Genomic DNA, 115343 nt, shown 5'->3' on the forward strand with positions numbered 1-115343 from the left:
GCGAAGACCGAAGAAAATTTGGCGGGCCAAAAGATGGATCATAACTTCACCATCCCACCCCACTGTCCGAAGCGGTCTTAGCACCGACCAACAATGATCTCGCGAGGCTGAGCGACAGTTGGCCCCTCCAAAAGATCTGCCGCCAAACCCAAGCATATCAGCTTCATTCGTCCAGTATCAGCCATCCGATCTGTTCCGAAACGACGAACGCCGCAGCGCGTTCCTGAAGTCCCGAACTGGAGGGATGAAAAGGGCGTTCCCGATATCCCGTAGAAGTCTTGAGCAAGTGGCGGGGCTGTTCCTGAAATCCCGTGGACGACTGCTGCAACCAAACAAACTCACGGATTGGGCGAACATTGATGCGAAGCCAACGGCACATCCATAAAAGTCGCGATCGCAGTTCGTCATGAAAGTGCCCCCGTTCCCGAAGTCCCGTAAGTGGACAGCAGTGTTTCGCGGTTTTTGGATGGCACATGGGGGATAACAGCCAGGATAGGCCTTCCGAAAGATGCAAACCGTGTATAAGTCACGGAAAACCATGGCATAATCCTCCAGTAAAACGTGTTTTACCAGACAACGCCGCGGATCCTCGCCGGATGGCCCTCACGGGACTTTAGGAACGGCTGTCGGGACTTCAGGAACCGAATCACGGGAGAATAGGAACGCTGCTTCCGGGACTTCAGGAACGATCAGGCGGGACTTCAGGAACGGGTCTTTCTCCACGACTCGCGCTGACTCCACGATTCGCACTGTAGCCATCGACTGCTTAACTTCTTATAGATTCTCTAAACCTCTAAGATGCGCCTGAGGGCGCCTATCTTATGGAATTTTGTAGATATAATGGGCCCAACAAACAGCTGTGGAAAGGGAGGAACCTAGGTGCCTGACCCTCGGGCGAGATCCCTTGGTGGGCAAGCATAAGTTTACCAACCACACCTGCTGCAACACCACGCCTATTCTAGGCCTCCTGTTTGATTACCGTCTAGCTGGCGTCCGCCACATGAACGAAATCGAATGCCGATGTGCAGTGTGGATTTCTAGGGAAGGCACGCGCACACGTCTTCCGGATTGTCCGCGATGCGCCATCGTGGACACGGCAAGGAGACCACGCCGCTGACCGCGATCATATAGCTACGAAAGCTTGCCTGACCCGTCCGCTCGACAAGCAGCCCTATGGCCTCGGCAGTGGTCCGCAGCTTGATCGCGCCGGCCGACGTCAGCCCGAACTGCTTAGCGACCTGGCTGCTGGTGATGGCGGGACGCGCCATGGCGAAGAAGATCAACTCCTTCAATCTGCCCGTCCGTCGCCGATCGCGGATATGACCGGCGGCGCGGTGGCGTAGGCGCGTAATCGGAGCCCAGTTCGAGGTGCGCGTTGGCGCCGGCCAGGATGGCACCGAGCCAGAGATGATCAAGCTCGGCGCCCTGGGCGATCTTCCATCGGCCACCCGCCAGTTAAGACCCAGCGCTGTCAGTCCGCCGTGGGACCCTTTCCAGCGTCCGGGACCCCAGCGATCGCCGATCAGCAAGCTGGCGACGGCATCGCCGCGGGCGAGGGGAGCAAGCTGGCGCCACAGCGCGGCGATCCGGCCGGCGTGGAGCAGGGGAGGGGAGGGGGAAATAGCTTGGCATGCCTGCTCCAGGCCTCGATCGCGGGAACCAGCTCCCAAACCGCACGACGGCTCGGGACACGTTCCTCATGCCGATCGCCGTCGGCGCCGAGCCAGGCCAGCAGGGCGGTGGGATCGGCCATCAGCGCTTCCAGGCTGATGGACGTGCCGATGGCGTGCTTCCAATGGGTCAGGTCATAGGCACCCGTCACGACCCGTCCCCGCGCATCGACCGTCACCGCCTCGTCAGGCAGTTCATAGGCATCGATTGCGGCGAGCGCCTGCCGTTCGGCCAGCGCCATTCGGGCTTCCCACGGCCCCCGAACCGAGACGGTTCCGCCGCGCTATCGGGCGACGCTGGTTCGCAACCGCTTCCATTATGCGCCGGCGCGCCATCTGCTTGTGGCAGCCGTTCACAGCAAGGAGGGGCTGGTAGCCGGGCAGTGGGAGCAGATTTTCCGCTTCGCGACGCGGCCCGCGCGCGTCGCGTCCCCATCCGGGTGCGCCGCGGGGTCCGAGCCAAATTAGCGGACCTGGTGACGGCGATCGCAAGGATCGGCTTGCGGCAGCTTGAGGGCCAGCGACGGATGCTGGACGCGGTCAGCAAGCAATTGGAGCGGGCCAGGTGGGACTACGCTTTTGTGTATGCGCGCAATATGGTGCGCAAGTCGCGCGTGGCGCTGGCGCGCGAGGTGCGGATCCGTCGTGCGGCTGCCAGTGTCGGCGCAGGGACCTTGACGCAGACCTGCTTGCGAGGTTTCCAAGAGGCGCTGTTCTATCTCAAGGAATCCGGGGTGGCGGACGATGTGACTTTGGTCCGGCGTTGCGATGGTGATCCTTGGAAAGGTTGCTACGATGACGTTGATCTTTTGCGGTCGCGGCTCATCGAGCGTTTTGCTGATCCTGTCTTTCGTATCCCGCTCGATTTGCGCAGGTAATGCACTGGTACTGGCCGGAAATGGGCCATTAGCCGCTATTTTGCCCTCAGAAGCCCGTAGAGCGCATTAACGGCCTATCGGCACCCACACCTATCCGAGGCGCGGTTTTCGCGCTCCAAGTGGCCTTTGCGGGTACCTTTCTTTTCTCGTTCAAAATCAATACCTTGCTGGCATTTTCAGGCCGATCGTCGCGGTGCCTGCCTAAATAGCCGGTCCAGCGCGTCAAATTTCTCTTTCACCGGGCGTGTCGCCGATGCGACGCTCGCATTGCTGTGCGATCGACCGGGTCATTGCCTCGATGAATCCGAGCGGGCCAGCAGGCGATCGATATCGGCCATAGCCGAGTCATGTTCGGCATAAGGGTTATCGGGCACGTCTTCATGCTCTGTCGGCGTGACGATGGGCGCACGCCGGGGCGGCAGGGCGCGGACGACCGTCTGGTGGCGGTGCAGGCTTGTTTCCGCCAAACCCGCTTGGACGAGGGTGGCCACGAGATCGCGTACGCCATTTTTCGAGACGGCGAGGGCCTGCTCGATCTGGAGCGGGCGCAGCGGCCCAAGGCTGGCGAGCAGCCGGTACAGCAGTGGGGCGCGCGAGGTCGAGCGCAGGCCGGATAGGGGGTGCTGCATGTCCTGCACACACGCATGGGCCGCATCCAGCTGATCGCTCAGCCGCTGCGCGGCTTGCCCGGCGGCCTCGGCGACGAGGATCGCGCGCTCACGGGGCCACAACTCGGGCCGCAGCGCTTCCGCGCGCACGGATCCGGGCAAGGGGAGGGGGCGGGAGCCTGGGTTGCTTCGCGCGATCAGCGGGCCGGCCATGAGATCCAGGGCCCACAGCGGCGCTCCGGCCCTTGTCTGTTCGAACACCATCGGTCCAGAGGGCAGGGAAAGCAATTGGCGGTTCCGCTCGGCGGGCGCGAAATGCGGCGAGTCTGCGGCCGCCGCATGCAGATGATCGAGCGCGGCGAGCGGCCAGTCGCCTTCGGTGGGCGGGGTAAGGGGCTCGGCCAACCCGGCTGCCTCGGCGACAGCGAAGGCGGGCAGGATTTCGGCGGCTTCGGCCCGGTCGGTCCGGTCGAAGCGCGCCGCGGCGCGGATCTGCGCGGCCGCTTGCGCCAGTGGCGTCCATGCAGACAAAGAGAGCTCGGACAGCAGCGTTTCGGCCACGAGCGACGCGGGTGCTGCGATTGAGGCTGTCGTGTCAGGCGCCGGCTCAAGGCCGGAAAACCACGCTGAAAACCAGTCCCCGGTGCCGGAAAAGCCAGAGTGCGCGAGGGAGTCGATTAGCAGCAGGCGGATCAGCGCGGCGCAAAAAGCATGCGCCACGGGGGCGGGCACATGGGCCAACCGACCTTGAAGGAGGCCCCAGGCCAGCGCGGCGCACACCCGCGCCGCCATGAGCGCGTCGAGGGGCGCGTCTTCGTCCGACTGGAGCGGATGCATGGCGGTCGATGGCGCTGAAAGGTCCTGCATCTCCAAGGTCTAGTTAAATTGATTTAACTGCACCAGCCCTAGCGCGCCATTTTTCGAACTATCGATAATAGAAATTTATCGATAGTGACATCGATATTTTCGCTGCTATGCTCCCGCCATGCGTGTCGTTTTCCCAATAAGACCGGACTCCGCGCTGTCCGCGGTTTTAGGCAGGTCACTTTTCCCAATAACCCCGGATTCTGAGCCAACAGCCAGACGGAACGGCGAAAGGGCGCTGACTCGCACGGATCGCCAGCGCAGTCTTGCGTCCGCGCAGGCCGGGAATATGCTCGAAACGACACCATGAGCGCAAAATCAGCCTTGCGAAAGCGGACGCAGACACAGCACCTTCCTGCGCCAAAAGCCGCGGTCTCCGCGGAGATTGTGACGGTCCTGGCACCGGGCGAGGCCAGACTGCCGCACCGGCGGTCCGGTTCCGCGCAGGATCGCGAAGCCCAACTCGTCGCCTTGCTCCAGGAGCTGACGGGCGAAGACACTGCCCTGGACGCGCTCGCCTTCCGGAAGAGTCTGGAGGCGCGGGCACGCGCCAGCATCAAGGCGCTCGCGGTCGATCTCGACTGCTACGCGCGCTTTTCGGAGAAACAGGGTGGGATTGGCTTGCCTGCCAGCGAAACGCGGCTCGTGGCCTATGTCGAGTATTGCGAGGCGCGTCGGCTCAAGCCTGCGACCGTTTCCCGGCGCCTGTCCTCGCTGGCGGTGGCCCATCACTTCCTGGGCATTCCCAACCGCGTGGGCGCGGGTGTGGTTCGCGATGCGCTGCGTGGCCTGCGGCGCCGGGTCGGGGTCAGCCAGCGCCAGGCCGGTCCCTTGCGCTTCGGTGAAGGCATCGGGCGCGAGGCGGTCAAGGGGTTCACGCTGTCGGTCCTGCTCGAAGCATGCTCGGGCGATGTCGTCGGGCTGCGCGACGCGGCCCTCCTGTCGCTGGGCTATGATGCGGGTCTACGCGTGTCGGAGCTGGCGGCGGTGGAATTCGACCGGATCGAGCCTCAGGACGACGGTTCCGGTTTACTCCAATTAGCGCGTTCGAAAACCGACCAGGAGGGGCAGGGGGCCTTTGTGTGGCTCTCGCCCGATACGATGCGGCGCGTGAGCCTATGGATAGAGGCTGCCTCGATCCGTACGGGCGTCCTGTTCCGCAGGGTGGCGGTGACCCGGACCAAGGCGCGTGAAGCGCGGCGCGAGCGCACCATCGGCGATCTTGCCCTGCACGCGCTCGTCGATCGCGAGCGCATGGCGGCCCAGCCCGCGCGTTCGGCGACCGCGACCTACAAAATTGGCGAGGACGCGCTCACACCCGCCGCCGTGCGGCTGATCATCAAGCGGACCGCGCTGGCCGCGGCCGATCAGGGTCTCGTCGATCTCATGGGCGCGAATCTGGCCCAAGCAGTCAAGGCGCTCAGTACGCATTCGCTGCGGGTCGGCCTGACCCAGGACCTGTTTGCCCATGGCGAGGATGCGGGGCCGATCGCGCAGGCGTTGCGCTGGACCTCCACCGCGACCGCGCTGCGATACGGTCGCAAGCTTGCGCCCTCCTCGAACGCGGCCGCCCAGATGCTGAAAGGTGTGAGAAAATGATGCCGTTGCGACGAAATCTGTCAGTCAGACGAAAGGGCCATTGGGCACCCGATGCAGTCTTCTTTGTCCGTTCACACAAGGGCGACCAGGAAGGGGAGGGGGCGACCGCTTTTCTGTCGATGCGCAGCGTGCTGGCGATTGAGGCGTGGATTGCGGCAATGGCCGAGCTGCTCAAAGTTCCTGATATGTCGGAGGGGCCGCTGTTTCGGCGGCTGTTCGTCAAGCGTCTGCCCCCGGTTGACCCCACGGTCGTCAAAGCCGCAGCGCGGCGCCATGCGGCGGCGCTACATCTCGGGCTGCAGCGCCTGCTGCCCGACGCTGTGGTTCCGAGGCGCTGGGGCCGCGATCCGCTGACGGTGGTGACGCTCGGGACAACGGCACTGCGACCGCAGGCGGTGAGTGCAATTTTTAAGGCGCGGGTGCAAGGCGCGTGGGAGAAAGGTTTGCTTCCCGATCTTACCGCCGAAGAGGTGGCAGAGTGGGTCAAGGGGGGGGCCACGGAACCAAGAAGCAAAAAGTGCCGCTAAGCAACGCACTGATTTCTTTTGGGAAAAAGCAGGATACGGCGCTAAGTGACTGATATGATTGGGGCGTGAGGTTTCTCGACCTTTCCCGCCGGGTCTGTACCCTTCTTACAGGGAGGGCCGAGTCGTGGATGCGCCGTTTCGACAATATCTTGGATGGGAGCGGTTCCCAGACCTGACTGCTCACGAAATTGCCGGTTGTTTCACTCTCTCCGATCTTGCGCGGAGAGCGGTCCTACGCCGACGACGCGCGCTCAATCGCCTTGGCGTCGCGTTACAGATAGGTTTTCTGCGGCTCACCGGAGCCCCGCTCAATTCCTTCGAGATCATCCCGCCACGGATCTTGGCCCACCTCGGCAACGAACTCGGCCTCCCCGCGCCCCGCCTTGCTTCCATCCGCGCCCTGTACCGCCGCCGGCGCACATTATTCGAACATCAGGCGGCGGCGAAGGAGGTCCTGGAATTACTCAATCTGACCGAACACGCGGAACGAGCACTCAATGGCTTTCTTCGGCGAGAAGCGGGCGAGAAATTCTCGCTGGAAGAACTGGAACAAGCCGCTCGCGCCTGGCTGGTGGAACATGACTATATCCAATTGCCCGGACGCCGACCGAGAAGTTTGGCAGTGGCGGCACGTCGTCATTGTGATGAAGTGCTCCTCACTCGCGCCGTGAGCGCGGTCGGCCTGGAACAGACAAAGGTCTGGCAAAGTGAGCTGTCGCAGACGATGGAAAACGGCAAGACTCGTCTCTGGAATGGTTACGGGATGGGCCTACGAGCCGAAAAACGAAAGGCCTCGCAGACCATATCGCCAAGATCGATTTGCTGAAGAAGCTGGGTGCCGAAAAGCTCAATCTAGGCTTGGCGACCGGAATGCTGAAGGCTCAAGCCCGTTCAATGCTTTATCGCAAGTCCTCCACTATTTTGCGAATGCGAGGCGAACGCAAGAGCCTTGAGATCGCCTGCTTTCTACGTCTGCAGCTGCTCCGTCTCACCGATAATGGCCTCACCATGATCGACTATCGGATTGCCAACCTCTGGCGCCAAGCCAAATCGCGCGCCGAGGCGACGGTCGAGGATGAGCTCCGCCGTCATCAAGCTCTGGTCTTGCAGCTCAACAGCCTTCTTGAAGATCAGAATCTGTCAGATGCCTCTGCTCGCGAGCAAATGCACGCAAGTTTGTCGCCGTTCCTTCCGACCGGGATTCATGGTCCGGCCACGAAGGTCGACCGTATTCGACGGGAATTGGCCACCGCGGGCAAGGCTACGAGGGAACTGCTAAACGCTGCGACGTCGATTAGTCTCAATGTTCCGCCTGCCCATCCGCTTGAACAAACGTTGGCAATTGTGGGTCGAGTAGCCCACGCGGAAAAGCCGCGCTTACCCGAAGGCACGCCCAATCCGTTTGGTCGGACATGGGCTTTTCTGATCGATCAACCCGATCGCGAGGCCGCGTTCAAGGCGTACCGGGCCGCAACGCTGATGCGTCGCATTGAAGCCGAAGGTCGATTACCAGCGGCGAACCGCGTCATTCTGGATCATTTTAGAAACTTGCCGGTCACCGGCCTGTGGGGTGGCGGAACTCAAGCATCGGCTGACATGATGAGCCTTGATGCATCCCGTCGTCTTTGGAATGCTCGGCATGACCCGCGGCGTCGCACGCCTGCGATCGGAACCTATACCCACGTGCTCGATCAATGGGCTATCCTGCATGATCAGGCCGTGGTGCTGAACCGACGACAAGCCGGGGCTGCTATCGAGGGAGCGCTTCGCCATGAAGCCGTTGATCTTCACCGCCTCGCTGTCGACACCCATGGTCACACCCATTTCGGGATGGCGTTGGCCAAACTGGTCGGATTTGATCTAGCGCCAAGGTTGGCTCGCCTGCACAAACGCAAGCTATACCTTCCCCGAGGCATCGATGTCCCTGTCAGCCTGCGTTCCGTCGTCAGCGAGACGGTTTCAATTCGGGCAATAACCCGAGGATGGGATGCGCTTCTTCGCATTACGGCCTCGACCAAGAACGGGTGGTGTTCGGCAACATATGTGCTGGATCGTTTTGGCAGTGCAGCTCGAGGTGACGAAGCCTTTCAGGCAGGTGGTGCCTTCGGCAGGCTTCTCCTCACCCGCTTTCTTGGCACCCACCTCGGCAATCCTGCCTTCCGGGCCATGAACGATGCACTCCTTAGCCAGGGCGAGTCTGTCCACACCCTGCAAAGGGCAATTTATTCTGGTCCAATTGGTCCTGGCCACGGACGAACGCCCGAGCAAATGGCGACGATATCGTCATCGCTGACGCTGCTGACCAATGTCATTATGACGTGGAACGCAAATCGGATCGGCGAAGTCAGTGCGCAAATGCCGGAGATGTTTCCCGATCACCAAATTAGACGGATTGCTCCCAATGCGCACGAGCACATCAACACCAAAGCCAGTTCGACGGGTTGAAGTTCTCAGCGGGATGGCCGGACGACGGCGTGCCTGGACGCTGGAGCAGAAGCTGGCGCTGGTTGCGGAGATGGAGCGTTGCGACAATGTCGCTGCCTTTGCACGCGAGCGGGATGTCAGCACTGCGCTGCTATACACATGGCGGCGGGAGCTGCGTTACGCGGTAGAGGCCAGCAAGATTCCGCCCCGTCACGAGCCGATGTTCGTGCCCGTGGTTGGCGAGACATCGCCGCCGGGTTCGCACGATGGGGTTGTAGAGGTCGAGGTCAGTGGTGCCGTTGTCCGGATCGGGCAAGCGGCCCGGACCGATCTGGTGGTAGCCGTTATCCAAGCTCTGCAGGGCCCAGGAATTGATGGTGATCGATGATCGGGATAGGGCCTGGTACGCGGGTGATGGTGGCGACGCGCCCGGTAGATTTTCGCAAGGGTGCAGATTCGCTTGCGGCGCTGGTTGGTGCTGAGTACGGCGGTGATCCTTATTCGGGCGTGATCTACGTGTTCCGGGCGAAGCGCGCCGACCGGATCAAGCTGGTCTGGTGGGACGGCACCGGCCTGTGCCTGATGGCCAAGAGGCTGGAGTCCGGCGGTTTCAAGTGGCCCGGCATCCAGGACGGCGTGATGCGTCTTACGGCGGCGCAACTGGGCGCTCTGCTGGAAGGTCTGGACTGGCGCCGAGTGCATGGCGGGCGGCGCCCGATTGCTCCGCAGATTGCCGGTTGACGGGGCTTTCGTCTGCTGATTCACTGCCCTCATGCTTATGGAAGCGGACCTTCCCAACGACGTCGAAGCGCTCCGTGCGCTCGTCCTCGAACAGGCCCGCGAGCTTGATGCTCTCAAGGTTTTCCAGGCCGAGGTCGAGCGCCTGAAGGCCATCATCGATGCCTTGCAACGCCACCGTTTCGGCCGCCGTTCCGAACAGCTCGATCCCGACCAGTTCGAGCTCTCCCTGGAAGAAGTCGAGACAGCATTAGCTCAGGCCGAGCAGGCCCGCGACAAGGCGAAGCGGACACCGGCGGATCGGCCGCGCAAGACCAACCGCGGATCACTGCCTTCCCATCTCGAACGGATCGAACAGGTTGTCGATCTCGAGGACAAGGTTTGCCCTTGCTGCGAGGGTTCACTCCACCAGATCGGCGAGGATGTGGCCGAGCGTCTCGATGTCGTGCCCACCACCTTTCGCGTGCTCGTCACGCGCCGTCCGCGCTACGGCTGCCGTTCGTGCGAGAGTGCCATTGTGCAGGCCCCGGCGCCGGCACGGATCGTCGAGGGCGGCATTCCTACCGAAGCGCTGATCGCGCAGGTGCTGGTCGCCAAGTACGCTGATCACCTGCCGTTGTACCGACAGGCACAGATTTACGCCCGCCAAGGCATCCAGCTTGATCGCTCGACGCTGGCCGACTGGGTGGGACGGGCGGCTTGGTACCTGCGCCCACTGCGCGACCATATCCTGGAGCGATTGCGGCGATCCGAGCGGCTGTTCGCCGACGAGACCACCGCACCAGTGCTTGATCCCGGTCGAGGGCGGACCAAAACCGGGCAATTATGGGCCTATGCTTGCGATGATCGCCCGTGGAGCGGCGATGATCCGCCGATGGTTGCCTATGTCTATGCTGCCGATCGCAAGAGCGAGCGGGCGGAAACGCACCTGGGCGACTTCGTCGGCATCCTGCAGGTCGATGGCTATGGTGGCTACGCCGCGCTCGCCCGGCGGCGCAACCAGATCCACCTCGCCTTTTGCTGGGCCCATGTGCGCCGCAAATTCTACGAACTGGCCGACAGCTCGCCAGTCGCCACCGAAGTGCTGCGCCGGATCGCCCAGCTCTATGCCATTGAGGACGAGGTACGAGGGCTGCCTGCCGAACAGCGCCGGTTGATCCGCAGTGGACGCAGTCGCATCATCGTCGATGACCTCCACCAATACCTCGGTGCGCGGAACCGCCAGGTAAGCGCCAAGAGCAAGCTCGGCGAGGCAATCCGATACGCGCTCACCCGTTGGGATGGCCTCTCCCGCTTCCTCGATGATGGCCGCATCGATCTCGATAGCAACACCGTCGAGCGATCAATCAGGCCGCTTGCCATCTCGCAGACATTCTGCCCATGTCGGGCACGACGTTGTCGTCTGGTATCGGTGGCATCCCTATTTCGAGCGCACGGTTCGGTGCGAGTATACCGAGGAACGGGCGAACGGCAGAGTCGCCCACATTGTGGTGAGCCCCGGCGAAGTCATCGTAGTTCCGGCTTGGATGTTGGATCGCGAGGTGTGCGATGCGTTCAGCTTGGGTAGCCCTCAGGTTGCCGTAGATGCGTTGACCGATCTCCATAGCCTCTTGATCGACGCGGACCTTCGTAATGCCCTGCTGAGCGGTTTGAACGCTCAGGAGGTAAACGATGAAGACCTTGCCCCCACCAACGCGGCTGCCGGCGCTGCGCCAGTTGATCATGCCGCTCGACACCAGAAGCCTGGACGGTCTGACGAGAGCCCAGCGCGTCGTCGTGGTGGCAAGCCTAGCCAAGTTGTTGATGGCGGCCGCAGGCGTCTCGGACGAGGAGACGACCAATGACGGGCGGTAATCTCCTTCCGATGGCCCTGCTGAGGCGCAAGGCAGTTGTTTACGTCAGGCAGTCGACGCCCCAGCAGGTCAACGGGAACCTGGAGAGTCAGCGTCGCCAGTATGAACTCGTCGATGTTGCGCGCCGCTGGGGATTTCGTGATGTCGAGGTGATCGATGAGGATCTTGGACGCAGCGCGAGCGGTGCAGTGGATCGCCCCGGCTTTGAGCGTCTGGTGGAGGATCTGTGCACGGGTCGCGTCGGCGCCGTATTGTGCCTTGAGGCCTCTCGCCTTTCCCGCAACGGACCCGACTGGCACCGGCTTCTCGAGCTTTGCGGCCAGGTCGATGCTCGTGTCATCGACATCGATGGGGTCTACGATCCGGCCAAGCCGAACGACCGGCTGCTGCTCGGCATGAAGGGCAGTATCAGCGAGTTCGAGCTTTCTGTAATCCGTGCCCGTATGTACGAAGCTGCACGGCAAAAGGCTCAGCGCGGCGAACTGCGCATCAGCGTTCCGATCGGCTACATCTGGCATCGCGACTACGGTCTGAGTTTTGACCCCGACATTCGAGTTCAGGAGGCCATCAGGCACATATTCGCGCGGTTCCGCGAGATAGGTAGCGCCCGCCAGGTGCTCATCGCGCTGACCGCCGAAGGTATGCATTTCCCGCGCCCATCGGACGGCAAGATGATGGTCTCCTTTGATTGGGTTCCGATCCGTTATCGCAATGTAATTAGCGTGCTCAAGAACCCGTTCTACGCCGGTGCCTACGCCTATGGCAAAACCGAGAAGCGCACCCAGATCGTCGATGGTCGAGTGCGCAAGAGCTATGGGCATCGCAAGTCGTACGACGATTGGGGCATCATGCTCAGGGAGCATCATGACAGCTATGTCAGCTGGGATGAGTTTGAGCGGAACCAAAGGGTCCTGGCGACCAACGCCTACGGCAAGGCCGGCGGCATAAAGTCCGGCCGCGGTGGCAAGGCTTTCCTCGCAGGCATGCTCACTTGTGGTCATTGTGGCCGCCGCCTGTGCGTCGTTTATGTCGGCCGCCGCATCGGCTATCATATCTACCGCTGCGACCGCTCGAACCTCATGCTGGCCCGGCCCCGATGCATGACCACCAATGGCGCTCGAACGGATGTGGCAGTTATGGAGGAACTGCTGCGCGCCGTGGAGCCCTTGGCGATCGACGCGGCATTGGAGGCAGAGCGTATGCATCTTGAAGGCGAAGCGCAGAGGCGACAGCTGGTCGAGCTGGATTTGCAGCAAGCCCGCTATGAAGCCTCGCTTGCTGAGCGACGCTATGCCGCCTGCGATCCCGATAACCGGTTGATCGCCGCTCAGCTGGAGAAAAGCTGGGAAGCGACGCTGCGCCGTGTCGAGGCCTGCGAGGTGCGGCTTAACGAACGACAAGTGCGCGATGACGCCGCCCTGCCGAATTTCGCCGGCTTGGCTCACGATCTCAAAGCGGCGTGGAATGCCCCCGATGTCGATATGCGGTTCCGGCAAAGGTTGTTGCGCGCGCTGGTGAAGGATATCGTCGCCACCGTCGAAAACGATGGGCAGGAAATCGAGCTTACCATTCACTGGCAAGGCGGGCAGCATTCCCAGGTTCGCATCCGCAAACCCAAGACCGGGGAACATACCAAGAGCACGCCCGAAGAAGCGATGGCAATCATTCGATCGATGGCGACGCGCTGGTCCGATGCCGATGTCGCCGCCACCCTCAACCGTATGGGCATGCGAACGGGTCAGGGCAAGACATGGACTGGGCATCGCGTCAGCTCGCTGCGCCGTGTGCATAAGATTGAAGGCTATCGTTCCGCCGGAACCACGGGTGGTGAATGGCTCACCATGTCGGAGGCGGCAGCCAAGTTCGGCGTCACAAACCACAAAATCCGCCGTGTCGTCGAAGCTGGCTTGCTCCCGACCGAGCAGGTTATGCCCGGCGCGCCGCATCAAATCCGCGCCGCGGACCTCGAAAAGCCCGAAATCCAAGCCGCGATCTCGCGAAAAGGCCCGTGTCGTACTCAGGATGAAAACCAAAAATCCCTGTTTTCCGCCATTTGAAGAGGAGCAGCACAATGAATCAGGCATCACGCTCAATCGGAAGAATGCCCTGTTCGCCGGCTCCGATGAAGGCGGCGACAACTGGGCGGTCATCGCCACGCTCATCGAGAACTGCAAGATATCCGGTATCAATCCGCACACCTGGCTGACCGAAACGCTCGGTAAGCTGGCTGCGGGTCATCCGGCCAGCGCCGTCGGCGAACTCATGCCATGGACCGCCGTGGCCTGAGAACACCGGTTACGGTAAGTCGAGTGCGGCGAAGGCATCGATTAAGGCAGCGGGGTCGCTCGACGCGCGAAGTTCGCGTTCGATCTTGCCTACCTCATCGACGATACAGATCGCTGTCTCTTCCAACGAAACATCCAGTCCGGCATAGTAGCGCATGGTTGCTCCTCCTTATGGTTGTGGCCGCTCAACACGGACCACGTCTTACCATTTTGCGAGGAGCAGCCACCCAAGCGATTCAGGGTCGGCCCCAATCACCCCATCTGATCTTAGAAGTTAAGGGGGGGTACACGCACTAATGCAGCGAGCTGGTTCATCCCCGACGCAGCGGACGCGATGAGGGCGCTTGCTGTCGAAGCTGTAAGCGTCGCCGGGCCCCAATATGCATCTCTCGCCATCGACGGTCAGTTCGAGAAAGCCGGATATAACGATCCCGCCTTCCTCGCCCTCATGAGTGAGGTTGATCTTCCCCGTATCGGCGCCGGGTTGGTAGGTTTCGGACAGGATTTGCAGCTGGCGCCCCACCAGGCTGGGTCCTACTTGACGTAAGGATACGGAGCCTTTGCCAATTTCCGTTAGTTCGGAGGCCTTGTAGAAAGTTCGGGGACGATCCGTCTCGTCCGTCGCGAAAAAGTCAGCTAAACTGACCGACATCGCATCAAGCACGCGCTTCAGAGCGCCGATCGATGGATTGGTGCCGTCCGATTCCATTAATGAGATGGTGGAATTGGTGATGCCGGCACGCTTGGCCAGCGCACGTTGAGAAATGCCAGCCTTCTCCCGCGCACGGCGTAGGCGCGATCCGATTTCCACTTCCGGCATCAAAACTACTCGTCCTGTTGCATATGTTTGATATATCGAACGTTTATCAGCGCATCCTATTGTAAATCAAGAACTTTCTGAAGGTCGGAAAACGTCTTGCGGGTTGCCTGAGTAAACGGTCAACATGTCGCTAAATTAGCGGATGATCAAATGAAGAGTCTTAATAACAGCGTTGCTCTTGATGCCTACTGGATGCCGTTTACTCCCAACAGGAAGTTCAAAGCGGCGCCTCGAATGCTGGTCGAAGCAACGGGGATGCACTATCGCAGCGACGACGGACGCGAGATTCTCGACGGGACGGCCGGCCTGTGGTGCGTCAACGCAGGACATGGCCGTACGGAGATCGCCTCAGCAGTCGCCGCCCAGTTGGAAAGCCTCGATTACGCACCAAGCTTTCAGCTGGGCCATCCTCTCGCCTTCCGCTTTGCAGAACGCCTCTCCGAAATCGCGCCCCCCGGTCTCGACCGGATATTCTTCACCGGATCGGGCTCGGAATCCGTGGACACGGCGCTCAAGATCGCGCTCGCCTATCAGCGCGCGATCGGCCAGGGCACGCGCACTCGGCTGGTCGGGCGTGAGCGTGGCTATCACGGCGTGGGCTTTGGCGGCATTTCGGTAGGCGGCCTTGTCAATAATCGTCGCGCCTTCTCCACCCTGCATGGCGTTGACCACATGCGGCACACTCACGATCCCAGCCGCAACCTGTTGTGCAAGGGCCCGCCCGAACATGGCGCCGAGTTGGCTGACGATCTTGAGCGTCTCGTCCAGCTGCATGGGGCGGATACTATCGCGGCCGTCATCGTAGAACCCGTCGCTGGCTCGACAGGGGTGCTGCTGCCGCCGCAGGGTTATTTGAAGCGGCTGCGCGAGATAGCGACGCGGCATGGCATCCTCCTCATTTTCGACGAAGTGATTACCGGCTTCGGCCGTCTTGGTAGTCCCTTCGCGGCCCAGCACTTCGATGTGGTCCCCGATATTATCACGACAGCGAAGGGGCTGACCAACGGCGCCATGCCAATGGGGGCCGTATTCACGTCGCGCGACGTGCATGATGCCCTGATGCAGGGGCCTGAAGCCGCGATCGAGCTTTTTCATGGGTACACCTATTCCGGTCACCCGGCTGCTTGCGCGGCGGGCCTTGCAAGCCTCGACATCTATCAGCGCGAAGGCCTTTTTAGCCGCGCTGCTGAGCTTGAAGAGCATTGGCAGCACAGCCTGCTGTCATTGCAGACCGCGCCGCACATTGCCGATATCCGGGCCATGGGCCTTATCGCGGCAATTGAACTTGCCCCTCGGCCAGATGATCCAGGATCACGCGGATTTGAAGCATTCGTGGACTGCTTCGAAAAGGGCCTTTTGGTCCGCGCAAATGGCGACACGATCGTGCTCTCACCCCCGCTTATTATCAGTCGTGACCAAATCGATAGTCTCACACAAACTTTGCTCGACGTACTTAAACGAACGGCTTGAGATCGTTCTGAAATTTGTTTCGCAGTTTTTTTGTTCTGAGAGGAAGTCGTTATGAATACTCATTCGTTTCTACGCCCAATCGCCGAGCCCCAACTCCTGGAGGGCGCGTTCAGCGAAGATCAACGGCAGCGGCTTTTTTCCGTTCTTCGCGAGCAAGGGCCATGGACCACTATCCTTTCGCAGGAATTCAGTTCCCCTGAAGAGGTGATTGGTGCGACATCCGGAACACTCCCCGAAGGCTTCGTTCCCACATGGGACATGTTTTTGAGCCCTGTTTTCCGCGCCTTTCTCGGACGGGGCTATGCAAGCCTTTACCCCGAAATCGAGGACTGTTTCTATCACAGCAAGTTTCTTGAACTGGCCCGTGGTTATTGGGGTGCCAAATATGCAGCCCCCAACCTAATGCTTTGCAACATTCAGGGTCCGGCCGGCGCAGGCGGCCCGCCACATGTTGATGGCGCCGATTATCGTGGTGTGAACATTCAGAACACCCCGTCCTGGCTGATCGGCCTCATGACCAAATCCGGGTTGTTCCGCCATTGGCAGGTAAAGAAAACGCAGGTGCTGACCTGGTATTATAAGGGGCAGATCGGCGGCGGCTTTACCTATTGGCCGGATGGCCCGGACGGGCAGCCCAAGCAGCTTTATGCCCCGATGTGGGGCCGCGCCGCGGTGGTCGAGAATGAGGTCATGTATCACGGCGCAAACGCTTGTGGGCCGGAACACATGCGCAAGCCGAAGGGCCTGGCCATCAATTCAGTAATCGCAGCAGACCCCAATTCGGACGGTTGGCAGGTTACGACCGATGGCAAGGTTGTTCAGCAATTACCAGCCGACGAAATCCGCCTTCTGTTCCATTGGGGCGCGGATATGTACATGGATCTAAATGAGATGACGGTCGCGCTCGATCATAGCGATGATCTATCGCATGAGCAGGTCTTCGACATCTTCCTTTCGGAACTACGTGCTCGCGGCATAGCGTTCAAGACGCCGAGCGATCCGCTCCACGACCCTGAATTCATCCAGTTCCTCACGAGCGTATTCGAGCCAGGGCCGCCCACGATCATGCCTGCAATATATGATCAGGCAGCGGCATAAGAGGGATATGCATCATTCTGGCAGAAGAAAAACCTAATAGATGATCGCTGGATGCGCGCCGCTCGCGCGTCATCATCTTCTGCCAGAACACATCACCTCGCCAATAATTGAACAAACCAAGACAAAAAACTTGGCAGACGATATCATTTTAAGAGGGAGGCTATAACATGGCTATATATACAAGGCTTCGCGTCGGCTTATTATGTTCAGCGACACTGTTACCGCTCGCCATTCCGCAGAATGTGCAGGCGCAGGTTCAGGATCGCTCAGCTACGGCGCTCGACGCTAGCAACTCCCCTTCTGATGATATCGTGGTGACCGCCCAGCGTCGCGACGAGCGCGCGCAAGACGTGCCTATCGCCATCACGGCCTTTTCTCCCGAGCGCCTTCAGCAGCAAGGCGTGACGGAAGCGCAAAACCTGCAAGCCACCGTTCCTTCGCTGGTAGTGGGCAATAATGGCAATCCCTCGCGTGAGGCGCAGAGCTTCACGATACGCGGCCAAGGCGCCACCTTCCAAGCCTCCCCCGGTGTGGTGGTGTACCTGAACGAAGTACCGCTGCCCGCTCCGATTTCTACCCCTCAACAGGGCGGACCGGGGAATTTCGTCGACCTGGAGAACGTGCAGGTTCTAAACGGGCCGCAGGGTACTTTGTTCGGACGTAACACCACAGGTGGCGCTGTTCTGCTCGTCCCGCACAAGCCGACCAATGATTTCGAAGGCTATGCTCAGGCGAAATTCGGTAACTACGACAACAAGCAACTGGAAGGCGCGATCAATGTGCCGGTCGTGGAGGACAAGGTTCTCCTGCGCGTCGCAGGCGCCTATCAGGACCGTGATGGCTACACCTATGACGTGGTCTGGGACAAGGATCGTGACAATACGCACTGGTATTCCGGACGCATCGGCCTGACGCTCAAGCCATTTGAAGGCTTTGAGAACTACACGATGGCCTACGGAGCCAAGTCGAGCAACAATGGCACCGGACTTGTCAACACTGGTTTCAACGTCGCAGCATTGTCGGATCCGTCACTCGGCTTTTGCTACGAAGGCCCGACAATCCCTGGACAAATCGCTTCATGTGACGTGTACCGTGCAGCCGCTGCCGATTCAGAAGCACGCGGGCCGCGAAAGACGGCGCATGGCGTGGATTCCTATCAAAAGACGAAGACCTGGGGCATCACCAACACTTCTTCGCTCAATCTGAACGACGAACTTACGCTCCGCAATATCGTGAGCTACCAGCGTTTCACCTCGAACTACAGTATCGATAGCGACGGCAGCGTCCTCCAACAGCAGGATGATGACCCACGCCGTTATCCCGCGCCGGGCCAGGCCACGCTGCCAGGCGATGGAACGCCGCTAATCTATGTTAACGCCACATCGGCCCGCGTTCCCAGAGATGATTTGAAAGTCTTCACCGAAGAACTGCAGTTGCAGGGCAATCTGTTCGACAATCAACTGACATTGACGACCGGGGCATTCCTCTACGATCAGCGTCCCGTCAGGGAGCAAGGCGCGGGCGCGATCGCCTTCTGCCCGGCTGCGTTCACCGGCTTCTGCCCAAGCTCTGACGCCAGGTTTTCGATCACCAACAGGTCAAAGGCACTCTACGCACAGGCAACGCTGGATTTCGGCTTGCTTGTACCGACCCTGGAAAATCTCAAGCTGACCGGTGGATATCGCCATACCTGGGATAAGGTAAGCGGGTCGGCCAATTTCTTCGGACCCAACCTCAATCCTACACCTCAGGCGCCTGGCGCCATTCTCTGCTCGGCCACGAACACCCCTGCAGTCGATCCAAGCGAATGCGAGTTCAACGCCGTCCTTAAGACCAATGCCCCTACCTGGACCATTGGGTTGGACTACCGGGCCTCTGACGCCTTGCTCCTCTACGCAAAGGTCAGCCGCGGCTACAAGGCGGGGGGCATCAATGCCAATGCCGTCTTCCCGACCACCCGAACATTCCCACCCGAATATGTCACATCCTATGAGGGCGGTTTCAAGTCGGACGTCCGGGTTGCGGGCATGCCACTTCGTTTGAACGCCACCTATTATTATCTAAAATACAAGGATATTCAGCGGGCCACGGGTGATTTCAATCCTGTGACGCAGGCAGCTGGCGCTCAAGTTCTGAAGGCCGACGCCCGCATCCAGGGCGTAGAGGCGGAAGCTTCGCTAAGGCCGTTCCCGGGCGTGGAAATCGGCGGCACATTCAGCTATACCGACGCCAAATACGAGCGTTACGAATATCAGCCGAATGTACCGGTGCAGGACTGTTCGGGCAACTTCATCAGCCCGCCCGGGACAGCCGACCTATCCTGTCTGCCGTTCCAGTATGTCGCGCCGTACATCTACAGCATTCATGCCTCGGCGGAGCAGTCTTTGGGTGGCAATCTTGGGACGATTTCTTTCTTTGCGATCTACTCACATACGTCCTCGCAGCATACTGAGGGTACCGTGGTGCCGCCGAACCAGCCCGGCGAAAAGCTGGAGCCCTTTGGTACGCTGAATCTCTCTCTCGACTGGAAGAAGATCGCAGGAAGCAACCTAGATATCGGCCTGTATGGTACGAACATCGCCAACAAACTCTATCGCGTATCAAACAGCAACGTCTTCCCCTCCGTTCTCTACTCCGCCACGCTTTATGGCGAGCCGCGTATGTATGGCGTTCGCGCGCGCTACTCATTCTAGTGATCGGCGGCAGGCGCAGAGAAAGACCTTAAAACTGAATAGCAAATTTGAACAATCCAGTCACGCAGAGGCAAATCGATGAGCGAAACGTCCCTATATTATGTCAAGCTGATGGTCGGCGATGCGGAAGCTTTGGCGCCCTTCTACCAGGAAGTGTTCGGGATGAAGGAAACCCGGCGCATTCACAAGCCCGAACATGTGCGGCCTCATTTGGAGATTTACCTGTCGGCATCTTCGGCGGAGCAGCTGTGCCTGATGGAATATATCAACAAACCCGCGCCACAGCCTGGTGAAGTGCGAGTCGCCTTTACCGTTGGAAATGTGGACACGGTGGTGGCCGCTTCGCAGGCGAGAGGCGGCAGCATCATCCTGCCGGCCCAATCCATCGAAGAGCATAATTTCCGCTGGGCGACGATCGCAGACCCTGAAGGTCATGCAATCGAAGTCATGCAATTCGGTCTTTGATCATTCCGCACTACGCCGAGACATTCGGCTCTGACGAGGGAAAAACATGAGCAAGGCTTCCTTATATTATTTCAAGCTCACCGTAAGTGATTCAGAAGCACTAGCTGTTTTCTATGACAAGGTATTCGGTCTGAAAGAGGTTCGGCGCTTCGATGCGCTCGCACTTGATGATCCTCATCTGGAGATATTCCTGTCCACAGGCGAGGGCGACAATCAAATTGCCCTGCTGCATTATGTGAACAGGCCTGCCCCGACGCCCGGGGAAGCGACGATCGCCTTCATGGTCGAAGATGTGGATAGCGTCGTAGCTGCTGCACTGGCGGCGGGCGGCACCAGCGTCAGGGCGGCGGAAACGCTGGAAGAACATCAGTTCCGCTACGCCGTAATCGCCGATCCTGAAGGACATAGCATCGAGGTCATGCAATCGATGGCCTGACCAGGGTGCAGGAGGAAGCGGGGCATGGGTGTACGACATGCCCTGTCTTCCGTCTGAGACATGGCTGGTTTGCTGGACGGCGATCAATGGGCAAGCACGACGCCTGTTCAGGCACCACAGTTTAAAGCGTTGACTCGGGGCAGCCTACCTCCCGCAGGTTTCATGAAGGCGAACAGGAAATGGCGGAATTTGCTGCTATAGAAGAGCCGATGATGGGATTGCGCGGGCGCGCGGGGGCCATGCTGCTTCGGGCGACATTGGCACAGAATGTTGGAACGGGCTGCGCATTTGGTGGGCTCGGCGTGAGCGTCTTGGCATTCCAGGAACGGTTCCATGCCTCTATGGGCTGGGCTGCCATGGGTCTTTCGCTCACGGTCCTGACCATGACCGCACTTGGCCCTATGATGGCTCTTTTGCTGGCACGATGGGGACTTCGACGGGTCATGACAGTCGGGGTTCTGGTGTCTTTCACCGGCTATCTGCTGCTTGCCTTTGCCCCGAGCATAGCTGTTGCGCTGTTCGCATGCGCGGTATTCATTGGTCCCGGCGCGGCATTGTTCGCGGCGCTTCCTCCGGCGGTGCTGGCGGGCGGCTGGTTCCCACACGCCCGTGGTAGGGCGACGGGCATCGCCTATCTGCCTATCTTCAGCACGATCATCCCTGTCGTCGGCGTAGGCATCATGCAGCGATACGGCTTGGCGGGCCTCTATCTGTCACTGGCGGCGCTGCACCTCTTGCTATTGCCTTTGACGCTGAGCGTGGAGGAGCCGCCGCTGGATGCATCCGATGAGGCCGTTGTCGACGTGCCGGATGTCGAAGCCCGGCCCGGCGGCATTATGGGCACGGCGATATTCTGGGTCATCATGTTGGGATATGGGGTACTGAGCGGGATCTCAATCGCTGGCGCTGCCCATTTGCTGCCCGCGGTAGAGGAACATGGCGTCTCCGTGGAAATGGGGGCGGTCCTTCTTGCGATTTCGGGGGCAGCGAGTATCGCCGGTTCCTTGCTGGCCGGGATTGCATGTGATCGCTGGGGCTCTGCAAACACATTGGGGATCGCTGGACTCGGATTTTCGACTGGCTGGGGATTATTGGCAATGACTGGCTGGCTACCCGCTCTTACGGCATCCGCCTCTCTCATCGGCTTGGCCGGGGCAGCGATATTCCCGCCCATCAACGCCTTGTCGATTGAGGTGTTTGGGGTGGAGGCGCTGCCCAAAGTGCTTGGCTTGCTGGGCCTCTTCACCATCCCCTTCACTTTCGCCACGTCGCCGCTCGCGGGCTGGCTTCGGGATGTGTCGGGCAATTACCTCACCGTTTCGGCCGCTTTCGTCACCCTGTGCCTGGCGGGGGCGGCGGCCTTCTTCGCAATTGGCCGCCACCTCAGGGAAAAGGTCAGGGCTGAGCATATGTCGCATGCGTTGCAGTGATGCGGCCGCTTGCGTGAAACACATAAAAATACCGACTATAAGAATTGGAGCGAGCTCATGAGCGATGTGAAAATTACCATCCAGATATCCCCTGAAGCACTGAGAGAAAAATACCGTATCGAGCGCGACAAGCGTTTGCGTGCGGATGGTCCCAGTCAATATATCGATCCCAACGCAGTCTTCCGGGATTTCGACGCCGACCCTTATGTTGAACCCGGCTTTACGCGTTCCGCGATCGTGGAAGAGACGGAGGTCGCGGTCATCGGCGGCGGCTTTGGCGGACTGCTGACCGGGGCGCGGCTGCAGCAGCAGGGGATCAACGATTTCCGCATCATCGATCGCGCGGGCGACTTCGGCGGCACCTGGTATTGGAACCGCTATCCGGGTGCGGCCTGCGACATCGAAAGCTATATCTATCTGCCGCTTCTTGAGGAAACCGGCTATATCCCGACCGAGAAATACGCAAAGGCTGCGGAAATCTTCGCCTATTGCCAGCAGCTCGGCCGCCATTTCGACCTTTACGACCGCGCCTTGTTCCAGACGCAGGTGACGGAGGTTCGCTGGGACGACGCGCGCGCTCGCTGGCTGGTCCGCACCAATCATGACGACGTGTTGGCGGCGCGCTTCCTCGTTGTCGCGGGCGGGATCATGCACAAGGCCAAGCTGCCGGGCATTCCGGGGATCGAGACGTTCAAAGGGCACAGCTTCCACACCAGCCGCTGGGACTATCATTATACCGGCGGCAGTCCGACCGAGCCGATGGACCGGCTGAAGGACAAGCGCGTCGGCATCATCGGCACCGGCGCGACAGCGGTTCAGGCGGTGCCCAATCTGGCCCGCGACACGGAGCATCTCTACGTCTTCCAGCGCACCCCATCGGGGGTGGGGGAGCGGAATAACAAGCCGACCGATCCCGAATGGGTCAAATCGCTTCAGCCCGGATGGCAGCAGCGCCGGATCGAGAATTTCGAGACGCTGGTCAGCGGCCAGCCGGCGGATGAAGATCTGATCAATGACGGCTGGACCCAGATTTCAGGCGGTATCAATTTCGAAGGCGGTGCGGCGGACGATGATCAGTATGAGCTGAACGACTTCGCACGCATGGAAGCGATCCGCGCACGCATCGATGCAATCGTGCAGGATCCCGCGACGGCAGAAGCGCTGAAGCCCTGGTACAACACTATGTGCAAACGCCCGTGCTTCCATGACGAGTATCTGCAGAGTTTCAACCGCCCGAACGTCACACTGGTCGATACAAACGGCAAAGGCGTCGAGCAAATCAACGCCAACAGCGTAGTGGTGGACGGCGTCGATTATCCGGTCGATTGCCTGATCTACGCATCGGGCTTCGAGGTGTCGACCGGCTACACCCGCAGGCTCGGCTTTGAACTCTATGGCCGGAATGGGCTGGCACTGACGGATGCGTGGCGCGATGGGGCAGCGACCCTGCATGGCATGTATACGAAGGGATTCCCCAATCTCTTGATGTCCAGCCTCATCCAGGGCGGCACAGGCGTCAACGTTGTTCCGATACTCGATCAGGTCGCGATCCAGACCGCCTATACGATCAAGCGCATGGTCGATCAGGGCGCGCGGACGTTCGAACCGACCGAGCAGGCGCAGGAAAGCTGGCTCGGCGTGCTGTTCTCGCATCTCACGGGGAGCGCAAAATTTTCCACCGAATGCACGCCTGGCTTCTACAATAATGAAGGATCGATCGGTGATCCCAAAATGGCGCGCAACGCGCCCTACGCCGGGGGCACCATGAGCTATTTCGAAGAACTGACGAAATGGCGGGAGAAGGATCAGCTCGAAGGGCTGGAGATTTCTAAGCCATAGGCAGTGATGGTCAAACGGGTACGGCGTCGGTTCGGCTGGCAATCGACGCCTGAAATCATGGGCGATACAGTGATCCGCCGTAACCCGGCGGAGGATATTATCCTCACGATTGCCCGTTTATCAGAATGGCGACCGAAAGCGATTTCAGTGCGATCTCAAAGACCTGATACGAGCGCAAAAATCTGAAGCGGACTGTCTTTACGACGACGGCACGCGTTGAGGCAGGCAAGGTCTGGATCAACACCTATCGCGCGGTCAGCTTCATGGCACCTTCCGGTGGGGTGAAGCGCAGCGGCATCGGCCGCGAGAACGGGCAGGAAGCGATGGATGAATATCTCCAGACCAAAAGCGTCTGGATCGACCTTGGTTTGCCTGTTTCCAATCCCTTTGTCATTAGGTGATACAGATGAAAATTACAGAAAGTCTGGCAGAATTTTGCGCCACCGTCTCGGTCGACACCCTTCCGGCCGACGTCGTGGCGCGCACCCCGCTTCTCCTGCTCGATTTGGTCGGCAGTATCGTGCGGGCGCGGAGCGAAGCGGCGGTCGCTCCGGCCTTGCTTGCCACTGTATCCGCCATGGGCCTGGGAAATGGAGCGGCCTGGGTATTTGGCGACGCGGCAGGCTATGCCCCGGCGGGCGCGGCGCTGCTCAATGGAGCGCTTGGCCATGCGCTCGACTTTGACGATACTCATGCGGCAGGGACGTTGCACCCCGGAGCGCCGGTCATTCCGGCCGCGCTCGCCGCGGCGGAGATAGTGGGAGCGCCCGGAGCGGACATTCTCGCCGCGATCGTCGCTGGTTATGAGACGTGCTGCCGGATCGCGGTGGCGCTGCCAGCGGGAGACCATTACGCGCGTGGCTTTCATCCCAGCGCGACCTGCGGCGTGTTTGGCGCGGCTGCCGCTGCGGCGCGGATATTCGGCCTTGATACGGCAGGGATCGTCTCGGCTCTCGGCATTGCGCTGAGCCAGAGTGCGGGCAGTCTCCAGTTCCTGGCCGATGGCGCGCAGACGAAGCCGTTTCAGGTCGGATGGGCGGCGATGGCTGGTTTGACCGCTGCAACCTTGGCGCGCAACGGCTACAAGGGGCCCGCCGAAGCGATCGAGGGGCGCCATGGCTTTCTTCAGGGTTACGCGCCCTCCCCCCGGCCAGAGCGGGTCGTGCAGGCCCTCGGTTCGGTTTTTGAGCTGATGAATACCGGCATCAAGCCCTATCCATCCTGCCGCTACGGCCATGCCGGTATCGACGCCGTGCTGGCGCTGCGGGAGGAGCAAGGATTGCAGCCAGATGAGGTGGACAGCATCACCTATGGACTGTCGAACGCGGGCCTGTTGCTGGTGGGCGCGCCGATCGGGCATAAGCGCAACCCGAGCAATATTGTGGACGCGCAGTTCAGCGCGCCGTTCGTGCTGTCCTGCGCTCTGGTCACGGGCGCGATGGGGTGGGACAGCTACGAGCGGCTGAACGACCCGGTAATCCGTTCGATGCTGCCCAAGGTCGACTGTATCCACGACCCGGAAATCGAGGCGGAATTCCCTACCAACATGTCGGGAAAGATCACCATCGCAGCGCGTGGCCGGACATTCAGCCGCAAGGTGGTCGTGCCGCTTGGCGAACCTTCCAACTTCCTCGCCACGGATGCACTGCTTGCGAAGTTCCTGGCGCTTGCTGCTCCCATACTTGGATCAGACAAAGCGAACGCGCTCGCCGTTGCTGCACTAGACCTTGCCGCTTTGCCCGGAGTTGAAAAACTGACGGGCCTCGCGGTGTAAATCTCGTCTCGCGCCCACCAGCCTGTCGAGCTGGCGGCGGGCATTCCGCGCGAAGAGACGATGCGCCGCATCTATGCGAACCGCACGCAATGGCTGGATTCCGCGCTGCACCGCATTCCATTCTAATACCAACGCTCGCGGAGGCAGACTCACGCCAGGGATTTCCAAAAGCCTGAAATTATGATTCGAGATTGCAAGCAGAAGGAGGCTTGCGATGGCGGCGGCGATTGGGGTTCGAACTGACTACACATCAGTGGAGTTACGTGGGTTTTCTCGCCGATGCGGAGACGCCGATCAGGTTCGGCGGTTATTGGCAGTTGCGGTGATCCTGGATGGCGGGAGCCGGAGCGATGCAGCCAAGGTTGCCGGTGTGACGCTACAGATCGTGCGCGACTGGGTCTTGCGGTTCAACAAGGATGGTCCTGATGGCTTGGCGACGCGCAAGGCGCCAGGGCGGGCTTCGATCCTCAACGACGAGCAGCGTGCCCGGCTTGCCGGACAAATCGAGGTCGGTCCTATCCCGGCAGCGCATGGCGTCGTACGCTGGCGGCTTGCCGATCTGGCCCAGTGGATATGGGATGAGTTCGGCCTCTCGGTCACGCGTCAAACCCTTGGGCGCGAGCTTCGCGCAATGGGCTACCGCAAACTCTCCGCGCGGCCGCGCCATCGCGGTCAGAAACCCGATGATGTTGCTGATTTTAAAAAAACTTCGCAGCCCGTTTGGCGCAAATCACCCGATCGCTCCCAAAGGGAACGGCGGTAGAACTATAGTGGGCAGACGAAGCAAGGGTCGGGCAGCAGACCAAGCTCACCCGGCGCTGGGCGAAGCGCGGCACGAGGCCATCAGCGCCCAAGGATCAACGGCGATCGTCGGCATGGATTTTCGGGGCGATCTGTCCGGCCGAAGGCAAGGCCGCGGGTATCGTCATGCCCAAGTGCAACAGCGAAGCGATGAGCATGCACCTCGAGGAGATCGCCTTCCACGTCGCCCCGGGCGCCCACGCGGTGCTGCTACTCGATCAAGCCGGATGGCATGGCTCGGCCGAACTGGTCGTTCCGCCCAATATCACTTTGATGCCGCTACCCCCCAGATGTCCCGAGCTCAATCCTGTCGAGAACCTGTGGCAATTCATGCGCGACAACTGGCTGTCGAACCGCATCTTCAAATCGTACGACGATATCGTCGATCACTGTTGCTACGCCTGGAACAAGCTGGCTGATCAGCCTTGGCGCATCATGTCCATTGGACTGCGAAAATGGGCGCATGGGTTCTGATCAATGCGCCTTGGTATTAGGTGATTCTATGAAAATTCGCTAACTTTTTGCATATCGCGGCCGCCTCGTGATCTGCCGCCACCTGCTTGGTTGGACGTTATCCCCTTGGCCATCATGGCCACTGGAGATGTGTCATGGGATTATCAGAATTTGATCCCGCCGCTCGTGAGCGGGTGTCGTGGAACGCTGGACGCAAGGTCGGCGCAAAGCGCGCGCTCAAGCCGATGCAGAACGGCTACGTCGAGAGCTTCAATGGTCGCATGCGCGACGAGCTGCTCAACGAGACTCTGTTCCTGAGCCTCGACCATGTCCGCGTGGTGATCTCCGCCTGGGCAGAGGACTACAAATCAGGAGAGGGCGCACTCATCCCTGGGACACGAGACCCCACAGGCGTCCGCCGCTGAATAGATAAGCAATGGCCTGCTTCGCTACGCCCTACGAGCTCCGCGTTCGAGGACGAATGACGAAAGGCGTAGTAAGGAACTTGTATGTAGCGCGTGGAAACCATCGGGAATGCGCAACTGACTGAGAGAGAATCGCTATACTTTTCCGTCGTTTTAAGGAGCGGCGCCTGTCCTCCCAGTTACTCAGCTGAACCCTCGCAGCGCCATAAGAGCAGGCCATAGGTGGTGATCGCTTCAAGTGAATTGTTTTTTTGCGATCGAGAATTTGTGTTCTAAATGAGGCGGAATGCCAGAGGGATTGGTTCTCTCCCCTCTTGCCGCTGGTCCCTGACTTTGTGTCCCAGAAGGAAAACCTAGATGTTGGAAAATGTTTCACAACCCCGCGATCTGGACGAGTTTCTGGATGTGATCCGTGCGCGCTACGATGATCTCAGTGACCGGCTGCAGCGCATCGCCCGACACATTCTGGACGAACCGAACGACATAGCCTTTGAAACCTTGGCTGTGGTGGCGGAGCGCAGCGGCGTTCAACCGTCTGCCATCGTCCGCTTTGCCCAAGCCTTTGGCTTTTCAGGTGCCACCCCGATGCAGCGCCTAGTGCGCGATGGCCTGCTGCGTGAAGATCGCTCCGTCGGCTATGCCGAACGGATCCGGCAGCATCGCTACGGGACTACTGGGGAAGCTGAAGGCCCGCGCCAGCTGCTTTCGGAATTCGTTGAAGGAAATATTCTTGCCCTGGAAAATTTAAATCACGCGGTAGGCTTGCGCGAACTGTCCGAAGCGATTGAGATGCTTCACGAGGCGGAGACCGTTTTTGTGGCGGGGTTTCGTCGTTCATTCCCTGTCGCGACTTACCTCGCCTATATGCTGGGACAGGCGGGCAAGCGAACCGTCCTTGTCGATGGACTAGCTGGGCTTCAGATCCAGCAGGTCGGCGGGCTTGGTGCCGGCGACGTCATGCTGGCAATCAGTTTTTCGCCCTATAGTCATGAAACGTTGAACTTGGTCGAGACGGCAAAGGATCGCTGCCCGGTCATCGCAATCACCGACAGCGTCATCGGCCCGATAGCCAGAGACGCGAATCTGATCCTTCAGGTGCGCGAGTCCGAAGTGCGCGGCTTTCGCTCGCTTGCCGCATCGATGTGCCTGGCCCAGTCGCTCGCCATTGGTGCGGCTGCCCGCCGTGATGAAGCGGCATCGGATCGGGGTCAGATAAAAAACACCTAGCTTCCGATTGAGCTATTGCACCGAACGTTCTGATCCAATATATCATGGAATGTAATTTCCAGAGGAGAGGGATGGTGGGGCAGCTGCCGGGCCAATGCACCGATATTGCGAAAGACGCTCTAATTCACCCGGCACAGGACTGGTTCAAGGTGGACGCGCTTCTGAGCGATGCAATCGAGCGCGGATTGCTGAGCGGTGCGGCGACGGCTATATGGCGGGGCCATGCCGCCGTGCACGGTTCAGCGATCGGTTGGCGCGACGTCGCTGCGCGCGACCCGATGCAGGAAGATTCTATCTTCAGGCTCTATTCGATGACCAAGCCGGTAACGGCGGTCGCGATGATGATCCTCTGGGACGAAGGTAAATGGTCGCCATCCGACCCGATTGCCGATCACCTGCCCGAACTCGCCGACCTGCTGGTGCTTGAGCAGGGCCTGTTCCCCGACACCTTGTCGCTCGTTCCCCCCGCCAGTCCGCCGACCCTGGAGCATCTGATGACGCACCAGGCCGGTTTCGCCTATGGTTTTACCGACGAGCCGGTCGACCGCCTTTTTCGTGCCGCCCATGTTCCGGCAATCCCCCATGACATCAGTGCGCGGGAGTATTTGAAGCGTTTGGCGCAGGTGCCGCTTGCTTTCCATCCGGGCACCGGGTGGCGATATGGCGCATCGATGGACGTGCAGGGCATCATCGTCGAGCGCCTGAGCGGCATGAGCCTGCGGGACTTCATGCGCGAACGCATTTTCGATCCGCTCGGCATGGTCGATACCGACTTCATCGTGCCCGAAGAAAAGCGCCACCGTCTCGCCACGCTTTATTCGCTGGCGGGCGACACGCTGATCGAAGTGAGCCGCGATGACGAGGAACTCCATTATGAGAATATCTCTGGCCTGACGCCTCGGGACGTGGTGCTTCCCTATGACAGCGCGCCCCTCCTCGCGTCGGGCGGGGGTGGCCTGGCGTCGACCGCTGGCGATTATCTGCGCTTTGGCCGCATGCTGCTGGGTCAGGGGGAACTGGATGGCAAGCGGATCATCAGCCGCGAAGCCGCCGCCCTGATGATGCACAGCCATACGCCCAATCATCTGCTCATTGGCGGGTTCGGCACGCCGCCGCACTCTCTGCGGCCCGGTTATGAATATGCCTATAACGGCGTCACGATCATCGATCCGCAACAGGCGGGCGTGCGTCTGGGGCGCGGCACCTATTTCTGGGATGGCGCCGCAGGGTGCTGGTTCTGGGCTGATCCGCAAAATGATGTGGTCTTCGTCTGCATGGTTCAACTGCTGACGGATGCCGATCGGCTGTCGTTGCAGTTCCGCAGCCGCGACGTGGTGGCCGACATCCTGGCCGCGATCGACCGGCACGACACCGCCCCGTCCTTATCCATCCATGGCGGGGGCAGGCAATGAGCGGTACTTCGACGGGCGGTCGCGCCCTGGAACTTATCACCCTGGGCCGTTCAGGCATCGACCTTTATGGCGAACAGGTCGGCGGGCGGCTGGAGGATATGGGTTCCTTTGCCAAATATGTCGGGGGCAGTCCCACCAACAGCGCCATCGGCGCAGCGCGGCTGGGGCTTCATACGGGCATTATCACGCGTGTCGGGTCCGACCATATGGGGCGCTTCATTATTGAGCAACTGGCGGCGGAGGGGGTCGATGTCACCGGTGTCATCAGCGATCCAGATCGGCTGACCGCGCTCGTCATCCTGGGCATTCGCGATGCGGATCGTTTCCCGCTCATCTTCTACCGTGAAAATTGCGCCGACATGGCGCTGTGCGAAGAGGATATCGATCCCGATTTCGTCGCCTCCGCCGGCGCGCTTTTGATCAACGGCACGCATCTTTCGCAGCCGGGCGTCCGCGCCGCCACGTTGAAAGCGGTGCAGGCGATCAGGGCGGCTGGCGGCCGTGTCATCTTCGACATCGATTACCGCCCAGTGCTGTGGGGGCTGGCGTCGAAGGACAATGGGGAAGACCGTTTCGTTTCGAGCGATTGGGTGACGCAGGACTTGCAGGAAATCCTGCCCCTGTGCGACCTCATCGTCGGGACGGAGGAGGAAATCCACATTCTGGGCGGCACCACCGACACCATCGCGGCCCTGCGCGAAATCCGCGCGGGCAGCGACGCGCTGCTGGTGTGCAAGCGCGGATCGGACGGATGCGTCGCCTTGCCGGGCGCGATACCGGACCATCTGGACCAGGGCATTGTCGGCAAGGGCTTTCCCATCGAAGTGTTCAACGTTTTGGGCGCAGGGGACGCGTTCATGGCCGGGTTCCTGCGCGGCTGGCTGCGTGATGAAAGCATCGAGCAATGCTGCACCTATGGCAACGCCTGCGGTGCCATCGTCGTGTCGCGGCACGGCTGCGCCCCAGCCCAGCCGAGCTGGGAGGAACTGCGAGTGTTTCTTTCGCGCAGCGATTGGCCCGCGCGCCTGCGCGACAGCGCCGCGCTGGAACATACGCATTGGGCGACCAATCGCTTGGCGGAACATGGCGACCTGACCGTGCTGGCGATCGACCATCGCGCCCAGTTTGACGAACTTGTCGAGGAACTGGGCACCAACAACTTGCATCGCGTATCGCGGTTCAAGGAATTGGCGTTGCAAGCCATGGCTGAGGTTGCCGGTGGCGATGCCGGTTTCGGGCTACTCGCCGACGGCCGCTATGGACGGACCGCGCTGGAAATGGCTGCCGACACGACCTGTTGGATCGGTCGGCCGATCGAATTGCCCGGATCGCGACCCTTGCGGTTCGAAGGCGGGCGCGAAGCCGCCACGATCTTGGCCGACTGGCCGCTCGACCATGTGGTCAAATGTCTGGTTTTCTATCATCCCGATGATCCGGCGGAGCTTCGCGCCGATCAGGACCGGCAGATCCTCAACCTGTTCGAGGCATGTCGGCACAGGCGGCACGAATTATTGCTGGAGGTCATCGCCTCCAGGAGCGGCCCGGTCGAAACTGACACGGTGGCCAAGGTGATCGAGCATATATATGATCTGGGCGTGTATCCCGACTGGTGGAAGCTGGAGCCAGCGGTCGAACCGGCGACCTGGGCAGCCATCGAACGGGTAATCGCGGCGCGCGATCCCTACTGCCGCGGTATATTGCTGCTGGGGCTGGCATCGGAAGAGGACGCCTTACTGACCAGCTTTTCCGCCGCCGTTGAGCACCCGCTGGTCAAGGGTTTCGCTGTCGGCCGAACGATATGGGTGGAGCCCGCCATGCGCTGGTTCAAGGATGAGATCGACGATGAAGAGGCCGTCGCGCAGATGGCCGCGAGTTTCAACATGCTGGCACAGGCATGGCGCGACGCAAGGCGGACACAGGCGCTATGAGCGGAGAAACCGTCAGGCTGACCATGGCGCAGGCGCTCATTCGCTGGATGGTGGCGCAGCGCGTCGAGATCGGCGGGGTCGAGCAACCTTTTTTCGCTGGGGTCTGGGCGATCTTCGGCCATGGCAATGTCGCAGGCGTCGGGGAGGCGCTGGCGGAAATCGACGAAGCCCTTCCGACATATCGCGCCCATAATGAGCAGGGAATGGCGCATGCCGCCATCGCCTTCGCCAAGGCAAATCGCCGCCAGCGGGCAATGGCCTGTACGACGTCGATCGGGCCGGGCGCCACCAATATGGTGACCGCCGCCGCGCTCGCCCATGTCAACCGTTTGCCGGTGCTGTTCCTGCCCGGTGACGTATATGCGAGCCGCCTGCCCGATCCCGTCCTTCAGCAGATTGAGGATTTCGGCGATGGGACGGTCAGCGCCAGCGACTGCTTCCGCCCGGTCAGCCGCTATTTCGACCGCATTACCCGGCCCGAACAGATATTGGATGCCGCCCCGCGCGCCATGGCGGTGATGATCGACCCGGCCCGTTGTGGCCCCGTCACCCTGTCCCTGTGCCAGGATGTGCAGGCGGAGGCTTTCGATTGCCCGGTCAGCTTCCTGGAACCGCGCCTGTGGCGGCAGCGGCGACCCCGCACCGACGAAACGGAATTCAACGCGCTGGTGCAGGCGGTGCGTGCTGCGCAGCGGCCACTGATCGTGACCGGCGGCGGTGTCCTCTATTCCCGCGCCGAAGATGCGTTAGCCGCGCTGGCGGAGACCACAGGCATTCCCGTTGCGGAAACGCAGGCGGGGAAGGGTGCGCTCATCGCCAGTCACGGCCAGTTGCTTGGCGCGATCGGCGTCACCGGGACCAGCGCCGCCAATCGCGCCGCGCTCGATGCGGACCTCATCATCGGCATCGGCACCCGGCTGCAGGATTTCACCACGGGGTCACGCACGCTGTTCCAGGGCGATCTGTTCCAGGTCAATGTCGCGCCGCATGACGCGCACAAGCACGGCGCGAAGAGCGTCGTGGGCGACGCGCGCGTCGTGATCGAGGCTCTGACCAATGCGCTGGCGGGCTGGCGCGTTCCACAGGCGTGGGAACGGGAGAATGGTGTGGCCATGGCGGACTGGAGCGAGGCGGGCGACGTGGCGATGGCTCCGTGCGACGGCCTTCCTTCCGACGCGGCGGTGATCGGCGCGGTGTTACGGAATGCGCCCGATGACGCCGTTGTTGTCTGCGCGGCCGGTGGCCTGCCCGGTGAACTGCACAAGCTATGGCGCGTGAAGAAGCCAGGCGGCTACCATGTCGAGTACGGCTTTTCCTGCATGGGATATGAGATTGCCGGCGGCCTGGGCGTGAAGATGGCAAATCCCACGCGGGAGACATTCGTCCTTGTCGGTGACGGCAGCTATCTGATGCTGAATTCAGAGCTGGCGACCTCGGTCATGTTGGGTTTCAAGCTCATCGTCGTGCTGCTCGACAATGGCGGCTATGGCTGCATCAATCGGTTGCAACAGGCGACAGGCGGGCGGCCTTTCAACAACCTGCTGGCCGATGCGCGGCAGGAAGCGCTCCCCACGGTCGATTTCGCCGCCCACGCCCGTAGTCTGGGCGCCTGTGCGGAAAAAGTGTCCGGCATCGCTTCGCTTGAAGAGGCGCTCGCCCGAGCCGCCTTATCATCGACCAGCTACGTCATCGTTCTCGATACCGATCCCGCGATAACTACCAAGTCGGGCGGGCATTGGTGGGACGTCGCGGTGCCGCAGGTGTCGGCCCGCGATGAAGTCGCTGCGGCCCTCATTCGATATGAAGATATGAAGAAGAGGCGGAAGCCATGACGATACGCTGGGGTGTAAGCCCGATTGCCTGGGCCAATGACGACATGCCCGAACTAGGCGGCGACATCACGCTGGATGAACTGCTGAGCGACGTCAGCCAGATCGGCTTTGAAGGGGTGGAGCTTGGCTGCAAGTTCCCGCGCGATCCTGCCACCTTGAAACCGATCATGGCCACCCACGGGCTGGATATCGTCGGCGGCTGGTATTCGTCGAACCTTCTCACGCGCGACGCCGATGCCGAAATCGCCGCCATGGCAGACCATCTCGCGTTGCTGGAGGCGATGGGATCGAGCGTCTTCATTCTCGCCGAAACGTCGAACGCGGTACATGGCGACCGGTCCTGTCCCCTCGATGTCCATCCCCGGATCGACGATCAGGCCTGGGAGCGCTTCGGCGCGCGGTTGAACGCGGTGGCGGCGCATGTAAACAGGCGCGGGCTGCGTTTTGCCTACCATCACCATCTCGGCACCGTTGTCGAGACTGCCGAAGAGTTGCGGCGCTTCTTCGATGTCACCGACGAGCATGTCGGTTTGACGCTCGACACCGGCCATGCCCTTTGCGGCGGTATCGATCCGCTGAAGATCATCGGTGAACGGCCCGAGCGCGTGAACCATGTCCATTGCAAGGATGTACGCCGTGGGCGGTACAACAGGCTGCGTGCTGGCGGCGCAAGCTTCCTCGACGGCGTGGTCGGTGGGATGTTCACTGCCCCTGGCGACGGCGCCTATGATTATGCGTCATTCCTGGGCGCGCTGGCCCGCATCGGCTACATCGGCTGGATCGTGGTTGAGGCAGAGCAGGATCCAGCGATCGCCAATCCCCGCGTGTACCAGCAGCTGGGCCTCGAGACACTCCGAAGCCTCGCCGCCGAGGTGGGGCTGGCGGCATGAGCCTCAAGGTCCGCAGCCACGATCCTGACGCGCACGGCGTGATGCTAGACGTCACACCGGAAAGCGCGGGCTGGCGTTATGTCGGATTCAAGGTGCTCCGTCTGGCGGCGGGGCAGGTCCATGAGGGTGGAGAGGCAGGCCGGGAAGCGTGCCTCGTCATCCTGTCCGGCGTGATTGATGTTAAGGCCGGCGAAGAGCGTTTCGCCGAGCTGGGCGGTCGGACAGACGTTTTTGCGGGACCCGCGACGTCGGTTTATGTTCCTGCCGGGACATCCTACCGCATTGAGGCCGCCAATGCCACGGAAGTGGCGATCTGCACTGCGCCCGGTGGCGGTGATCGGCGTCCGCGCGTCATCGCGCCCGAAGATGTGGGGCTGGAAACGCGCGGACATGGCACGAACCAGCGCTTCGTACGCAACATACTGGATGACAAGGCGGACGCGCACAGCCTGTTGGTGGTGGAAGTCATCACCCCTGGCGGACATTGGTCCAGCTATCCTCCCCACAAGCATGATCGCGATGCGTGGCCGGAAGAAACCTTCCTGGAGGAAACCTATTATCATCGCCTTTCGCCGCCGCAGGGTTTTGCCTTCCAACGCGTCTATACCGATGACCGGTCGATTGACGAGACGATGGCGGTGGAGGATGGCGATGTGGTCAAAGTGCCGCGCGGATACCACCCGGTCGGGGCGCCGCATGGCTATGATCTTTATTATCTGAACGTGATGGCCGGTCCCCGTCGCAACTGGGTGTTTGCCAATGATCCCGCACATGACTGGATCGCGCGCGGCATATCTGCAAACCCGGACATAGGAGAATAAGGCGTGCCCCTGAATCCAGTGCAGGAACTTCATGACCCTGAAGGACCTATCCCGACCGACCCGGTAAGGATGGGTGACTGTCGAATGAAGGTGGATTGCGCCCTCTGCGTCTGAAGCCTGTCCAGCCCCGTCCATGGGATGCTGCACCTTCTCCATGGCGGCGGCTGGGCAACGATGAGCGTCGAAATCGTCGCTCGACCCACTGAATATATCAAGACCTGCTCATGAAGAGCCGGAACAGCATCTAATCTTGCCGGGAGAAGCCGAAATGCGAAATATTCCCCACTTCATCGGCGGACGCGCGGTCAGTTCCGTATCCGCCCGCACCGGGGACGTATATGATCCTAACAATGGTAAGGTGCAGGCCCGCGTCGGCCTGGGCACGGCCGAAGAGCTGCAACAGGCCGTCGATGCAGCAGTGGCGGCGCAGCCGGCATGGGCGGCCGTAAATCCGCAGCGCCGGGCGCGTGTCATGTTTGACTTCAAGCGGCTGGTCGAACGCGACATGGACGATCTTGCCCATCTGCTGGCATCGGAACATGGCAAGGTCATCGCCGACGCCAGGGGTGATATCCAGCGGGGTCTCGACGTTGTGGAGTTTGCCTGCGGCATCCCGCATTTGTTGAAGGGCGACTATACCGAAGGCGCCGGTCCCGGCATCGACGTCTATTCCATGCGCCAGCCGATCGGCATCGGCGCGGGTATCACGCCCTTCAATTTTCCGGCCATGATCCCGCTGTGGATGAGCGCGGTGGCGATGGCGTGCGGTAACGCCTTCATCCTCAAGCCGTCAGAGCGTGACCCATCCACCTCCATCCGCCTGGCAGAGCTGCTGACGGAGGCGGGGCTGCCCGACGGCATTTTCCAGGTGGTTCAGGGCGACAAGGAAATGGTCGACGCCATTTTGGACCATCCGGCGATTTCGGCGGTCAGCTTCGTCGGCTCGTCGGACATCGCTCATTATGTCTATAATCGCGGCGTCGCGGCTGGAAAGCGCGTGCAGGCCATGGGCGGCGCGAAAAATCACGGCATCGTCATGCCCGACGCCGATCTGGACCAGACCGTCGCCGACCTGTGCGGTGCGGCCTTCGGATCTGCGGGCGAACGCTGCATGGCGCTGCCGGTGGTGGTGCCGGTCGGGCAGGATACGGCCGAACGGCTCAAGGCAAAGCTCATCCCCGCCATTGAGGCGCTGCGCGTCGGCGTCTCGACCGATGCGGATGCGCATTACGGCCCGGTGGTGACAGCCCAGCACAAGGCCCGCATCGAACAGTGGATACAGACCGGTGTCGAGGAAGGGGCCGAACTGGTCATCGACGGACGCGGCTTTTCCCTTCAGGGGTATGAAGACGGCTTTTTCGTCGGCCCGACGCTGTTCGACCATGTGACGCCCGACATGAGCGCTTATCGGGAAGAGATTTTCGGACCCGTGCTCCAGATGGTGCGCGCCGACAGTTTCGAGGATGCCCTCGCTCTGCCTTCAAAGCATCAATATGGCAACGGCGTCGCCATCTTCACCCGCAACGGTCAAGCCGCTCGCGAATTTGCCGCTCGGGTGAATGTCGGCATGGTCGGCATCAACGTACCCATACCGGTGCCGGTCGCCTATCACAGCTTCGGCGGTTGGAAGCGTTCGGGGTTCGGCGATCACAATCAGCATGGGGAAGAGGGCGTTCGGTTCTGGACAAAGGTGAAAACGGTGACCCAGCGCTGGCATGGCCCGTCGGCTTCTCCTGAGGGAACGGCTCTTTCGGACGCCTTCCTGATCCCGACCATGAAATGACGATCCTCGATCGGTTCCAACACCGGTCGGCATAACCCGACGAGGGCTTGATGACGCTTAGTGAATTCAGCCATGTTATCGGCGCATCGCATCCTCCCCTTCGGGAGGACACGATCGGAGAAGCGCTGGAACTCGCAGCGCAGCGCTGGCCCGATGACGACGCGCTCGTCGCGCGTCATGGCAATGTCCGCTATTCCTGGTCGGAACTGAAGGCGGTGACGGACGCCTTCGCGGCGGGGCTGCTGGCTTTGGGCATAGGGCGGGGCGACCGGGTGGGCATCTGGGCGCCCAATTGTGCCCAGTGGACCATTGCTCAGCTGGCGACCGCCCGCGCAGGCATGATATTAGTCAACATCAACCCCGCCTATCGCATAGGTGAGCTTGAATATACGCTGGCAAAGGTGGATGTGAAGGCGCTGATCTGCGCGGCATCGTTCAAGACCAGCGATTATGTTGCCATGGCAGAGGCGTTAGTTACCCGCTTTGGCGAAGGGCCGGGCGAGATCGTCTCGGATCGCCTCCCGGCGCTCCGCTATTTGATAAAGATCGATGGTGATCGGCGTCCGGGATGGCTTGATTTTGACGATGTCGCCGCGTCGCGGACACCGACATCAGAAGCGGAACTTGCAAGCGTCGCCGTGACGCTGCAGGCGAGCGATCCTATCAATATCCAGTTTACCAGCGGCACCACCGGATCGCCCAAGGGCGTAACCCTCTCGCACCGCAATGTCCTCAATAATGCATCCATGTGCGGTACAGCAATGGGTGCGGTCGCGGGTGATCGGATATGCATAGCCGTGCCGCTCTATCATTGTTTCGGCATGGTGATGAGCAACCTCATGAGCGTCGTCCATGGCGTCACCATGATCTACCCCTCGCCCGGCTTCGATCCGCTGGCGGTGCTGGAAACCGTCGAAGCGGAGCGCTGCACGATATTGCATGGCGTCCCGACGATGTTCATCGCCGAACTGGAGCATCCCGAATTTCCCCGCTTCGATTTGTCAACGCTGCGGACCGGACTGATGGCTGGGTCTCCCTGCCCTGAAGAATTGATGCGCAAGGTGATGACACGCATGCACATGCGCGACATCGGCATCGCCTACGGGATGACCGAAACCAGCCCGGTAAGCTTCCAGACGTCGCTGGACGATCCCATCGAAGTCCGCGTGGGCACGATCGGCCGCATCCAGCCCCATCTGGAGGCCAAGGTCGTCAATCCCGAAACCGGAACCACCGTCATGCGTGGTGAGCCAGGCGAATTGTGCATCCGCGGCTATTCAGTGATGCTCGGCTATTGGGGGGACCTGGAAAAAACGGCGGAGGTGGTGCGCCACGGGTGGATGCACAGCGGCGACATCGCCATCATCGACGGCGAGGGATATGCGCGGATCGTCGGTCGAATCAAGGATATGATCATCCGCGGCGGGGAGAATATCTATCCTCGCGAACTGGAAGAGTTGATCTATCTCCATCCGTCCGTTCTGGACGTGCAGGTGGTCGGCGTCCCTGACGCCAAGTTTGGGGAAGAAGTGGTGGCCTGCGTCAAGCTGCGCCCCGGCGAACCGGAGGATGCGGATGCGATCATCGCCTTCTGCCGTGGCCGCGTCGCACATTATAAGGTGCCGCGCTACGTTTGCTTCATGGACAGCTTCCCCATGACGGTATCGGGAAAGGTGCAGAAATTTCAGTTGCGTGAGATGATGGAAGCCGAACTGGCGAAGGCCGACGGCTGACAGGCGAGGGCGCATTTCCGCCCCGTCCGAACGACATTGTCGATTTTAGGAAAGGTATTCCCATGTTTCAGATCGCCCTGATAGGCGCGGGCCGGATCGGCAAGATCCACGCCGCCAACATCGCGGCTAACGGTCGCCTGTCGCTATCGCGAGTCGTTGATCCCTTTGGCGGGGCCGAGGAGCTGGCCCGTCTCTATGGCGCCCGCGTGTCATCGATCGAGGATGTCTGGTCCGATCCGGCGATCAGCGGGGTCGTGATCGCGAGCGCGACCGACACCCATCTGAACTATACGCTGGAATCGATCCGCGCGGACAAGCATGTCTTTTGCGAAAAGCCGCTGGATCAGGATGCCGGTCGCGCCGCTCAGGTCGAACAGGCGCTGATTGGCAGTGACCGCCACGTGCTGCTGGGGTTTAATCGGCGGTTCGATCCCAGCTTTGCCAGCCTGCAGCGGCGGCTGAAGCAGGGCGAGATTGGCGAGCTTGAGACGCTCCACATCATCAGCCACGATCCCGCGCCCCCGCCGGTTTCTTACGTCGCTGTGTCGGGCGGCATTTTCAAGGACATGGCAATCCACGATTTTGACATGGCCAGCTGGCTGCTGGGCGAGGAGATTGAAAGCGTATTCGCCTCCGCTTCCGTGTTGATCGATCCTGAAATAGGGGCCGCGGGCGACTTCGACACCGCCAAGATCATGCTGCGCACCGCCAGCGGCAAGCTGTGCGTCATCTCCAACAGCCGCCGCAGCGGTTACGGCTACGACCAGCGGATCGAGGCGTTCGGGTCGAAGGGGCTGATCCGGGCCGAAAACAAGTTGGAGACCAGCGTGCAGACGTGGACCCAGAATGGAGCCATGGGGGACTGCTTCCAGAACTTCTTCCTCGATCGTTACGCCGACGCCTACGCTAGCGAAGTGGAGCATTTCGCGGACATCATCGAGGGCAAATCACGTCCTTTGGCCGATGAGCGGGACGGCGTCAGGGCGCTGATATTGGCGGAAGCTGCCGACCGGTCTGCACGAGATGGGTCGGTTGTCATGCTGCGCTGTCCAGATTGATCCTGTCCCGGAAGCTGCGGGACGTCAGCGGAAATTAACGCATGATCCGATTGGGCTGAATCGGATCAGGCGCTAATTGTTTTTAGTTTTACGCATTCTTCGGGTCGTCAAATGACGAGATCTGACGGGAAAATGACTTGGCCGACCCTCAGCGCACGCCCCGGATGAAGAATGCGCTGATCCCTGCGGCAAGGGCGGTCACAGCGCCGAACAGATAGAGCGCGCCATAACCGAAGGCTAGGATCAGGCCGCCTGCAATGGCCGGGGAAACCAATTGTGGGGCGGCCGTCGCCACTGCCAATATCCCCATGTCGCGGCCCGCCGCCTCTTCCTCCGGCAGGACGAACGACATAAGTGCCAGGTCGATCGCCATGTAGGTTCCGAAGAAAATGCCGCTCAGCACCGAATAGACCAGCATGCCGTGCCAGTTGGGTGCGATGACGGGGACGATCAGCGACAGGCCTAGCCCGATCGCCGAAACGCCAACGATCAGCTTATGCCTCTGCAGCCGGTCGGCCAGCCAGCCCGCCACGAAGATTGCGCCGATCCAGGCCACCATGTTGACGGTGCTCAATATGCTTATCGCGACTTTCGCGCTATGCTGCGGCAAGGCGGCTGCCCCGATCTCGTCCTGCACGAAGTAGAAGAGATAGCCGCTGACGGAAAAATAGGCGACGAACAACAGCGCGCGCGACAGGAAGGCGAACGTGAAGTCTCGTGACCGGAAGCTTGAGAAGAAGTCGGCGATACGCCGTGAAAGCTTTATTTTCTCTGCCACGGGGGGAAGTTTTTCAGCCCTGAAGGGGCCTTCGGGCGCAAAGATCAGGAAGCCGGCAGTCAGCACCACGAACGCAGTCGCGATGGCCGCATAGCTGGTTGTCGTGTCTGCGCGTGCCGCGACGTTCACGCCAAAGATGATGCCGATCGGCACGCTGAGGCCGATCATCGCCGACGCGATGCCGCGTTTTTCGCGCGAAATACGGTCCGGCAGCACAGCTGTGAGAGCACCTTGATAGAAATTCATGGTGAACCAAAGCGTGACATAGATCAGAGCGAAAGGAAGCAATGCGTTCGCTTGGCTCATGAACATCATCAGGACGACTGACAGTAGCGCCATTGCGGCAAGCCAAGGCGTCCGCCGTCCCCAGCGGCTGCGTGTTCGATCCGATACGGCACCGCCCATTGGCAGCGAGATCACGGCGGATACGGCGCTGAGTGTCGTCAACAAACCCAGATTCGCCACCTTGTTGACGGGGTCGAGCGCATCCATCTGCGCAGGGATGAGTATCTGCTGAAGGCCTTGGAAGGTGGCGTACATGCCGACGGTAGGCAGAATCAGCAGGGTGATAAGGCGACCGGTGCCAACCTTTCCTGTTGCGGAAATAGGATGGGTGAGCGGCATGCCTTCGGTCGTCGCCTCGTTCACAAGATATCCACTCCTTTATCGATCCGTTGTCTCGTATCGCGTGCGCGATACGGCGCGCATTCGCGTCCCGCATCGGCAAACTCGTTGCCAATCGCTATCAGGGACTGGCCGCGGGATTTTGATATAGAATTATCATTCCGTCAATAGCCTTGATAGAAGAGCTCCATTACGGCAGGACGTTTTAGCCGTTTAAAGGCGTCCCCAACCACGCCGATGCGTTTCTGAGGCGGGATCATCTGCCACCACGGGCTAAGCCCCGCGGGAGCTCATCCCGGCGACTGGCGATCTTTAAATAGAAATATCATTCCATAATATATATTGACAAAATTACCGTCCTGAACTTAGCTATACTTTATGCACACGCAGGATGGTAGGTGTGGTCGTTCCAATGGATATCTCGGTCCGTGTGCCGTTTTGTAAAAGGGCACCAGCGTTGGTGATGTCCGCCGCTAGGAAATCCGAGGCGGCCATCGGATCTGATATATGGAGGGCGAGGCTAGGGCGGAGTCCCTGCTGAGCCTGCCGCAACATCTGGAAGATCGATCCAAGGACGGCACCGCAGGTTGGCGTGTGCCGCAAAAAGCAGATAAACAGGAGAAGAAATGCTCGGCGGAATGCAGGATTGGCCCCTTCGCCTTACGAGGCTCTTCGATCATGCAGCCCGTGAGCATGGCCCCCGCGAGATCGTCAGCTATCAAGCCGATGGCAGCATCACCCGCAGCACATGGGCGGGCGTCGTCGGCGATGCGCGGCGGTTCGCGCAGAAGCTCGATCGGATGGGTATAGAACCTGGGGATCGGGTGGCGACGCTCGGTGCCAACCATGTTCGCCACTTGGTTGCCTGGTTTGGCACGATCGGCATGGGTGGAGTGATGCACACCATTAACCCGCGCCTGTTCGACGATCAGATCGTCTACATCGCCAACCATGCCGAGGATCGCGTGCTGCTTTACGATGCGGCGTTCGCGCCGCTTGTCGAGCGGCTGAAACCAAGGCTGAGTTCGATTGAGCATTTCATTGTGTTTGAGCAAGAATTCGACACTCTGCTGGCGACCGAAAGCGGCGATTATCATTGGTATGAGGGCGACGAGCGCGAACCGGCGATGCTCTGCTACACCAGCGGCACGACCGGTAATCCGAAGGGCGTGCTTTACGAGCATCGATCGACCCTGCTGCACACGATGACTCAGGTTCAGCCGGACGTATTCAACTTCTCGGCACGGACGGTGACCCTGCCGATTACCCCTATGTTTCACGCCAGCGCGTGGGGCCTGCCTTTCTCTGCCGCCGCAGTCGGCGCAAAGCTTGTTCTTTCGATGGTCAACGATGCCGCGGTCCTCCATAAGCTGATCATCGAAGAGGGCGTCACCCATAGTTGCGCAGTGCCGACGGTCTGGCTTTCGATGCTGCAGCATATCGAGGGTGAGCAACGCGATCTTGGCAAGCTTGCGATGATCTCCTGTGGTGGCTCCGCCGCGCCGCGCGCGATGATCGAACAATATATGGACCGGGGCGTCCAGTTCGGCCATCTTTGGGGAATGACTGAGCTGTCGCCGATCGGCACCGTCTGCGCGTTACCGGCCGATTGGGATGACCGCGATTACGACGCGCGGCTGGACTTTATCTCAAAACAGGGGCGTTCGCCCTTTGGTATCGAGCTTAGGCTGGTGGATGACGAGGGGAGGGCGGTTGCCCGCGACGGCAAGACTTCCGGTCGGCTTCAGGTTCGGGGGCCGTGGACGGTGGCGCGCTACTTCAAGGATGAAAGCGGACCCTGCATCGATGCCGAGAGTTGGTTCGACACGGGCGACATCGCCGTGCTGCATCCTGGGGGCGAGCTTCAGCTTACCGACCGCGCGAAGGACGTCATCAAGTCGGGTGGCGAGTGGATCAGTTCGGTCGAACTGGAGAATGCTGCGATGGGCTGTCCTGGCGTGGCCGAGGCCGCAGCGATCGGGGTGGCGCATCCAAAGTGGGACGAGCGGCCATTGCTACTGGTGGTTCGGAAGCCGGATGCGAAGGTGAGCGCCACCGAAATCCAGACTTATCTGGCGGGGAAGCTCGCCAAATGGTGGCTGCCTGACGATATCCTGTTTGTCGACGCGCTTCCGCATACCGGGACCGGCAAGCTGTTGAAAACGAAGCTCCGGGAGCAGTATCGGGACTATAAGCTGCCGGGTGTTTAGCCCGAGTCCGCCAAGCTGGCTTATCATGCAGGCCGCCTCAACCCGGCATCTCCCTGGTGCCGGTTCAAAGCGCTCTGTGGTTGAAACGCCGTTGAGTCAGACGCTTGGTCAGGCGTTGATCAAAGCTTCCCGCAATGCCGCGATCTTTGCCCGTTTAAACCCCTCGACGATCGGAACCTCAATTCCCAAAAGGTCGGGCACCAGATCGAAACCGTGGAACGCTCCCGGCACGACCACTAACTCGGTCATGACTCCCGCCTGCGTCAGCCGCGTCGCATAGGCGATGTTCTCCTCGACAAACAGGTCGATGCCGCCGGTGCCGATCCAGGTCGGCGGCAAGCCCGCCAGATTTTCGACCCGTGCCGGGACGGCAGGCGGAACAACACGCCCACCCGGTGCCTGGCCCAGAAAGGACGCCCAGGCGAAGCGATTTTTCGGGGCGGTCCAAAATAGCCTCCCGATATGGGCCGGGGGGATGCGCGTGCTGCCGGTACGATCATCCAGTTCAGGATAAACCAGGCATTGGAAGGCCAGCGGCACCTCTCCACGGTCGCGGGCGGTAATCGCAAGCAGCGCGGCATGGCCTCCGCCTGCGCTCTCCCCCATGACCGCGATTTTGCTGCGGTCGACGCCGAGCGACGATGCATTGGCGTACAGCCATTTCAGCCCGGCATAATTGTCCTCGATCGATCCTGACCAGATGGTTTCGGGTGCAAGGCGATAGTCGACCGTTACGATCGCGCAATCGAGTTCCCGCGCAATGCCCTGCAACCGACGGATTTCGTTTTTGGCGTTGCCCAGAACGAAGCCCCCGCCGTGCGTGTGCAGGATGCCGGGGCGACCAAGACCGGGCTTTGCGTTGATGACGTAAATCCTGACGTCCGGACTACCAGCCCGGCCAGCGATCCAGCGTTCGACAAAAGCTACGTCCGGTAGCGGCGTCTGCGCGCGCGACATTGCATCTGCGCTCGACCGAGCCTGTGCCAGCGTCGCCGCCGTCAGCGGCGGATCCTTGTCCAGCAACGGTTGCGCCTGTTGAACCGCCGCTCTCAGCTGTGGATGAACCACCGACATAAGATCATCAGTTGCCTGGGGCCGCGCCGCCGCTGCTGCAACGGTATCGACCCCAGCGAACGCTGCCGCCGCCGCAACGCCCATCCCAAACTGTCTCCGCGTCGTCCCCATCGCAGCTATCTCCCGAATAAAATGTTTCAAGGATCACTTGGCATCCTTTTGCGTGAGGAATCCCTGCATGCGGAGCCACGCTGTGAATTGATCGATCATGAGGGTGGTGGTAGTGCCCGGAACGCCAAGGCCGAAACCGTGATTGCCCTTCTGGTATCCGTGAATTTCGACAGGCCGCTTGGCGTCCAGATAGGCCTGTACGATCGGGAAACCCTTGGATGAGAACAGATTGTCGTCAAGCGCGATTGCGTCGAACATCGGCGGCGCGTCGGCGGGCACCACTTCCGCGTCTTGCGGTCCATAGACATACCCGATGAACGCAGGACGCGACGCGGCATCGGCATCGAGGCCCACCCGGCGAACGGTCATGGCTCCTGCCGAAAACCCGATCATGCCGACATGGTCAGGGTCGATACCGTACTTCGCGGCGTTGGCGCGAACCCACGCCACGGCGGCTTTGCCGTCAGTAGGGGCGAGGCTGATATTGACGACCTCATTGTCATAGGGATTGGCGATGATCCCGGCGACCTTCTGAGATATGAACCTGCGCGCCTCGGCCAAGTCCGTGGGCGTGGGCAGGAGCCTGTATTTGAGAATGAACGCGGCAATGCCACGGTCGGCCAGCGCGCGGGCCACGTCCCATCCTTCATTCTTGATCGCCAATGCCATGAACGCACCGCCCGGTGCCACGATCACCGCAGCGCCTGTCGCCTTGTCTGGATCGGGCAGAACCGGCGTCATCGTCGGGCATGTGACGTTGCGAACCACAAGGCCCGCCTCTTCGAAGTTGTTCCACACCTCCGCTTTAGCGCTGCACTTCAATGCATTGCCGTAGAGACGCACCGATGGCGGTTCTGTCGTCGCGGCCGATGGAGGCTGGGCCAAAGCTGCGGCGGGCGTTGCCAATATCGAAACCGACAACAGGCCCGCGAGATGCAATAATTTCATCATATTCTCCTGATTCCTCCGCGTGCCGCCTTGGGGTGACGGCGCCGCATTCGACGGGCCTTTATTTCCCAAACCTGGTCCGCAACCAAGCGACCATGATCTCGCCGCTCGCTTGCGTGGGATAGTTCGAGTTTCCCCACCCATGTTCGAGCGTGGGATATTCGACATAGCGAATTTCAACACCGACCCGTTCGGCACGACGGGCGAACGCTCTCACGGGTCCCGCCAGAACGAGGTGGTCGCGATTGCCCTGGAAGATCAGGGTCGGTGGAGCGCGAGCGGAGAGATGAGAATCGGAATCGATCGCGCGATAGCGATCGGGAAATTGGCGAGGGGTGCCGCCGACATAATATTGACCAACCAATCGGCCCAGCGCCGTATCGGTTGCTCCGTGGATCATATCAACCGCAGGGAAATGGGCGATGACGGCGCGCACCTTGGGAAGATCGGCGGAACTGTTACAGGTCGGCGTCATCGTTCCATTGGCGATCATGTAAGCTGCGTTGATGGCGAGGTTGCCTCCTGCGGAATCGCCCAGGGTCACGACCCGATCTGGATCAAGGCCGACCGAACGCCCTTCAATCGCGATCCACGTAAGGGCGCACCCGACGTCGCCGACCGCCTTGTCCCAGGTGTGAAATGTCGGGGTGGCGAGCCGGTAGTCGATATCCATCACCGCGAAACCCTGATCGACCAGATATTGAGTATGTGCGTTCGCCCCCCTCTTCCCCAATACGAAGCCACCTCCGTGGATTCTAACTACAACCGGTTTTGGGCCCGGCAATTTGTGCGATGGAAGGTAGAGATCAGCCGCCAAGGCGACCCCGTCAGGCCGCCCATAGATCACTGTCCGACCCGGGCGATCGTCTGCGCTGGGGTAAGGAAACATGGACCGCAATGGCGACGTCGATGCACCCGAATCCGCCACGGCGGATATCAGCCACAGCGCAGTTATGATGCATGCCAGAAGGCCGATCGCGGAGAGGCGAAACAATATTCGCCAGGTCCCTCGATATGTCGCCGAGCGAGAAGCGGCGGTGAACGCGATTAAGCAGGCAGCGACCGCAATGGCTATGTTCCACAGGCCAAACTGGTCCCGGACCGCCGAAAGCAGCAATATGGCAGCCTGCGAGTCTCGGGTTTGCAGCAACCAGCCAACAGCATCCACCGGAATGATGGCGAGGGTCTGTGTCAGCACTGTGTAGGCAACCGTCACAGCGACGATGCCAATCGCCAGCCACATCCCGGCAACTGAAAACCAGCCTTGCGGAGCCGAAATGGCGTAGGACCTGTCAATCTTCCTCAAAGCCGCTCCCCTTTGGGACTTCGTTAAAAAGGCGGTCTTCATGCTGGCGGAGTAACCGGCTCGGTTAAAACCATGAAGGCCGCGAGCGGTAACGTTCGCGATCTTCGGTCTAACATTTGGAACCGCTTCAGAATTTGAAGGTCACGTTGGCTCCGATCGTACCGAAGGCTTCGTTTCAGGATCTAAATCCATAGGCTCAACACTATTCTGCGCCAACTTTGGAATAGATAGGCTCATAAATGGATATCCTATTCCATACAATATAAACCAGGAAAATAAATTTCGATAGATCAGATTGATCCATGTGCGACTGCCTGGAGCAGGGCGTCAGCTTCTTGCCGACGGTTGAGGCTGCCAGGAGACGGAGGCTGTCACGCAGCCATGCCGCCCGCCCTGGCAATCCGGCCGAATAGGGCGGCGCTGGGCTTGGGTGTGCGTTTGAAGGTAGTGCGATCGACCGCAACGAGTCCATATTTCGGCCCGTAGCCGAGCATCCACTCGAAATTGTCGAGGAGCGACCAGTGGATATAGCCTTCGACCGGCACGCCGTCGCGCATCGCCGCCTCGACCGAGGCGATCGCCTCCGGAATGAACTTCTGCCTTTCGGCATCATCGCTGGCGTCGATGCCGTTTTCGGTGATCAGCACGGGCTTACCCGTGGCCTGATGCGCGTAGCGTATGGTGTTGCCGATCGCGGTGGGGAACCATTCCTTGCCGTTGGGGCGCTTTGGCATGTCGGCGGGAACATCTACCGGGCCGTCCTTACCGATATATTGCCGCCCATAGGTCTGCACGCCGATGAAATCATCGTCCCGCGCCAGCGCGAAAAATGGTTCGTAGACGATCTGGCGTTTGCGCTTGAGCAGATTGCCCGGTCCCACGCCGACATCGTCGGTGATGGCGAGGCTAAGGCCCACCGGCAAATCGCCGCGCACCGCCTTGATCGCCGCGCGGGCCGTCTTGTGACCTGCGATCACCCCGGGCATCATCGGCTCTGGATCGCCGAAGTTGAGAACATCGAACCGATCCGATCCGCTGGCCTTGGCAGCCGCCGCGATCATCGCCTGCATCTTGGCCCGGGAAGCGCCACCCAATTGCAACGCCGACAGGTTTCCTCCAAGCGAGAGGTTGGGTTCGTTCAGCGTCACGGCATGGCTGATGCCATCTGCCATCGCCCGGGCCACACGATCGCAATAGCGCCCGAACAGTGCTGCCGCGTCGGTCTGAGTCCATCCGCCCGAGGCAGCAAACCAGCGCGGTGTGGTGAAGTGATTGAAGGTGACGACCGGAGCTAGCTCCAGTTCGCGGCAATGGTCGATCATCTCCTTATAGAAATCGAGATAGGCGATGCTGAACTGACCCTTGTCCGGTTCGATCCGCGACCATTCGACAGAGAAGCGATAGCAGTTGAGGCCGATTGCCTTTGCAATGGCCATATCCTCGCGCCAGCGATGCAGGCTGTCGTCGGCATCGCCCGATGGTTCGGCGAAGATGGTCGGCGTCATATGTTCCAGCAGCCAGATGTCGGTCGCGGGTGCGTTTCCTTCGATCTGATAGCCGGCGGTGGCGGCGCCCCACAAAAAACGGCCATTGCTGACCCGCCGGGCACCCGCTGGCACGGCGAGCGTGGCAGCGGCGCCGGTAGCGAACCCAAGCGCTTGGCGTCGATCGATCGTCGTCATGTTCAATAAACCTCCACAACAGAACTACGGGTCACCCGCCGTCAATTTGGCAGCTAACAAACTGTCGAAAATCATGCCTGCACCCCACATGATCGAAGAGCTGCCTCAATCGGAGTGCCCAATCCTGGATTCTCCGAGCACCTCTTCTGCCTTCCACGGCCTTTATAGCGCGGCAGCGTGCATTAACTTACATTAGGTTGCTTACCCGCGCGCATGCCGTTTCCGCGCCACCAAGGCGGGAAGTTCCGACATTTTCTTCGGATCCATACAAAGAGCCTACTTCGTTGAGGCCCGCCGACCATCGCCTGATTTGATTGATCGCCCGGCTGCTGGAGTGTCTGGGCATGCCGCGGCGCCAAAGTTGGCCCTACCTATTTCTTTACGAACAGGTTCTTATCACCACTACCCTCCTTGATGACTACGCCGTCATCGACAAACGAGCGAACCATAGCCCACGGTGCGCAATATCGGTGTGTTTACAAGGACTACCTGCTGGCTGGGATCGATCAATCTCCGGCAAACCTATAGGATTAGCCTTTTAATAAATGGCACTTATATGTTGTCAACATCATCTATGGAAAATAAATTCCATATTGCGTTTCCGACACGTGATTGGGCTAAACGCTAAAGACGCATGTGCGGGCATCTACACCGCGGTAGAGCGCGAACCGTTCAGCTATGGGCCTTATGTCCTAGTTTCCATCCACAAGCTGACTTCCGATCTCCCGGAGCAGCGGTGGCGGTTCGCAGAGCATGGCTTCCGCGTCCTGTGCCGCCGCCCAGCCCAAAGTACGCGTCATGTCAAATCCGGTGAGTTTAGGCCGCACCACGCCGTCCGCACGGTAGCTCTTGGGCATCACGGTAATGCCTAAGCCCGCGCGGACCATTTGTATGACCCGCTCGTCATTAGTCGATCGCAGAGCGAAATGCGGTCGAACGCCACGTTCCGTGAAAAAGCGACTAGTATCGGATAACGCCTCGCAATGGCGGCGCACGATCATCACGTCATTCGCTAGCTGATCCGCACTGATTTCAGTTAGCCCGGCGAGCGGATGTTCCGCCGACAGCGCCAATCCATAGCCTTCGGTAAAGATGGGTTGCTCGAGAAAGCGGTCGCCGCCGCGATCGACCAAAGTGAGCGCCATGTCGATACGCCCCTTGGCGAGGTGACCGTTCAGTTCCCGTTCGGTGCCGAACAGCAGTTCAAACCTGTGCTGCCGTTCCGGACGTGTCCGCGCCACCGATGCGGCGATGATATCGCCCGCTATGCTGGAAAGGATGCCGAGGCGCAGGGCGGGCAGCGCCTCGGCCATGTCCATGGATTGCATCGCCAGGTTGAACTCGCGCTCTATCCGCCGCGCATGAGCCAGAAAGCGGGTGCCGCCGCTGGTCAGTTCCACTCGCTGATTCGAGCGCACGAACAAAGCAATGCCCAGCGTCCGCTCCAGCTTGGCGATGCCGATGGAAAGCGTCGGCTGCGACACATTGCAATGGCCTGCCGCGCGTGAAAAATTGCCGTGGTCGACGACGGCCAGGAAATAGCGCAGAAGATAGCGGTCGAGCATAAATTATCCCGGCTAGGTGCATGCGGCACTTGCGACTGAAGCATGTGTATAGATATTATCAATGATATTGTTAGGGAAAGTTCAATTTTCCCTTAAGGATGCGGCGCGCTAGAATGCGGATCGACAGGAGAGCTTCCATGACCGATTTCGACTTCGCGCTTGGCGACAATGCCGACATGATCCGGGAGAGCGCGGCGCGTTTTTCCGCCGACAAGATTGCTCCGTTGGCAGCCGAGATCGACGAAAAGGACTGGTTCCCCCGCGACGAATTATGGACCGCGATGGGCGATCTTGGCCTGCACGGCATCACCGTTGAGGAGGAATTTGGCGGCCTTGGTCTTGGTTATCTGGAGCATGTCGTCGCACAGGAAGAAGTGGCCCGCGCATCGGCCTCGATCGGCCTTTCCTATGGTGCGCACTCCAACCTTTGCGTCAACCAGTTGCGGCGCTGGGGCAATGAAGCGCAGAAGGCGAAATATCTGCCGAAGCTAATCTCTGGCGAGCATGTCGGTAGCCTCGCCATGTCGGAGGCGGGCGCCGGGTCCGACGTCGTGGCGATGAAGCTCAAGGCCGAGAAGAAGGGCGACCGTTATGTCCTTAACGGCACGAAATTCTGGATCACCAATGCGGCCTATGCGGATACGCTGGTGGTTTATGCCAAGACCGGTGAAGGATCAAAGGGCATCACCACCTTCATCGTTGAAAAGGGGATGAAGGGCTTTTCGATCGGGCAGAAGATCGCGAAAGTCGGCATGCGCGGCTCTCCGACATCGGAACTGGTGTTCGAGGATTGCGAGGTGCCGGAAGACAATATCATGGGCCCGCTGAACGGCGGCGTCGGTGTGCTGATGTCGGGCCTCGACTATGAGCGCACGGTGCTGTCGGGTATCCAGCTCGGCATCATGCAAGCCTGCCTTGACGTGGTGCTGCCCTATGTCCGGGAGCGCAAGCAGTTCGGCAAGCCGATCGGGGCGTTTCAACTGATGCAGGCGAAGATCGCCGACATGTATGTCGCGCTCAACAGCGCGCGCGCCTATGTCTATGCGGTAGCTAAGGCGTGCGACGCGGGCAAGACCACGCGTTTCGATGCGGCGGGGGCCATCCTGCTAGCGTCGGAAAATGCGATGAAGACCGCGCTGGAGGCGGTGCAGGCACTAGGCGGGGCGGGCTATTCCAAGGACTGGCCGGTCGAGCGTTACATGCGTGACGCCAAGCTGTTGGACATCGGCGCGGGCACCAATGAGATCCGTCGCATGCTGATTGGCCGGGAGCTGATCGGGGCATGAGTGCGCCGGTTCTGGAAACCAAGCTATCGCGGGAGAGCGATGAGTTTCGCGCCAATGCTGTGCATAATCACGCCCTGGCTGAGGCGTTGCGCGAGAAGGTCGCCGTCGCCGCGCAGGGGGGATCGGAGCGCGCGCGCGCCAAGCACACGGCACGCGGCAAGCTGCTGCCCCGCGACCGGGTCGAGCGGCTGCTTGATCCCGGTTCGCCGTTCCTGGAAGTGGGCCAGCTCGCCGCGAACGGGCTCTATCATGACGAGGTGCCCGGCGCGGGCGTCATCGCGGGCATTGGCCGGGTGTCCGGCCGCCAGGTGATGATTCTGTGTAACGATGCGACGGTGAAGGGCGGGACCTATTACCCGATCAGTGTCAAGAAGCATCTGCGCGCGCAGGAGATCGCACTCGAAAACCGTCTGCCCTGCGTCTATCTGGTCGACAGCGGCGGCGCGAACCTGCCCAATCAGGCGGAAGTATTTCCCGACAAAGAGCATTTCGGCCGCATTTTCTACAATCAGGCGAACCTGTCCGCGCGCGGCATTCCGCAGATCGCCTGTGTCATGGGAAGCTGCACGGCGGGCGGCGCTTATGTGCCCGCCATGTCGGACGAGACGGTGATCGTGCGTAATCAGGGGACGATTTTCCTCGCCGGTCCGCCGCTGGTACAGGCTGCGACGGGGGAGGTCATTTCGGCTGAGGATCTGGGCGGCGGCGACCTACATGGCCGCAAGTCCGGCGTGGTCGATCATGTCGCGGAGAATGACGATCATGCGCTCAGCATCGTGCGGGATATCGTCTCGACGCTTCAGCCGGACCTGAAGCCGGACGTCAATTTGCGCGATGTGAAGCCGCCCAAATTTGATCCGCGCGATCTCTATGGCGTCATCCCCCAGGATGTTCGCGCGCCCTATGATGTGCGCGAGGTGATCGCGCGCATCGTGGACGGCAGCGAGTTCCATGAGTTCAAGGCGCTTTACGGCACCACGCTCGTCTGTGGCTTCGCGCACATTTGGGGCATGCCGGTCGCAATTTTGGCGAATAACGGCGTGCTGTTCAGCGAAAGCGCGGTCAAGGGCGCGCATTTCATCGAACTGGCCTGCCAGCGGCGTATTCCGCTGTTGTTCCTCCAGAACATCTCCGGTTTCATGGTCGGCGGCAAATATGAGGCGGAAGGCATCGCCAAAAATGGCGCGAAGCTGGTGACGGCGGTGGCGACGGCGCAGGTGCCCAAGGTCACCGTGCTGATTGGCGGCAGCTTTGGCGCGGGTAATTATGGCATGTGCGGTCGCGCCTACCAGCCGCGCTTCCTGTTCACCTGGCCCAATGCCCGGATTTCGGTGATGGGCGGCGAACAAGCTGCGTCGGTCCTCGCCACCGTCCATCGTGATGCGGCCAAGTGGTCGCCCGAAGATGCCGAAGCCTTCAAGGTGCCGATCCGCGAAAAATATGAGCATGAAGGCAACCCCTATTATGCCACCGCGCGCCTGTGGGATGATGGCATCATCGACCCGGCGCAAACCCGCGACGTGCTAGGCCTCGCCTTCGCTGCAACGCTGAACGCGCCGATCGCCGACCGGCCAGAGTTCGGCATCTTCAGGATGTGAGGGCCATGATCCAATCTCTCCTCATTGCCAATCGTGGCGAAATCGCTTGTCGGATCATTCGAACCGCCCGGCGTCTGGGCATCCGCACCGTCGCGGTTTACTCCGATGCTGATGCGCAGGCGCTGCACGTCCGCTCAGCTGACGAGGCGGTGCATATCGGGCCGTCGCCGGTGCGCGAGTCCTATCTGCTAGGCGACAAGATCATAGCCGCAGCCAAGCAGACCGGCGCGCAGGCGGTCCATCCCGGCTACGGCTTTCTTTCGGAAAATGCCGAGTTCGCGCAGGCCGTCACAGACGCTGGCCTGATCTGGGTCGGTCCCAATCCCTCCTCCATCACGGCCATGGGCCTGAAGGACGCAGCCAAAAGGCTGATGAGCCAAGCGGGCGTGCCTACCACGCCCGGCTATCTGGGCGATGACCAATCACCGGAGCGCTTGAAGTCGGAGGCCGACGCGATCGGTTATCCTGTCCTCATAAAGGCGGTTGCTGGCGGCGGCGGCAAGGGAATGCGCAAGGTCGATAGCGCTGCCGACTTTGCCGACGCGCTGCTCTCCTGCCAGCGCGAAGCAGCGTCGAGCTTTGGCAATGACCAGGTGCTGCTGGAAAAATGGGTTACCAACCCGCGCCATATCGAGGTGCAGGTGTTTGGCGACAGCCATGGCAATGTCGTCCATCTGTTCGAGCGCGACTGTTCGCTCCAGCGCCGTCACCAGAAGGTGATCGAGGAAGCGCCCGCGCCCGGGATGGATGCGGAGACGCGCGCTGCGGTCTGCCGGGCGGCGGTCAACGCGGCAAGGGCGGTCGATTATGTCGGCGCAGGCACGATCGAATTCATCGCCGATGGATCGGAAGGGCTAAAGGCCGACCGCATCTGGTTCATGGAGATGAACACCCGGCTGCAGGTCGAGCATCCCGTGACCGAAGAGATCACCGGGCAGGACCTGGTCGAATGGCAATTACGTGTCGCTTCGGGCGAAAAGCTGCCGAAGAGCCAGGATGAACTGTCGATCAACGGCTGGGCGATGGAAGCGCGCCTTTATGCCGAAGACCCGGCCAAGGGCTTTCTGCCATCGATCGGCAGGCTCGATACGTTTGAGTTGGGCGATGAGAGTGTCCGCATCGATACCGGCGTCGAGCAGGGTGCGGAAATATCGCCTTTCTATGACCCGATGATCGCCAAGGTCATCGCTCATGGCCCCACTCGGGACGCCGCCCGCTCGGCCCTGACGCAGGCCCTCGATGAAAGCGCAGTCTGGCCGCTCAAGACCAATGCAGGCTTTTTGGTGAAAGCGTTGGAGCATCCCGATTTCATCGCCGCGCGGCTCGATACGGGACTGATCGGCCGCGAAGGCGAAGCGCTGATGCCGCCCGCCCGGCCAAGCGATGACGCGCTGGCGGATGCCGCAGCTAGCCTGACGCGGGGCGGAGGTTTGGCGGGCTTTCGCCTCAATGCGCCGGTGCGGAGCGAAGGCACCTTCCTGCTCGATGGGGAGGCGGTGACGATCAGCTATGATCCGCGCCAAGGCGGCGAGGGCGCGGACGATGTGCTGGTGGCGCAGGGCGGCCAGGTATGGTGTCTCACGCCGTGGCGCGCGGCTGGCGCTGCGGGCGCGGATGCGTCGGACGGTGCGATCCTTTCGCCCATGCCGGGCCGCGTCATTGCCGTTGCCGTGGCGGCGGGTGAAGCCGTCACCAAGGGACAGAAGCTGCTGACGCTGGAGGCCATGAAGATGGAGCATAGCCTGACCGCGCCGTTTGACGGCACCGTCGCACAACTCAATGTTCGCGAGGGCGGACAGGTAAGCGAAGGGACGTTGCTGGTGAAGATCGAGAAGGGGGAGGGGGCCTGATGGCGGGCAAGTTCTTCAACCAATGGTCGGTTGGCGAGACGCTGCGCCACGAAATCCGGCGCACGGTGACGGAGACGGATAATCTTCTATTTTCCACGATGACGCACAATCCGCAGCCGCTGCACATCGACCTGGAAGCCGCGAAGGCGAGCGAGTTCGGGCAGATCCTCGTCAACGGCACCTTCACATTCGCGCTGATGATCGGCCTGTCGGTCGGCGACACCACGCTCGGCACGCTTGTCGCCAATCTCGGCTATGACAAGCTGCTGATGCCCAAGCCCGTATTCATCGGCGATACGCTGCGCGCGGAAACCGAGGTGACGGACCTCAAGCCCAGCAAGTCGCGTCCGGGCGCAGGCATAGTCACTTTCGCACATCGCTTGATCAACCAGCGCGACGAGGTCGTATGTCAGTGCTTGCGCATGACGTTGATCAAAGGCAGCGAGGCTTGAACCTACGCTCGCTGCTCTTCGTCCCTGCCGATCGGCCCGAGCGTTTCGCGAAGGCTGCCTCGAGCGGCGCCGATGCGCTGATCCTCGATCTGGAGGATTTTGTCGCGCCAGCAAAGAAGGAAGTGGGTCGCACTTCGATCAACGACTTGACCGATACCGATCTCGCGCCGTGCTGCCTGGGCGTCCTGACGGGATCTCTGCCAAAGGCGGAAGCAGCGCCAAGTGTTACTGCGTTGATCGACAAGATAGGAGATGCTCCCGGTTGCAGCAATATTGCCGATTGCTTCCGAGACGCCTGCGGCGGTCTTTCAACTCAGCAGCTATGGCGCGGTCCGGCAGCATTTTGTTGGTCTGACCTGGGGTGCTGAGAACCTGCCCGCACCTATCGGCGCTGTTGGTAGCCGCCATCCAAATGGTTCCTACCGCTCCTTACGAGATGGTGAGGGCTGTGTCTCTTTTTGCCGCGCATGCTGCCGGGATAGCCGCGATCGAGGCCGTTTATCCCACGGTCAAGGATGAAGCAGGTCTGGCCACCTATGCCGCTCGCGCGGCTCATGACGGCTTTACAGGGATGATGGCGCTCCATCCTTTGCAGGTTCCGATTATCAATGCCGCCTTCACGCCGACTGCAGCGCAGATTGAACAGGCACGCGCGATCGTGGCAGCCTTTCATCAAGCGCCAAATGCGGGTGTGCTTATGTTGGAAGGAAAAATGATTGATGCTCCAAATTTTTGCAAGCACGCAAGATATTGGCGCGGGCGGGCGTCGACAAATGAATGAATGCCGCACCGACTGGACCCGCGACGAGATCGCCGCACTGTTCGACCTGCCCTTCAACGACCTGATGTTTGAGGCGCAGTCGATCCATCGCGCGAACTTCCCGCGCAATGAGGTGCAGCTGTCTACGCTGCTGTCGATCAAAACCGGCGGTTGCCCGGAGGATTGCGGCTATTGCAGCCAGTCAACCGAAGCGGAAAGCTGGCTCAAGGCCACCAAGCTGATGGATGTGCAGGCCGTGCTGCAGGCGGCGGCGCAGGCGAAGGACCATGGTTCGGGCCGTTTCTGCATGGGTGCCGCATGGCGCAACCCCAAGGAACGGGACATGCCCAAGCTCATCGAGATGGTGAAGGGCGTGCGCCAGATGGGCATCGAAACCTGCATGACGCTGGGCATGCTGTCGTCGGATCAGGCGAAGCAGCTCGCCGATGCCGGGCTCGACTATTACAACCACAATATCGACACCTCGCCGGAAAATTACGCCAACGTCATCACGACCCGAACCTTCGAGGACCGGATCGAGACGCTGGAGAATGTCCGCGACGCAGGGATCAACGTCTGCTGCGGCGGGATCGTCGGCATGGGCGAGACGCGCTCGGACCGTATCGGTTTCCTGCATGCGCTCGGCACGATGCCGCATCCTGAGAGCGTGCCGATCAACGCGCTGGTGCCGGTGGCCGGAACCGTGCTGGGCGACATGCTGAAGGACACGCCGCTCGCCAAGATCGATGAGGTGGAATTCGTCCGAACGGTCGCCGTGGCGCGGATCGTTATGCCGCATTCGATGGTGCGGCTCTCGGCGGGCCGTGAGAGCATGAGCGAAGCCTGTCAGGCGCTCTGCTTCATGGCGGGCGCGAACAGCATCTTTACTGGCGACAAGCTGCTGACGGCCGCTAACGCCGGGGATGACAAGGATAGTGCGCTGCTTTCGAAGCTCGGACTGACCGCGATGAAAGGGTGAGTGGACGGATACGGCACCCTATCAAGGTCGTAATTCCACGTTCAGGGAGCGCGGCTCGCATTGGTTAATCGTAACCGGTGTTCTGGCGCCACCTTGTCTGATTTGGTGGCTCAGGCAGAGATGCGAGGATGGACGACGCCATCCTTACGACCGCATTGGACACCCACACTGGAGTGGCTCCGAAGCCAGTTCGACGGGTTGAAGTTCTCAGCGGGATGGCCGGACGACGGCGTGCCTGGACGCTGGAGCAGAAGCTGGCGCTGGTTGCGGAGATGGAGCGTTGCGACAATGTCGCTGCCTTTGCACGCGAGCGGGATGTCAGCACTGCGCTGCTATACACATGGCGGCGGGAGCTGCGTTACGCGGTAGAGGCCAGCAAGATTCCGCCCCGTCACGAGCCGATGTTCGTGCCCGTGGTTGGCGAGACATCGCCGCCGGGTTCGCACGATGGGGTTGTAGAGGTCGAGGTCAGTGGTGCCGTTGTCCGGATCGGGCAAGCGGCCCGGACCGATCTGGTGGTAGCCGTTATCCAAGCTCTGCAGGGCCCAGGAATTGATGGTGATCGATGATCGGGATAGGGCCTGGTACGCGGGTGATGGTGGCGACGCGCCCGGTAGATTTTCGCAAGGGTGCAGATTCGCTTGCGGCGCTGGTTGGTGCTGAGTACGGCGGTGATCCTTATTCGGGCGTGATCTACGTGTTCCGGGCGAAGCGCGCCGACCGGATCAAGCTGGTCTGGTGGGACGGCACCGGCCTGTGCCTGATGGCCAAGAGGCTGGAGTCCGGCGGTTTCAAGTGGCCCGGCATCCAGGACGGCGTGATGCGTCTTACGGCGGCGCAACTGGGCGCTCTGCTGGAAGGTCTGGACTGGCGCCGAGTGCATGGCGGGCGGCGCCCGATTGCTCCGCAGATTGCCGGTTGACGGGGCTTTCGTCTGCTGATTCACTGCCCTCATGCTTATGGAAGCGGACCTTCCCAACGACGTCGAAGCGCTCCGTGCGCTCGTCCTCGAACAGGCCCGCGAGCTTGATGCTCTCAAGGTTTTCCAGGCCGAGGTCGAGCGCCTGAAGGCCATCATCGATGCCTTGCAACGCCACCGTTTCGGCCGCCGTTCCGAACAGCTCGATCCCGACCAGTTCGAGCTCTCCCTGGAAGAAGTCGAGACAGCATTAGCTCAGGCCGAGCAGGCCCGCGACAAGGCGAAGCGGACACCGGCGGATCGGCCGCGCAAGACCAACCGCGGATCACTGCCTTCCCATCTCGAACGGATCGAACAGGTTGTCGATCTCGAGGACAAGGTTTGCCCTTGCTGCGAGGGTTCACTCCACCAGATCGGCGAGGATGTGGCCGAGCGTCTCGATGTCGTGCCCACCACCTTTCGCGTGCTCGTCACGCGCCGTCCGCGCTACGGCTGCCGTTCGTGCGAGAGTGCCATTGTGCAGGCCCCGGCGCCGGCACGGATCGTCGAGGGCGGCATTCCTACCGAAGCGCTGATCGCGCAGGTGCTGGTCGCCAAGTACGCTGATCACCTGCCGTTGTACCGACAGGCACAGATTTACGCCCGCCAAGGCATCCAGCTTGATCGCTCGACGCTGGCCGACTGGGTGGGACGGGCGGCTTGGTACCTGCGCCCACTGCGCGACCATATCCTGGAGCGATTGCGGCGATCCGAGCGGCTGTTCGCCGACGAGACCACCGCACCAGTGCTTGATCCCGGTCGAGGGCGGACCAAAACCGGGCAATTATGGGCCTATGCTTGCGATGATCGCCCGTGGAGCGGCGATGATCCGCCGATGGTTGCCTATGTCTATGCTGCCGATCGCAAGAGCGAGCGGGCGGAAACGCACCTGGGCGACTTCGTCGGCATCCTGCAGGTCGATGGCTATGGTGGCTACGCCGCGCTCGCCCGGCGGCGCAACCAGATCCACCTCGCCTTTTGCTGGGCCCATGTGCGCCGCAAATTCTACGAACTGGCCGACAGCTCGCCAGTCGCCACCGAAGTGCTGCGCCGGATCGCCCAGCTCTATGCCATTGAGGACGAGGTACGAGGGCTGCCTGCCGAACAGCGCCGGTTGATCCGCAGTGGACGCAGTCGCATCATCGTCGATGACCTCCACCAATACCTCGGTGCGCGGAACCGCCAGGTAAGCGCCAAGAGCAAGCTCGGCGAGGCAATCCGATACGCGCTCACCCGTTGGGATGGCCTCTCCCGCTTCCTCGATGATGGCCGCATCGATCTCGATAGCAACACCGTCGAACGCTCAATCCGACCCCTCGCGATGCCTGATTCATTGTGCTGCTCCTCTTCAAATGGCGGAAAACAGGGATTTTTGGTTTTCATCCTGAGTACGACACGGGCCTTTTCGCGAGATCGCGGCTTGGATTTCGGGCTTTTCGAGGTCCGCGGCGCGGATTTGATGCGGCGCGCCGGGCATAACCTGCTCGGTCGGGAGCAAGCCAGCTTCGACGACACGGCGGATTTTGTGGTTTGTGACGCCGAACTTGGCTGCCGCCTCCGACATGGTGAGCCATTCACCACCCGTGGTTCCGGCGGAACGATAGCCTTCAATCTTATGCACACGGCGCAGCGAGCTGACGCGATGCCCAGTCCATGTCTTGCCCTGACCCGTTCGCATGCCCATACGGTTGAGGGTGGCGGCGACATCGGCATCGGACCAGCGCGTCGCCATCGATCGAATGATTGCCATCGCTTCTTCGGGCGTGCTCTTGGTATGTTCCCCGGTCTTGGGTTTGCGGATGCGAACCTGGGAATGCTGCCCGCCTTGCCAGTGAATGGTAAGCTCGATTTCCTGCCCATCGTTTTCGACGGTGGCGACGATATCCTTCACCAGCGCGCGCAACAACCTTTGCCGGAACCGCATATCGACATCGGGGGCATTCCACGCCGCTTTGAGATCGTGAGCCAAGCCGGCGAAATTCGGCAGGGCGGCGTCATCGCGCACTTGTCGTTCGTTAAGCCGCACCTCGCAGGCCTCGACACGGCGCAGCGTCGCTTCCCAGCTTTTCTCCAGCTGAGCGGCGATCAACCGGTTATCGGGATCGCAGGCGGCATAGCGTCGCTCAGCAAGCGAGGCTTCATAGCGGGCTTGCTGCAAATCCAGCTCGACCAGCTGTCGCCTCTGCGCTTCGCCTTCAAGATGCATACGCTCTGCCTCCAATGCCGCGTCGATCGCCAAGGGCTCCACGGCGCGCAGCAGTTCCTCCATAACTGCCACATCCGTTCGAGCGCCATTGGTGGTCATGCATCGGGGCCGGGCCAGCATGAGGTTCGAGCGGTCGCAGCGGTAGATATGATAGCCGATGCGGCGGCCGACATAAACGACGCACAGGCGGCGGCCACAATGACCACAAGTGAGCATGCCTGCGAGGAAAGCCTTGCCACCGCGGCCGGACTTTATGCCGCCGGCCTTGCCGTAGGCGTTGGTCGCCAGGACCCTTTGGTTCCGCTCAAACTCATCCCAGCTGACATAGCTGTCATGATGCTCCCTGAGCATGATGCCCCAATCGTCGTACGACTTGCGATGCCCATAGCTCTTGCGCACTCGACCATCGACGATCTGGGTGCGCTTCTCGGTTTTGCCATAGGCGTAGGCACCGGCGTAGAACGGGTTCTTGAGCACGCTAATTACATTGCGATAACGGATCGGAACCCAATCAAAGGAGACCATCATCTTGCCGTCCGATGGGCGCGGGAAATGCATACCTTCGGCGGTCAGCGCGATGAGCACCTGGCGGGCGCTACCTATCTCGCGGAACCGCGCGAATATGTGCCTGATGGCCTCCTGAACTCGAATGTCGGGGTCAAAACTCAGACCGTAGTCGCGATGCCAGATGTAGCCGATCGGAACGCTGATGCGCAGTTCGCCGCGCTGAGCCTTTTGCCGTGCAGCTTCGTACATACGGGCACGGATTACAGAAAGCTCGAACTCGCTGATACTGCCCTTCATGCCGAGCAGCAGCCGGTCGTTCGGCTTGGCCGGATCGTAGACCCCATCGATGTCGATGACACGAGCATCGACCTGGCCGCAAAGCTCGAGAAGCCGGTGCCAGTCGGGTCCGTTGCGGGAAAGGCGAGAGGCCTCAAGGCACAATACGGCGCCGACGCGACCCGTGCACAGATCCTCCACCAGACGCTCAAAGCCGGGGCGATCCACTGCACCGCTCGCGCTGCGTCCAAGATCCTCATCGATCACCTCGACATCACGAAATCCCCAGCGGCGCGCAACATCGACGAGTTCATACTGGCGACGCTGACTCTCCAGGTTCCCGTTGACCTGCTGGGGCGTCGACTGCCTGACGTAAACAACTGCCTTGCGCCTCAGCAGGGCCATCGGAAGGAGATTACCGCCCGTCATTGGTCGTCTCCTCGTCCGAGACGCCTGCGGCCGCCATCAACAACTTGGCTAGGCTTGCCACCACGACGACGCGCTGGGCTCTCGTCAGACCGTCCAGGCTTCTGGTGTCGAGCGGCATGATCAACTGGCGCAGCGCCGGCAGCCGCGTTGGTGGGGGCAAGGTCTTCATCGTTTACCTCCTGAGCGTTCAAACCGCTCAGCAGGGCATTACGAAGGTCCGCGTCGATCAAGAGGCTATGGAGATCGGTCAACGCATCTACGGCAACCTGAGGGCTACCCAAGCTGAACGCATCGCACACCTCGCGATCCAACATCCAAGCCGGAACTACGATGACTTCGCCGGGGCTCACCACAATGTGGGCGACTCTGCCGTTCGCCCGTTCCTCGGTATACTCGCACCGAACCGTGCGCTCGAAATAGGGATGCCACCGATACCAGACGACAACGTCGTGCCCGACATGGGCAGAATGTCTGCGAGATGGTGCTCAATCGGAAGAATGCCCTGTTCGCCGGCTCCGATGAAGGCGGCGACAACTGGGCGGTCATCGCCACGCTCATCGAGAACTGCAAGATATCCGGTATCAATCCGCACACCTGGCTGACCGAAACGCTCGGTAAGCTGGCTGCGGGTCATCCGGCCAGCGCCGTCGGCGAACTCATGCCATGGACCGCCGTGGCCTGAGAACACCGGTTACGGTTAATCAGCGTAGCTTTCGCTCTCACCGAACGTGATTGCACGCATTCAGCGACTGAATGTCCAGCAATTACTTTGGCTGAAGCGTGGGCTGCATAGCTATGAAATTTCCCCCGACAATGTGGGCAAGGGCTCAGCGGCGGTCGTGACATGCGCTCAATGATGACCTGGCGGACAGCTGGCGGCCCGGTTGTGGCGGTGGCCCTCAGACTCTCTTTTTCTGCTCCATCTGAGCGGCCTTGTCGTCTGCAGAAAGGCACAGGCAACTGTCATGAGTGCGTGTGGATAGTCCGGTCCAAGAGCGCCCCTCGAAATGGTCGAGGCCCAGTTCAGCGCGCGATACGACTGCGGCCCACCGGCGGCGCCATGAGCGAGCGCTATTCCCCACGGCCCTGATCATGAGAGCACGACGGCGATGCAGTCGGCTTGCGCAAGGAGAGCCATAGTTATCCGCCGCTTGGATCAACATCACGCTGCCAGGCGGCCACTCACGGTGTGGCACAGCGGCGGCGGCGGAGTATATCCGCCACCTCAAGCGGGTGCGGTTTAGCCACTGTTGCGCAGAGCTGTGGCGATGGCGTTGATCGACAGTTCGAGGGCTTCTTTGATGCGCGGATCATCCTCACCGGTGCGGTGGCGCCTCATCAGTTCGACCTGAAGCGAATTAAGGGGCTCGATGTAGGGCAGACGAAGGCGGATCGAGCTGTCGAGCTTAGGGTTCTTTTCCAACAGGCGCGACTGACGCGTTGCGGTGAGTAGGCCGTCATGCGTCATGTCCCACCCCTTACGGATACGATCGAAGATCGCCGTGCCTCGCGCCTGATCCTCGATCAACGACAAGTAGTGCGCGGCGATACCCATATCGGATTTCGCCAGCACCATCTCCAGGTTAGCGAGCGCCGATTGCATGAAGGACCAGTGCTGCGACATGTCGGCCAGCAGCACCTTGTCCTCGAATGCGGCTAGCGCATGACCCACGCCATACCAGCCGGGCAGCATCACCCGCGCCTGTGCCCAGCTGAACACCCAAGGAATGGCGCGCAGATCCTCGATCCGCGTGCTCTTCGTACGGCTGGCCGGGCGCGAGCCGATCTTGAGGCCGGAAATCTCTTGGATCGGGGTCAATTGGCGGAAAAACTCCTTGAACCCTGCAGTCCCGTAAACAAGGTTCCGATAAGCGGCGAAAGCAGTCTTCGACAGCTCGTCCATGGCGTTGGCAAAACGCGCCGCGTCGCGGTCTGAAATGGCTTCCGGCTCGAGACTGGCGAGCAGAGTGGCACTGGTCATCGCTTCGAGATTGCTTGTGGCTACATCGCGCGAGCCGAATTTGGCGGCGATCACTTCGCCCTGTTCGGTAATGCGGATTCGGCCCCGCACTGTCCCCTTGGGCTGCGCCTGAATCGCCGCGAAGGAAGAGCCGCCGCCCCGTCCCACCGCTCCGCCGCGCCCGTGGAAAAGCTGCATGGCGGTTCTCGCTTGCGCAAAGACCGGGGCCAGCGCGCGGCTCGCCTGATACAGCCCCCAGGTCGAGGTGATGTAGCCGCCATCTTTGTTGCTGTCGGAATAGCCGATCATCACTTCCTGATGACCGCGTTCCTGCGCCAAGCCCGCAATTTCGGGCAGGCCGAAATAAGCGCTCATGATCTTTGGCGCAGCTTCAAGGTCGGCGATGGTTTCAAACAGCGGCACTGCCATGATCGCGGCCTGCGGCGGCGCGCCATCTGCTCCGGCGCGCCAGAGGCCCGCTTCTTTGAGGAGGATGTTGACTTCCAGCAGATCCGAAACGCTCTCCGCCTTGGAGATGATATAGTGGGTAATGCATTGCGGGCCGTAGGCGCGATGGGCGTCGGCGGCGGCGTGCACGATGGCGAGCTCGGATGCGGTTTGCTCCGAATATTCCGAGGAATTCGTGCCGAGCGGCCGATTGCTCGCCAGTTCGCGGCGCAACAATGCCATGCGCGCATGTTCGTCGAGCGCAGCATAGTCCGGCTCGACCCCTGCAACCTTCAGCAGTTCGGCGACGACCCTCTCATGAACGTCGCTATTCTGCCGGAGGTCGAGCGCGGCAAGGTGGAAGCCGAAGGTCTCGACCGCACGGATCAGGCGGTCGAGCGCACCGCCGGTGGGCAGCGCCCCGTCTCCTGCGCTCGCCAGACCCTGCGCCACGATGATAAGGTCACTGCGCAGATCGGCGGGGGCGGCATAAGCCTTCGCGTTTAGAGGCGAGGGGCGGGAAGGGGGCTTTCCCACGAGCACGCAATAGGTGGCGGCTAGCCGAGCATAAATGCCGGAGATGGCGCGGCGATAGGGTTCGTCCTGTCGACTCGGTGACGGGTCGCCACTGGCCGCGGCTAGACCGAGCAGGGCCTGCGACACATGGGCCAATTCGGTCGATAGGGAAAGTTCGGCACCCAACGCGTGAAGCGCCTCCAGATAATAGCCAAGTGCACCATCGCAGCCCTTGGCGAGGGCGAGGCGCAGTTGCGGCGCCTGCACGAAGGGATTACCGTCGCGGTCTCCGCCGATCCAGGTGCCCACGCGTAAGAAGCTGTGTGGGCGGGCTCCCAGCAACCGCTCCCACCGCGCATAAAGGGCGGGCAAGGTCGGCAGGAACACATCCAGCAAATAGGCGAGGACATTATCGATCTCGTCCGCGACGAACAGCTTTTCCCGGCGCAACGGACGTGTCTGCCACAGCAAAGCGATCTGGCGGAAGATAGCCTCATCCAGAGTTTCACCGTCATCGGTGTCACTGCGGCCCGCATCCTTTAGCAGCATGAGCTCAGCGATGCGGTTCTTGTGGTCAATCATGCTCTTGCGCCGCACCTCGGTCGGGTGGGCGGTCAGCACCGGCACAACTAGGGCGCGAGAGAGCAGGTCCAGGATCGCGCCCCGGTCGATGCCGTGTGACTCGAGCTTTTCCACGGCAGAGGCCACATCGGCCCCCGGTTCAGCCGCAACGCCCTGCCGATCCTCCGCCAGATTGGCGAGCATCGAAAACAGCATGAAGCCGCGCACGAAGGACAGAGTGTTGTCGAGGCTCAGCGCCCCCACTCCGCTGTCCACCACATCCGCCCCATGGATACCGCGCGCGCGGTCGACCGAGGCCGAACGGATATATTCGATCTGCTGGTAAAGTTTTTCCCCGCCATAAGCCCGGATAACATCACCCAACAGCCGGCCGAGATACCGGACATCAGGGTTTTGCGAGATCGGCAATGCTGGAACTGAATGAGGCGTCATTTATTAAATCCTCGGCTTCAGCGGAAAAGTCGATCTCCGAAGGGAGGCGATTTTATTGGCTATCTTTTTGCTAACCGCCGCTTGCGCAACGGCCCGACGAACAATCGGAGCGCGATAGGGCGACACCGAGACATAATCGAGGACAGTCTGCTCGCGGAACGCGATCGAGGCGAGATCGTGAAACAAGGTCTTTTTATTCAGTGACGAGCTCCTTCCAAACGTGGGCGGTCTTCGAGTGTCGAGCGTGTATCCATGATCTTCCTTCGTGATTTCGAAGGCTTCCTCCAGCGCGCCATGGCACAGCCCAAGCACCACGTCGGAGTACATCTCGATGAAACGGTGATCGCTGCCCAAGGGGAAAAAACGCTCGTCACCTGACGCGGCGGCGAGCCCGAGAGCGGTTTCGTCTTTGAGGCCAAGGTTGAGGACGGTGTCCATCATGTTGGCATGGAAGTGCGCGCGCACGAGCGGACGGAGACGAGCAGCGGATCGGCCGCGTTGCGGTAATTCTTGCCGGTTACGCCTTCAATACGGGCGATGCCGTTGGCAACATCCGCACTCGGGCTTTCCGGGAGGACGCTCCCATCCTGATAATAGCGGGTCCGCATTTCGATCGTGATGGTGAAGCCCGGAGGCACCGGCAGGCCGATCGCCCGCATGCCGTCGAGATTGGTGCCCTTGCCACCAACGAGGTTCTTGTCACCCTTGCCGCCGTCATCCACGCCGGCCCCAAAGCGAGAAACATAACGCGCCGCGGTGGTGCTCATGTTGGCCGTACCCTACATACGTAATGAGCTGTGGTCTTCGCTGCGATTTCCTCCGCCGTCACGCCCGGCGCGACCTCGAGCAGCCGGAAAGGGCTGTCATGGTCGGGACGCTGGAATACGGCGAGGTCGGTGACGATCATGTCGACCACATTCTTGCCGGTCAGCGGCAGGGTGCAGGCCGGAATGAACTTGGGCGCGCCGTCCTTGGACGTATGCTCCATGACGACGATGATCTTCTTGACGCCCGCGACCAGATCCATCGCGCCGCCCATGCCCTTGATCATCTTGCCGGGGATCATCCAGTTGGCGATGTCGCCATTCTCGGCAACCTCCATCGCGCCCAGCACGGTCAGGTCAATATGCCCGCCACGGATCATCGCAAAGCTGTCGGCGCTGGAGAAATAGACCGAGTTCGGCAGCTCGCTGATCGTCTGCTTGCCAGCGTTGATCAGGTCCGCATCCTCCTCACCCTCATAAGGGAAAGGCCCGATGCCCAGCATGCCGTTTTCCGCCTGAAGCGTGACTTCCACGCCAGCGGGAATATGGTTCGCCACCAGCGTCGGGATGCCGATGCCCAAATTGACGTAGAAACCGTCCTTCAGTTCCTCGGCCGCCCGCGCAGCCATCTCGTCACGAGTCCAGCCTTTGGTTTCTTGGGCCATTATACGGTCTCCCTCTGGCGAACGGTGCGGAATTCGATCTTTTTATCGTAAGGCGCGCCGACGATCATGCGCTTCACATAGATACCGGGCAGGTGGATCGCGTCGGGGTCGAGGCTGCCGACCGGCACCACTTCCTCGACTTCGGCAACGCAGATCTTGGCGGCCGTCGCCATCGGCTGGTTGAAGTTGCGCGCGGTCTTGCGGAAGATCAGGTTGCCGCTCTCGTCCGCCTTCCAGCCCTTGATGATGGAGACATCGGCAAAGATCCCGCGTTCCAGGATATAATCCTGCCCGTCGAAATTCTTGACTTCCTTGCCCTCGGCCACCGCCGTGCCGACGCCCGTCTTGGTGTAGAAACCCGGAATGCCAGCGCCGCCAGCGCGGCAGCGCTCGGCCAGCGTGCCCTGGGGGCAGAACTCCACCTCCAACTCGCCGCTCAGATATTGCCTCTCAAATTCCTTATTCTCGCCGACATAGGAGGAGATCATCTTCTTGACCTGCCGCGTGCGCAGCAGCTTGCCCAATCCTTCGCCGTCGATCCCGGCGTTGTTGGAGGCGATGGTGAGGTCTTTGACCCCCGAATCACGGATCGCGTCGATCAGCCGCTCGGGAATTCCGCAAAGTCCAAAGCCGCCTGCACAAAGATGCATGCCGTCGAAGAGAAGGCCCTCCAACGCAGACGCAGCATCGGGGTAGAGCTTCTTGACCATTGCTATCTCCTCGAGTCGAATTTCTTTTTGACGCGAGAGATTGATCACTTCCAATGATTTGTTTTTTTAATTAATCATCATCAATGCCTATAAGTCGGATCAGCATGTACCATATTGAAACCCTGCTCTGGATCGAACGGCTCGGCACCTTTGCCGCTGCTGGCGAGCGGCTGAATACAACCCAGCCCACCATTTCGGCCCGGGTCCGCGAATTGGAGGCGCATTTAGGTGCGTCCCTTTTCCGTCGTGAGGGCAGAAGCATGACCTTGACACCGTCAGGCCGACAGCTTGTTCGCGATTGCCGAATGCTTTGGGGTGACATGCACACTGCCTTGCTGCGCTGCGGAGGTTATGGCGAAGCGAGCGGTGTTGTTCGCATCGGAACGGGCGAGATCGTTGCAGCAAGTTGCCTTCCCGCCTTTCTCTCCGCATTAAAGGCAGACATGCCTTTGGTCAGTCTTGAGCTTGAAATAGACCTTACTGCAAACCTCATTCAACAACTGCTCAAGGGTACGACCGATATCGCTTTTGCGGCCGGGCCGGTCGCCCATCCGTCGCTGCAAGTATGCCCGATCGGAGCAGTGGAACTGGTCTGGCTCGCTAGCCCTGAAGTAGCTGCGTCCTTTTGTGCAGCTTCGCCAGATCGTCCCGTTCCCGTTTGGTCTCTGGCCAGCCATTCACCGATACATGGCCGCATGCGGGAGGCTATCGCGGCATCGCGCATCGAGCAGCAGTCGCTCAACCTTTGCAATAACGCCAGAATGATGGTTGACATTGCGAAGGCGGGTGGAGGTATCGGCATTTTTCCTGAACCGATGGTGTGCGCGGATATGACCCGAGGCGATCTTGTAGAACTGGACGGGATGCCAGCGCTCGCACCTGTGGAGTTCCACGTTGCTATGCGCTCCTCTGACCCTGAGCCCTTGACCACAAAGATTTTCGAACGAGCGAGCCAATTGCGCCTGGATCAACAAAGCAGGTGATCAGGGCGTGGCTGGTGTGCTAGCGCGCCATGGTGTCTAAGAGCCTGTCTTCTTCCGACGTGGATCGCGAGCGGCCGAACCGCCGCCGGGAAATACTGGAGATTGCCGCGCAGCTGTTCGCGCGCAAGGGCTACAGGGGCACGTCGATGCGGGAAATCGGCGAACAGGCGGGTGTTCTGGGCGGATCACTCTACCATCATATCAAATCGAAGGACGCGCTGTTCGTTGAACTGCATAATGGGGCATTAGACGCGGCTCAGGACAGGATCGCTGAGGCCGTTGGCGCACAACATGATCCCTGGACGAAACTTGAAGCAGCCTGCGGGGCCTTTCTCGAAATCCAATTGGCGCCTGATTCTTTGACGCTGCCAATGATGAATGATTTCCGCGAAGTGCCCGAGGTGGTTCGCGAACAGCTAATTGCTCGGCGCGACCGGTTCGAAAAACTGTTCCGGGATCTAGTGGAAGGATTGCCATTGCCATCAGGAATAGATCGATCAATCTATCGCAATCTATTGCTGTCGCAGCTGAACTCGGTTTCGGAGTGGTATCGTCGCGGCAGGTTGAACTCTGCCCAAATTGCTGCCCAGATCGTCACGATATTCCGCCACGCATAGCTGATGGCATCAAACAACGAACCTCGCATCGTTGACTGTAACAGATGTTTGGTATAGACACAGGTGAAATTCTGGGGGATTTCCGATGTACAGTTATATTCCGCCGATCGATGATTACCGCTTCCTCCTGAACATGCTCGACTTCGATGCGGAGATGGCCGGGATCGGCAAGGATGTGGATGCCGACCTCGCCGCAGCGGTGCTGGAGGAGGCTGGGCGCATGTGCGCCGACCGTCTGCATCCGCTAAACCGCGAGGGGGACGAGCAGGGCAGCAAGCTGGTCGACGGAACGGTCCAAACGCCGCGTGGATTTGCTGAAGCCTGGCGCGATTTCGCGCGGACCGGCTGGACCTCCGTGTCAGCGGCGCCCGAATATGGCGGGCAGGGTCTACCCTTCATCCTTCAGCTCTGGCTGGACGAGATGGTATCGGCCACTAACCTCTCTTTTGGACTGTTCCCCGGCCTGACACGCGGCGCGTGCGAGGCGATTATGGCGCATGCCTGCGATGAGCTCAAATCCACCTATCTGCCGCGGATGGTCAGCGGTGAATGGACGGGCGCGATGGCGCTAACCGAAAGCGGCGCGGGCACCGACCTCGCTCTACTCAAGACCAAGGCAGAACCGCTGGGTGACGGCAGCTATGCAGTAACGGGCACGAAGATGTTCATCTCTTCGGGCGACCATGATTTCGGCGGCAATATCGTTCATCTAGTCCTCGCCCGCTTGCCTGACGCACCGGAGGGCGTGAAGGGGATCAGTCTCTTCCTAGTGCCTAAATATTTGCCCGATGCCCACGGCGACTTCACGCGGCCGAACGGCCTGTCGGTCGGGGCGCTGGAAAAGAAGATGGGCATCCATGCCCAGCCGACCTGCGTCATGAACTATGACGGCGCGACCGGCTGGCTGGTCGGCGCGCATCATCGAGGTCTGGCCGCCATGTTCACGATGATGAATGCAGAACGTCTGATGGTCGGCATCCAGGGACTGGGCATCGCTGGGGGTGCCTATGGGCAGGCTGTCGCCTATGCCAAGGAACGCTTGCAGGGCCGCAGCGCCGATGGTGCGCGCGGGCCGGTACCGATCATCGAGCATGCCGATGTGCGGCGGATGCTGCTCAACATCCGTGCCTTTGTCGAAGCGGGGCGGGCGCTCGCCGGCTGGACGGCATTGCAGCTGGGCCGGGCTCATGCTCACCCGGACGCAACCGAAAGGGCCAAGGCCGATGCGCTGGTCGCTCTGTTGACCCCCGTGGTGAAGGCGGCCTTCACCGACTTTGGTTTCGAAAGCGCGGTGCAAGCGCAGCAGGTATTCGGCGGCCATGGCTACATTCGCGAATGGGGTATGGAGCAATATGTCCGCGATGTCCGCATCGCCCAAATCTATGAGGGCACCAACGGGGTGCAGGCGATGGATCTGGTCGGGCGCAAGCTGGCCTTGGCCGACGGGTCGGTGGTCGAGGGCCTTTTCGCCTCCATCGCGGCGGATCTGGAGACAGCGGGCGACCTCGTCATCGCGGACAGGACGCGTGAGGCGCTGTCGCTGCTGCGCGGGGTGACGGCCTCGCTGCGGGGAGCGGGACTAGATGCGGCAGGAGCGGCAGCGGTCGATTATCTGCGGTTGTTCGCACTGGTTGCCATGGGATGGATGTGGACCCGCATGGCTGCGGCCGCCACCGACGACAGCGCGTTGCATCAGGGCAAGCGCGCGGTCGCCAACTTCTATGCTTTGAGGGTGCTGCCACAGGCGCAGGGCCTGGCCGCGACTATTGCCGGCGGCGAAGCGCCGATCATGGCAATGGGCTCCGACGCCTTCTGATCGAAAGGGAGATCATGTCTGTCGAGATGAGCCGTGTCGGCGCGACCATGGTGCTGCGCCTCAACAACGGTCCGGTCAATGCTTTGTCGGTCGGCAACGGCTTTGTGGAGGAGATCGGCGCCGCGCTCCGCTTGGCAGCGAACGATCCGGCCTGCCGCGCGATCGTCTTGGCAGGCGCAGGGCGGCTGTTCTGCGGCGGCGCGGACATCAGCGACTTCGAAGGTGATCCCGGGCGGATTGGGGAACTGCGGGAAATGATCGCACTGGTCGAGGCCAGCCAGAAGCCGGTCATCATGGCGATCCATGGCATGGCGCTGGGCGGCGGGCTGGAACTCGCGATGGCCGGCCATTACCGCATCGCGCAGGCCGGAACGCGGCTGGGCCTGCCCGAAGTGACGCTGGGGCTGTTGCCCGGCGCGGGAGGTACGCAGCGGCTGCCGCGGCTGATCGGCGCTGGCGCAGCGCTCGACATGATGCTTTCGGGCAAGCCGCTGATGGCGCAGCAGGCGCTGAAACTGCGACTAATCGATCAGCTCGTGGACGGCGATGTGGTGGAAGCTGCGCTAGAGACCGCACGCGTTGCCTTGCCTCCAATGCGACGAACTAGCGACCTCGCGATCCCTATCGACGCCGCGAAAGCGGTGGAGACCCGCCGCGCAAAGCTGCGCCCTGGCCTCAATATGGCGCCCGGCTACATCCTCGAATGCGTGGCTGGGCTGTCGGACGACCTCGCTGCAGGGTTGGCACGGGAAGCGGCGCTTTTTAGCGAATTGGTGCAATCGCCTGCCTCACGCGGCTTGCGCCACGCCTTCTTCGGGGAGCGGGCGGTCAGCAGAGTTCCGGGCCTTTCGTCGGATGCGCAACCGCGGGCGATCCAGCGGGTCGGCGTTGTCGGCGGCGGGCTGATGGGGACGGGCATTACCATCGCTCTGCTTAATGCGGGGCTGCCCGTGACTATGGTCGAACTCCGCTCCGAAGCGCTCGCCAAGGCGGAGGCGGCCATCCGTAAGACGCTGACCCGCGAGGTGGAGAAGGGGCGGATCGGCGCCGACGTGGCGGAAGCGCGCATCGCCGCCTTCACCCCTGCGCCCACGCTCAATGCGCTCTGCGAGGTCGATCTCGTCATCGAGGCCGCGTTCGAGGATATGGCGGTCAAGCAGCAGATATTCACCGGCCTAGACCCGATCGTCCGGCCTGATACGATCCTAGCGAGCAACACATCGACCTTAGACCTCGACGCCATCGCGGCCCTGACGCATAATCCCTCGCGCGTCGTAGGCCTGCACTTCTTCTCGCCCGCTAATATCATGCGCCTCCTGGAGATCGTGCGCGGGCGCGAGACGGCGCCCGATGTGCTGGCGACTGCCATGGCGCTCGGCAAGCGCATGGGCAAGGTCTGCGTCGTATCTGGCGTATGCGATGGCTTCATCGGCAACCGTATGTTCGAGGAATATCTGCGGCAGGTCTGGTTCATGCTTGAAGAAGGCGTGCTGCCGCATCAGATCGACGCCGCGCTGGAACAATGGGGCATGGCCATGGGACCGTGCCGGACGATGGATCTGGCAGGCCAGGACATAGGTTGGGCGATCCGCAAGCGCCGCGCGGTGGAGCAGCCCCATAGGCCCTATTCTGGCGTCATAGACAAAATTTGCGAGCTAGGCCGCTTCGGGCAGAAGACGGGGAAGGGCATCTACGCCTATCCCGACGGGCGGACGGCGGAGCCTGATCCCGAAGTAATCAAACTGATCGAGGATTATTCGGCCGAGATCGGTCTGACCCGTCGTGCCATCAGCAACGAGGAAATCGTCGAGCGCTGTCTGCTAACCCTCATCAACGAAGGCGCGCGGATTGTGGGCGAAAGGATCGCCAGTCGGCCGGTTGACGTCGATATGACCTTTCTGCACGGCTACGGCTTTTCTCCCGCAAGGGGCGGGCCGATGTTCCAAGGCGACCTGATCGGCTTGCCCGTGCTGCTGGATCGGCTGCGCAGCTATGCTGCGGGCCGCAATAGCTGGGCCTGGACGCCCGCTCCCCTGATCGAGCAGCTGGCGGCCGAAGGGCGCCGGTTCGAAGACCTTAACGCTTAGAGAGAGTCACAAACATGACGGACGTTTTTCTGCTGTCGGCGGCACGAACCGCCATTGGTAGCTTCGGCGGGTCGCTGAAGGATCAAAAGCCGGGTGAATTGGCCGCTCATGTCGCCAAGGCGGCGATCGAGCGGGCGGGCGTGGATGCGGCTCAAATTGGCAACGTCGTGCTGGGAAACGTCGTACATTGCGAACCGCGAGATGCCTATGCCGCGCGCATCGCTGCCATCGGGGCGGGCGTGCCGCAGGAATGCCCTGCGCTAACCGTCAATCGCCTATGCGGATCGGGCTTGCAGGCGATCATCTCTGCCGCGCAGTCGATCATGCTGGGGGACTGCGAAATCGCCGTCGGCGCCGGCGCGGAGGTGATGAGCCGCGCGCCCTATTTCCTGCCCGCTGCGCGCTGGGGCCAGAAGATGGGCGATGCGGTAGCGCAGGATGGCCTGATCGGCGCGCTGACCGATCCCTTCCAAGCGATCCATATGGGCGTGACGGCGGAGAATGTGGCCGCCCGCTACGGCATTTCACGGGAGGAGCAGGATGAACTGGCATTCGTGAGCCAGAAGCGCGCGGCCAACGCCATGGCGCAGGGCTATTTCAAGGATCAGATTGTGCCGGTCGATGTGCTGGTGCGTCGCAAACTCGTGCCGTTCAACACCGATGAGTTTGTCCGGGCCGACGCGGCAGTGGACGACTTCGGCAAGCTGAAGCCCGTTTTCCAGAAGGAAGGCACCGTCACGGCAGGAAATGCGTCTGGCATCAATGACGGCGCGTCGGCGGTCGTTCTGGCGAGTGCGGCGGCGGTGAGCGCCAGTGGTCTCAAGCCTTTGGCGCGGCTGGTGTCCTACGGCCACGCAGGTGTCGATCCCGCTTATATGGGCATCGGGCCGGTGCCTGCCACACGCAGGGCGTTGGAAAAGGCAGGACTGACCATCGCCGATCTCGACGTTATTGAGTCTAACGAGGCTTTCGCCGCGCAGGCTTGTGCTGTGTCAAAGGAACTGGGCTTTGATCCAGCAAAGGTGAACCCTAATGGCAGCGGCATTTCGCTGGGTCATCCGATCGGCGCGACCGGGGCGATTATCACTACCAAGCTGGTCCATGAACTGCGCCGTGTCGGCGCACGCTACGGGCTGGCGACGATGTGCATCGGCGGCGGCCAGGGGATCGCAGCGATTTGGGAGCGTGTCTGACTCCTGGTTCTGAGCGGATGGTCTTCAATGCGCTCAGAAGTCGGACTTCCAATGGGCGCAGAATAGATTTGTAACGGTCTTGTGCCGGTCACCTATCTCATTCTGCCACCTTGGCTTCGACCACGAGCGGGCTGATGCCGCGCAGAGATGAGTTCCGCCTTCAGGGTTTGAAGAACGTCTCAACAAAGGCGTTGTCGTAGCAATTACCCTTGCCGCTCATTGATGGACGCAGGCCGTAGGCCTGCAGCTTCTTTTGATAGGCGTAGGAGCAATATTGGGCGGATTCAACCGGTCGTCGCAACACCAAGAAATTGGAGGTTGTGAACATGGCAGGCCGTCGAGCATCAGAACGCTGCACCCGAGAGAGGTTGCGCTCCCCGGGGCGCCCACCTGCCTGGCAGCGTGAGCACCATTTCCGCTTCTGGCAAGCGATCGCTCGAGGGCGTAGCAGTGAAGATGCTGCTGCGGATGCCGGTATTTCGACACCGCTGGGGCCACGTTGGTTTCGGAGTTCGGGAGGTATGCCGCCAACACATTTGGCGCCATCGGCGCCAGCACTCAGTGGTCGATTTCTGAGCTTCCAGGAGCGAGAGGAAATTGCTCTCGAACTTGCGCGAGGTTTCGGGATCCGCGCCATTGCCCGCAAACTTGGACGTTCAGCCAGTACTATCTCGCGCGAAGTGCGGCGCAATGCCGCCACGCGTGGCGGCAATCTGGAATATCGCCCGATCGCCGCACAGTGGCACGCTCACCGCGCCGGCCGTCGCCCGCGCCCCGGGAAGCTGGCCAGCAATCCGGCATTGCGCATGTACGTGGAAGAACGCCTTACCGGTCAGATCACGGATGCTGATGGTATCGGCTTTGCCGGGCCGCAGGTGATATGGAAGAAGCGCCGTGCGGTACATCGACAAAGTCGACGATGGTCGGTGGCCTGGAGCCCCGAGCAGATCGCTCATCGGCTACGGATTGATTACCCTGAGGATCCCGCCATGCGCATCAGTCATGAGGCCATCTATCAGTCCCTCTATATTCAGGGGCGAGGCGCCTTGCGTCAGGAGTTGACGGCATGTCTGCGCTCGGGTCGGGCTCTACGAACGCCGCGTGAACGCGCACGAGGGCGCGGAAAATCCTTCATCGGTGACGCCATCATGATCAGCGAGCGTCCTGCGGAAGTCGAGGATCGGGCAGTTCCCGGGCATTGGGAAGGCGATCTCATCCTCGGACTGCATAGCTCGGCGATCGGCACCCTGGTCGAACGAAGTTCCAGATTCACCATGCTGCTGCATTTGCCGCGAGAGGACGGATATCAACATGGACAAGGCATCAGGAACCGCCAACCGCTGGCCGGCCATGGGGCAGAAGCTGTCCGCAAAGCCATCGTCCAATCCATGCGCGAACTACCGGAGAAGCTCCGGCAATCGCTGACTTGGGACCAGGGAGCAGAGATGGCCCAGCACGCAAAGCTCAAGATCGACAGCGGCTTGGAAATCTACTTCTGCGACCCGCAAAGCCCGTGGCAACGCGGATCGAATGAGAATACCAACGGCTTGCTACGACAGTACTTCCCTAAGGGCACCGACCTTAGCCGGCACTCCATAGGCGATCTCGACGCCGTTGCTCACGCGCTGAACACGCGTCCACGGAAAACGCTTGGCTGGAGAACCCCCGCAGAAGTCCTCGACCAGTTCCTGGTCGCACAGTATGAAGCCGGTGTTGCGACGACCGGTTGAATCCGCCTTGGCTGCCCCGATCCGAATGGAAAAAGCAGCCCTCCGGAGGCTGGCGCAGGCGCACCGCCATATCTAATGCCCTGATCGCCAAGTCATTCTTCATCCTGTCGCTGACAGCCCAACCTACGACGTGGCGGTAATGCAGGCCGAGAATGACGGCAGGTAGCATCGAGCAGGCCCCAACAATCCGGCTGATCCACGCAGCGGATTACCTTCTCGCGCGTTCGAAGCAGACACTTCAGATAATGATTTTCATCAAATGGGCGATAGCGCGCTGAGACAACAGCCGTCATTTGCCGTGGCATGACGTCCCAGACTGTGTGCAGATCAGCCTGGGACGCCCGTCCTGAGGACCAGCAATCGACTTGATAGCCGCTGCCCCCTCCGAAAGTGATCATTTTAGCGCGTCAATAAACGAACTTCACACAAAACCACCTTGCAATGGATTGCAGCATACGGCATCTGCAATGGATTGCAAGCGCGGGCCATGTGTGTGTCTTTACAGCTTTGACGCGCTCAGGAGGGAAGATGCCGATCGGAATGTCAGGGAATGGCAATGCCATCAACCATCCTCAAACGATGGGGACCCATCTTTCCAAGGAATGGATCGCTCACGCCCGCGACCAGAAATTTAGCCGTCTGCCCCTCATACAACATATGCCGCCCGCCCGGGTGATCGAAGGTCTCGACCTGTGGGACATGTGGCAGCTAACCCGGCCGGATGGCAGCCCTGTCATTGCTGATGAACGCGAATATTGGTTCTTTCTGGCAACTGCGATGCTGGACGATCCGGAAGACCGCCACGACATCGCCCGCATTCGCTTTACAAGTCGTGGTACGGACGGGTGGCGGGATCACGGCTGGTTATTGCCCGATGGATGGTCGCCTGGCAGTCGGGAATGGTCCGGTTGCTCAGTACTTGCGGAAGATGGCCGGACCGTCACTTTGTATTTCACGGCAACAGGCCAGCGGGACGGGCCCCACAGCTTCGAGCAGCGGCTCTTTGAAACGCATGCCGAATTTGAATTCGACGGCGACATGCCTGTCTTCCGCAATTGGTCTAAGCCGGTTCAATCCGTCGCGGCCGATGGCCACTGGTACAAGATTGCCGACCAGATCGTCGCGCCTGCCCATGGCATCTGGGGCTTTCGTGATCCATGCTTTTTCCGGGATCCGGCAGATGGGGCTGAGTATCTGCTGTTCACCGGTTCGGCTGGATGGACGGACAACAGGCTGGATGGCGTTATCGGCCTGGCGACCCGCACCATGGACGGCTGGACTCTGCAGCCGCCGCTGATCGAAGCGGTTGGCGTGAACAGTGAGATGGAACGACCGCATGTGATCGTCCGCGACGGACTATATTATTGCTTCTGGTCCAGCCACGGCCGCCGCCATGCAGCTGACGTGGGGGCTCCTACTGGCCTTTACGGCATGGTGGCAGAGCGTTTCGCTGGTCCATGGCGTCCACTGAACGGGACCGGCCTGGTCGCTGCCAATCCTGTCGATTCACCACTTCAGGCTTATTGTTGGTGGGTGTCGAGCGAAGGAAACGTGATCAGCTTTATCGACTATCCAGGAGCGAAGGGAACGGAGCCCCCGCAGGCGCGGAAGGAGCGTCGCGCCATGTTCGGCGGTACGGTCGCGCCGGTGTTCTCGCTCATCTTCGACGGTGACGTCGTGCAACCGCAGCCCGCCTGCGAATGGGAGTGAAGATGGACGTAGGAGCAAAGCCGCTATACGGCTGCATCGAAGCGGGCGGCACGAAATTCATTTGCGCGCTGGCGAATGGCGAAGGCCAGTGGCTGACGCGTACGCGCATAGAAACGACCCACCCGGCAGATACGATCGGGCGCATGGTTGACTTCCTACGGCAGGCGCAACAGCAATATGGGCGCCTGGCCAGCTTGGGCGTTGCCAGCTTCGGTCCGATCGAGCTTGATCAATCACGGCCCAACTGGGGTTCCTTGACGGATACGCCCAAAGCCGGATGGAGCCGAGTATCGCTGGTCGAGCCTCTGCGCGAGGCATTTGCGGTGCCCATCGAAATCGACACCGACGTCAACGCTGCCGCCTTGGCTGAAGTCGAGGCAGGGGGTGAAGCCTGCGGACAGGGTTTGATCTATGTGACGGTGGGAACGGGCATAGGTGGCGGCGCGGTGTTTGATGGGCGCGCTCTTCACGGACTGCGGCACCCGGAGATGGGTCACTTGGTGCCTCCCCGTCATCCGATGGACACGGATTTCCCGGGTTGTTGCCCCTATCATGGCGCCTGTGTGGAAGGATTGGCGAGTGGTCCCGCCATCATCGCCCGTTGGGGCCGCTCCTTGTCACAGCTGGATGAGAATCACCCCGCGCATGACATTGTGGCGTGGTATCTCGGCCATCTGGTGGCCTCCATGCTGGCAATGCTTTCTCCCGGTCGCATCGTGTTTGGCGGCGGAGTGATGGGTACGCCCGGGCTTCTGGACCGCGTCCGTGTCCATGCCGAACATTTAGCGGCTGGTTATCTCGCTGAGCGTGGCACGGTAGGCCAGATCATACAACCACCTCAACTGGAAGCCGATGTCGGACTGAGAGGCGCGCTGCTATTGGCCAAGGCAGCTCTTGATCGCGCCCAACCTGAATCGTCGCCCAAAAGCCTAGCGAGCTAAGATCAGATGGGGTGATTGGGGCCGACCCTGAATCGCTTGGGTGGCTGCTCCTCGCAAAATGGTAAGACGTGGTCCGTGTTGAGCGGCCACAACCATAAGGAGGAGCAACCATGCGCTACTATGCCGGACTGGATGTTTCGTTGGAAGAGACAGCGATCTGTATCGTCGATGAGGTAGGCAAGATCGAACGCGAACTTCGCGCGTCGAGCGACCCCGCTGCCTTAATCGATGCCTTCGCCGCACTCGACTTACCGATCGAGCGTATTGGTCTTGAGGCCTGTTCACTGGCATCCTGGCTGCATCAGGGGATGGCCCGAGCCGGGCTTCCGGTGCTGTGTATCGAAACTCGCGCGGCTAAGGCCGCAATGGGCGCAATGCCCAATAAGAGTGATCGTAATGATGCTCGCGGCCTGGCTCAAATCATCCGCACAGGATGGTATCGGGCAGTACATGTGAAGAGCCCGCCGTGCCGCTCTGCCCGCGCGCTGCTTGGTGCTCGGCGGATGGTGCTGAACAAGCAGCGCGACATTGAGAACGAGGTCCGTGCGGTCTTACGCGAGGCAGGGCTAAAGCTCGGCACGCCTGGTCGGAAAATGTTCGCACCGCGCGCCAGAGAGCTCGCCTCGGCGGATGCTGGCATCACAGACATTGTCGAACCATTACTGGCTATCCTAGCGACGATGGCCATTGAACTTGCACGTCTGACAAAGCGGGTTCTGGATGCCGTTCGTGTCGAACCTGTCTGTCGCCGGCTGATGACGGTACCTGGAGTTGGACCGCTTACTGCGCTGACTTTTCGCGCGACGGTTGATCAGCCTGAACGCTTCCGGCGGTCACGCGACGTCGGGGCGCATTTCGGTCTTACGCCGCGCCGCTACCAATCAGGCGAAACGGACATTCAGGGCCGCATAAGTCGATGTGGGGACGAACTCGCTCGCACCGCTCTCTACGAAGCCGCGCATACATTGCTGACGCGCTGCACGAAATGGTCGACACTGAAAGCGTGGGGCATGCGCATCGCGCAACGCCGCGGATTGGCAAAGGCACGCGTCGCCGTCGCACGAAAGCTCGCCGTCATTTTACATCGCATGTGGACCGATCAAACCGACTTCCGCTGGGGTAAAGCGTCGGCGGTCGCGGCTGTGTGAGGAGATAAATCAGTTTCCGCCCAAGCCGGGTGGGAAGCGATCGTTCCCATGGGGACGATGGGCGAGCCGACTTCGCAGTGAGTCCAGAACCTCAGCATGTCTGAAGGTCGAGGCTCAGATTGAAGCGCCTCGTTCTTCTAACCCCATTATGCGGCGACCAAGCGTCGATCGCGGAGAGAAGCAAGTGATCCATGGGAGCGGTCACGATACTGAGGATGCAGCTTGACCCAAAGGCCCCAATCAGAGAAGGACTCATTGATTAATCCAGAAGATGACGGTTGCTGCGATGCAGATGGCTGACATGAAGGTGTGAGCGCAGCGATCGTAGCGGGTATGGATGCGCCGCCAGTCCTTGAGCCTGCCGAACATATTCTCGATCTTGTGACGCTGGCGATATAGCATAGCGTCGTGCGGGATCGGGACCTTCCGGTTCCGCTTTGACGGGATGCAGGCCGTGATGTTGCGTTCGGCGAGGGCCTTGCGGAACCAGTCGGCGTCATAGCCTCGATCGCCGAGCAGGGCTTTGGCACGGGGCAAAGCGTCGAGCATCAGGGCTGCTCCCTTGTAGTCGCTCATCTGGCCCTCGCTTAGCAGCATGACCAGTGGCCTGCCCTTGCCGTCGCACACGGCGTGGAGCTTCGAGTTCAGGCCGCCTTTGGTGCGTCCGATACGTCTGGGAACAGCCCCTTTTTGAGCAGACTGGCAGCTGTCCGGTGCGCCTTCAGATGCGTCGCATCAATCATCAACTGGTCTGGCTTGCCGCCTTGCGCCGAAAGGGCGGAGAAAATCTTGTTGAACACACCGAGCCGACTCCACCGGATGAAACGATTATAGATCGTCTTGGGCGGACCATAGTCGGCGGGCGCATCGCGCCATCGCAAGCCGTTCCTGATGACGAAGATGATACCGCTGATGATCCGACGATCATCCACCCGCGGCACGCCGTGAGAAAGAGGGAAATAGGGCTCGATCCGGCGCATCTGCGCCTCCGACAGCCAAATCACATCACTCATGGCAACGTCTCCTCACGCAGCCATTGAATCAATCAATCTTCCGCTCGGCAAGAGATTTAATAGGTCCTGACCCTAGGCCGAGATGCGTACGATCAATTCAGGAGCGAGGCGCACCGATTCACACGCCTCGCCCTTCATCCGCTTGAACAACAAGTCGCACATCAGCGCGGAGCCGCGTTCCAGATCCTGGCGGATCGTCGTCAGCGGCGGGTTGCTTTGCGCCGCGATCGGCACGTCGTCGAAACCGATGACCGACAGATCTTGCGGGACGGATCGGTCCAGCGCGGCTGCGGCTCGGATCACGCCCATCGCCACGACGTCGGACCCAGCAAACACGCCATCCACATCGGGATGCTCCCGGAAAAGCGTTTCCGCAGCGGCAAACGCGTCCTGGGAAGTGAGATGTGCTGGGATCAGGACGGGAGGCTGCGGAGTATCGGACGACGCTGACGACAGGAAACCTTCATAGCGCGCAGCAAATTCAGGAACGCCGATATTGCCCAGGAAGGCAAGCTTTCGGCGCCCTTGTGCCATCAGCCGTGCCGCCGCGATGCGGCCACCCTCCACATTGTCGACCCCCACCGACAAATAACTTTGTTCAGGGCTATATTGGCCCCACACCACCATCGGCTCATAGGTCAAGCCGACCTCCTGCAACACGGCGGCCTGATCCGATTGACCCACCACCAGCACGCCATCGACCCGGCTGCTGTCGATAATCTGGCGCAACCAGTTGTCATGTTCCGGTTCGATGCGTTTAAAGAGCAGATCATAGCCCCGCTGCGACACCGCGTCGGCAAGATAGGCCAGCATCGCCATGAAGAACGGGTCGCTTAAATGCTGTCCCTTTTCATGGCCCAGCGGCAGGACGAGCGCGATCGTGTGCGACTGGCGCGTGCGCAGCATGCGCGCGGCCGGGTTCACGGAAAAGCCGACCTCCTTTGCCAAAGCCTGGATGCGCCTGCGCGTCTTCAAGGCGATAAGGCTATTGTCCGCCAAAGCACGGGAAACTGTTGCAGCGGATACGCCCGCCAGCTTCGCCATTTCCTGCAAGGTACGGGCTTGCAGCACGCCTGTTTCGGATGACGAGGCAGGCGTGTCGCTAGTTATCTTCGCGGATGGACGTTTGGTCTGAGGCACCAGATGAGAAAGCCCTTCTTGCAAACGATGGCAATGCTTTTCTTACTCAGTTTGCCTCAGGTCGTGTGAAGCAGGCTCCGAAATTGCTCTAAAACCTCGTCTGATGCCACGGCTGCGGCGGGGATGATGCGCCTTAAATGGGTGAAGCCATGGATCAGGTTCGAGAACTCGATCACTTCGGCGCGGCCTCCCGCCTGACGCAGCCGTTCCGCATATGCGATCGCCTCATCGCGCAGGGGATCGACCGACAGGACGACGATGAGGGCAGGGGGCAGGCCGGACAGATCCTGCGCTCCGAGCGGCGAGAGCCGCCAGTCGTTCGGGTCGCTGTCGCCGATATAGGCATCCGCCGTCGCCCGCAAAGTGTCGGCCTGCAGGCTGGGGTCGGCATTCGCCACGCGGGAGGGAAATGCCCAACCTTCGGCACGCAGGTCGACTGAGGGGTAGAGCAAAAGCTGCGCCTTGAGCGGGTGGGGACCTGTCTCGCCTCTTTCCCTTGCCGCGTCACGCAAGCCGATGGCCGTCGTCGCGGCCAGATTGCCCCCCGCGCTATCGCCTGCGATCACGACCTGCCGGACATCGCCGCCAAGGGCATCGACATTGTCGAGAACCCACTGCGCGGCGGCAAGCGAGTCCTCATAGGCGGCAGGGAAAGGATGTTCGGGGGCGAGGCGGTAGGTGCTCGACACGATTACCGCGGGCAGCGCTTCGCACAGATAACGGATCGTATGGTCCACCGTGTCGAGATCGCCGATCGTCCAGCCGCCGCCGTGGATGTAGTGCAGGGTGATCGTCGTCGGTTTGGTCGGGCGATAGATGCGCAGGGGCACCGGGCCGCCCGGTCCGTCGATGTTCCGCGCGTCCACCCCCGCGACCTCCGTAATGGGTGCCGGACCTAAGATCAGAGGCAGCAGTGATGCGGCATTCGCACGTTGGCCGGGCCAGTCGATCGGCAGTTCCACTTCCGATGGGATGGCCTTCAATATCTCGGCCAGAACGGGGTCCAATGTCATGCCTTGATCCTTTCATCGAGAATATCGTCAAGCGCCTTCACCACGGCATAGACTTCAGGATCTTCGACCCCGCCAGCCGCCATGCCATTGCGAACATAGGCGAAGCCAACTTCTCGCTCCGGCGACGCGAAAGCGAGACTGCCGCCCATACCGTCGTGCCCGAAGCTGGATCCGCCGAGCATGGGCTGCACGCGCCAGGGGATCATGAGCCCTGCGCCCCATGCCGGGCCTTCTTCTTCCAGACCGAATTGCTTGCCGGTCGAGACGGGACGGATCGCATCGGCGATGACCTCGTCGGACAGAAGGCGGATGCCGTCGATCGGGGCGAGGCAGGCCGCGTAAAATGTCGCCAGCGACCGGGCATCAGCCACAAGCGCTGCCCCTGCAAGCTCCATCGACTGCACATGCGGGTCGTTCAGGCTGCCTTTGCCGAAATCCGCCGCGAATGACAGGGCTCCGTTGATCGTCATCACCTGCCACGGCAGCGAGCCGGGCGCCATGCTAGCCTCTATCACGGCGGCTGCCTGCGCGGGATCGCGATGAACGAGCCTCGCGACGCGCTGCTGGTCGGCGCGGGGCACGCCGAAATAGAGCGACAGGTCGAGCGGGGTCGCGACATTGTCGGCGAGCCATTGGCCGACCGTTTGACCCGTCACCCTTCGGACAAGTTCGCTGGTGAACCAGCCGACCGTGACCGCATGATAGATATGCACCGACCCCGGCTCGAACATCGGGGGCTGGGCGGCCAGTCGGGCGGCCATATGCTCGACATCGCCGATCTGCTCCGCGCTGACATCGCCATCGATGAAGGGCACGCCGGCTCGATGCGCCAATGCGTTGCGAACCGTGAGGGCTCCCTTGCCGGCCTGGGCGAATTCCGGCCAGTAACGCGCGACCGGCGCATCGAGATCGATCAGGCCCTGACTCACTAGATGCAGCACGCAGACGGCAGCCACGCCCTTCGACACCGAAAAGACAGGAACGATAGTATCGGCTCTCCATGCAGCGCCACTATCCGCGTCGGCGACACCGCCCCAAAGATCAACGACGGTTTCGCCCTTCACGCGGATCGAACAAGCAGCGCCGACCTCCGCGCCGCCTCGCAGTCCAGTGGCAAAAGCGTCCCGGCAACGTTCGAAACCTGGCGCCACCGTGCCGCTGATCCTCGCAACCTTCTCGCTCTTCATGACCTCTCCTAAACCACCGTGCTGTCGGCTGTGGGCCCTTGCATAGCGGCAAAGCCACTGTTATGCAATGGATTGCAAGAACATCCAGCAAGGCCGCTGGAGAGAGGATTTCATGAGCTCCAGCGCATCTTGCGGCACCGTAAATGTACGGTTGCCGATTCGAACCAAACTCCTGTTCGGGTGTGGTCAGGGCGTGGAAGTATCGGCCACATTCGTCGCCAACACATTCCTCCTGTTCTACCTCACCAGTGTAGCTGGAATTTCGCCCGCAGTGGCGGGCGCAATCATCTTTGCATCCCTCGTCATAGATGCGATCGCGGATCCCCTGATCGGATCCTGGTCGGATCGCTCCCACTCGCGCTGGGGCCGCCGCCTGCCGTTCATGGTGTTCGGACTGCCGGTGATCTGCATCGCTTCGATAGCGTTGTTCGGCATAGCGGTATCGGGAGACACGGTGGCCGCCATCAGCGTCGCCCTCCTTCTCAACGTTTCGCTTCGGGTCGGAACATCGCTCTATGCGCTTCCCTATTCGGCGCTCACCGCCGAATTGACGAGTGACTACGACGAGCGGTCGAGCGTCACTGCTTATCGGATGATTTTCGGGTTCATCGGCACGGTCCTCACCATCGCGCCGGCCTTCGGACTCATCTTCGCGACAAAGGAAGCCTATGCGTCGCGCACTGCCTATATGCAGCTGGGGCTGCTGCTGTCAGCCGTAGTCCTGGTGATGGGACTCATCTGCATCCTTGGCGTGCGTCGGGCGGTTGCTGCGAGCCCAGTCGAGCACCTCACGCCCGCCGCGACGTCCAAGTCCTTTGTCGAAGACCTGCGCGATCTTCTGCGCAACAGGTCGTTTGTCGTTCTGTTCACGTCGGCCCTGATTGCTCTGGCCATAGGTGGCAGCATGAACGCCTTAAACCTCTATGCGTACAGCTATTTCTGGAAGCTGCCCGCTTCGCTTAATCAGGTTCCCATCATGGGATTCCAGATCGGCCTGCTTCTGGGTATTCCCGTCACCGCGCTGTTGCTCAAGCACATGGAAAAGCGCGATGTCGTGATCCTGGGACTCTGCACGATCGCGTTCGGCCAGACCGCTTCCGTCCTGATTGCCCATCAGTTTCTAGGGCCTTTGCCTAACCCGGCGGCCACGGCAGTCCTGGTGGGAGCGAGCGGGCTGTTCGGCGCCTGCAATTCCCTCTTCTTCATCGGATTTCAGTCAATGATAGCCGATGCGGTCGATGAGCATGAAGCCAGGTTCGGCCAGCGGTGCGAAGGGCTATATTATAGTGCGCTTGTCTTCTCGGCCAAGGCGGCAGTCGGAATCGGATCCCTCGCCGCCGGTTCCGTCCTGTCGATGGTTGGCCTCAAAGCCAATGCCGGCGCAGGCGCTGCGCAAATTGCCGATCAGTCCGCAACGTTTCTAGGGCTATTGTGGGGAGCTGGCCATGGCCTAGCCTTCCTCATAGTGCTCCCGTTAATCCTCACATATCGGCTGGATCGGGAACGCCACCGGCAACTTATTCGTGAGCTGGACACCCAGAGGGCTGTCGCGCCAGCCTGAGTTTCGGGCGCTTGCCTAGAAGGGAGTCGCTCAAGAAGTCCTGTAAATTCTCATCACGCCCATCGCCGGACGGGCGTGAAACCGCAAGGGAACCATAATGACCTTTACCAGCCTGATCGCTGAGCAACGCTTTGTCCTCCGCACCTTGGCAGACATTGACAGGCTGAAAATCGAACAAGATGTTATCGACGCGGTCCTTGAAGGTGTCGCCCAGCTTGCCGCAGGTGAGTGGGCGCCACTTCGACGCGTCGGTGACACGATCGGTGCAAAGTGGAGCGAAGCAGGGGTATGTTTGCCTGAGGGCTTTGCCGCAGCCTACCGCGCCTATGTGGAGGGCGGATGGGGCGGCATCGCCGCTCCCCAGGGTTTTGGCGGTCAGAACTTGCCATTCGCGCTGCAGATGGCGGTTCTGGAAACATTGGGAGTGGCGAATTTCGCCTTCGCCTTGCTGCCCATCCTCACCACAGGGTCGATAGAAGCGCTGATCCATCACGGCAGCGAGGAGCAGAAGCGACTCTATTTGCCGCGACTGACATCGGGCGAGTGGGCTGGCACGATGAACCTTACCGAACCGCAAGCAGGTTCGGATATCGGGGCGCTCCGGACGAGGGCCACACCTCGCCAGGACGGTCGGTGGAACATCACGGGTCAAAAGATATTCATCTCGTTCGGAGATCACGACCTTACGGAAAACATCATCCATCTCGTGCTTGCCCGGACGCCGGATGCGCCGGAGGGAACGCGCGGCATCTCGCTGTTTTTGGTGCCGAAATATCGCCTTGACGAAAGCGGAGCGCCGAGCATCTTCAATGATGTGCGCGCTGTATCGATCGAGCATAAGATGGGCCTTCATGCCTCACCCACCTGCATGCTTTCCTTTGGCGATAACTGCGAGTGTGTAGGGGAACTGATCGGCGCAATCGGCGGCGGCATGCCTGCAATGTTCACCGTGATGAACAATGCCCGGCTGAACATAGGCTTGCAAGGCGTCCAGATCGCCGAAGCAGCGACGGACAAGGCGAGTGCATTTGCCGCTGAGCGTATCCAGTCTGCTCGCGCGGGGAGTGCAAACCGCGCGCCGGTGCCGATCGCCGAGCATCCCGACGTGCGGCGCATGCTGCTGCGCATGAAAGCGCAAACACAGGCTGCTCGCGCACTAGTCTATTATGCGGCTAGTATGGTCGATCGTTCGGCTGGCGGTGACCAGGACGCTCAGATGCGGCTCGAACTGCTTACACCGCTGGCAAAGGCGCATGCGACCGATATCGGGTGCGAGGTCGCGTCCCTTTGCATGCAGGTGCATGGCGGCGTCGGCTATGTTGAGGAAACAGGCGTCGCCCAGTTCTTGCGTGACGTGCGAATAGCGCGAATCTACGAAGGCACGAACGGCATCCAGGCGGCCGACCTGGTCGGACGCAAGCTCGGCCTCGACAATGGCGGGGTTCTTCTCAGCCTGATCAATGATATGCGTCGCGATGCGGAAGGTGCTCCGCTATGCGACCTGATTGCGGTTTGCGACGAAATCGGTCGAGGGATGGCCGGTCTGGGGCATGACGACCGTCTTGCAGCGAGCTATCCTTACCTCACTATGCTGTCGACCGCCGTCTGCGGCTGGCTGATGGAGCGGGAAGCGCGTGCCGCTGCCGACGATGCGTTCGGGCGGACGAAGAAGGTCGTGTGCCGCTTCTACCTCGAACAGGTTCTTCCCGAAGCGATGGGGCTTCGCGCCGCCGCAACGGCGAGTGCGGACCTGCTATATGCTCTAGACGCTGATGCACTAAGGGCCTGACCATGACTGAATTCCGTGATCATATAGCGAGACCTGCATCCTTCATTACCGGTGTAAGGCGGATCGAGCGGACTCCGTCGGCCCATGGCGGTCCCTTGCTGATCAAGCTATTGCTGCAATCCGCCATGGCCCATGCGCCCGACCAGGAGATCGTGTACCGCGACACGGTCCGGCACAGCTATCGCGATTTCAACCGCCGCGTCGCGCAACTGGCGAATGTCCTTACCGATCTGGGCGTCACGCCGGGCCAGACGGTGGGCGTGCTTGACTGGGACAGTCACCGCTATCTCGAAAGCTATTTCGCCGTCCCCGGCATCGGCGCGGTGCTCCATATGGTGAACGTCAGGTTGTCGCCCGAACAGATATTGTTCACGATCAATCACGCCCGCGACGACGTGCTGCTCGTCCACGCGGATTTCCTGCCGCTGATCGAGTCGCTGTGGGATCGGCTGGAGACCGTCGGCACCTTGATCCTGCTCGCCGATGCCGGGGCGTCCCCTGTTACCACGCTTCCCTCCGCGGGGGAGTATGAGGAGCTGATCACAGCGGCATCTCCCTCCTTCCTCTTCCCGGACTTCGATGAGGATGCCTGCGCGACGACTTTCTACACGACTGGCACGACGGGTTTGCCCAAGGGCGTGTCATTCAGCCATCGCCAACTGGTCCTGCATAGTCTGGCGGCTGCCACTGCGTTGGGCTCCGCTGCCGATCAGGGACGGCTTCACCGCGGCGACGTCTACATGCCGATCACGCCGATGTTTCACGTCCATGCCTGGGGCTTGCCCTTCGTCGCTACCATGTTGGGGCTAAAGCAGGTCTATCCCGGCCGCTATGAGGCGGAAACGCTGCTCATGCTGCGCCGAAAGGAAGGCGTTACTTTCTCGCACTGCGTGCCGACACTGCTCCAGATGCTTCTCTCCTGTCAGGACAGCAGCGAAACGGACCTTGGCGGATGGAAGATCGTCATCGGTGGTTCCGCTCTTCCGGCAGGACTTGCGCGCACGGCAATTGAGCGGGGCATCGACATCTTCACCGGTTACGGCATGAGTGAGACCTGCCCGATCCTCAGTCTGGCGCAATTGGGGACCGATATGATCGAGGAGGGGCTAGCGGCGCAGATTGTCGCCCGAACAAAGGCCGGCCGCCCAGTTCCGCTCGTGGAACTCGCCATCATCGACGAGTCCTGCAATTCTCTTCCGCATGATGGAGAACAGTCAGGCGAAATCGTCGCGCGCGCCCCTTGGCTCACTCAGGCCTATGTTGGCGACGCCGCCGCCTCGAAACGGCTATGGGCCACCGGCTACCTGCATACCGGCGATGTTGGGATGATCGACCCCGGCGGCTGGCTGCGGATTACCGATCGGATGAAGGATGTGATCAAGTCGGGCGGCGAGTGGGTGTCATCCCTTGAAATAGAAGACCTGATCTCGCAGCACTGCGACGTTCGCGAGGTCGCAGTGATCGGCATTCCTGACGCCCGTTGGGGCGAGCGTCCACTGGCGCTCATCGTCGCGGCAAGTGAAGCATCATCGGCGATCACCACCGAAGCCATAGCGGCCCATCTGCAACCCTATTGTGACCAGGGGATCATCTCCAAATGGGCGATCCCGGCGGTCATTCAGGTCGATGCCCTTGCCAAGACGAGTGTCGGCAAACTCGACAAAAAGACCCTCCGCGCGCGTTTCGGGCAACCCTGATATTTTGTCCCGCATCTAAGGAGGTCAGCGGTTATCCGGCGGCCGCGCAGTACTGGGGAATAAGATGTCGGGCATGCCACGTGGCGCGCCTTGATGTCGTTTTTCTGCCATTATCGCGGTGCCATTCGGATGGCGCCATCAAGGCGTATGACTTCGCCATTGAGCATCGGGTTACGGACGATTGCTTCGACCATTTGAGCATATTCCTCGGGGCGTCCCAACCGGCTGGGGTGAGGAACCTGCGCGCCAAGGGAAACTTGGGCGGGGTGCGGCAGTCCCATCAGCATAGGGGTCAGGAACAGACCCGGCGCGATGCTCATCACCCGGATACGATGCTGGGCAAGGTCGCGAGCAGCGGAAAGGGTGAGCTTTACCACACCGCCCTTTGAAGAGGCGTAGGCGGCTTGCCCAATCTGTCCGTCATAGGCTGCGACGGAGGCTGTGTTGACGATTACGCCTGCCTCCTCCCCTTCTATGTCTGCGGCGATCAGGCGCGCGGCGACCTTCGACAGTATGTTGAAGGTGCCTACCAAGTTGATCTCTACGGCCTTGCGGTAGGTGGACAATGAGTGGGGCTGACCCAGCCTGTCCACAATACGCATCGCAGGAGCGATCCCGGCGCAGTTGACTAGGATACGGGCCGTGCCATGGGATGATTCCGCCATCGCAAGGGCCTCCGCCACGCCCTCGTCATCGGTCACATCGACCGGGAGGAATATGCCGCCGATCTCATTCGCCGTGGCAGAGCCGACATCGGCGTTAAGGTCAAAGATGGCGACCCGTGCACCCGATGCCGCTAGCAAGCGCGCGGTCGCGCCTCCCAACCCCGAAGCTCCACCGGTAACGATGGCAGCGCAGCCGTTGATGTCCATGATCAAAATGCTCCTTCAATTCATTTGATAGCAACCGTGATGGCTTAGCCTCGTCGACCCCATGGTCGGGTCGAGCCGGCAATTGACGCGATGAGATTGACCTACCGATCAGGTGAGGAACACCTTACGCGCCCCTTAACGCTGCTTGGCGATTTCCTCGTTGCGCAGCAGGAAGCGCTGCACCTTGCCGCTGGGCGTCTTGGGCAGTGATTCCACGAACGCGACTTCGCGCGGATAGGCATGAGCGGATAGGCGAGTCTTGACGTAGCGCTGGATCGATGATGCCAGATCCGGTTGGTCCGCACTATAGCCCTGGTTCAGTACGATGAACGCCTTGATGATCTCGGTACGCTCGGGGTCCGGTTTTCCGATCACCGCGGATTCCATCACGGCTTCATGTTCGAGCAGTGCGCTTTCGACGTCGAATGGCCCGACGCGGTAGCCCGACGTCGTGATGACGTCGTCGGCGCGGCCGATGAAAGAAATGCTGCCGTCCTTATTCTGCTCGACCGTGTCGCCGCTCAAATAATAATCACCGACGAACGCTTTGGTTTCCCGCTCCAGATAGCCCGAAAACCACATCATCGGCGATGCCTTGCGATCCAGCGCCAGTATGCCCGGCTCCCCTTGAGGCAGTTCCTCCCCTTCTGGCGAGATGACAACTACGCGATGCCCGGGGGACGCGAAGCCGGCCGAGCCGACGTGGATAGAATGATCGATCCCATGATGGTTGCACAGCACCATGCCGAGTTCGGTCTGCCCGTAATGATCGTAGATCGGCGCGCTCAAATGCTCGTCAAACCAGCGTATGATCTCAGGATTAAGTGGCTCGCCTGCGCTACTGACGGCGCGAAGCTGGCCTTTGATGCGCGCGGCCTTCTCCGCCCCTCCCGCCAACAGCAACCGATAGGCCGTCGGCGATCCCGCAAGATTTGTGATCCCCAGTTCGGCAATCGTGTCATAGGCGTCGTCAACATCGAACCCGCGCTGGTTGAAGGTCGTCGTCATGCCAAGCGCCAGAGGACCGGTTACCGCATAATATAGGCCATAGGCCCAGCCGGGGTCGGCCAAATTCCAGAAATGGTCGTCACGGCGCAGGCCCACAGCATCGCGCATGTAGGCAGCGAATGCCGCGATCGCCTTGATCGGCACCAGCAGCGGCTTGGCGGGTCCTGTGGTGCCAGACGTAAACATGATGAGCAACGGATCGTCCAGGCCGCAAGGCACCGCCATATGGGCATCTTCCTCGCTTTCGATCATGAGCCAGAAGTCCCGCTGGCCGTTGTCCTTATCCGCGCCCACGATGATCTGCTCGACCGACGAAGGGAGATCGGCGATCTTGGGACAATTGTCCTGATCCGTTACGATCACGCGGGTGTCCGCCTCTGTCAGGCGATATTCGATCGCCTTCGATCCAAAGGCGGTAAACAAGGGCTGATACACTGCCCCCAGACGCCAGGTGGCGAGGATCAGTATCAGGAGTTCGGGCGAGCGCGGCAGCAACCCGGCGACCCGGTCGCCCTTAGTTACGCCCAGCGATGCCAGCGCTGTGGCTAGCCGCGCGCTGTCGTGGGCGAGCCGGGCGAAGGTCCATTCCATCGTGACGCCATCAAGCCCGCGATGGCGCAATGCCACGCGTTCCCGATCAGCAGCATGCCGGTCGCCGCACAATAAAGCCGCGTTGGTGTGCCCGTTATCGTCTAAATCAAGACAAGAGAGGGCCGCCTTCAGGTCGAACATGGAGACGGCACTGTTATCGTCGCCGCCGCCCCGCGAACATGTACCGTCCATGCCTTCCCACTCCAATTCACAAATGCGCGATCGATGCATTTTACAGCTTTGAATGTCGCCTAAGTTCAAATCATCTTCCCTGCCCAGCGCATGTTCGGCAGAAAGGAAGCCCCGGCACCGGATCGTCCGGTGTCGGGGAACCAAGTGACCGCGCTTTGCTAGCGCAGCTAATCAGAAGCCTTTGCGGATCCTGACGCCGATCGTGCGGGGAACCGGACCGTTGAGAGCGGTAGGCACGAAATAATCCGTCGGACCGCGTTCGTCTGTCAGGTTTTCGCCAAACAGCGCGATTTCGTAAGGACCTCGCCGGATACCCAGCGTCGCTCCCAACAGATCATAACGGCTTGCGGTGACACCGCCGATCGTCGGCCGCGATCCCGTCTGGCTGAAGTTCACGTTGCTGAAAAGCTCAAGATTGTTGCTGATCTCGCGAGTGTAGCTGGCATCAATACGAAAGTTATAGCCTGCGGAATTTACCAGACGGCGACCTTCGGCCAGGCGAGGAAGTTGAGCCGTAACCTGCGGGTCCACCTCGTCATATTTGCTGGAATTGATGTTGGCGACCCCTCCCAATGTCAAACCGGGCACGGGCGTGCGCCAATTTACATCGATATCGATGCCGGTCGAATGCGCCTTGCCGATGTTGAGGAAGCCTCCGATGCCAGCAGTTGTCGTATAGCCCGACTGCAATCCATCGAACTTGATGTGATAGAGGTTGGCCGCCACAGTTAAGGTGCGATTGAAGAGCCGTACCCTGGTGCCGAGTTCGTAATTGGTCAACGACAAGGGATCCAGCAAGATCTTGGCTGGGAAGCCATCGGCCTCCAGCAATTGCACCTGAAGCGCGGACTGAATCGTGTTGACACGGAAGCCCGTTGATACAGTGGCGAATGCCGAAATATCGTCATTCGGGAAATATGACAGGTTTGCGCGCCAAGTGGTCTTCTTCAGCGTCGCGGGCAAGCTGGATGTTGCATCCTCATATCTGCGACGATCATGATAGTAGCGGACACCAAGAAGCGGCACGAGCTTTCCACCGAACAGATCATAACTGATTTCGCCAAAACCGGCCCAATTTCTGGTCACCGCATTGTTATCGGCTACCTGCTGGACCACCACAAAATCCAGAGCGTTACGCTGCGGACCTTCGCCGGCGCTATAGGCGCCGCCTACAACCCAATGGAATGGCCCTGCACCGGTAGATCTCGCTCGAATTTCCTGATTGAAGTTTTTCGGATTGAAGAAGGAGTCGAATTTCCCTCCAGGAATACCCAGCACTCCCAGCGGTGTGCGGTAACCAAACGACCCTTTCAGGTAACTGGTAGAACTCGTTATCGCGACGCCGCCCAGGTCGAGGTCACCGGTCAGGCTGTAAAGCGTATATTTGGATCTGGTGAAACTATCGATACCCGCCGTATTCTCGTAGGTAAATGGATCGACACCGCTGTAAATGGATTGATAACCCTGGGTTGGCCTGAACTGCCAGACTTGCGCGCGGAGCGTGAACCTGTCGGAGGGCTTGAACAAAACCGCGATCCGCCAGTCCCGATTTATTTGGTGATTGACGTCCTTTTCATCGGGCGTGCCGTCATTGGCTCCGTAATAAACGTCGGCATAGCCCTGCTGGCGCGAAATGCCGCCACTCACTCTTATCGCCAGCACGTCTTCGATAATCGGTACCGACAGGGCGCCCGCAACACCCCAGTTCAGGCCGGACGCATCCCTTGTGGACGAGGCGGAGGCTTCGCCCAGCACCTGGACCGCCGATAGATCAGGGTCGCGGGTGCGGAAGATGATAGTGCCGCCTGCCGAACCTTGCCCGTAGAGCGTGCCCTGAGGGCCACGAAGAACCTCAACCCGTTCCAGATCAAGAAACTTGATGGGAGGAGCAATACCGAAATTTGGAACGACAAAGGGTACATCGTCCAGATAATAGCCGATGGGGGTTTCACCGTTGGTCCCACCGACGCCGACGCCGCGAATATTATAGGATTTGATACCGGCAGCAGTCTCCTGCGCGATGGACGCGCCGGGAATGGCAGTGATCAGGTTGTTGACGTCCTGAACATTCTTTTCCTTGAGGCTTTCGCCTGAGAATGCCTGGATCGCCAGAGGCGTTTTTTGCAGTGACTGCGGCCCGGTTTTGGACGCGGTCACGACGATGTCGGGGACAGAGCTTTGCGTGGCCGATGATTGCGCTGCTACAGTGCTGCTCGCGTCGCCCGATTGCGATGCCGTCTGCCCGTAGGCTTGCCCGCTCAGCGCGCACAACGATACGCACGTCACGAGCGACATTCTTACCTTCATGATCATTCTCCCCACAACAGCAGCCGTCTAATCCGGGCTTGCAATGGTTTGCAAATTAGTCCACCTTGCAATCCATTGCAAGAAAGAATTTTTGGCTGATTTCGGAGGGGCGGTGACATCCGCAATGCTCCAGGAGGGCCACGCCATCGCCGGGGGTTGCAAATGGGATGTGCCAAAAGCGGAAGGCGTTGGAAGGACGAGACGGCAGTGCGGGACGGGGTCGGCGGCGGGACCTGACCGCAGTCTACTATACGTGCGTCGCTCGAACCTGAGCAGGATCGCTGGCCTCATGCTGCGGCCAGCAAAGGACAATGTAGATGCAAGAAAAGCAGGACAGGATAATGGAGCAGGATCTTTTCAGTCACGTCGTGGGATCCAGCGAGCGTCCGCTCCTGGACTGGACTGTAGGCCAGGCTCTTGACCACGCGGCGGAGTGTTGGCCTGATGAAACCGCCTTGATCTCACGCCATCAGGGCCTCCATTTCAGTTGGGCGGCATTGAGGGATGCCGCGCATGATTTCGCGCTGGGACTGACCGCGCTGGGGCTGGGGCCAGGTGACCGCGTCGGAGTGTGGGCGCCCAATTGCGCCGAATGGATCATCGCACAGTTCGCCACGGCGGTAGTGGGCATCATCCAGGTCAACATCAATCCCGCCTATAGGCTCAGCGAGTTGGAATATACGCTGCACAAAGTGGGCGTTAAAGCGCTCATCTGCGCCGACAGTTTTAAAACCAGCGATTATCTCGCCATGGTGGAGGAACTGGTGCCCGAACTGAGTCAGCATACCGGAAAGATCGCGTCATCCCGGCTCCCCCTTCTGGAGCATGTCATCAAGATTGGCGGCGGACCGCGACCGGGATGGCTTGATTTTGACACCGTCATGCAGAGCGGCAGCGAGTTGCCGCGCGAGCGGATCGAGGCGATCGGCTCCGCGCTGCGCCCACATGACCCCATCAATATCCAGTTCACCAGCGGCACGACTGGCCTGCCCAAAGGCGCTACGCTTTCCCACCACAATGTCCTCAATAATGCCTATTTTTGCGGGCTAGCTATGGGCCTGACGGCGGGCGACCGGCTTTGCGTGCCGGTGCCGCTCTATCATTGCTTTGGCATGGTGATGAGCAACCTTGCCTGCCTCGTTCATGGGGCTACGATCGTCTACCCCTCTGCAGGCTTTGATCCGCTGGCGGTTCTGGAAGCGGTGGAGGCAGAACGCTGCACCGCATTACACGGCGTGCCAACCATGTTCATTGCGGAACTGGAGCATCCGCAATTTTCACGCTTCGACCTCAGCTCCCTGCGCACTGGGCTGATGGCAGGCGCACCTTGCCCTATCGAAATCATTAATCGGGTTATGACGGAAATGCATATGCGCGATGTTGGCGTCGCCTATGGCATGACGGAGACAAGCCCGGTCAGCTTCCAGACATCGGTAACCGATCCGGTCGAGCGCCGCGTTTCCACGATCGGCCATGTCCAGCCTCATCTGGAAGCCAAAGTCATCGATCCCGTGACGGGCAAAATCCTTCCGCGCGGCACGCCCGGAGAATTATGCACGCGCGGCTATTCCGTGATGCTGGGCTACTGGGACGAACCGGAGCGGACCGCTGATGCGATCCGTGATGGTTGGATGCACACGGGTGATCTGGGCATTATCGACGATGAAGGCTATGGCCGGGTGGTAGGCCGCGCGAAGGATATGATCATCAGGGGCGGCGAAAACATCTATCCGCGAGAGATTGAGGAGTTTCTCATCCGTCACGACGCGATAGAGGATGTACAGGTCGTAGGCGTTCCGAGCGAGCGCTTCGGTGAAGAGGTATGCGCCTGCGTCCGCCTGCGTGCTGGCATGCAAATCACTGTGGATGACCTGATTGCCTCCTGTCGCGGCCAGATCGCCCATTACAAGATTCCGCGCTACGTCCGCTTCATGGAAGCCTTCCCTATGACCGTGACGGGCAAGGTGCAGAAGAACTTGCTGCGCGATGTGACGGTAAGCTGGCTGAAGAATGAAGGCACTGACAATCTACCGGACTGATCATGCTGTACTGGACTGCGAGGCTACCCCACCGTACCAATACTTCAACTCTTCGTTAAAGATCATCCATCGAACTGTCGTTACGTATGCGCGCTTTCCGCTCAGTGTAAGGAATTAAAGTCAGTGCTGCGGAATCGACATCAGCCCTGAGCAGGGCCGAGTGCTTAAGGGGGGGGCAGGTGCTGAAAATGCCACTTGCCTCATCAGTTACGAATGTCCGCCAGTCCCGATTCCTGTACTTCGTGATAGTCTCGATGCAGTGGGTCATTGCCATCCACAGGCACATCGCATGGCCGCCGATCCGGCTGCGACGGCGCATCGGGGGGCTCACGGAAGGCAGGATTATCAGTTCTGCAGCGCAAGTTGCCGAACCAAGTTCATTGTCGACCCTAATCGCTAGTTCCGCGCCAACGCCGCCGCTCCGGGTGCGATGTGGACTGCCCGATGCAACCGGAGGTGAGGCAGGATCATCTTGGCCCCTGTCCGATTTGCGGCCTGGCGCTGGAGCCGGAAATGGTCACTGCGAAGACTGGTCCAAACGCCGAGCTCATCGACATGACCCGGCGCTTCTGGATTGCCTGGGCGATAACGATACCGGTGTTCCTGCTGGAAATGGGCAGCCACTTGTTTCCCGCGATTCACCGGGTAGATCCGTCCGCGCTTACGGGTCATCGTGGGCAGGATGGAAAGTTTTGGCTCGCCGCGCAAGCCGGGGCCGGTGCGGGGATAAAGAGGGGATGGCCCGAACTGCAGGGTCCGTTAAGGTCGATGACGATCCCGTGCGGGCGCTGCTGACGCGGCGGTGTCGGTTTTTGGGCCTTCCCGGAACGGAGGGATGGGCGGTACTCCCCTCTGACCTCTTCCGGGCAGCGAGCGATGGCTATGGGCAGGTGACCAGCCGCTAGGGCAGAGATTTGTCGCCGCGCCTCCCGCCGCCGACGTCCCCCTTGTAAAGAATATCCCAGCCCGCCGGCTCTGCGTGGCGCTGATCTCCCTACGCGGGTGCTTGTAATTATTGCCCTTGCCGACCGAAAACACACAGGTCCCCAGGTTCGGCACACGCAGCGGGAGTCTTCCGCTGAACTTTCCGCCATGATGGGTACCGACCATATAGGCCGCCGTCGACATGAAGATGCTGACTCGGAGCATGGCATATGGCGCGTCGCCCACGAGGAGCGTGTCCCGCGCCTGCCCATTTAAGTTCACTTCCCGATCGGAGTCTATACACCGTTCGTCCGTGCGTTGTTTACCTACCGTCTTGGTTTTCATCTGGATCAGGTAAATTTTGACTACCGTGATCATGAACTACTCAACCTTTTCCTCGGTGTGCCAGGCCCCAAATCAAAATGGGTAGTTGCCGGTCTCGCGCGTAACGTGCTGAACCAGAAGCGGATCACCAATATCTCACTAGCGCGTAGACCCATTACGCGTTGCACCAGAGGCGAACGCAGATGAGCTTGATGGCGGCGAGGAAGTTGGCCGGGTCTTTGTCGTAGCGGGTCGCGATGCCGCGGTACTGTTTGATGCGATTGAAGAAGCGCTCGACGAGGTTTCGCTGTTTGTAGAGCCATGGCGAGAAAGCGAAGCGTTGCGTGCGGTTGGATCGATTGGGAATGTTGGCCCAAACGTTCCTGGCGGCAGCGGCCTCACGGATGGCATCGCTGTCATATCCCTTGTCGCCCAGCAGGGTTGCGCCTTCGGGGATGGCCTCGATCAGCGCCTCGGCTTCACAGGCGTCGTGGACCTGCCCGCCTGTCAGTCTCAGGCTGACAGGGCGTCCGTCAGCATCGACAAGAGCATGGAGTTTGCTGGTAAGGCCGCCCCGGGAACGTCCCATGCCACGATCGCAGCCTCCCCCTTTTTGCCCGTCGCACCATTCTGGTGGACGCGCATGCAGGTGGAATCGATCATCACCAGTTCGCCATTATATCCGGCAGAAACCGCTGCCAGCAGCCGGTCCCACACCCCGGCTTTGCGCCAGCGGACGAACCGATTGTAGCAGGTTGTCGAAGGCCCATAGCGCTCGGGCACTTCGGCCCACGTCGCTCCCGAGCGAAAGCGCCACATGATCCCGTTGATAACTCGACGGTCATCCACCCGGGCCACGCCGCGCGACTTGTTGGGAAGCAAGGGCTCGATAATCGCCCATTCCCGATCTGTCAGTTCATACCGCCGCCGTGCCATCAAACCCTCCAAATCTGGAGGCCCCTGAATCATGCAAATGGCCAATCCTCAAGCCATTTTATGAGTTTACGACCTAAGCGGAGGCGGAAAGGGGGCGAAGTCTGTGGAGGGCTCCGCAATCCTTCGTTCGGTCGGCGAGCGCGGGACGTGCGCAGGCACGACATAGAGAAGGCGGGCGCTGGCCCGCCTTCTTCATTTTTGGCCCCGGCGTGGTCGATGCGGACAGACGGCCACTGCATCCTGCGTCCAAGGTGAACGACGTTACTGACGTATGGGTGACGCCGGAGACGGGGCAACTCGGATTCGTCGCGCGTCGGCTCGATCAGTCCAGTCCATTTCTCCGTCCACTCGCAAAATGGTTCGGGTCCTCAGGCTGCGGCCCGGTAGTGATCGCCAGATCGCAACACTGCAAAAATGATCCGTGCGTCCTTATTGGCGATCGCAACGATGAGTTCATGGGGGTTGGGCGACTACAGCAGGCTCTTAATGCCGGTTGATCCAGACGATCTGCGCGTTGGTGAATTCGCGAACGCCGAAGTGCGACAGCTCACGACCATAGCCGCTCTTCTTCACGCCGCCGATTGGAGTGCGCGGGTCGGAAGCGGCGAAGCCGTTGATGAACACGCCCCCGCTTTCGATACGGCGAGCATATTTGCGCGCCTTTGCGACGTTCGCCGTCCAGATCGCTCCCGAGAGGCCGAACTCGCTTTGGTTAGCGAGACGGATCGCGTCTTCGGCATCCTCCGCGATGGTAATCGAGGCGACAGGACCGAACGTCTCCTCCTCAAACGCCGCCATGCCTGGCTCGACGCCCGACAGGATCACCGGCTTGAAGAAGGCCGTGCCATCCGCGCCATCTTGCGGTCCGCCCTCAAGTAGGACCTTGGCGCCTTTCTCGACCGTCCGCTTGACCTGGTCTGCGAGCTCCGCCCGCAGGTCGATACGCGCCATCGGGCCGATGTAGGTATCTTCCTCCTCCGGGTTGCCCACCTTGAGATCTTTCACAGCGGCGACGAAGCGCGTGGAGAATTCCTCTGCGATCGACTCTTCCACGATGATGCGCTTGGCGGCGATGCAGATCTGACCGGAATTCTGGAAACGGGCAAGCACGGCGGCGGGGACGGCGCGATCGAGGTCGGCGTCGGCGAGGACGATGAACGGATCGGAACCACCCAGCTCGAGCAGGGTCTTCTTGATCGCGCGACCTGCCTGCGACGCAACCGCGGAACCCGCGCGCACGCTGCCGGTGAGGGAGACCGCAGCAACCCGATCGTCGTTAATGATCGCTTCGATGTCCTCTTGGGCGACGTTCAGGACCGAGATCAGGCCTTTGGGCACGCCAGCCCCCTCGAAGACCGAAGCGACATTGTAGGCGGTAGCTATACAGTTCGGCGCGTGCTTCAGGATGAACGCGTTGCCCGCAAGAACGACCGGAACAATGCCGCGCATGGCCTGCCAGAACGGGAAATTCCACGGCATGATGCCGAGGATCGAACCGAGCGGCAGATAGGAAACATAAGCGGCCTGCCCCTCAATCTCGGTGGGCTCATCGTCGAGCAGCGAAGCGCCTTTGGCGGCCGCCCACTCACACAGCGTTGCGCACTTTTCGATCTCGGCCTTCGCCTGCGTGATCGGCTTGCCCATTTCACGGGTCATGGCAATCGCGAATTCGTCGGTTCGCTTGCGCAGGACACCGGCGAGCTTGCCGAAGAGCCTCCCCCGTTCCGCCGGCTCCACGTCTCGCCAGATCCTGAACGCAGCGATCGACTGGTCCAGCAGGATCTGAACCTCATCGGGGGTCTGGTGGGGATAGCGGGTGAGCACTTTACCTGTAGCCGGGTTGATCGCGGCTGACTCATTCGGGGCTACTTTGGACTGAGCCATCTCTGCTTTCCTTCTGGCGTTCGCAGCAAATTGCTGCGGAATCGATGAGTAGTCTATGGACCTTCTCGGCGCGCAAGACAGAGCTGGTTTAGCCTCCGCCGCTTCGATCATCCGCCTTCTATATTCACGCTTAACTAGCGGTCAAGCGGATTGACGGACAACTATCGAAGCCCTAGGTCGTTCAGGTGAGGTGCCTTGCGCCTCAGGTATCAATCGTTCAGCCGCACGCCGCGGTTGCTTCGGGCGCCACATAGCTGGGCTGGCTTCAGCAAGGCGCTCGTGCATTCGCTGCCTGGGCCCGATCGCCCGTTCAATAAGGAAAGGATCCAAGAGTGATTGATTTGTTCAAGGACGCAGGACCGCAGTTTGAAAAGGGCCTTGTAATCCGCAAGGCGGTGCTGGGCGATGCCTATGTGGAAAATTCGCTTAACGCCGCGACACCCTTCAACATGGAAATCCAGAAGCTCGCGACGGAATATTGCTGGGGCGACATCTGGTCGCGTCCGGGCATTGATCGCAAGGCACGCAGCATGGTCAACTTGGCCATGCTTACGGCGCTGAACCGTCACCACGAATTCAAGGTCCACGTCCGCGGCGCCATCAACAACGGCGTGACCGCGGACGAGATCAAGGAAATCCTCCTCCAGAGCGCGATCTATGTCGGTCTGCCGGCATCGCTCGAACATTTTCGTCTCGCCGCCGAGGTGCTCGTTGAGATGGGCTTGATCAGCAATGACTGACAGCCCGAAAATCGCAGCACCCGCGATCGTCGGATTTGTCGGACTGGGCGCGATGGGCCTGCCCATGGCGACGCGCCTCATCAAGGCAGGCTATCTGGTCCAGGGTTTCGACCTATCCGAAGGCGCCCGCAAGAAGCTTGAGGAAACCGGTGGCAGGGCATGCGAAAGGGCGGAGCTGACAGCGCATGGGGCACAAGCCGTCATTACGATGCTGCCGAACTCAGCGATCGTGAACGAGGTGGCACTGGGCTCGCTGGCCGACCATCTGGACGGCGCGGTGCTGATCGACATGTCTTCATCAAGTCCCACCGACACTCGTAAACTCGGCAAGGAACTCGACAAGCGCGGGTTGCAGATGGTCGACGCCCCGGTTTCCGGTGGCGTTAAACGTGCAGCCGAAGGCTCTTTGGCGATCATGGTTGGCGGCGATACCGCACATGTGGCTCGCGTAAGACCCGTCCTGGAAGCTTTGGGCCAATCCATCTTCGAGACAGGGCCGCTCGGTTCAGGTCACGCCATGAAGGCATTGAACAATTTTGTGTCGGCTGCCGGCCTGACAGCCACGTGCGAGGCGATCGTAGTCGGTAAGAAGTTCGGACTCGACCCCGAGCAGATGGTCGACATTCTCAACGCCTCCACCGGGCGCAACAACAGCACCGAAAACAAGATCAAGCCCTTCATCCTGTCAGGCACCTACCAAGGCGGTTTCTCGCTCGCACTGATGGCGAAGGATCTCGGCGTCGCGGCCGGTTTGTCGGACGCAATGGAGTCCCGTTCGCCCACTTTGCACCTCATGGCTTCGCTCTGGGCCGCCGCTCGAGAGCAGCTTCAGGATGGTGCCGATCATACTGAGATCAATCGGTACTTGGCGACACTCAAGGGCTGACCGGCAACCGAGTGATGAACGTTGACTGTTCAACAGCAGATGGTGCATCGGCATTTATCGGATTGTCTGCAACTATGGCGTGAAGGAAGAGGGGAAAGGCGTGGCGGAACCTAAGACGTTTTTCGGGAGTGGCGCTCCCCGTCGGGTTGAGCCTATGCCGGTACGCCGGCAAGTCGAGGATGCGCTCCGGGACGCGATTGTGACTGGTCATTATCCGCCGGGCACGCACCTGTCTGACCGCGCCCTTATGGAGACGTTTGGAACTAGCAGGCAGATCATCCGAGAGGCAATCCGGCTGCTGGAGGCGGAGGGCCTGGTCGAGCAGCGTCCGCACCGCGGGCCGATTGTTGCGATGTTGACAGCCGACGAAGCCGAGGACGTCTACGCAGTTCGCGCCCAGCTTGAGGGCTTGGTGGTACATGAGTTCGCGCGCAAAGCGATCGAAAGCGATCGAGCGGTGCTGCGCGCAGTGTTCGAAAGGCTCTCTCGCTCAGGGGCAACCGACAACAAAGAGGCGCTCTTGGCCATCAAGCAGCAGATCTACGATGTCCTGCTCGTCGGTTGTGGGAACAGCTACGCGTCACAGATGCTGACGACGATCCTTCATCGCATTCGACAGCTTCGCGCTTACTCGCTTTCGGCACCGGGGCGGCTCAAGCATACGATCGAAGAGGTGCGTGCAATCGTCGATGCGATCGAACGCAGGGATGCTGAAGGCGCCGCCGCTGCGTGCCGACTGCATGTGCAAAAAGCGGCCGAGGCTGCACTTCCTATTTTGCGGGCTCAGGAAACAGAGCAAGCGAGGTAGTCCGAATGGAAAAGGCGGACCTGGACTTGATGGGGTGGACGCCCCCCGGCGGCATCGATGTGCCATAGTGGAGGTGTTGAACACCACTTGAGGAGGCGTCCATGTTGGAGATTAGCACGATCGGTTTGGACATCGCAAAGAATGTGTTTCATGCTCACGGTGCCGATGCGAACGGGCTTCAGGTTTTCAGCCGACGGATTACGCGTGGTAAATTGCTGTCCTTTTTCGCTGCCCAGCCAAGGTGCCTTGTGGCGCTGGAAGCTTGCGGCGGGGCGCATCATTGGGCGCGGGAGCTGATCCGTATGGGACATGATGTTCGGTTGATTCCGCCAGCCTACGTGAAGCCGTTTGTGAAGCGACAGAAGAACGATGCCGCTGATGCCGAGGCGATTTGCGAGGCAGCGCAACGTCCGAACATGCGGTTTGTGACGGTGAAGAGCGAGGAGCAGCAAGCCTCGGCACTGGTATTCCGGACCCGCGATCTGCTTGTCCGGCAACGCACGCAAACGATTAATGCGATTCGGGGGCACATGGCTGAATATGGCTGGGTTGCACCGAAAGGTCCAAGCTGGGTAGCGCAGCTTAGCGAGTTGATCGATGATGCGGTCACCGCGTCGCTACCACCGGCTGCGCGAGAGATGTTCCACGTCATGCTCGGCATACTTGAGGAGTTTGACCACCGGATAGCGGAACTCGACAAGGAAATTGCGCGGCGAGCCCGTGAAGATGAAGTCGCTCGTCGGCTGATGACCATACCGGGCGTTGGGCCGATAGCAGCGACAGCGATAACGGCACTCGCACCTGCTGCAGCGACATTCAAACGGGGGCGTGACTTTGCCGCCTGGCTTGGCCTTACGCCGCTGCAGAAATCTACAGGCGGCAAAACCAAGCTGGGACGGACATCCAAGATGGGTGAGCGCACACTGCGGCGATTGCTGATCATCGGCAGTAGTGCTGTTGTGCGTCAGGCCAGCAAGCGCGGTGCGGCCGAAGGTTCGTGGCTTGCTCGAATGCTGGCTCGCAAGCCGCGCATGCTGGTGACAGTGGCGCAGGCGAACAAGACAGCGCGGATCGTATGGGCGCTGCTCACGAAGGAAGAGGATTACAAAGCTCCGGTGGCAATGGCGGTATAGCGCGCCAAAGTCACCAGAGGTCGTCGGAAGACGCGGTCGGTCGAAGGAGGGTATGGCACAACAGTCGGCGAGACGCGGTCAAAAAACCAGACCGTTACAATGTGCACAAAGCACGCGGACTTGATTTGGATTTGACCCGCGAACTCCCATACAGGCCTGCAGTACATTCTGCAAAATGAGGCCGGACAGATGGCAGCATCCGACTACGCGCCGAACCCAATTTTCTGCTTGCGTCTGAAGGGGCGTCCACAGATGTACCGGTTTTGTGCCGGTCACCTATCTCATTAAGCCACCTTGGCTTCGGAGGCGAGCGGGCTGATGCCGCCTAGATATGAATGGCGGCGACGGGTGTCGTAGAAACCATTGATGTACTGGAATATGGCAGCTTTCGCCTGATGCCGCGTTGGCCAGCGCTGCCGCCAGATGAGTTCCGCTTTCAGGGATTTGAAAAACATCTCGACGGAGGCATTGTCGTAACAATTACCCTTGCCGATCATCGATGGACGCAGGCCATGGGCTGAGGCTGAGGCTATACTGTTCCCGGCGCCGATGCCTGCTGTAATCTCTTGTTCCAGTCTTATTTCGGTAATTCGACATCCTCGTTTCCATCAAATAGCGCGCGTTGCCGGCCTGTGCCACTTGCACTTCTCCGAGTTGCACATCGAGCCTGTCTCGCCCAGACGACCATCGATCTCGTGTAGAATGTAAATTCCTACTATGTGGTTATATGCAATAACGCTTTCATATAAAGAGCAACCTACCCCGGTGGCCCTTGCGCCTTACTCGATTGATCTAATCAATGGGTGGACCTTACCCGAGGCGGGTGTCGATGCGGCATATTGCTTATTGGGGAATATATTTACCATCGTGCCATGGTCAAGTGATTGAATGCGGCGGCAGCCTGCCGGTAACATGAAATCCATTCCATCGAATATGTTGACAGAAACTAAATTCCATTGTATGATAATCTGGTATAAAAGTGGGAGAGGGTTTATGAGATTGCGCACTAGCATCTTATGCGCTGCCGCGGCTGGCACGTTGCTGCCGACTTTTGCAATGGCTGAGCCAATATCTTCGAGTACGGAGGGCGGGGCTTCAGAAGGCCAAGCAGCTACCGCAGCTGAAAATTCCCGCCCGTCTAGTGCAGACATCATCGTGACGGCAAACAGGAGGTCGGAGAGGCTTCAGGACGTTCCGATCACCGTCACCGCCGTCGCCGGCGAGACGCTTCGCGAGCGCGGCGTCAAGAATCCGGAAGATCTGAGCCGCATTTCGCCCAGCCTCGTTACCCAGAATAACGCAGCGAATGCCCAAGGGACCAACTTTTCCATACGCGGTGTCGGCACCTCCAGCTTCCAGAGGTCAGTTGAGCCCAGCGTCGCTGTCGTCTTGGACGATGTGACCCTGATCCGTTCGGAACTGGGTGTCATTAATTTCACCGATCTTGCTCAAGTTGAAGTCCTGAACGGACCGCAAGGCTTTCTATTTGGCAAGAATGCATCCGCGGGGCTTATCAACATCCGAACCAATGATCCGGTGATCGGGACCAATTCTGGCCGCATCTTTTCGGAATATGGCCAGCTGGATAACGCCAACGACACATCATTATTCCGTGTGCAGGGCATAGCCAACCTGGCGCTGTCTGACGACGCGGCGGCAAGAATCAACGGCTTCTACGTCAAGAATTCATCGCTTCAGAAGAATGTCGTGCCCAATTCCGACTTCGATGGTGGCCTGCGGCAGGTCGGCGGATCTGCGAAGCTGTTGTGGAAGCCTACGGACCGCCTGACCGTGCTGCTGGCGGGCGACTATCTGGATTCCCGCGGTGCGGGTGGCGGCGTCGCGAGTTTCCGCAGTGTCGCGTCCGCCAGTCCTCTGGCTCAATTGCTTCCCACGCTCGGCATCACGCCCGGCACCAACAATTCCAAGAGCGCCTATGATGGACCGACCTTCTACAACCTAAAGGTCGGCGGGGTTCAAGCCAAGATTTCCTATGAACTGGATAGCGGCCTGACTATCACGAACATCGCGGCCTACCGTGGGTTCAAGACGTCCCAGCAGTTTGACGCCGACTATAGCCCTCTGCCCCTGGTACAGGTATTCGGCGGCGGCATCACTACCGATCAATTTTCCAACGAACTGCGCCTCGCTTCCCCCGCGGGAGGAAAATTCGACTATCAGGCCGGACTGTTTCTGCTTAAGGCGCGAGTGCGGGAGGACAATCTGCTCGCGGCATCTTTGGGTCAAACGCCACCCCCAGGCTTCGCGACCGTGCTGGGAAGCGATAGCTTCTGGCGCCAGAAGCTTGGCAGTTATGCCGTCTATGGCCAGGGCACCTATCGCTTCACGGACAGGCTGCGCCTGACCGCAGGCGCTCGTCTGACCCATGAAACCATCAATATGCGCTATGAAAATACAGCAGGCGGTGGCGCGTTATCCTTGTATCCGGTCGCTCCTGATCGCCAGCAGGCCCGTAGTGAAACCAACTTGTCGGGGCGCGCAACGCTGCAATATGACTTGAACAACGACTGGATGATCTATGGCACCGCCGCGCGCGGATATAAGGGGCCAGGTTATGCGCAATATTCCTTCTCCTACGTGCGGCCCGAAATTTCGACCCATTTCGAAATCGGGTCGAAGGCCCAGTTTTTCGATCGCAAGTTGACGGTCAACCTGTCAGCATACAATACGGACTTTAAGGATTTCCAGGCCCAGAGCATCGATTTCACGACGCTGTCGTTCCTGTTGCAGAATGCGGGTAAGTTGCGCACGCGGGGCGCGGAAATACAGGTCATCGCACGGCCGACATCCCGCCTTACGTTCAACGCCAGCGTCGCCTATACAGATGCCCGCTTCATCTCCTTCAAGGGGGACACCTGCTATGTGGGACAAGTCGATTGCGTGAATGGCGCGACCGACTCCTCTGGTCGTAGACTGCCGAACGCGCCAAAGTGGAAAGCAATCGCAGACATAAGCTACGAACAACCATTGGGTGACAATTTCGCCGCCATCTTCAATGTTGGCGTGACATCGCAATCCTCCTATAATTTCCTGTCGAACGCAGATCCCAGTTCGATACAGAAGGGCTATACGGCGCTTGATCTGGGCGTTACCCTGACCCCGACCGCGCGCAATTGGAGCCTCCGCGCTTTCTGCCGCAACTGTACCGACCGCCGCTACGTCGCTACAGTTCAGGGCCATCCGTTTTTCGCTAGCGACTATATCCAGAACTTGAGCTATGGGGGCTTCCGCCAACTTGGCCTTGCGCTCGACGTGGGCTTCTAAGCTTCAAGCGCGATTGAACAATTATTATTTATGACCTGCCAGAGCGCAGCGTGCCAGATGGCCGCCGCGCTCTTTTCTTTTTACTCGGTCGCATGCCCATAAGCGGGATTGAACGAACTCGCTGACGCTCGACTAACGCCTTCGGGCTGGCGGTAATGGTCCCTGTGGGAGAAGTTGATTGCTTAGACCCAGGAGTTTGTCCCATGGCAGAAGATCTGTTCAAAGACCTTGGGGAAGGCTGTGTCATGCTGGCCGACCGGACCTACGACGGCAGTGCCATGCGCGCTACTCTCGCAGCGCGTGGCGCCTGGGCCTGTATCAAACCCATGTCGAACCGCAAGCCCATCTTACCGAAGCTTTGGGTTGGCGATCCGGTAAAGCTTGCCGCGACCCATGTTCCAGAAAATGTAGCCTTCGCCACCGAGCCAGCTTCGGCTCTGGCGGGCAAACCCATGGTTGCCGGTAAAGCGGAGGAGATCGCTAATGCTCTTGCTCCCGATGTCTGGCTGCGCCTCTCCGTCCGCGAAGGCACCAAAGGCGCACAGCTTCACGACTGCGCTTTACTGTGAACTCGCCGACCTCGAAGCTGATGAATATGATGAAATGAAGTCGGGGTTTGGACCCGCGGCTTCTGATCCGCCGCAATATGGGCGACGGCGATCTTGCATTCTTCACAACCTGGTGCCCGCAGGGACAGACATCCAGACGCTCGTTTCCGTCGAGGTCGTGGCTGGGCAATCGAGACAGCTTCGAGGCCGCCAAGAACGAGCTTGGCCTCGATCACGACGAAACCCGGTCATGTCATGGCTGGCATCGCCACGTCTCGCTCGTGATGCTCGCCTTCTTTGGGTCATGATGCGATGCCTGATCCAGGGTCGCCACCCCGGACCAGGCGGAAGGGGTCGGATCGATTATGCCGGTCGCTGAGGGACCGAGCCAGAGTGGGCTCTCCCTTTCTTTTCCGTCAGGCCCGAACGGATATCGGGGTGCAAGGCCCGGATGAAAAGTATAGGACGGCGGAAAAGGTGGGCAACAATCTACCGCATACGGTTGGCGTCGCCGCCGTCATACGCCCAGCCCCGGTCACCAAGCGATGCCGCGCAACTAGTGATGTTGCGCGGCATCGGCCCGTCGTCAGCAGCTCGTCCCTACATACTCAGAACGCGAAATCCAGCGCTGCTCCGATCTGTCTGAAGGACTGATAACCCATGCTTTGGGCGTAATCCGTCTGAAATAGCGCGTTACTTGAGACGGAGGTAACAAATCGGGTGTCGGTGCAATTGCGGCAAAAGGCCCTCAATGTCCACCGGCCATCGTCGCCGGTCAGCCCTACCCCAATGTCCAGGGTCGTGTAGCCTTTCTGCACGGTGGCGGGGTTGCCGTTCGATGCGAAGTTGATTCCGGACTGAGCAGAAACGGCGGCATTGAATGTCGCGGTCAGCCGATCGGAGACTGGATGCTTGTACTGCATCGCCGCCGTCCCCTTCCACTTGGGCGCGTTCGGAAGGACCCGCCCCGATGAGTCAGTGACGCCACCCACGCAATCGGGTTGGCCAAGATAGCACAGGTCACCAGTGAACGAAACGAAGTGGGCATCGACGTAGGCGACGCCGCCGCTGAGGGTAAGGCCCCGCAGTGGATCGGCAGCGAGCTGAAGTTCCGCGCCCCTGGTCTGCAATTTTCCGGCGTTCAAGACAACGGACGAGATCGTTGCGGGATTAAGCACTTGCGCCTGGAAGTCACGGAATTTGGTCTGGAATACCGATGCGTTGAGCGTAAGTTTGTGATCGAAAAACTGGGACTTGCTTCCAAGCTCGATGTGGTCGGAAATTTCAGGCCGAACATAGGTCGACGTGTATTGGGAGAAGCCGGGCCCCTTGTAACCGCGAGCCGCAGTCGCATAGATCATCCAGTCGCGAGTCAGATCATATTGCAGCGTCCCGCGCCACGAGAAATTTGTATTGTTGCGGTTGGCGGTCATGACGGGTGACGCCGGGATCAGTTGCATCACCGATCCATTTGCTTCCGAATGGTAGAGCATGTCTATTGTATCATATGTGAGCCTGCCGCCAGCGGTGAAGCGCAATGCATCGGTCAGCCGATAAGAAGCTTGTCCGAATATAGCATAACTGCCGAGCAACTGGCGCTGGTAGCCGGTGCCACCCAATATCGTGGTGAAACCGGGCGGCGGTGTTTGGCCAAGACTGGCTTCAAGATGATATCCTTGGGAGACGCGGCCTTTAAGAAAAAATAGACCAACTTGGTAGTCAAAAGCCCCGCCCACGGGCGATGCGATACGAAGTTCATCGGAAAGCTGCTTGAACTTTTTCGGTTCGCTAAAAAGCTCGGCCAGGCTTATCTGGGTGCCGTCCCCATCAAACGCTTGCTCAACACTGAACGCCCTAGCAGCCAAAATGTTCGTGATTGTGTGCCCGCTGTCGAATTCATATTCGAGCTTAACCTGCGCGCCGCCGACTTTCACGTGATTGAAAAGCGGTGCATCGTTGGCGAACTGGGTGTTGCGGGGGCCAGCCTCGATCCCGACGGCGTCGACGATCGCTTGTGCCGGGCTTCCCGGAGCGATCGAACGGAAGCTGGCCAAACCGGCACCCTGTCCGCGCGAGTCCAGATAGTCGGCTCCGAAGAGAATCGAGAGGCGATCGGAGGGCTTCCATGCCCATTTTAGGTTGCCGCCCACCTGCTCCAGCCCGGCCTCCGCGGCGGTGTTCGGACCGAGGTTCTCGAAGATAGGCGTATTCCGAACGTAAGACAAATTTATGCGCGCGGCCGAATTAGGCGAGAGGGCAAGGTTGCCCATGCCTCGTACTTGGAACAGCGAGGTTCCATTTCCGGTATTGAGCAGGCCGTACTCGCTGGAAACGCGTCCTTCTGTGACACCGATTTTCGGATCATTCGTGTGAATGTTGACTAGGCCGGCAGAGGCATTTTTGCCGAACAGCATGCCTTGCGGACCGTTCAACACCTCCACTTGCGACAGATCGGCAAAGTTGATCACCGCCATCTCCGGGCGGATCAGGGTGACGTCGTCCACAACGACCGCAACACTGGCCTCGATCGTCCGCTGGAAGCTGGACGTCCCCACCCCTCGGATCGAGAAATTGGTGCCTTGTGCGTTCGCGGCGCCATTTTGAGTTGTGAGGGTGGGCGCCAGCTTGGTGAGTTCCTGAGGATTGCTGACCCCCCGGTCCCGCAATGTGCCCGCATTGATGGCGGTGACGCTGATGGGCACGTCCTGAAGCCGCTCCGCCCGGCGGTTCGCCGTGACGATGATGTCGCTCACGTCTGCAGCGCTGGACGCTGCAGACGCGGGGTTTGGCGCCGTTTGCGCGAACGCCGCCGTCGCGGTGAACGGGAGCAGAGCGCTCGCAAGAAGGACTGAGCGAAAGCTCCTTTGATTCATCAACATCGACCGGTCTCCCCCAATAGGTAGTTATTCTGCTTGATATAGAACACTCATATCATAGTCCTGTCAACATAATAAATACGTTCCGCTCTTGACGTCGTCTTTCTCCGGCTTGACCGGAACTAAGGAAGCCGGGGTTACTCGGCGGTCGCCATCGGCTTGCTCTGCCTGGTGCACGTTGATCGCCTTTGCTTTCAATCAAGGGCGCAACAAGACAGGCGTGCGTTCGGCGGCGCCAAAGCGTCGATCGGGACCACGCCCTTTCGAGAATTCTCAAACTTCTATGTCTACGAGTGCAATTTCAATTCTAAATAATGTCGTTGGGGGCGGAGCCTCAGTCGCGACCCTACTTTGTAGGCGAGCCCAAACTGGGCGTCCAAACACCCCAGCCGCCGCTGCCGCCCAGGCGGTCGCCTGTAATCATCGCCTCGGCCTGGCCGATGTCACGGATGAACACAGCCGCCTGGTGGGGGCTGGCCGAACCGATATTTGAGAAATAGACCTTGAGCGTGAAGCGGGACCACGTCGCGCAGATCGACCATGGATTGGGCTTGAGGTTACTCTGAGCCGGGTGCGGTCACTGCAACCGCCGCACCCTGGAGCCGCTCTTCGGTCTCGGAGGCCGTGACCATAATGTCCGTTAGGTCCCCGGCTTTCGTATCTGTCGCTTGCCGGCGCTTGTGCCTAGGCGTGCGTCGGCAAAATGGCCGCACCCGCCAGCAAGATGGACTCTGACGTGACCGGAAGAGCATGCGCTACCGGTCACAGCGGGAAAATGATGCCGACCTTCGGTCGAAGCTGCGTGAGCTTGCGCAGCGGCGCCGCCGGTTTGGCTATCGTCGGCTGCACATCCTGCTGCGGCGAGAGGGGGTGGTGATCTCCGCTTGGGCAAGCGCCCCGCTGTCCGCGACCGGATCGAGGCGGCAGGGGCAGCGCTGCGCTTCCTGCCGCCCTACAGCCCCGACTTCAACCCGATCGAGAAGGCTTTCTCTCGCCTCAAGGCCATGCTCCGAAAAGCAGGCGAGCGCACCGTCAGCGGCCTCTGGGGCCTCATCGGCAGGCTCGTCGACATCTTCCAGCCCGCCGAATGTGCCAACTACTTCAGCTCGTGCGGCTATGATCCAGACTGATCGAAAACCGCTCTAGAAGAAACTCCTGAAGGGCCGACCTAAGGTCGGCCCTCTTTTTATTCTTCAGCACCCGCGTTCGGCTCGACCGCATTTGGGGGATCGCGCTTGGCGACGTCCCTCTGCGCAATGCGCAATCGAACCGAGGCACCTTCCGGCTCGTCTATATCGTCGATAAGACCCGCTGGGACCTTCCAGGCAGTGAATGCCTCCAAGGTCGGCGCTGACCGACGCTTCCCTGGCGGCTGAACCATCGCAACGAAGCAACAATGATCGGCAGCCTAAATCAGGGTCGGACGTCGTGTCATCGGATTTGAGTGCCCCGCTCAGGTCGAGAGCGGCCGGAAATCGGAAGATCTGCACCTGAGGCTCGAAAATTGGTCCCTGAACGGCGACAAAGGTGAAGGGTTTCGGGCGCTTGCGTACGAAAGCCTTCCATGCAGGAACCCGCGATTCCAGCAGGTTATCCTATGGGGACTTAGCTTCCGGCTGGTTCGGCGGGATACGAGATGCGCGCTGATGGACGCGCGACATCGGCACGGGTGCGATAGACCATGTCTTCCTGACCGGCGGCTCCTCATTGATCGCCGCCGTCCGCCGCTTGTTTGAGGAACCCTTCGCCGCCAGCCACATTGCGCGTGGCAATGAGTTGACCTCCATCGCCCACGGCCTTGCACTGATCGGTCAGGAGGCCAGCATCGCTGAATGGACCGCAAGCAGTGAAGATGAAATAGCGCAGGGTTGAATAGTGGTCCTGGTTGCGACAGCGCGGATGGCCGCTGCGCGCCATTCCTGGCTCCTGCCGGTCCCCTTTTCCAGTCTAGATGTTCAGCACTGGCGGGTCGCTGTCGTGAATTGCTAGAGGGCAGCCACCTTAGATATGCGGGATGCGCATAGCTAACAACGGTCTTTGCAGCTTTCACCCCGCCAGCCAGTCACTTACCCTGTCATCGGGGCCCGCCCGAAGCTCGATCTTCGCCGACACACGTCTTGGATCGCATTTCTCGGCCATAGGCGGACCCTGAGAGCTAGGTGGCTCCATTAAGATAGCTCCAAGAAGCGGTGCTATTGTAAAGCGGAGAGAGGTCATGTCAGTAGGAACCCGCGCAACGTTAATTGTCGGCATTGCCGCCCGCGCTCACCGCGCCGGCTCTATTTCTATGATCATCTCCTCTCGGGAGCAGCCATCCTGTATGGCTGGTTCCATTTTTTAATTACACAGCGTGACATCATCCCGTTGTATTTTGGAGAGTATCTGATGGGCGGTTTTGAAACCAAACGCGCATTTGCGCTGTCGTTGCTTGCCTTATCGTTCGCCTCTACTGCTTTTGCCAGGCAAGGGGCATGGGTTGATGCTTTTCAATCCAGCCCCGCCGATTATGATCTGAAATTGCCGCCGCACATCGAGCTGCCGGAATCTGCCAAATCATTTCTGACGGAGCGTCCGCCGGTCAGTGGCACGATCCGGGTCCGTTTCGCCGTCGTCGCGGGCGGCAATCAGGTTCGCATCAGGATTTCCAATGAAGAGGGCACATCTCCTCTGTCGCTCACGGCCGCGACGGTGGGACGTGCCGGCGATGGATTCGACATGGTTCAAGGCTCCATGCGTCCGCTGACCTTTGGCGGACGGCGTAGCGCGATGGTTCCTGTAGGGGCGCCGCTGCTGAGTGACCCCGTTGATCTGCCGGTTTCCGAGGGTACGGCTCTGGTGGTTAGCACGATGCTCGCGGAGCCGCTTCAACTCAAACCATTCGGTTCAACCCTGATGAGTGTCGCACCGGGAGACCAGACCGGCAACGAAAGTCTGGAAAATCCTCAGTTTGTTTCTGGGCGGCCCCTTGTTAGCGGAGCGATGGTGCTGTCCAGCCATTCTCATCGCGTCATCGTTGCGCTGGGGGATTCTATCACGGATGGAAATCGTAGCACGCCGGGAGCTACGCGGGGTTGGCCCGAAGAGCTGGCGCGCCGTCTGGACTACAGCAAGTCAGGTGCCGCGCCCGTTATCCTGAACGCCGGATTGGGCGGCAACAGGGTGCTGGCTGCAGGATTCGGTAGATCTGCGCTCTCTCGCCTCGATCGGGATGCTCTAAATATAAAAGGTGTGACGCACATCATATTGTTCGAAGGCATCAATGACATCGGCCTGTCCGGACGAACAATGTACGGCGAAAATCCACCACTGGATGTCGCAGATCTTATTGCAGGCTATCGCCAGATCATCGCCCGGGCACATGTGAAGGGGGTCAAAGTCATTATGGGCACCATCATGCCCTTTGCCGGGGCCGACTATTATACGCCAGAGAAAGAAGCGATCCGCCAAGCTGCAAATCAGTGGATGCGTAGTTCGAACGAACCGGACGCCGTGATCGACTTTGATGCCGCCACCCGCGATCCGCAAAGGCCCTCCTACCTCCGCCAGGATCTGGATTCCGGTGATCACCTTCACCCCAATGCCGCCGGTTACAAGGTGATGGCGGATGCAGTCGCCTTGCCGCTCCTAAATTAGGCAGTTCCGGTGATCTTCGGCAGGAAGCGTCAGAACCCGGCGGGCTCCATGGTCATTTTCTAGCGGCCAGATTGGCCCTTTGAAGAACGCTTGCTGGTCTGGAAGGCGTTAAATCCCATGAGGCTCTCGCTGGACACAAACGGCTGTTTACTGGCCGGGCCGCTGAACGGCTTGAGTTGGGCGGCAGCAGTCAGTGGAATTCATTTCAGCGAGCGGCCGCTTTCCTGCCTCCGCTTCTCCGAATGCGACATTCAAAAGCCGGCCATCTTTGACGTGACCGTTCGAATAGCCGACTATCCGGAGTTGCGCATCGAGAATTGGCGACAGAACGGCAAGGTGGGGTCGTCTCCCCGCGCGCGTCTCCCCCCGCGCCGTTGTGGTCCGGGGGGGAAGTGTCATGGGCTTATCAGGATTTGGTCCCGCCACACGCGAGCGAGTAATGGGGCGATCCGTCAGCTTATGGCGCTCATATGCAATCAGCTAGCGCCGCTCAGGCTGGTGCGATTGAACTATCAGCCATGCGCTGCTCCTGGCCAATGCTATTTTCAAAGAGATCCATGGTGCGCTCAAACCGGGCAAAGAGTTCGTCGAGCTCGTCCGACGTTATGACGAGGGGTGGGCAGAAGACGATCGTGTCACCCAGCGCGCGCACGATCAGTCCTTGCGTCAGACCTATGTCGGCAAGGCGGGTGCCAGCCCTCATCGCTGGGTCAAATGAGATGCGGTTTGCAGGGTCGGCGTATAGTTCGATAGCACCGATCAGGCCGATGCCACGTACTTCGCCAACATACTTGCGCCCTTCGTACCCGCGAAGCGCTTCTTGGAATCGGGGCGTCAGAGCCTTCACATGACCAACAACATCATCTTCTTCGTAAATCTTCAATGTCTCGAGCGCGATGGCGCAGCTCACCGGATGTCCCGAATAGGTGAAGCCGTGGCCAAAGATACCGATGCTGCCGCTATTGGCTGCAACTGCGGCGTAGACCTTCTCGTTTATCAGCACCGCAGAAATTGGTGCATAACCAGAGGACAGGCCTTTGGCGGTGGTGAGGATATCCGGCCTAATGCCGTAGGTGTTCGACCCGAACATCTCGCCAGTGCGTCCATAACCGCATACGACTTCGTCTGCGATGAACAGCACGTCATATTTCGCGAGAACTTTTTGCACCTTGTCGAAGTATGTGGCCGGTGGCGGAAGAACCCCACCCGCGCCAATTAGAGGC

82 protein-coding genes and 17 pseudogenes (1 of these 99 running past the window's edge) are annotated in these 115343 nt (G+C 60.4%); 68 read left to right on the forward strand and 31 right to left on the reverse strand.

Features of this window, described 5'->3' with window-relative positions:
• Positions 1 to 1037 precede the first annotated feature (1037 nt).
• Positions 1038 to 1292, reverse strand: a complete 255-nt coding sequence (locus AC6JBC_RS13075; RefSeq protein WP_449470505.1) for a hypothetical protein — start codon at positions 1290 to 1292, stop codon at positions 1038 to 1040.
• A gap of 230 nt (positions 1293 to 1522) precedes the next feature.
• Positions 1523 to 1912 carry a hypothetical protein gene (locus AC6JBC_RS13080; protein ID WP_449470503.1) on the reverse strand — a complete coding sequence of 130 codons (390 nt, stop codon included), beginning with the start codon at positions 1910 to 1912 and terminating at the stop codon, positions 1523 to 1525.
• A gap of 234 nt (positions 1913 to 2146) precedes the next feature.
• On the opposite strand from AC6JBC_RS13080, the gene AC6JBC_RS13085 reads away from it, so the two are divergent.
• Positions 2147 to 2548, forward strand: coding sequence for a hypothetical protein (locus AC6JBC_RS13085; RefSeq protein ID WP_449470502.1), 402 nt, complete (start codon positions 2147 to 2149; stop codon positions 2546 to 2548).
• A 287-nt stretch (positions 2549 to 2835) separates the two neighbouring features.
• On the opposite strand, the gene AC6JBC_RS13090 is transcribed toward AC6JBC_RS13085, so the two are convergent.
• Complete coding sequence (locus tag AC6JBC_RS13090) at positions 2836 to 4029, reverse strand: hypothetical protein (protein WP_498026108.1); 1194 nt, start codon at positions 4027 to 4029, stop codon at positions 2836 to 2838.
• Positions 4030 to 4326: 297 nt separating this feature from the next.
• Here AC6JBC_RS13090 and AC6JBC_RS13095 point away from each other — a divergent pair, with 297 nt between their 5' ends.
• From AC6JBC_RS13095 to AC6JBC_RS13140, 10 genes and pseudogenes are all read left to right on the forward strand, one after another.
• Positions 4327 to 5619 carry a site-specific integrase gene (locus tag AC6JBC_RS13095; protein ID WP_460989874.1) on the forward strand — a complete coding sequence of 431 codons (1293 nt, stop codon included), beginning with the start codon at positions 4327 to 4329 and terminating at the stop codon, positions 5617 to 5619.
• Positions 5616 to 6146, forward strand: coding sequence for a site-specific integrase (locus AC6JBC_RS13100; protein WP_449470496.1), 531 nt, complete (start codon positions 5616 to 5618; stop codon positions 6144 to 6146). Before AC6JBC_RS13095 ends, AC6JBC_RS13100 begins: the two co-directional genes overlap by 4 nt.
• A gap of 124 nt (positions 6147 to 6270) precedes the next feature.
• Complete coding sequence (locus tag AC6JBC_RS13105; RefSeq protein WP_449470495.1) at positions 6271 to 6972, forward strand: DUF4158 domain-containing protein; 702 nt, start codon at positions 6271 to 6273, stop codon at positions 6970 to 6972.
• Entirely contained in the window at positions 6966 to 8591 is a 1626-nt protein-coding gene (locus tag AC6JBC_RS13110) for a Tn3 family transposase (RefSeq protein WP_449470493.1), read from the forward strand. The genes AC6JBC_RS13105 and AC6JBC_RS13110 overlap by 7 nt, the downstream gene beginning before the upstream one ends.
• A gap of 13 nt (positions 8592 to 8604) precedes the next feature.
• Positions 8605 to 8958, forward strand: coding sequence for a transposase (locus tag AC6JBC_RS13115; RefSeq protein WP_460989613.1), 354 nt, complete (start codon positions 8605 to 8607; stop codon positions 8956 to 8958).
• Complete coding sequence (gene tnpB, locus AC6JBC_RS13120; RefSeq protein WP_449470443.1) at positions 8955 to 9311, forward strand: IS66 family insertion sequence element accessory protein TnpB; 357 nt, start codon at positions 8955 to 8957, stop codon at positions 9309 to 9311. Before AC6JBC_RS13115 ends, tnpB (AC6JBC_RS13120) begins: the two co-directional genes overlap by 4 nt.
• A 31-nt stretch (positions 9312 to 9342) precedes the next feature.
• Positions 9343 to 10677 (forward strand): annotated as a pseudogene (gene tnpC / locus AC6JBC_RS13125) (IS66 family transposase); the annotation flags it as partial.
• 302 nt (positions 10678 to 10979) lie between these two features.
• A complete protein-coding gene (locus AC6JBC_RS13130) occupies positions 10980 to 11162 on the forward strand; it encodes a hypothetical protein (RefSeq protein WP_087576147.1) in 183 nt (60 codons plus the stop codon).
• The gene (locus tag AC6JBC_RS13135; protein ID WP_498023829.1) at positions 11149 to 13218 is read left to right on the forward strand and encodes a recombinase family protein; all 2070 of its coding nucleotides are present in this window, start codon (positions 11149 to 11151) and stop codon (positions 13216 to 13218) included. The genes AC6JBC_RS13130 and AC6JBC_RS13135 overlap by 14 nt, the downstream gene beginning before the upstream one ends.
• Positions 13219 to 13243: 25 nt before the next feature.
• Positions 13244 to 13447, forward strand: a pseudogene (locus tag AC6JBC_RS13140) (transposase domain-containing protein); the annotation flags it as partial.
• A 12-nt stretch (positions 13448 to 13459) separates the two neighbouring features.
• Here AC6JBC_RS13140 and AC6JBC_RS13145 read toward each other — a convergent pair.
• Positions 13460 to 13603 (reverse strand): annotated as a pseudogene (locus tag AC6JBC_RS13145) (IS110 family transposase); the annotation flags it as partial.
• A 117-nt stretch (positions 13604 to 13720) separates the two neighbouring features.
• Positions 13721 to 14266 carry a cupin domain-containing protein gene (locus tag AC6JBC_RS13150; RefSeq protein WP_498026109.1) on the reverse strand — a complete coding sequence of 182 codons (546 nt, stop codon included), beginning with the start codon at positions 14264 to 14266 and terminating at the stop codon, positions 13721 to 13723.
• A gap of 150 nt (positions 14267 to 14416) precedes the next feature.
• Here AC6JBC_RS13150 and aptA point away from each other — a divergent pair, with 150 nt between their 5' ends.
• From aptA to iolG, 21 genes and pseudogenes are all read left to right on the forward strand, one after another.
• Positions 14417 to 15736, forward strand: coding sequence for an omega-aminotransferase AptA (gene aptA / locus AC6JBC_RS13155; RefSeq protein ID WP_460989875.1), 1320 nt, complete (start codon positions 14417 to 14419; stop codon positions 15734 to 15736).
• 258 nt (positions 15737 to 15994) lie between these two features.
• Positions 15995 to 16834: a hypothetical protein gene (locus AC6JBC_RS13160; protein WP_498026110.1), complete on the forward strand. Its 840-nt coding sequence runs from the start codon at positions 15995 to 15997 to the stop codon at positions 16832 to 16834.
• A gap of 167 nt (positions 16835 to 17001) precedes the next feature.
• Positions 17002 to 19527, forward strand: a complete 2526-nt coding sequence (locus tag AC6JBC_RS13165; RefSeq protein WP_449470484.1) for a TonB-dependent receptor — start codon at positions 17002 to 17004, stop codon at positions 19525 to 19527.
• A 78-nt stretch (positions 19528 to 19605) separates the two neighbouring features.
• Positions 19606 to 19992 carry a VOC family protein gene (locus tag AC6JBC_RS13170; protein ID WP_449470482.1) on the forward strand — a complete coding sequence of 129 codons (387 nt, stop codon included), beginning with the start codon at positions 19606 to 19608 and terminating at the stop codon, positions 19990 to 19992.
• A 46-nt stretch (positions 19993 to 20038) separates the two neighbouring features.
• The gene (locus AC6JBC_RS13175) at positions 20039 to 20428 is read left to right on the forward strand and encodes a VOC family protein (protein WP_449470480.1); all 390 of its coding nucleotides are present in this window, start codon (positions 20039 to 20041) and stop codon (positions 20426 to 20428) included.
• Between the two features lie 179 nt (positions 20429 to 20607).
• Positions 20608 to 21858, forward strand: coding sequence for an MFS transporter (locus AC6JBC_RS13180; RefSeq protein ID WP_449470479.1), 1251 nt, complete (start codon positions 20608 to 20610; stop codon positions 21856 to 21858).
• A gap of 57 nt (positions 21859 to 21915) precedes the next feature.
• On the forward strand, positions 21916 to 23697 hold the full coding sequence (locus AC6JBC_RS13185) for a flavin-containing monooxygenase (RefSeq protein WP_460989876.1): 1782 nt from the start codon (positions 21916 to 21918) through the stop codon (positions 23695 to 23697).
• Positions 23698 to 23703: 6 nt separating this feature from the next.
• On the forward strand, positions 23704 to 23883 hold the full coding sequence (locus tag AC6JBC_RS13190) for a hypothetical protein (protein ID WP_460989877.1): 180 nt from the start codon (positions 23704 to 23706) through the stop codon (positions 23881 to 23883).
• 2 nt (positions 23884 to 23885) lie between these two features.
• Positions 23886 to 24098 (forward strand): annotated as a pseudogene (locus AC6JBC_RS13195) (aldehyde dehydrogenase family protein); the annotation flags it as partial.
• 5 nt (positions 24099 to 24103) lie between these two features.
• On the forward strand, positions 24104 to 25471 hold the full coding sequence (locus AC6JBC_RS13200; RefSeq protein WP_449470476.1) for an MmgE/PrpD family protein: 1368 nt from the start codon (positions 24104 to 24106) through the stop codon (positions 25469 to 25471).
• A gap of 214 nt (positions 25472 to 25685) precedes the next feature.
• A pseudogene (locus tag AC6JBC_RS13205) lies at positions 25686 to 26746 on the forward strand (IS630 family transposase).
• Positions 26747 to 26964: 218 nt separating this feature from the next.
• Positions 26965 to 27210 (forward strand): annotated as a pseudogene (locus AC6JBC_RS13210) (integrase core domain-containing protein); the annotation flags it as partial.
• A gap of 345 nt (positions 27211 to 27555) precedes the next feature.
• Positions 27556 to 28377 carry a MurR/RpiR family transcriptional regulator gene (locus AC6JBC_RS13215; protein ID WP_449470474.1) on the forward strand — a complete coding sequence of 274 codons (822 nt, stop codon included), beginning with the start codon at positions 27556 to 27558 and terminating at the stop codon, positions 28375 to 28377.
• Between the two features lie 44 nt (positions 28378 to 28421).
• Complete coding sequence (locus AC6JBC_RS13220; protein ID WP_498026111.1) at positions 28422 to 29789, forward strand: serine hydrolase domain-containing protein; 1368 nt, start codon at positions 28422 to 28424, stop codon at positions 29787 to 29789.
• Complete coding sequence (locus AC6JBC_RS13225; RefSeq protein ID WP_449470472.1) at positions 29786 to 31717, forward strand: bifunctional 5-dehydro-2-deoxygluconokinase/5-dehydro-2-deoxyphosphogluconate aldolase; 1932 nt, start codon at positions 29786 to 29788, stop codon at positions 31715 to 31717. The genes AC6JBC_RS13220 and AC6JBC_RS13225 overlap by 4 nt, the downstream gene beginning before the upstream one ends.
• Entirely contained in the window at positions 31714 to 33549 is a 1836-nt protein-coding gene (gene iolD, locus AC6JBC_RS13230) for a 3D-(3,5/4)-trihydroxycyclohexane-1,2-dione acylhydrolase (decyclizing) (RefSeq protein WP_449470471.1), read from the forward strand. Before AC6JBC_RS13225 ends, iolD begins: the two co-directional genes overlap by 4 nt.
• Complete coding sequence (iolE, locus tag AC6JBC_RS13235) at positions 33546 to 34439, forward strand: myo-inosose-2 dehydratase (RefSeq protein WP_449470470.1); 894 nt, start codon at positions 33546 to 33548, stop codon at positions 34437 to 34439. The genes iolD and iolE overlap by 4 nt, the downstream gene beginning before the upstream one ends.
• Entirely contained in the window at positions 34436 to 35260 is an 825-nt protein-coding gene (iolB, locus tag AC6JBC_RS13240; protein ID WP_449470469.1) for a 5-deoxy-glucuronate isomerase, read from the forward strand. Before iolE ends, iolB begins: the two co-directional genes overlap by 4 nt.
• 268 nt (positions 35261 to 35528) lie before the next feature.
• Positions 35529 to 37043: a CoA-acylating methylmalonate-semialdehyde dehydrogenase gene (locus AC6JBC_RS13245; RefSeq protein WP_449470468.1), complete on the forward strand. Its 1515-nt coding sequence runs from the start codon at positions 35529 to 35531 to the stop codon at positions 37041 to 37043.
• Between the two features lie 50 nt (positions 37044 to 37093).
• A complete protein-coding gene (locus AC6JBC_RS13250; RefSeq protein WP_449470467.1) occupies positions 37094 to 38776 on the forward strand; it encodes an AMP-binding protein in 1683 nt (560 codons plus the stop codon).
• 62 nt (positions 38777 to 38838) lie between these two features.
• The gene (gene iolG / locus AC6JBC_RS13255) at positions 38839 to 39834 is read left to right on the forward strand and encodes an inositol 2-dehydrogenase (RefSeq protein ID WP_449470466.1); all 996 of its coding nucleotides are present in this window, start codon (positions 38839 to 38841) and stop codon (positions 39832 to 39834) included.
• Positions 39835 to 39982: 148 nt separating this feature from the next.
• Here the strand turns inward: iolG and AC6JBC_RS13260 are convergent, their stop codons facing one another.
• On the reverse strand, positions 39983 to 41260 hold the full coding sequence (locus AC6JBC_RS13260) for an MFS transporter (RefSeq protein WP_449470465.1): 1278 nt from the start codon (positions 41258 to 41260) through the stop codon (positions 39983 to 39985).
• Positions 41261 to 41874: 614 nt separating this feature from the next.
• On the opposite strand from AC6JBC_RS13260, the gene AC6JBC_RS13265 reads away from it, so the two are divergent.
• A complete protein-coding gene (locus AC6JBC_RS13265; RefSeq protein ID WP_498026112.1) occupies positions 41875 to 43446 on the forward strand; it encodes a long-chain fatty acid--CoA ligase in 1572 nt (523 codons plus the stop codon).
• Positions 43447 to 43554: 108 nt separating this feature from the next.
• On the opposite strand, the gene AC6JBC_RS13270 is transcribed toward AC6JBC_RS13265, so the two are convergent.
• The 5 genes from AC6JBC_RS13270 to AC6JBC_RS13290 form a co-directional block, all read right to left on the reverse strand.
• Positions 43555 to 44661, reverse strand: coding sequence for an alpha/beta hydrolase (locus AC6JBC_RS13270; protein WP_498026113.1), 1107 nt, complete (start codon positions 44659 to 44661; stop codon positions 43555 to 43557).
• Between the two features lie 3 nt (positions 44662 to 44664).
• A complete protein-coding gene (locus tag AC6JBC_RS13275; RefSeq protein ID WP_449470459.1) occupies positions 44665 to 45582 on the reverse strand; it encodes an alpha/beta hydrolase in 918 nt (305 codons plus the stop codon).
• A gap of 58 nt (positions 45583 to 45640) precedes the next feature.
• Entirely contained in the window at positions 45641 to 46885 is a 1245-nt protein-coding gene (locus AC6JBC_RS13280) for an alpha/beta hydrolase (RefSeq protein ID WP_449470457.1), read from the reverse strand.
• Between the two features lie 371 nt (positions 46886 to 47256).
• Positions 47257 to 48567, reverse strand: a complete 1311-nt coding sequence (locus AC6JBC_RS13285; protein WP_449470455.1) for a family 1 glycosylhydrolase — start codon at positions 48565 to 48567, stop codon at positions 47257 to 47259.
• 692 nt (positions 48568 to 49259) lie between these two features.
• Positions 49260 to 50132 (reverse strand): LysR family transcriptional regulator, encoded by an 873-nt coding sequence (locus tag AC6JBC_RS13290; protein ID WP_449470454.1) that lies wholly within the window; start codon positions 50130 to 50132, stop codon positions 49260 to 49262.
• A 137-nt stretch (positions 50133 to 50269) separates the two neighbouring features.
• On the opposite strand from AC6JBC_RS13290, the gene AC6JBC_RS13295 reads away from it, so the two are divergent.
• From AC6JBC_RS13295 to tnpC (AC6JBC_RS13335), 9 genes and pseudogenes are all read left to right on the forward strand, one after another.
• A complete protein-coding gene (locus tag AC6JBC_RS13295; RefSeq protein WP_449470452.1) occupies positions 50270 to 51418 on the forward strand; it encodes an isovaleryl-CoA dehydrogenase in 1149 nt (382 codons plus the stop codon).
• Positions 51415 to 53016 (forward strand): carboxyl transferase domain-containing protein, encoded by a 1602-nt coding sequence (locus AC6JBC_RS13300; protein WP_449470451.1) that lies wholly within the window; start codon positions 51415 to 51417, stop codon positions 53014 to 53016. Before AC6JBC_RS13295 ends, AC6JBC_RS13300 begins: the two co-directional genes overlap by 4 nt.
• A 5-nt stretch (positions 53017 to 53021) precedes the next feature.
• Complete coding sequence (locus AC6JBC_RS13305) at positions 53022 to 54866, forward strand: acetyl/propionyl/methylcrotonyl-CoA carboxylase subunit alpha (protein ID WP_449470450.1); 1845 nt, start codon at positions 53022 to 53024, stop codon at positions 54864 to 54866.
• Entirely contained in the window at positions 54866 to 55318 is a 453-nt protein-coding gene (locus AC6JBC_RS13310) for a MaoC family dehydratase (RefSeq protein WP_449470448.1), read from the forward strand. The genes AC6JBC_RS13305 and AC6JBC_RS13310 overlap by 1 nt, the downstream gene beginning before the upstream one ends.
• Positions 55315 to 56095 (forward strand): annotated as a pseudogene (locus AC6JBC_RS13315) (HpcH/HpaI aldolase/citrate lyase family protein). The gene AC6JBC_RS13310 and the pseudogene AC6JBC_RS13315 overlap by 4 nt, the downstream one beginning before the upstream one ends.
• Complete coding sequence (bioB, locus tag AC6JBC_RS13320) at positions 56092 to 57057, forward strand: biotin synthase BioB (protein WP_449470446.1); 966 nt, start codon at positions 56092 to 56094, stop codon at positions 57055 to 57057. Before AC6JBC_RS13315 ends, bioB begins: the two are co-directional and overlap by 4 nt.
• Before the next feature lie 215 nt (positions 57058 to 57272).
• On the forward strand, positions 57273 to 57626 hold the full coding sequence (locus tag AC6JBC_RS13325) for a transposase (protein WP_460989613.1): 354 nt from the start codon (positions 57273 to 57275) through the stop codon (positions 57624 to 57626).
• Entirely contained in the window at positions 57623 to 57979 is a 357-nt protein-coding gene (gene tnpB, locus AC6JBC_RS13330) for an IS66 family insertion sequence element accessory protein TnpB (protein WP_449470443.1), read from the forward strand. The genes AC6JBC_RS13325 and tnpB (AC6JBC_RS13330) overlap by 4 nt, the downstream gene beginning before the upstream one ends.
• Positions 57980 to 58010: 31 nt before the next feature.
• Positions 58011 to 59393 (forward strand): annotated as a pseudogene (gene tnpC / locus AC6JBC_RS13335) (IS66 family transposase); the annotation flags it as partial.
• Here the strand turns inward: tnpC (AC6JBC_RS13335) and AC6JBC_RS13340 are convergent.
• Both AC6JBC_RS13340 and AC6JBC_RS13345 read right to left on the reverse strand, forming a co-directional pair.
• Complete coding sequence (locus tag AC6JBC_RS13340; RefSeq protein WP_498023829.1) at positions 59364 to 61433, reverse strand: recombinase family protein; 2070 nt, start codon at positions 61431 to 61433, stop codon at positions 59364 to 59366. The pseudogene tnpC (AC6JBC_RS13335) and the gene AC6JBC_RS13340 overlap by 30 nt on opposite strands.
• Complete coding sequence (locus AC6JBC_RS13345) at positions 61420 to 61602, reverse strand: hypothetical protein (protein WP_087576147.1); 183 nt, start codon at positions 61600 to 61602, stop codon at positions 61420 to 61422. The genes AC6JBC_RS13340 and AC6JBC_RS13345 overlap by 14 nt, the downstream gene beginning before the upstream one ends.
• Positions 61603 to 61911: 309 nt before the next feature.
• Here AC6JBC_RS13345 and AC6JBC_RS13350 point away from each other — a divergent pair.
• A pseudogene (locus AC6JBC_RS13350) lies at positions 61912 to 62115 on the forward strand (transposase domain-containing protein); the annotation flags it as partial.
• Between the two features lie 558 nt (positions 62116 to 62673).
• Here the strand turns inward: AC6JBC_RS13350 and ppc are convergent.
• The 4 genes and pseudogenes from ppc to AC6JBC_RS13370 form a co-directional block, all read right to left on the reverse strand.
• Positions 62674 to 65370: a phosphoenolpyruvate carboxylase gene (gene ppc, locus AC6JBC_RS13355; RefSeq protein WP_449470441.1), complete on the reverse strand. Its 2697-nt coding sequence runs from the start codon at positions 65368 to 65370 to the stop codon at positions 62674 to 62676.
• A gap of 196 nt (positions 65371 to 65566) precedes the next feature.
• A pseudogene (locus AC6JBC_RS13360) lies at positions 65567 to 66137 on the reverse strand (PEP/pyruvate-binding domain-containing protein); the annotation flags it as partial.
• The gene (locus AC6JBC_RS13365) at positions 66134 to 66799 is read right to left on the reverse strand and encodes a CoA transferase subunit B (protein WP_449470440.1); all 666 of its coding nucleotides are present in this window, start codon (positions 66797 to 66799) and stop codon (positions 66134 to 66136) included. The gene AC6JBC_RS13365 and the pseudogene AC6JBC_RS13360, both read right to left, overlap by 4 nt.
• The gene (locus AC6JBC_RS13370) at positions 66799 to 67509 is read right to left on the reverse strand and encodes a CoA transferase subunit A (protein WP_449470439.1); all 711 of its coding nucleotides are present in this window, start codon (positions 67507 to 67509) and stop codon (positions 66799 to 66801) included. Before AC6JBC_RS13370 ends, AC6JBC_RS13365 begins: the two co-directional genes overlap by 1 nt.
• Before the next feature lie 83 nt (positions 67510 to 67592).
• Here AC6JBC_RS13370 and AC6JBC_RS13375 point away from each other — a divergent pair, with 83 nt between their 5' ends.
• The 5 genes from AC6JBC_RS13375 to bktB all read left to right on the forward strand — a co-directional run bounded on the left by AC6JBC_RS13375 (position 67593) and on the right by bktB (position 74205).
• Complete coding sequence (locus AC6JBC_RS13375; protein WP_449470438.1) at positions 67593 to 68492, forward strand: LysR family transcriptional regulator; 900 nt, start codon at positions 67593 to 67595, stop codon at positions 68490 to 68492.
• Between the two features lie 29 nt (positions 68493 to 68521).
• Positions 68522 to 69109 (forward strand): TetR/AcrR family transcriptional regulator, encoded by a 588-nt coding sequence (locus AC6JBC_RS13380; protein WP_449470436.1) that lies wholly within the window; start codon positions 68522 to 68524, stop codon positions 69107 to 69109.
• An 85-nt stretch (positions 69110 to 69194) separates the two neighbouring features.
• Complete coding sequence (locus AC6JBC_RS13385) at positions 69195 to 70925, forward strand: acyl-CoA dehydrogenase family protein (RefSeq protein WP_449470435.1); 1731 nt, start codon at positions 69195 to 69197, stop codon at positions 70923 to 70925.
• 14 nt (positions 70926 to 70939) lie between these two features.
• Positions 70940 to 73012 (forward strand): 3-hydroxyacyl-CoA dehydrogenase NAD-binding domain-containing protein, encoded by a 2073-nt coding sequence (locus AC6JBC_RS13390; RefSeq protein ID WP_460989837.1) that lies wholly within the window; start codon positions 70940 to 70942, stop codon positions 73010 to 73012.
• Between the two features lie 14 nt (positions 73013 to 73026).
• The gene (gene bktB, locus AC6JBC_RS13395) at positions 73027 to 74205 is read left to right on the forward strand and encodes a beta-ketothiolase BktB (protein ID WP_449470432.1); all 1179 of its coding nucleotides are present in this window, start codon (positions 73027 to 73029) and stop codon (positions 74203 to 74205) included.
• Positions 74206 to 74351: 146 nt separating this feature from the next.
• On the opposite strand, the pseudogene AC6JBC_RS13400 reads toward bktB, so the two are convergent.
• Positions 74352 to 74485, reverse strand: a pseudogene (locus tag AC6JBC_RS13400) (IS3 family transposase); the annotation flags it as partial.
• Positions 74486 to 74531: 46 nt separating this feature from the next.
• Between AC6JBC_RS13400 and AC6JBC_RS13405 the strand changes: the two are divergent.
• The gene (locus AC6JBC_RS13405; RefSeq protein ID WP_449470393.1) at positions 74532 to 75935 is read left to right on the forward strand and encodes an IS30 family transposase; all 1404 of its coding nucleotides are present in this window, start codon (positions 74532 to 74534) and stop codon (positions 75933 to 75935) included.
• 7 nt (positions 75936 to 75942) lie between these two features.
• Here AC6JBC_RS13405 and AC6JBC_RS13410 read toward each other — a convergent pair.
• Positions 75943 to 76095, reverse strand: a pseudogene (locus AC6JBC_RS13410) (DDE-type integrase/transposase/recombinase); the annotation flags it as partial.
• Positions 76096 to 76463: 368 nt separating this feature from the next.
• Between AC6JBC_RS13410 and AC6JBC_RS13415 the strand changes: the two are divergent.
• The 3 genes from AC6JBC_RS13415 (at position 76464) to AC6JBC_RS13425 (ending at position 79734) form a co-directional block, all read left to right on the forward strand.
• Positions 76464 to 77645, forward strand: a complete 1182-nt coding sequence (locus tag AC6JBC_RS13415) for a glycoside hydrolase family 68 protein (protein ID WP_449470394.1) — start codon at positions 76464 to 76466, stop codon at positions 77643 to 77645.
• 2 nt (positions 77646 to 77647) lie between these two features.
• Positions 77648 to 78586 (forward strand): ROK family protein, encoded by a 939-nt coding sequence (locus tag AC6JBC_RS13420; protein WP_449470396.1) that lies wholly within the window; start codon positions 77648 to 77650, stop codon positions 78584 to 78586.
• A 110-nt stretch (positions 78587 to 78696) separates the two neighbouring features.
• Positions 78697 to 79734 (forward strand): IS110 family RNA-guided transposase, encoded by a 1038-nt coding sequence (locus AC6JBC_RS13425; RefSeq protein ID WP_449469137.1) that lies wholly within the window; start codon positions 78697 to 78699, stop codon positions 79732 to 79734.
• A gap of 252 nt (positions 79735 to 79986) precedes the next feature.
• On the opposite strand, the gene AC6JBC_RS13430 is transcribed toward AC6JBC_RS13425, so the two are convergent.
• From AC6JBC_RS13430 to AC6JBC_RS13445, 4 genes are all read right to left on the reverse strand, one after another.
• A protein-coding gene (locus AC6JBC_RS13430) for an IS5 family transposase (RefSeq protein WP_449470398.1) occupies positions 79987 to 80747 on the reverse strand; the annotation gives its coding sequence in 2 pieces (ribosomal slippage) (positions 79987 to 80414 and positions 80414 to 80747; 762 coding nt in all).
• Positions 80748 to 80819: 72 nt separating this feature from the next.
• The gene (locus AC6JBC_RS13435; protein ID WP_449470399.1) at positions 80820 to 81887 is read right to left on the reverse strand and encodes a LacI family DNA-binding transcriptional regulator; all 1068 of its coding nucleotides are present in this window, start codon (positions 81885 to 81887) and stop codon (positions 80820 to 80822) included.
• A 56-nt stretch (positions 81888 to 81943) separates the two neighbouring features.
• The gene (locus tag AC6JBC_RS13440) at positions 81944 to 82900 is read right to left on the reverse strand and encodes an alpha/beta hydrolase (RefSeq protein WP_449470401.1); all 957 of its coding nucleotides are present in this window, start codon (positions 82898 to 82900) and stop codon (positions 81944 to 81946) included.
• The gene (locus AC6JBC_RS13445) at positions 82897 to 84087 is read right to left on the reverse strand and encodes a serine hydrolase domain-containing protein (RefSeq protein ID WP_449470402.1); all 1191 of its coding nucleotides are present in this window, start codon (positions 84085 to 84087) and stop codon (positions 82897 to 82899) included. The genes AC6JBC_RS13440 and AC6JBC_RS13445 overlap by 4 nt, the downstream gene beginning before the upstream one ends.
• A gap of 112 nt (positions 84088 to 84199) precedes the next feature.
• Here AC6JBC_RS13445 and AC6JBC_RS13450 point away from each other — a divergent pair, with 112 nt between their 5' ends.
• The 3 genes from AC6JBC_RS13450 to AC6JBC_RS13460 all read left to right on the forward strand — a co-directional run bounded on the left by AC6JBC_RS13450 (position 84200) and on the right by AC6JBC_RS13460 (position 89134).
• Positions 84200 to 85648, forward strand: coding sequence for an MFS transporter (locus tag AC6JBC_RS13450; RefSeq protein ID WP_449470404.1), 1449 nt, complete (start codon positions 84200 to 84202; stop codon positions 85646 to 85648).
• Positions 85649 to 85745: 97 nt separating this feature from the next.
• Positions 85746 to 87437 (forward strand): acyl-CoA dehydrogenase family protein, encoded by a 1692-nt coding sequence (locus AC6JBC_RS13455; protein WP_498026114.1) that lies wholly within the window; start codon positions 85746 to 85748, stop codon positions 87435 to 87437.
• A gap of 2 nt (positions 87438 to 87439) precedes the next feature.
• Positions 87440 to 89134 carry a fatty acid--CoA ligase gene (locus tag AC6JBC_RS13460; protein WP_449470408.1) on the forward strand — a complete coding sequence of 565 codons (1695 nt, stop codon included), beginning with the start codon at positions 87440 to 87442 and terminating at the stop codon, positions 89132 to 89134.
• Between the two features lie 110 nt (positions 89135 to 89244).
• Here AC6JBC_RS13460 and AC6JBC_RS13465 read toward each other — a convergent pair whose 3' ends face one another.
• The 3 genes from AC6JBC_RS13465 to AC6JBC_RS13475 form a co-directional block, all read right to left on the reverse strand.
• Complete coding sequence (locus AC6JBC_RS13465) at positions 89245 to 90006, reverse strand: SDR family NAD(P)-dependent oxidoreductase (protein WP_449470409.1); 762 nt, start codon at positions 90004 to 90006, stop codon at positions 89245 to 89247.
• A 135-nt stretch (positions 90007 to 90141) separates the two neighbouring features.
• Entirely contained in the window at positions 90142 to 91797 is a 1656-nt protein-coding gene (locus AC6JBC_RS13470) for an AMP-binding protein (RefSeq protein ID WP_449470411.1), read from the reverse strand.
• Between the two features lie 171 nt (positions 91798 to 91968).
• The gene (locus tag AC6JBC_RS13475; RefSeq protein WP_498026115.1) at positions 91969 to 94110 is read right to left on the reverse strand and encodes a TonB-dependent receptor; all 2142 of its coding nucleotides are present in this window, start codon (positions 94108 to 94110) and stop codon (positions 91969 to 91971) included.
• Between the two features lie 311 nt (positions 94111 to 94421).
• On the opposite strand from AC6JBC_RS13475, the gene AC6JBC_RS13480 reads away from it, so the two are divergent.
• The 3 genes from AC6JBC_RS13480 to AC6JBC_RS13490 all read left to right on the forward strand — a co-directional run bounded on the left by AC6JBC_RS13480 (position 94422) and on the right by AC6JBC_RS13490 (position 97048).
• Complete coding sequence (locus AC6JBC_RS13480) at positions 94422 to 96143, forward strand: AMP-binding protein (protein ID WP_464770866.1); 1722 nt, start codon at positions 94422 to 94424, stop codon at positions 96141 to 96143.
• A 444-nt stretch (positions 96144 to 96587) separates the two neighbouring features.
• Complete coding sequence (locus tag AC6JBC_RS13485; protein ID WP_449470414.1) at positions 96588 to 96938, forward strand: hypothetical protein; 351 nt, start codon at positions 96588 to 96590, stop codon at positions 96936 to 96938.
• Positions 96881 to 97048, forward strand: a complete 168-nt coding sequence (locus tag AC6JBC_RS13490; RefSeq protein ID WP_449470528.1) for a hypothetical protein — start codon at positions 96881 to 96883, stop codon at positions 97046 to 97048. Before AC6JBC_RS13485 ends, AC6JBC_RS13490 begins: the two co-directional genes overlap by 58 nt.
• A 518-nt stretch (positions 97049 to 97566) precedes the next feature.
• Here the strand turns inward: AC6JBC_RS13490 and AC6JBC_RS13495 are convergent.
• Together AC6JBC_RS13495 and AC6JBC_RS13500 are read right to left on the reverse strand one after the other, a co-directional pair.
• Positions 97567 to 98327 (reverse strand): IS5 family transposase gene (locus AC6JBC_RS13495; RefSeq protein ID WP_464770867.1). Its coding sequence is split into 2 segments (ribosomal slippage): positions 97567 to 97997 and positions 97997 to 98327, totalling 762 coding nucleotides; the frame shifts between segments, so codons are not numbered across the junction.
• Positions 98328 to 98810: 483 nt separating this feature from the next.
• Positions 98811 to 100211: an NAD-dependent succinate-semialdehyde dehydrogenase gene (locus AC6JBC_RS13500; protein ID WP_460989841.1), complete on the reverse strand. Its 1401-nt coding sequence runs from the start codon at positions 100209 to 100211 to the stop codon at positions 98811 to 98813.
• A gap of 332 nt (positions 100212 to 100543) precedes the next feature.
• On the opposite strand from AC6JBC_RS13500, the gene AC6JBC_RS13505 reads away from it, so the two are divergent.
• The 4 genes from AC6JBC_RS13505 (at position 100544) to AC6JBC_RS13520 (ending at position 103778) form a co-directional block, all read left to right on the forward strand.
• Entirely contained in the window at positions 100544 to 100951 is a 408-nt protein-coding gene (locus tag AC6JBC_RS13505; RefSeq protein ID WP_449470418.1) for a carboxymuconolactone decarboxylase family protein, read from the forward strand.
• Positions 100944 to 101837, forward strand: coding sequence for an NAD(P)-dependent oxidoreductase (locus tag AC6JBC_RS13510; RefSeq protein ID WP_449470419.1), 894 nt, complete (start codon positions 100944 to 100946; stop codon positions 101835 to 101837). The genes AC6JBC_RS13505 and AC6JBC_RS13510 overlap by 8 nt, the downstream gene beginning before the upstream one ends.
• Positions 101838 to 101991: 154 nt before the next feature.
• Positions 101992 to 102645, forward strand: coding sequence for a GntR family transcriptional regulator (locus AC6JBC_RS13515; protein ID WP_449470420.1), 654 nt, complete (start codon positions 101992 to 101994; stop codon positions 102643 to 102645).
• Between the two features lie 101 nt (positions 102646 to 102746).
• A complete protein-coding gene (locus tag AC6JBC_RS13520) occupies positions 102747 to 103778 on the forward strand; it encodes an IS110 family RNA-guided transposase (protein ID WP_449470391.1) in 1032 nt (343 codons plus the stop codon).
• A gap of 284 nt (positions 103779 to 104062) precedes the next feature.
• Here the strand turns inward: AC6JBC_RS13520 and AC6JBC_RS13525 are convergent.
• Positions 104063 to 104293 (reverse strand): annotated as a pseudogene (locus tag AC6JBC_RS13525) (integrase core domain-containing protein); the annotation flags it as partial.
• A gap of 640 nt (positions 104294 to 104933) precedes the next feature.
• On the opposite strand from AC6JBC_RS13525, the gene AC6JBC_RS13530 reads away from it, so the two are divergent.
• Both AC6JBC_RS13530 and AC6JBC_RS13535 read left to right on the forward strand, forming a co-directional pair.
• Positions 104934 to 107063, forward strand: coding sequence for a TonB-dependent receptor (locus tag AC6JBC_RS13530; protein WP_449470421.1), 2130 nt, complete (start codon positions 104934 to 104936; stop codon positions 107061 to 107063).
• A gap of 257 nt (positions 107064 to 107320) precedes the next feature.
• Positions 107321 to 107907 (forward strand): annotated as a pseudogene (locus tag AC6JBC_RS13535) (transposase family protein); the annotation flags it as partial.
• 312 nt (positions 107908 to 108219) lie between these two features.
• Here the strand turns inward: AC6JBC_RS13535 and AC6JBC_RS13540 are convergent.
• Complete coding sequence (locus tag AC6JBC_RS13540; protein ID WP_449470423.1) at positions 108220 to 110364, reverse strand: TonB-dependent receptor; 2145 nt, start codon at positions 110362 to 110364, stop codon at positions 108220 to 108222.
• Between the two features lie 861 nt (positions 110365 to 111225).
• Here AC6JBC_RS13540 and AC6JBC_RS13545 point away from each other — a divergent pair.
• The 4 genes and pseudogenes from AC6JBC_RS13545 to AC6JBC_RS13560 all read left to right on the forward strand — a co-directional run.
• Positions 111226 to 111364, forward strand: a pseudogene (locus tag AC6JBC_RS13545) (IS3 family transposase); the annotation flags it as partial.
• Between the two features lie 13 nt (positions 111365 to 111377).
• Positions 111378 to 111617, forward strand: a pseudogene (locus tag AC6JBC_RS13550) (transposase); the annotation flags it as partial.
• A gap of 541 nt (positions 111618 to 112158) precedes the next feature.
• A pseudogene (locus AC6JBC_RS13555) lies at positions 112159 to 112359 on the forward strand (Hsp70 family protein); the annotation flags it as partial.
• Positions 112360 to 112872: 513 nt separating this feature from the next.
• On the forward strand, positions 112873 to 114120 hold the full coding sequence (locus tag AC6JBC_RS13560) for an SGNH/GDSL hydrolase family protein (protein ID WP_449470424.1): 1248 nt from the start codon (positions 112873 to 112875) through the stop codon (positions 114118 to 114120).
• Between the two features lie 490 nt (positions 114121 to 114610).
• On the opposite strand, the gene AC6JBC_RS13565 is transcribed toward AC6JBC_RS13560, so the two are convergent.
• On the reverse strand, positions 114611 to 115343 hold the 3' portion of the coding sequence (locus AC6JBC_RS13565; RefSeq protein WP_449470426.1) for an aminotransferase. It continues 671 nt past the right edge of the window; the window shows 733 of its 1404 coding nt (coding positions 672-1404); its start codon lies beyond the right edge, outside the window; it ends in the stop codon at positions 114611 to 114613.

The sequence above is a fragment of the Sphingobium sp. RC1 genome, from assembly GCF_059738765.1.

Excerpts from the sequence above, each read along its gene's own strand:
- AC6JBC_RS13080 (WP_449470503.1), bottom strand. The coding sequence starts at position 1,912 with ATGGCGCTGGCCGAACGGCAGGCGCTCGCCGCAATCGATGCCTATGAA.
- AC6JBC_RS13095 (WP_460989874.1), top strand. The coding sequence starts at position 4,327 with ATGAGCGCAAAATCAGCCTTGCGAAAGCGGACGCAGACACAGCACCTT.
- AC6JBC_RS13100 (WP_449470496.1), top strand. The coding sequence starts at position 5,616 with ATGATGCCGTTGCGACGAAATCTGTCAGTCAGACGAAAGGGCCATTGG.
- AC6JBC_RS13115 (WP_460989613.1), top strand. The coding sequence starts at position 8,605 with ATGGCCGGACGACGGCGTGCCTGGACGCTGGAGCAGAAGCTGGCGCTG.
- tnpB (WP_449470443.1), top strand. The coding sequence starts at position 8,955 with ATGATCGGGATAGGGCCTGGTACGCGGGTGATGGTGGCGACGCGCCCG.
- AC6JBC_RS13130 (WP_087576147.1), top strand. The coding sequence starts at position 10,980 with ATGAAGACCTTGCCCCCACCAACGCGGCTGCCGGCGCTGCGCCAGTTG.
- AC6JBC_RS13135 (WP_498023829.1), top strand. The coding sequence starts at position 11,149 with ATGACGGGCGGTAATCTCCTTCCGATGGCCCTGCTGAGGCGCAAGGCA.
- AC6JBC_RS13150 (WP_498026109.1), bottom strand. The coding sequence starts at position 14,266 with ATGCCGGAAGTGGAAATCGGATCGCGCCTACGCCGTGCGCGGGAGAAG.
- aptA (WP_460989875.1), top strand. The coding sequence starts at position 14,417 with ATGAAGAGTCTTAATAACAGCGTTGCTCTTGATGCCTACTGGATGCCG.
- AC6JBC_RS13160 (WP_498026110.1), top strand. The coding sequence starts at position 15,995 with ATGTTTTTGAGCCCTGTTTTCCGCGCCTTTCTCGGACGGGGCTATGCA.
- AC6JBC_RS13165 (WP_449470484.1), top strand. The coding sequence starts at position 17,002 with ATGGCTATATATACAAGGCTTCGCGTCGGCTTATTATGTTCAGCGACA.
- AC6JBC_RS13170 (WP_449470482.1), top strand. The coding sequence starts at position 19,606 with ATGAGCGAAACGTCCCTATATTATGTCAAGCTGATGGTCGGCGATGCG.
- AC6JBC_RS13175 (WP_449470480.1), top strand. The coding sequence starts at position 20,039 with ATGAGCAAGGCTTCCTTATATTATTTCAAGCTCACCGTAAGTGATTCA.
- AC6JBC_RS13180 (WP_449470479.1), top strand. The coding sequence starts at position 20,608 with ATGGCGGAATTTGCTGCTATAGAAGAGCCGATGATGGGATTGCGCGGG.
- AC6JBC_RS13185 (WP_460989876.1), top strand. The coding sequence starts at position 21,916 with ATGAGCGATGTGAAAATTACCATCCAGATATCCCCTGAAGCACTGAGA.
- AC6JBC_RS13190 (WP_460989877.1), top strand. The coding sequence starts at position 23,704 with ATGGTCAAACGGGTACGGCGTCGGTTCGGCTGGCAATCGACGCCTGAA.
- AC6JBC_RS13200 (WP_449470476.1), top strand. The coding sequence starts at position 24,104 with ATGAAAATTACAGAAAGTCTGGCAGAATTTTGCGCCACCGTCTCGGTC.
- AC6JBC_RS13220 (WP_498026111.1), top strand. The coding sequence starts at position 28,422 with ATGGAATGTAATTTCCAGAGGAGAGGGATGGTGGGGCAGCTGCCGGGC.
- AC6JBC_RS13225 (WP_449470472.1), top strand. The coding sequence starts at position 29,786 with ATGAGCGGTACTTCGACGGGCGGTCGCGCCCTGGAACTTATCACCCTG.
- iolD (WP_449470471.1), top strand. The coding sequence starts at position 31,714 with ATGAGCGGAGAAACCGTCAGGCTGACCATGGCGCAGGCGCTCATTCGC.
- iolE (WP_449470470.1), top strand. The coding sequence starts at position 33,546 with ATGACGATACGCTGGGGTGTAAGCCCGATTGCCTGGGCCAATGACGAC.
- iolB (WP_449470469.1), top strand. The coding sequence starts at position 34,436 with ATGAGCCTCAAGGTCCGCAGCCACGATCCTGACGCGCACGGCGTGATG.
- AC6JBC_RS13245 (WP_449470468.1), top strand. The coding sequence starts at position 35,529 with ATGCGAAATATTCCCCACTTCATCGGCGGACGCGCGGTCAGTTCCGTA.
- AC6JBC_RS13250 (WP_449470467.1), top strand. The coding sequence starts at position 37,094 with ATGACGCTTAGTGAATTCAGCCATGTTATCGGCGCATCGCATCCTCCC.
- iolG (WP_449470466.1), top strand. The coding sequence starts at position 38,839 with ATGTTTCAGATCGCCCTGATAGGCGCGGGCCGGATCGGCAAGATCCAC.
- AC6JBC_RS13265 (WP_498026112.1), top strand. The coding sequence starts at position 41,875 with ATGCAGGATTGGCCCCTTCGCCTTACGAGGCTCTTCGATCATGCAGCC.
- AC6JBC_RS13275 (WP_449470459.1), bottom strand. The coding sequence starts at position 45,582 with ATGATGAAATTATTGCATCTCGCGGGCCTGTTGTCGGTTTCGATATTG.
- AC6JBC_RS13285 (WP_449470455.1), bottom strand. The coding sequence starts at position 48,567 with ATGACGACGATCGATCGACGCCAAGCGCTTGGGTTCGCTACCGGCGCC.
- AC6JBC_RS13290 (WP_449470454.1), bottom strand. The coding sequence starts at position 50,132 with ATGCTCGACCGCTATCTTCTGCGCTATTTCCTGGCCGTCGTCGACCAC.
- AC6JBC_RS13295 (WP_449470452.1), top strand. The coding sequence starts at position 50,270 with ATGACCGATTTCGACTTCGCGCTTGGCGACAATGCCGACATGATCCGG.
- AC6JBC_RS13300 (WP_449470451.1), top strand. The coding sequence starts at position 51,415 with ATGAGTGCGCCGGTTCTGGAAACCAAGCTATCGCGGGAGAGCGATGAG.
- AC6JBC_RS13305 (WP_449470450.1), top strand. The coding sequence starts at position 53,022 with ATGATCCAATCTCTCCTCATTGCCAATCGTGGCGAAATCGCTTGTCGG.
- AC6JBC_RS13310 (WP_449470448.1), top strand. The coding sequence starts at position 54,866 with ATGGCGGGCAAGTTCTTCAACCAATGGTCGGTTGGCGAGACGCTGCGC.
- bioB (WP_449470446.1), top strand. The coding sequence starts at position 56,092 with ATGAATGAATGCCGCACCGACTGGACCCGCGACGAGATCGCCGCACTG.
- AC6JBC_RS13325 (WP_460989613.1), top strand. The coding sequence starts at position 57,273 with ATGGCCGGACGACGGCGTGCCTGGACGCTGGAGCAGAAGCTGGCGCTG.
- tnpB (WP_449470443.1), top strand. The coding sequence starts at position 57,623 with ATGATCGGGATAGGGCCTGGTACGCGGGTGATGGTGGCGACGCGCCCG.
- AC6JBC_RS13340 (WP_498023829.1), bottom strand. The coding sequence starts at position 61,433 with ATGACGGGCGGTAATCTCCTTCCGATGGCCCTGCTGAGGCGCAAGGCA.
- AC6JBC_RS13345 (WP_087576147.1), bottom strand. The coding sequence starts at position 61,602 with ATGAAGACCTTGCCCCCACCAACGCGGCTGCCGGCGCTGCGCCAGTTG.
- ppc (WP_449470441.1), bottom strand. The coding sequence starts at position 65,370 with ATGACGCCTCATTCAGTTCCAGCATTGCCGATCTCGCAAAACCCTGAT.
- AC6JBC_RS13365 (WP_449470440.1), bottom strand. The coding sequence starts at position 66,799 with ATGGCCCAAGAAACCAAAGGCTGGACTCGTGACGAGATGGCTGCGCGG.
- AC6JBC_RS13370 (WP_449470439.1), bottom strand. The coding sequence starts at position 67,509 with ATGGTCAAGAAGCTCTACCCCGATGCTGCGTCTGCGTTGGAGGGCCTT.
- AC6JBC_RS13375 (WP_449470438.1), top strand. The coding sequence starts at position 67,593 with ATGCCTATAAGTCGGATCAGCATGTACCATATTGAAACCCTGCTCTGG.
- AC6JBC_RS13380 (WP_449470436.1), top strand. The coding sequence starts at position 68,522 with ATGGTGTCTAAGAGCCTGTCTTCTTCCGACGTGGATCGCGAGCGGCCG.
- AC6JBC_RS13385 (WP_449470435.1), top strand. The coding sequence starts at position 69,195 with ATGTACAGTTATATTCCGCCGATCGATGATTACCGCTTCCTCCTGAAC.
- AC6JBC_RS13390 (WP_460989837.1), top strand. The coding sequence starts at position 70,940 with ATGTCTGTCGAGATGAGCCGTGTCGGCGCGACCATGGTGCTGCGCCTC.
- bktB (WP_449470432.1), top strand. The coding sequence starts at position 73,027 with ATGACGGACGTTTTTCTGCTGTCGGCGGCACGAACCGCCATTGGTAGC.
- AC6JBC_RS13405 (WP_449470393.1), top strand. The coding sequence starts at position 74,532 with ATGGCAGGCCGTCGAGCATCAGAACGCTGCACCCGAGAGAGGTTGCGC.
- AC6JBC_RS13415 (WP_449470394.1), top strand. The coding sequence starts at position 76,464 with ATGCCGATCGGAATGTCAGGGAATGGCAATGCCATCAACCATCCTCAA.
- AC6JBC_RS13420 (WP_449470396.1), top strand. The coding sequence starts at position 77,648 with ATGGACGTAGGAGCAAAGCCGCTATACGGCTGCATCGAAGCGGGCGGC.
- AC6JBC_RS13425 (WP_449469137.1), top strand. The coding sequence starts at position 78,697 with ATGCGCTACTATGCCGGACTGGATGTTTCGTTGGAAGAGACAGCGATC.
- AC6JBC_RS13440 (WP_449470401.1), bottom strand. The coding sequence starts at position 82,900 with ATGACATTGGACCCCGTTCTGGCCGAGATATTGAAGGCCATCCCATCG.
- AC6JBC_RS13445 (WP_449470402.1), bottom strand. The coding sequence starts at position 84,087 with ATGAAGAGCGAGAAGGTTGCGAGGATCAGCGGCACGGTGGCGCCAGGT.
- AC6JBC_RS13450 (WP_449470404.1), top strand. The coding sequence starts at position 84,200 with ATGAGCTCCAGCGCATCTTGCGGCACCGTAAATGTACGGTTGCCGATT.
- AC6JBC_RS13455 (WP_498026114.1), top strand. The coding sequence starts at position 85,746 with ATGACCTTTACCAGCCTGATCGCTGAGCAACGCTTTGTCCTCCGCACC.
- AC6JBC_RS13460 (WP_449470408.1), top strand. The coding sequence starts at position 87,440 with ATGACTGAATTCCGTGATCATATAGCGAGACCTGCATCCTTCATTACC.
- AC6JBC_RS13465 (WP_449470409.1), bottom strand. The coding sequence starts at position 90,006 with ATGGACATCAACGGCTGCGCTGCCATCGTTACCGGTGGAGCTTCGGGG.
- AC6JBC_RS13470 (WP_449470411.1), bottom strand. The coding sequence starts at position 91,797 with ATGGACGGTACATGTTCGCGGGGCGGCGGCGACGATAACAGTGCCGTC.
- AC6JBC_RS13475 (WP_498026115.1), bottom strand. The coding sequence starts at position 94,110 with ATGATCATGAAGGTAAGAATGTCGCTCGTGACGTGCGTATCGTTGTGC.
- AC6JBC_RS13480 (WP_464770866.1), top strand. The coding sequence starts at position 94,422 with ATGCAAGAAAAGCAGGACAGGATAATGGAGCAGGATCTTTTCAGTCAC.
- AC6JBC_RS13485 (WP_449470414.1), top strand. The coding sequence starts at position 96,588 with ATGCAACCGGAGGTGAGGCAGGATCATCTTGGCCCCTGTCCGATTTGC.
- AC6JBC_RS13490 (WP_449470528.1), top strand. The coding sequence starts at position 96,881 with ATGGCCCGAACTGCAGGGTCCGTTAAGGTCGATGACGATCCCGTGCGG.
- AC6JBC_RS13500 (WP_460989841.1), bottom strand. The coding sequence starts at position 100,211 with ATGGCTCAGTCCAAAGTAGCCCCGAATGAGTCAGCCGCGATCAACCCG.
- AC6JBC_RS13510 (WP_449470419.1), top strand. The coding sequence starts at position 100,944 with ATGACTGACAGCCCGAAAATCGCAGCACCCGCGATCGTCGGATTTGTC.
- AC6JBC_RS13515 (WP_449470420.1), top strand. The coding sequence starts at position 101,992 with ATGCCGGTACGCCGGCAAGTCGAGGATGCGCTCCGGGACGCGATTGTG.
- AC6JBC_RS13520 (WP_449470391.1), top strand. The coding sequence starts at position 102,747 with ATGTTGGAGATTAGCACGATCGGTTTGGACATCGCAAAGAATGTGTTT.
- AC6JBC_RS13560 (WP_449470424.1), top strand. The coding sequence starts at position 112,873 with ATGGGCGGTTTTGAAACCAAACGCGCATTTGCGCTGTCGTTGCTTGCC.